Here is a 113,343-nt window from a genome sequence, read left to right on the forward strand (position 1 = left end):
CAGTTTGTTGCTGTCGGCAGTCTGGCCAATGATGGCAAGGTAATCGATGATGCCCGCAAGTACGAGTAGAGCAACTACACTCCTCTAACTTTGTAGCATTAAAAACCACGGAAAAGTCAGCTTTTCCGTGGTTTTTGTGCATCTTGCACCCAAACGCCAAAAATATTCTATAGTAGTTAAGTAAACCAAATATGGATGGGTCTGTTTGCCAGACTTGTCCACTCTGTTTTCCCCGTTTTTTCCTGTTCCGCCCCTGCAACCACCTCACCGGATGGAGAACTATTCCATGACTGCACTGAATATCAATAGCAAAGAACACCAGCTAGATGCCGATCCTTCCACGCCCGTGCTATGGGCGCTGCGTGATTCCCTGGGCCTGACCGGCACCAAGTTTGGCTGCGGTGCAGCATTGTGTGGTGCCTGCACCGTGCACCTGAATGGCCAGGCGATACGCTCCTGCATCACGCCCATCTCTTCGGTCGCTGGCCAAAAAATCACCACCATAGAAGCCATGAGCCAGGACAAGGTTGGCAAGGCTGTGCAAGCAGCCTGGATCAAACATGACGTGGCCCAATGTGGGTACTGTCAAAGCGGACAGATCATGAGTGCCACGGCCTTGTTGAAAACCAATAAGAAACCCAGCGATGCCGATATCGACGGTGCCATGGCAGGCAATATCTGCCGCTGTGGTACCTATGTGCGCATCCGTGCTGCCATCCATGATGCTGCATCCACTCTGGCCTGAGGAGAATAAACATGCATTTTGAAGCCCGCCTCGATGAGTTGCCACGCCATTTGCAAAACCTCTTGCAATCCACCACACCAGAAACACCATCTACCGGCCTGAGTCGCCGCAGCTTTTTGAAGATGGCCACCGCCAGCGGCTTTGCCCTGGGTTGCTACCCCATGCTGGCAACAGCCCAGGATGCTGCCGCTAAAGCGCCTGCAGGCCTGAAACCTACTGAACAACCAGGTGCATTCGTGCAAATTGCCAAGGATGGCACTGTCACCGTCACCTTCAACCGCCTGGAATTTGGCCAGGGTGTACAAACCAGCCTGCCCCTGATACTGGCCGAAGAACTCGATGCCGACTGGTCCAAGGTCCAAAGCGCAAATGGCAATAACCATCCTGCCTATGTAGACCCGGCATTTGGCATGCATTTGACGGGCGGTTCTAACTCCATCGCCCACTCGTATACCCAATACCGCGAACTGGGTGCCCGCACCCGTGCCATGCTGGTACAGGCTGCAGCAGAACAATGGAAAGTCGACCCTGCCAGCCTGCGCACCGAAAATGGCAATGTCATAGGCCCCGGTGGCAAGAAACTGGGCTATGGCGAACTGGCAGATGCTGCCATGAAATTGCCAGTGCCAGAAAAGGTCACGCTGAAAGACCCGAAAAACTTCCGCCTGATAGGCAAACCCACAGGCCGCCTGGATGCCAAGGCCAAATCCACAGGTACCCAGGATTTTGGTATTGATACCCATCTGCCCGGCATGCTGACTGCGGTAGTCGCACGACCACCGGTATTTGGTGCCAGGCTCAAGACTATTGATGACACTGCGGCCAAGGCCATCAAGGGTGTCAAGGCGGTACTGCGAGTGCCTACCGACCGCGGTGGCGAGGGCGTGGCGATTATCGCGACCGGTTATTGGCCAGCCAAACAGGGGCGCGATGCCCTGAAACTGGAATGGGATACCGATAGCGTTGAAAAAGTCGATTCCATCAAGATGCTGGCGACCTATAAAGAACTGGCCAAGAAAACAGGCGCGCTGAAGTTCAATGATGATATTTCCAAGATAGCAGCAGCACCGCATAAGCTGAATGCCGAATTTGTCTTCCCCTACCTTGCCCACACACCTATGGAACCGCTGAATTGCACGGTTGCCATCAAGGGTGACAAGGCAGAATTGTGGATGGGTACGCAAATGCCTGGACTGGATGGTTTTGCAGCTGCCACAACTCTGGGTTTGAAACCGGAAAATATTGCAGTGCATACCCAGTATGCGGGCGGTGGTTTTGGCCGCCGGGCAATTGCTACCAGTGATTATGTGGTGGAAGCCTGCCATGTCGCCAAGGCGGCGCAGACAGCAGGGCTGGATGCACCTGTACGCACATTGTGGAGCCGTGAGGATGATGTCAAGGGTGGTTATTATCGCCCCATGCATGTGCACAAGGCAGAGATAGGTTTTGATGCGCAGGGCAATATCCTGGGCTGGGATCACGTCATCGTCGGCCAGTCCATCGTTGGTGGTACGCCATTTGAATCCATGATGGTCAAGGATGGTGTCGATATCACAGCAGTCGAAGGCATGAAAGAACCTTATGAAATGCCTATGCGCCTGTCTGTCCATCATCCCAAGATCAATGTGCCGGTCTTGTGGTGGCGCAGCGTGGGTTCTACCCATACCGCCTTTGTCATGGAAACCCTGCTCGATGAAATTGCCCAGACCACCAAACAAGATCCGGTGGCTTACCGCCTGAAACTCATGGGTGACAAACATCCAAGACATACAGCGGCATTGCAACTGGCAGTGGAAAAATCTGGTTATGGCAAAAAGAAATTGCCAGCAGGACGTGCCTATGGGGTCGCTGTGCATGAGTCATTTTCTTCAGTCGTCGCTTACGTGGTGGAAGCCTCCATGAAAAATGGTCAGCCCAAGCTGCACAAGGTGACTGCTGGTGTGCATTGCAATCTGGCTGTCAACCCCAAGAGTGTAGAAGCGCAGGTGCAGGGTGCTGCGCTGATGGGCCTCTCCATGTGTCTGCCAGGTGCGGCTATCACGCTCAAGGATGGCGTCGTCGAGCAAAGCAACTTTGGCGACTTTGTCGTCCCACGCATTACCGATATGCCACAAGTCGCTGTGCATATCGTCCCCAGTGCCGACGCACCTACTGGCATGGGTGAACCTGGCTTGCCAGCACTGGCACCGGCTTTTGCCAATGCCATCGCCAGGGTCAGTGGCAAGCGCTGGCGCGAGCTGCCTTACAAGCAAGCTTAATTCTTATAACTTGTTGTGAGAATGATGGTAAGAGTGAGCAAAAACTAGTAATGAGACGCAGATAGCTGTATGTTGAAAGGTATCAATTTCCGTAACTTCTTTGATGAAATACCGGGAATTGATACCCACAATAAAGGAGACTTATCATGCGTAGCATCATTAAATTCCTGACACTGAGCTTATTCAGTATTTTTGTCAGCCAAAGCGTCATGGCAGCAGAGCATGGTACGGCGCAAGAGGCTGAAGCCATGGTGAAAAAAGCGATCAGTTATATCAAGACCAAAGGTAGTGAAGCGGCCTATACTGAATTCAATAGCGCTACTGGCAGCTTCATAGATCGTGATCTGTATATCTTTGTGCTGGATTTGAGCGGCAAGACCCTGGCACATGGCGCGAATGCCAAACTGATAGGAAAAAATATCAGCACTCTCAGGGACGTTGATAACAAAGCTTTTATTGAAGAACTGCTGGCAAATGCAAAGAGCAAGGGCAAAGGCTGGATAGACTACAAATGGCCCAATCCGACCACCAAGGCCATAGAATTAAAATCCACCTATTTTGAAAAATCAGGCGATGTCGTGATTGGTTGTGGAATTTATAAATAGGATTAGCCAGATTCACCCGATAGCTGTAAAAGCAGTTCCTCTGCAGGTGCTGCTTTTTAATTTTTGTTGACGATGAACTCCATTCCCACTGGCTATTCAGGCACACCACTGGCAAAAAAACTGGGGATACAGTCGGGCAGTCATGTTTTTACAAGACATGCACCGGATAATTATCCTGATCTGCTGGTTGGCCTGCCTGCTGGTGTGGTGTTTGACAAAAAGACTGCAACTACGACAGATATCGTTCATCTGTTCACAGACAAGAAAGCTGTCCTAGTTAAAGAACTACTGGCATACAAAACCAGTTTGAGAAGTGATGCCGCCATCTGGGTATCCTGGCCCAAGAAAGCCTCCAAAGTCCCTACCGATATCACTGAAGATACGATAAGAGAAGTTGCCCTGCCCATGGGTTATGTGGATATCAAGGTCTGCGCTGTCAGCGAGATATGGTCAGGTTTGAAACTGGTGGTACGCAAGGAGTTGAGGCCGGACTGGCCAGCCTCATAGCATGGCACTCAACACTGCTTAATTCGATTCCTTGATCAAACGCCCTGAATTTTTTTGTATAGGTCGCGCATTCATGGGATACAGGCGGCTAAATATGGTCAACTGGTCTGGCGAAATTTCCACTGGTTCTTTCATGACCAGCCACAACACGCCTTCGCTGCAAGGTGGGGTCGTCAGCGAGCCCATATAGGTATAGTAATCACGTTTGACAGGCAGGACGTCATTCATGTCCATGGTCGTCAAAGCCTGTACCGGTTCATTTTTTTCCAGCGGCAAATTATTCCAGACATGCTGCACCAGGCTATGTGATTTGCCACGTTCCAGCAACACGGCTACCACGGCCAGTTTGCCATCGGCATCCTTGTGCACCAGATGGGCGACCATTTCGAAGCTTTTGCCATTCACGCGCTCTTCTGACGGTTTATGGAAGTGGAATTGCACCAGTTCATAGTTATGACCCAGCACATTGATATAGTTACCCGCACCGATATTGACTTGTATGGTGTGACCATTGTCGACCACAGTGAAACGGCTGGGTTTGTAGTCAAAGGCAATCGGGTCCAGGTCTACCTTGATGCCATCGCGGATATCAATAGGGGATTGCCGGTCACCACTATCACATTTGGCATTGGCGGTATTGAGCTTGCCCCAGTTCAAAGGACCGCCCTCGCCCTGGTAACTCCAGTGTATATCGGCATGACTGGCCGCCAGCCCACCCGCTGCTGCTGCGCTATTCGTGCCATGCTCACTCTTCACTTTGGCTACCTCCGTCCTGCGTATTGGCGGTGCATAAGATGGCCGCATGACGGGCTTGGGTACACTGCGAGCTGTTGCTTCATCCTTGTCCTTGCGGATCACACTGAGGCGCTCGGCTATGCGCGCCGCCAGCTCATCGGCTGCCAGCGCTTCTTTGGCACGGACAGCCGCCTCTTTGGCGGATTCCTTGCTTTCCTTGCTTTCCTTGGCAGAGGGCTTGCGTTCTTCCTTGGCCGAGGCAGAAGCTGAAGCCGAACTGGAGGCTTCTTCTTTGGCTGATGCCGGTTTAATAGGTTTGGATGGCGGTGGATCGTTCGCCTGAGCGGACAGAGCCAACAACATAAGTAGCAGCAAGGCGAGAGAGCGGCGCATAGTGGAGTGAATTTAGGATACAGTTTGCAGAGAGATACCTTAGTTACGGCAAGTCTCTTTGCAAACTTGAATCCTGAAAGCAATTTGTGGTTTTTTCGCCCTCAGATCACGACTATCTGAGCTTACACGCCTTCAACAATGAACAAACGGCCTATGGAATTGGCATGACGAATTTCCATGGCCTTGGCATATTCGACCGAGTCATACCAGAGTTGTGCCTGCTGCAGGCTGGGAAACTCAACCAGCACCGAGCGCCAGCCTTCATTATGGGCATCGTCCCTACCCTCTTTTTGCACCCGTGTACCACCACGCACCAGGAATTGCCCGCCATACTGGGCTACGCTGGCAGTTGCCAAAGGCCGGTAATCGGCATATGCATCTGTATTGGTGACCTGGATTTCTGCAACGACATAAGCTTTACTCATGATGTTCCTTATTTATTTCTATTTATTACTATTGATTACTATTGATTTTTTGCCTACAAAGACAATACGCGCGCCTTGGCAGCCACATATTCCGATTTCAAACGTGCTACCACTTCCGCCACGGTCAAGACATCATTCATCAAACCCACGCCCTGACCAGCGCCCCAGATATCGCGCCAGGCCTTGGCCTTGCTGCCGCTACCGGAACCGAAATTCATCGCGCTCTTGTCAGCCACCGGTAAATTATCCGGGTCCAGGCCAGCAGCAATAATGGATTTTTTGAGGTAATTGCCATGCACACCCGTAAATAGATTGGTATAGACAATATCGGCCGCCGCAGAATCCAGGATGGCCTGGCGATAAGCTTCATCGACATTCGACTCAACTGTAGCCAGCCAGCGTGAGCCTATATAAGCAAAATCAGCCCCCATGGCTTGTGCCGCCAGCACGGCATCACCCGTTGCAATAGAACCAGACAAGGCAATCGGGCCATCAAAGAAACGCCTGACTTCACCGACCAGGGCAAATGGTGACAGGCCGCCCGCATGACCACCCGCCCCAGCTGCCACCAGGATCAGTCCATCAACCCCGGCTTCCAGTGCTTTTTGTGCATGGCGTATGGAAATCACATCATGCATGACAATGCCGCCGTAACTGTGTATCGCATCCAGCATTTCTGGTGGTGGTGCGCGCAGGGAAGAAATGATGATGGGTATCTGATGCTTGACGCAAACCTCAACATCATGCGCCAGCCTGTCATTCGATTGATGGACAATTTGATTGACGGCGATCGGGCCAATTATCGCGTCAGGATGCGCTTCCTGGTGCGCAGCCAGTTCAGCCTGCAATTCTGTCAGCCAGACATCCAGCAATTCGGCTGGCCTGGCGTTCAGCGCCGGAAATGAACCAACGATGCCTGCTTTGCATTGTGCTGCCACCAGTTTGGGGCCGCTGGCAATGAACAGGGGCGAACCTATGACGGGCAGGCTAAGGTGTTGCAAAGCGGATGGCAGACGTGATGCAGAATGCAGTACAGGTGAATCTTGAGTCATAGTTGATATCCTCTAAGCTGAAGCACAGACAACAGATTTCTTGCATATATCCAGTATGATTTTACCGTGCAAATAAAAATCCTGTGGAGACACCATGACTTATCAATGTTTTGACTTCAGCATCAACAATAAAATCGCCCACCTGCGCCTGAACCGCCCCGCCACGCTGAACACCATGCAACCGGTGTTTTTCCGTGAACTGACAGAGATTTTGCAAAACCTGCAAAACCAGGCAAATGCCCGCGTGCTCATCATCTCTTCCACCGGCAAACATTTCACCGCGGGCATGGCACTGGATGTCTTTGCCGGAGGCGGCATCACGCTGGACGATGCCAGCGCCGTTGGCCGCGCCAATATCGCCCTGGCACTGAAAGACATGCATCATGCCTTCAACCTTATCGAATCCCTGCGCATGCCAGTGATCACCGCCATCCACGGTGGCTGCATAGGTGGCGGTGTCGATATGATCTGCGCCAGCGACATACGCCTGGCCAGCAACGATGCTTTTTTCTGCATACAGGAAATCAATATAGGCATGACCGCCGACCTCGGCACCCTGCAACGCCTGCCCAAGCTCATCCCCGAAGGCATAGTCCACGAAATGGCCTACACCGGCCGCCGCCTGCCCGCCCAGCGTGCATTGGCAGTTGGTTTACTCAATGAGGTATTTGATACCCAGGAAAACATGCTGGCAGCCGCCCAGCAAATGGCCACAGAAATCGCCGAAAAACCCCCGGTCGCGATCTGGGGCAGCAAACAAGCCATCCACTACGCCCGCGACCACAGCACCCACGACGCCCTGCAACAAATGGGCTGGCTGCAATCAGGTATCTGGCAAAGCAGTAATTTGATGGAGGCTTTCATGGCGAAGCAGCAAGGCAGGACCACGGAGTATGCGGATCTGGCGCCGGTTAGTTCGTTTTCTGAGGCGGATTATCGTTTGAAGTAAGGGGGTAGTTTCATCAGAATTGACTCGCAATCACGAAGCAAAGATATCTCCAAATGATGGTATAAATTTTGCTCAATATTTACGTTATTTTTAGGCTCAGTGTTGGGCTGATGAAGCGTAGCCCAACCTACGATTAAATTCCGTGCAGGGTTGCTTTTGACGTTGGGGTTGCTTTTGACTTTTGCAGTTCCCATGTGTAGCCGCCATTTGTGCGGTACAGAAAATGGATTAAGAAGGACCGCTGTTTGAGCCGCAGGCGAGTTTCGGGCCTTCCCATTTTTTGTACTGCACAAATGGGAACCCCGCAGGGGATGTTGGCAGGGTTTCGCAAAACATGTTTTGCGCTGTCAACATCTAAGCCGCTTGCAAGCGGCGCAGTGGAGTGCTACGCCTGGGTCGCCTTTCTTTGAATACTTTCTTTGGCGACGCAAAGAAAGTATTTCGGCTGCCGGGCCGAGACCCGGCCTGTGTCCACGAAGGGCAATTTTTTGATCAAAGTACGGCATTCAACAAGCGATACGGCATGCTATGAACGCCGCTAGATTCCTGCCAAAAGCACGCAGGAATGACGTAACTAAGATTAGTCGTAAATCAGAGAGTCGTTAGCTCGTTTGCGTGTCTCTGATGCGAGTAAAAATTTCATCACCCTACCCTGATCTCCCGTATCCCCTTCCCCAACCTCCTCCTCAACAAAGTCCGCAAAGTCGCCCCATCCGCATACCCTAACAAGCCCGCAATCTGCTCCACACCATGATTGGAAGTCTTCAACAAATGCACTGCTTTTTCTATGCGCAAATCTTGCACATACGACACAGGTGTCTTGACTAGCGACTAAGTTGTTTACACAGCACACGATTTTCATGTGCCTCGCCATCCATAAAAAAATGGGTGCTGCCTATATCCGTATAAGCTTGTCTGGCATAAAACTGCAAAGCTCTGTTGTTATGCACCCAGGGTGTCAGCCACATGACATCTGCACCATGCCTGGCAGCACTGGTTTCCGCCGTATGTAAAAGTTGGCCCCCTAGCCCCATCCGAGTGAATGGCTCCTGCACATACAGTCTGTCGAGTTCGGCGGGATGTGTGTCAGTGACCAGCTCCTGCCTGGTTCCGAAGGTGATTTGAGAAAACCCCACTAAATGACCGTCACGCTCGGCAACATGAAAGAAAGTATTATGCTGTTCCAGCAAGCCAGCGATGGCAGAGATCGAAAAAGAATTCAACACTTCCTTCGCTATAGCTGGACGTATCCCGGCCGTGGCATAGGTATCAAGAAAAACCTGAGTTGCCAGTACACTCAGGCAAAGTACATCAGCTTGTGTGGCAAGTCGTATTTGTATAGCTATGCTCATATTTTATCCCACAGCCTTGCTCACCGCTTCTATGTGGTGACCATCAGGATCAATCAAAAATGCCGCATAATAATTAAGTCCATAGTCAGGACGCAAACCCGGCTTGCCATTGTCTTTTCCAGCTACTGCCAGTGCTGCCGCATGAAACTGTACTACTGCTGCGTGTGTCACCGCGGCAAAGGCCAGATGAAAACCCGGGCCGGGTGGCGTGGCATCCGGCCTTAATTTCAGGCATAGGATATCTTGATCCTCATGCAAGCCATAGCCTATGGCGGTGTCGTCTTCAAACACGCGACGAAAACCCAATGCACCGAGGGCAGCGTCATAAAAAGCGCCTGCCAATGCCAGATCACGCACGCCCAGGGAAATATGGTGCAGCATAAAATTTTATTCCTGTTTTAAATATAGTTACAAAAAAATGCATAGCCAAACTGCCGCCTTCAACCCAATTCGCCAAACATCCAGTACTGGCTGACATTAACAAGGTCATCTTCAGTATGGCAAAACTGCATGCCAATTTCTTTCATGTTTTCTGAAAGTGGCAATTGCCATGTCTGGCTGAGGTTAGTGTCGTGGATGCGCTTTGCACTGATATTTGCATCTGCTTCAGATACTGAAATTTTGCTCTGGAAGTAAGCTTCATCCAGGTAAATGCAAATCTCACTGGCAAACATTTGTGGCAGGCAGATCAGGCAAGTCACCCGGTAAGAGCTGGCCCAGGCGGGCTTGGCCTTAATCAAGTGTTCGCAGGCTTGCAATAACAGACAGGCGATCTCGCGCTTCATTGCCAGTGTGCTTTGCCTGCCTTCCAGCATGGCCCAGTCAGTAGGAATTTTCCAGTTCCAGTAGCGTGGATTTTCTGCCAGTTCTGCCGCTGCAGGAAAATTATTCTGGAAAGAGTCCGACCATTGATGCAGGGCGCGCAAGCGCCGGGATATGCCCCGGAGTTTTTTTTCTGCGGTGAGCTTAGGCATGGCTGCTCGCGCTTAACGAGTACTGGTCAGCACATCTGCATCCAGTGTCGCAGCACCGGCAGCCACCAGTTCTGCAGCGATTTGCGGTATCAGGATCTCGGCACTGAGTCCAAGCACAGTTGCCGAAGAAATAAAGCAGCGAGTCTGACCTAGCTGGCTCATGACCTGGGCCAGGCTGAGCTGGCGTACTTCCAGCAAGATGAAGGCCAGCAAGACTTTGACGGCATTGCGGGCATTGCGTCGCGGGTCTGCTTGCAGATAAGCCAGACGGGACTCGGCACGCGCGAGGGCTGCTTCTACATTGCTGAACGCTGCGCCATGGCCGGGGATGACGATGCGTGGCTGGAGTTCACGTATGACTTGCAAAATGGCCGCCTGTTCGGCAAAACCGGATTCACCTTCCAGCTCGGGGAAGATCACGCCAAAGCCGTTTTCCCACAAGGCGTCAGCAGAGATCAGTATGCCTTCCTGTGCGCAATGCAGGATCATGGAATGGGGATCATGGCCGGGCGCAGACAATACCTGCCAGTCCATGCCACCTAGTCGTAACTCATCGCCATGCTGTATCGCGCCATCAAAACTGAAACGCTCGCAACGCTGGCCGGTAGCGGCATAAGTCAGAGCTTCTTCATCCCAGGCTGCTACTGCAGGCGTGTCGGCAATGGGGATCAGGGTGCGGCAAGCATACAAGCGCTGCAAGCTGGCATTGCCACCGCAATGATCAGAATGCAGATGGGTATTCACCAGTAAATCCAGTGTGCGTCCACCCAGGGCTTGCTCAATCAAAGCCATGGTCTGCGGTGCATGACTCAGGTAACCGCTATCAACCAGCGCGGTTTGTTGTTCATCGATAAACAGGATGTTATTCGACGACAACCAGCCCCGTTCAAAGACTTGCATGCAGGCGGGCAGTTGCATCATGTCTTACCCACTACTTTACGCTGCTGGCCATAAGGCATGGTCTGTGCGGCTGTCAATTCTGCCGATGCGAAGAAGGCATCGCCATGCAAATAAGCTTGCAGCATGTCCGTGCCATCAAGGCCCCAGAAACAACGCTCATCAACGACCGCAGTCGGCACACCAAATACTTGGGCGGCGATGGCCAGCTCACCATTGCGTTTTAAGGCATCCTTGACGGCAGCATCATCGAGCATGGCGGGGGTCACTTGCAATTCATCCAGCAAGGCTTGCCAGTGTTCTGTCTGCGTGGGTATATGCCCATCACGCCAGACAAAGCGAAACAGCCTGTGCACCACGGCTTCTGTGCTGCCCAGTGCCAGACACAGACGTAACAAAGGCAGGGGATTGAAGGGATGCTCGGGCAGCATGCGTAAAGGAATACCATGCTTGTGCGCCAGCCAGGCACAGTGCTCGAAAGTCCACTGGCGTTTCGGTGCGATTTCTGCCGGGCCTTTATTGTCCCAGTGATTCAGCAAACCGGCGAATAACACGGGCCTGTAAGTAATCTGCTGCACACCTTGCAATTGATGCAGCATTTCACTCTGTAAATAAGCGAAAGGAGAAATAAAATCGAAATACCAGTCCAGTTGTTTCATCAAAGCCTTTCGTCTACATACGTTCAGGGCAGCATTCTTTGTTGTACCAGATCCCAGATTTCCAGCTTCTTGTGATTATCTGCCTTGCTCCAGCAAATGATTTCATCGATGTTGCGATAGCAACCTGTGCATAGCCCGGTCTTGTCATCCATACGACAAATATTGATGCAGGGCGAAGGCACGGTTGCCCCGGGTTTCATGACGAACTGGGCCGGGTCAAATTCATACAGGATATTCATGCGCGTAAAGCCACATCAGCGACAGGTGCGCCTGTCATGTTTTTCAATTGTTCAGGTGTCAGTTTGAAGACCGCATGAGGATGCCCTGCGGCAGCCCAGACATGCGGGTATTGCAGCAAATCTTCATCAATGAGCATGACAGTTTTTTGTACATGGCCTATAGGGCAGACACCGCCTATGGCATAACCGATTTTTTCTTTGACAAAGCGTGCATCTGCCTTGCCCAAAGGCCCGACAATAGCAGCTACCTTGCTTTCATCGACGCGGTTGATACCGCTGGCAACAACCATGACGGCTGCATCATCGGTCAGGCGACGGAAGACAATGGATTTGGCAATTTCTGCAACCAGGCATCCCAGGCCCGCTGCAGCCTCAGCCGAGGTCTTGCCGGTTTCTGGCAACATGACGACATGCTGATCATGACCCAGGCTTTGCAGTAATTGGGCAACGCGCTGGGCGGTTTCGGGTAATACAGAATCTGTAGACATGGGCGCTAAAAAATAAGGCAAAAGCTATTTATATCACAAGCAAAGTCTGCCTGCTCTATGCGCGGATACAACTTGGCGAATTATCCGTGCCATGATGTCAGCAAAGCCATATGCTGTTCCTGCACCTCAAAATATTTCATGCCAGTACGATACTCATTACCACTCAGTATGGAATATACACAAGTTGCCTTACAAACTACCTGGGTACGCTTGGAGGCATCGTGGGTACTGGGGACTTCCATCATGATCTGGTAAGTCTGTTTTTCTTTCAGCACGGCGCTGCACTGAATTTGTATGCCGCTGGAAGAAAAATTAATAATCTTCGCAGGGACAATTTTACCTGGAATCACCTGGATGGCACCGCGCCATGTAACATTGGTACGTGTAGCAACTCGTGACTCATTCATACAGATAAATACATGAAAAACATTTTTGGAAAGAAAAGATGCGATGCGGAAATTATTATTGTACCGACTTCCATGCTTTCCAGCAGAAACTATTTCCATCCACTTGAATTAGCAGTTTTTCACATTGTCAGCCTATGCAATAATGCCTGCCAGGCTGAGGTAAAACCATGGACGATGTGAGCATTTAATGCCAAACCAATTGCTGTCTGATGGGATGGCTGGCAATTTTTGCCATATTGTCAGTAAATGATTTCCAAATAATGTCCATCAGTCCAGGGCCCAAATAAAGCCTGCTGTTAATATCAACTCACTACACGCTCATGTCCCGCTTTAGTCACGGTAACAAACTCTGGCTGTTCGCCACGCTCATACTCTTGCCTGCAAGTGCTTTTGCTTTTCCAACACCGGACCTGGTGATAGGCTTGCTTGGCAGTAGTGCGCAACTCCTGGGTGTCCTGGGTGCCAGTCTGGGTTTGGGCTGGTTGGGTGTCAGGAGAAAATTGCAGTCTCCGCCAGTGAAAAATAATTCCATATTCAGCAGCATCCTGGCTGTCTTGCTATTGGTCTCACTGTGTCTGAATGCCTGGCAATATTTTACTGAGTCCAGTCAAAAAGCGCGTCGTCTGCAAACCAATATACTGCGCCCCTCACCACCTACCCATCCTATACAAAAACAACTGGAAATCAGTCGCCCTGAATTTCAGACATGGCTGGAACATGGAGAGAAATACCAGTTGATCGATGTCCGTGAACCTGAAGAATTTGCTTCTGGCCATTTGCCTGGAGCCTTGCACAGTCGTTATGCCGATCTCTTGAGCACCAATAAAAACTTGCTGCGCAGTGATGTGAGCAATGTACTGGTTTGTGATGCAGGTTTTCGTAGCGGTGAAATTTGCTCCAGCCTGGCAGCCGCAGGCCTGCCCTGTCGTTTTCTGGAAGGTGGATATAACAAATGGGTGGCAGAAAAACGTCCCATGGAAGGCATGCAAAGCAAATCTGAAGCGGGCTTGCAATTACTGCCGAGCTACAAGAATGATCAAGTGTTATTGGAAACTGAGGAGGTAGATAAACTTGTCAAAGAGCACGGAGCAAGATTTATCGATGTACGACCGGCAGAAGAATTTGCGCTTGAGCATTTGCCGGATGCCATTAATATTCCTGTACGTGAAGCACCAACGGCAGCACTGAATCTGGCTCTGGATGCGCTACCACATGTGCCGATTATTGCTGCCTGCTATGAGAACCGTAGCTGCTTCTACAGTAAAGTAATTGGCTTGCGCCTGATGAATCAAGGCGCAGATTTTCGTGGTCGCTATACTTTGCCACAAGAGTATCCCATCCCTAAACGTCTGCAGACTTCAGCATGGCAGCGCAACTGGCAAAAACTATGGCATTACCTGGGCGTTGCACCGCGCTGGACACTTTATGCGGGAATGGCGATGGGGATGGGTGGCCTGGCTTTCGCCATCATCCTGCTGGCGCTGGTAGCGCGTTTATTGGCCCTGCCATTTTCCATCGCGCAAAAAAAATCCCGGCTACGCATGCAACAATTGCAAAGCGAGCGTCTGCGCTTGCAAGCATGGTATGGCGCGGACACCACAGGCTTGCAGCAAGCCTGGCGCCGCGCACAGAAGCGTGCGGGTGTGCGGCCCTGGCTGGATTTTTTCATGAGCCTGGTCCCATTGATTATCACCGCTGGATGCATCCTCGCTGTTCACGATATGACGCAGCAATATGCAGGTACGAAACATCCTTATGCGGCCTGGGCGCAGGCTAGCCCTTATCATTTCCTGCCTGTGCTGTCGGGACTGGTCATGGCTTGTTATCTCGCCGGATTTTTGCGTAAAAAATCCTGGTGGCGCTGGCCTGTCATCATCGCCTCATGTGCCTTGCTGGTTTGGCAGTTGTGGATGCTGTCAGCCGCGGTTAACTTGTATCTCCTGGTGTCACTGCTGTTATTGGCAATACAGCAAAGCTGGCAAAACGGCTGGTTTTATTTGAAGAAGAAGCGTACAGCAGCGTTGCAGCAAAAATACGTCTTCTCATTACTCCACGATGATCAATCAGCTCAGCATGGTCAAAAAGCCTATGCGCTCAGCCGCATGCTACTGGCAGGCTTGCCAGTCCCGACGGGCTTGTTGATTGATGCCTCTGCCTGGCAATCAGACGATACCGACATCAAGACACAAGTACGGGAAGAATTGTGGACGGCATTAAGCCAGATGGGCATGGAAAAATTAGAGAAATTTGCTGTCCGCAGTAGCGCCGCCGGCGAGGATGGTGACAGGCAAAGTCAGGCCGGGCGCTATCTCACGCGCCTGGATGTCAGCAAAAGTGAATTGCCTGCCGCCATAGATGAAGTTTGCCGCTCGTATAGTGAGGCGGGTTCACCATCTCCGACCGCATCAATCGCCGGTGCGGTGATCGTGCAGGCGATGCTGGAGCCTGAGTACGCAGGGGTGCTATTTACTGAGCATCCCCAGCATAGTGCTTGCATGCTGATAGAAATGGCCAGGGGCAAGGCCGCCGTTGTTGCTGGCGAAGATAGACCCATCAGCTTGCGCCTGAGCCGCATTAGTGGCAACTTACTGGATGAGGCCACGACCATCCTGCCGCTGCACACGCTATGGCAGATGGCAAAAAAAATAGAACAATTGGCGGGTAAAGCACAAGATATAGAGTGGGCATATATGGACGGGCAATTCCATATCTTGCAGGCACGTACGATTACCCGCCGCATTATTGATGGCGACAGTCAGCGAGCCTTGCTGGAAATGGAAAGGGCAGGTTTGCTCAAGCAAATTCCAGCCACCGCCATGTTGGTGCAGGATGATGTGACAGCAGAATTACCCCAGGCCAGCGCCGCCAGCCTGAGTCTGCTGCAAGCCATACACCAGCCAGGTGGCTCGGTGGAGCTGGCCTGGCGCAGGCTGGGTTTGGCATATGATGAAACTGCCATGCCAACATGGCTGACTGCCTTTGGGCAGACATGCCGTCTGCGAACCAGCTCAGCGAATCAGTCTAGTCCTGGCCTGCTCAGCCAGTTAGGCCTGGCACGCAAAGCGGACTTGCTGGCCCAGGCTTTTACACAAGAATTCCTGCCTGCATTCCAGCAAAAAATGCGCTTGCGCGCAGCACTGGATTTTAGCCGTTTGCAAACCGTTGAACTGCAACAATTACTGGCCAACTGGCAGGAAGAATTCATCAAGGAAATTTATGTAGAAGCAGAAGTGATGACGACAGTCGCCAGCTTATACGATCAGTCTGCCAGAAAAACTTTGCAGAAACGAGGTCTGGCACCAGGCAGCTATCTACGTTCTGAGCAGGTATTGCCAGATATGCGGGCACTGCAAATGCGTGTCGCGATACGCAATGGTGTGAGCAGCCTGGCAGATTATTTGCAGGAGTTTGGACACCGCGCTGCTCATGATTTTGAATTATCAGAGCCCAGAGAATATGAACTGGCCGAGGGTCTGTTACAGCAATTTTCCCAATTACCAGCAACACTGCCAGCCATCACACCAGCGCCTGTACTTCCTGCTAGCATGCTCGCAACTACCGTGATGCGTGCACGCCATTATCTGAGCTTGAAAGAACAAGCCAAACACGAATGCATGCGTGCCCTGGCACAAATACGCCGCCTCATGCTGGAGCTGGATCAGCGCTGGCAATTGCAGGGGGCGATTTTTGATTTCAGCTTTGCTGACCTTGCCAAACTCACCCTGCCTTTGTCAGCAGAACAAGAAGAATATATACGCCGCCAAAGATTGAAGAAGCTAGCCTTCCAGGAAATCAAGCTGGAACCAGCTATCACCCTCCTTGCACTGGAGGAAATGGATTTTTCAAGTAATGCGAAACCACCCGCCAGGGGTGAACACAGCCATGCCGGGCAATTGTCCGGCATACGTGTCGCTGGTAACGGCCAACTCAGTGGCAAGGCTATCATCCTGCACGATCCTGCCGACGCCGCACAGCTTTTACCAGGACAAATCATGGTGATTGCCACCGCTAACCCAGCCTGGGTATCCTGGTTTTCCAGGGCGGCAGGTGTGGTCTGCGAAACTGGTGGCCGCTTATCTCACTCAGCCATCATGGCCAGGGAATTTGACTTGCCTGCGATCTTCTCTGTCAGCGGTGCCTTGTCCGTCATCAAGACGGGCGATGAGCTGGTCTTGCATGAAGATGGACGTGTCAGTGTCAATAGCAGTCTTACGGCTCCCTGATCATTTTGAGCAGATTGTCTACCCACATATCTGTGCCTCTCTGCATGGCTTCATTGGAATACCAGGCGCTGTGCCCGCTTTGCAGCACACGCCCGTGTTCCAGTTGCGCCAACTCCTGATCCGAAAAGACATAGTCATCGACGCCATAGCCATGCACTTGCTTGCTCAATAGGGCATGCAGCATGGCATGCTTGTCCACCATATCTGCCCTTGCTGTATTGATGACATAGACTCCGTTTTTCATCCTGGCAATGGCAGCGTTATCGAGGACGATGGGATTTTTTCTATCCATGCTGGCCGTCAGGACCAGGACATCTGACTGCGCCAGCAGATCGTCCCATGCCAGGGCCTGGAAGCCGGGTACAGCCGGGACTTGTGGATCAATATAGCTGACCGCCATACCAAATGCCGACGCCAGGCTGGCAACCCGCTGGCCTATGCGCCCCATGCCTATGATGCCCAGCTTTTTACCCGCCAATTCCCAGCCACGTATGGAGACTGTTTTAGGAAGCTCATCTCTGGCAATCCTGTCACTCAAGTGCAGCCTGCGCGAAAACGTCAGCAACATGGCGAGGGTATGCTCCGCCACTGCAGTAAGGCAGTAATCAGGAAGATAAGTGAAGCGGATAGCGCGTTCCTGCAAAGCCTCGACGTCTATCCATTCACTGCCCGTGGCATAAATGGACAAGCCGCGCAACTGTGGCAGTTGTTCGATCATACGACTGTCAAAGTTCTTTGTTACCCTGCGGGTCAGGGCAATATAGTGGGCTGAACTGCAATGCGCAATGAGTTCTGCTTCTGGCAAGGTATGCAGGACGGATTGATAATTGACTTGCGCTACAGCTTCCAGTGCTGCGCACTGAGCTGTGCTCAGACTATCCCTGCCCTTGGCGGCAAAGAGGGTGACATTTGGTTTATCCATACATGAAGGGGCGGGCTTATCTGAGCCTGGGCTAGGGTAGTAAAACGGGGGCTGAAAAAAATTCCGGCCTTTTTCCACTCACATGCAATCGCTTGCAACCACTGAGCGGTGCCGCATTCTATCAACTTAACTATGGCAAAAGAACAGCGCTTGCTTGCGTTTGCAGAAAAAATCTACCGCATCCAGCGCTCCAAAAACGGGAAATAAAATAGTGTTTTCCTGTCTGCGTGATCGTCAGGGAAAAACGATTTTTCGGCAGCTTAAGATGCCTCGCCGCGGTGAGCACTATCCTCCAGCCATTGCACGACACCACGCGCTGCCGTTCTGGCAGTGGCAAGACAGGCTGTCAGCAAGTAACCGCCGGTAGGTGCCTCCCAGTCCAGCATTTCTCCGGCAAAAAACAAACCAGGATGTTGCACCGCCATCAAATTGCCATCCAATGCCTCAAAACAGAGGCCACCGGCGCTGCTGATGGCTTCATCGATAGGACGGGTGGCTGTCAGCACGACGGGCAAGGCCTTGATGGCCGCTGCCAATATGCTGCTGTGTGCAAAATCGGTTTTGCTCAGGCATTCATGTAATAAGCTGGTTTTCAGCACATCCAGGCCAAGGCGGCTCTTTAAATGACTGGATAAAGAGCGCGAACCCCGTGGGTGTTCCAGCTCAGCCTGCACTTTTTCCCATGGCGTATCCGGCAACAAGTCCAGTTCCAGCACCGCCTTGCCCTGGCTCTGCAATTGCTTGCGCAAACTGGCGGATAACGCATAAATCAGGCTGCCTTCTACTCCACTATCAGTGATGACAAACTGGCCCTTGCGCATGGCCTGCCCGCTGCCGTGCACCCTGGCTGCGACTGTCAGCAAGGGTTGTCCAGCAAATTTGTCTTTGAAAAAATCGGTCCAGGCGATATCGAAACCACAGTTGGCTGGCTGCAAGTCAGCCACGTCCAGGCCGCGTTGTCGTAATAACTGTACCCAGGCGCCGTCCGACCCCAGCCTGGCCCAGCTGCCGCCACCCAGAGCAAATACCTGGGCCAGCGCGGGCTGGCTGATTTCACCCTCAGGGGTAGCGAAGCGCAATTGCCCTGCCTCATCCCAGCCCAACCAGCGATGCCGCATATGAAAGCGCACACCTTGCTGGCGCAGGCGATGCAACCAGGCACGTAGCAGGGGGGCAGCCTTCATGTCGACCGGAAAGACCCGGCCAGAACTGCCTACATAGGTGGCGATACCCAGACCGCTGGCCCAGTCGCGCAAGGCAGCGGCATCAAACTCTTCTATCATGGGTGCCAGTTGCGCTTCGCGTTCGGCATAACGTGTCATGAAAGAGACAGAATTTTCAGAATGTGTGAGATTCATGCCCCCCTTGCCAGCCATTAAAAACTTGCGCCCTACCGAGGGCATGGCATCGTATAAATCGACAGCTATCCCTCTCAGGGCCAGGGTCTCGGCCACCATCAGACCTGCCGGGCCACCACCGATGATGGCCACGCTGCCAGCCTGGGACTGATGAGAATTACTCGCTTTTTTTTGCATAAGTTTGCGTCATAATATGATTTTGCATATTGTGCCCGCATGTGACATGGGCACAAAGCTCCATTGTATCTGTCTGTATTCATCAGGAGTGATAAGCAGGTATCCCTATGGTCAATCTGGATCGTGCTACGCTGGATTTAGTCGTCGCTTGTATCAGCGTGATTTCCATGCTGGTCATGCTGGCGGTCTGGCATATCAACCGTGACATACCCGGCACAGGCGTGTGGGCGGCCGCCGCATCTTTGGTCGCCCCTGCATTTCTGCTGATACGCCTCATCCCTGTCATCGATATTCCCATGTCCCTGATAGTGGCCTTCAATAATTCGCTGACCCTGACCACGACCCTGTTGATGCTGGAAGGCACCTTGCGTTTTCGCGGTTACCCCTCACAAGTGCGGTGGCGCTGGGGCCTGCTACTGATCCCTGCATTTATTCTGCTGGCCTTCCTCAACCGGGACGACATGATACGCCGTTATCTGTTCCATGATGTCATTGCTGCCTCGCTGATGCTGGGTACCGCTATGGTGTTGATCTGGAAAACCCGCGATCTTGACTTGCTGGCCGCGGGCATAGGGGCGATATCGCTCATCCTCATGGCGCTAGGGTCTCTCATGCGCTGGCACCTGGCTTTCATTTCCAGCAACAATGCAGAGCTGGCAAAACACCCCATGCTCAATTTTATTTACCTGATCGTGGTGCTATGCCTGCTGGGCTGGACGTATGGCGTCAGTGTCTGCTGCAATCTGAGGGCACAAAAAAGCATACTGGAAATGGCCAGGGAAGATGTGCTCACCGGCTTGCCCAACCGCCGCCATGTCGATGAAATGCTGGACAAGGCCATCGCCCAGAGCGCCCGCAACCAGCAAGGCTTTGGTTTCATCCTGATAGACTTGAATCATTTTAAATCCGTCAACGACAGGTTTGGCCATCAGGCGGGCGACTTATTGCTTAAAGAAGTGGCCAGGCGTTTAAAAAGCTTTTGCCGCCATGCCGATTTTGTAGGCCGCATAGGTGGCGATGAATTTGTCGCGCTGACCTTTGGCGTCAACCAGGAAGCCCAGCTCGACAGCACCCTGCTACGTCTGAAAAAAATACTTGAAGGCCCCTGCACCATACAAGGCCATACCATCAACATCCAGGCCGCACTGGGCAGCGCCCTCTTCCCCACTGACGGCCGCAGCGCCGACAAACTCATGCAAGTCGCCGACCAGCGCATGTACATAGATAAATCCGTCCCGGAAAACATCCTGGCAGCAGTCACCCAAAGGGTATAAACAAAAAAACAAAAGCCGGAAATCCGGCTTTTCATAATTTGTAGGAATCAAATAGGTCTGAGTAAGCGTAGCGAGCGACGTGAGTTTGGGTTAAGAAGCGCAGTCGTACTTTAGTACGGCGAGCATCGCAGGCCCAAAATCACGCCGCGCAGTAGCTTAATCAGACTTATTTTGTCCAGAATTTTTGATAATGCGCCCGAAAGTCGTTGGTAGGCTCAAACATATTCTTTTGCCCGCCATCATAAGCAATATTCTGTGCCGTCACCAGATGTGGCGCACCGATAAAACCACTATGTTCTGCACCTGAAAATGCGCGATTCAGTTCATCGACGATTTGCCAGGCTTGCATGGACAAGGGTTCAGGCACGGACCCGGATTGCAGGCTATTGGCACGTATGCGCTTGTATGCAGTCGGGGAACCATCACCGGCAGACACACCGACCAGCTTGTTACCGGTGATCAGGGCAGCGGTGGCAGGCACTTCCAGCAAATCGAAATAAAAGTCATTGACACCGATCGCATGGGTCCACTTGTTGCCAAAGCGCTTGACCAGGTTTTCTACCACGCCCTTCATCTTGACATTGGCATCAGCCAGGGGCACGTCTTCCAGGCTCAGTAATTTGCAACCTTCGCACTGACGTATGGTTTCAACAATGGCACTGGATTTCGCCAGCAGATAAGGATTGGTGGAATCGGTGAACACCACGATACCAGCCTTGTTATTCGATTCAACTACGGTATATAGGGCCGCCACTTGCGCGACCTCTTTGGGATTGGTCGTGATATTGGTGAACAAACCATCGGTAGGACCATTTTTTACCGAGGCATGCCAGCCCACCACTGGGATCTTGGCCTTGGCAGCTGCTGCCATGCCCTTGCTTTGACTACCTACATCAACACCGGCGAGGACGATGCCATCAGCCTTCATATCCAGGGCCTGGCTGATAATGGATGCCCCCTGATTACAGCGGCCACGACAATTGATGGGTAAAACTTCCCAACCTGCGCCGGTACTCGCTTCACGCACACTATTAAATATGCTACTGACGCCCGCATCACCCAAATCGGCTGCAATAAAGATAATTTTCTTTTTCTTTTGCAGTTGCGGACCATCAGCCGGACCTTCCCAACGGTTCTTCAAAGACGCGGCCCTGGCCACTTTGGCGTTGGCGCGACTGAGAAACTGCATGGGGTTTTCTTGCGCGGCGGCAGCGCTGATGAAGCTGAACACAACAAACAATACGGTCAGGCACTTACTTTTAGTAGCAGTCATGATTCTTGGCTGGTCAGGTTGGTAAAAAATCTGTAGTGACAAAAACTTCAATTCATACAAACTTTAATTCATGGTTGAAACAAATACTTACAACTGCGCAATGATTATTGCAGAAAAAACTGTCAAATAAATAGAGTTTCAACACCAAGGAGCCTGCGCGGAATATTAAATTAAAAAAACAATAAAAAAAGGAATAAAATTTTCCATAGAAAAGATTTTCTTATGGAAAATTTCATTCCTTTGAGCAACACTTGCTATGACGAACCAATTAACAACAGTTTAATTTGCACCAAATTGCGCATGTTTAAGGGCAAATACGGTGAATATCGGCCTATTTCTCTATTCCCAGCGGATCTCACCGGAACCCATACGCTCTACATTGCGTTTTGCCGGATTGCCGCTGACATGGACATCACCGCTACCCATGAGTTTCAGCTTAATCTCCTGACTGGCAAAGATTCTGCTATTAGCAGACCCTGTGGAATTCAAATTGACTTGCACACTTTTCAATGAAGAGGCATTCAAATCCCCCGAGCCTGTCAATTTGGCATTGAAGGTTTTGGCCTGTCCTTTGATGATGCTGTCTCCAGAACCGTGGACATTGAGTTCAAGCACATCGCTATTGGCCAGGCCCAGAGCCAGATCGCCACTACCATGCACATTGGCAAATACTTGTTGATACTCGCCATCCAGGCTGACATTGCCCGAGCCTTGTACCAGCAATTCCAGCTTATTACCACGGAAACCCTTGACGCTGGCGTCGCCACTGCCTGAAGACTGCAGCTTTTCCAGATTCGGCAAACTCAGTTCTATCTTGCTTTGCTCGGTCTTTCCTACCGAAATATAGATGCCACGCGTGCTTATATACAGCGTATTGCCTTCCAGCCTGGTGATGATTTTGGAGACCAGTTTGGGATCGCCCTTGACCAGCAATTCTGGTGTCGTCGCCTGCTTCAGGGTCAGGTCTATCGGCCCGGTAAGAACGATATTGACGATGGATGCATTCACCGGGCGAACTTCACTGGCTGCTGAACCTGCGCTGACTACCGTGCTGGCATGGGCCCGGATAAAGACCACACTGGATGCGGTCAGCACGACCGCCAGACCCAGCATGCCTATGCCTGTGCGTATGATATTTTTCATTTTTTTCTCCTGGTACTAAACAAAAACTAAAGAGGTTTGCTGCTGCTTTCAGATAGTCAAACTGCATAACCCAGCTGCAATTGTGACAAGTTCCAGCGTAAATAATGTTTAAAGCCTATGAAGGTATATTTGGTCAGGAACATACTCAGCATCATCAAGGCTATCGACCCCAGCAGCAAACCCAGGCCTGACAGTAATTTGGTGCCGGAAAATTGATTACCAAGCTCTATATGCAAACTGTCTGAATGATGTTCAGCTTGCGTGCTTACTGGTGTCACTGGCTTTACCGGTGTTACTGGTGCAATAGGTGTAACAGGGGTTACTGCACTTACTATTGCTGATGCAGCTGGTGTAGCCGGTACACTCACGCTGGAAGCAGATTGTTCAGCATCCTTGAGTTTTTCACCATCTATCTGGATGCCGGTTTCTGAGACATCAACGCGTACATTATGATTTTTCATGAACTTGCCTTCACGGTGCCTATGCATATGATGTTGACCGACAGGCACATCGAAACTGAATTGATCGACACCAGACAAACTCGCGGCCGTGATACCTATGCCAGCGACATACATGCCCAGAGCGAATAAATAGCCAGTACACAAGAGACTGAAATAAACCACCGCGGGTATCAGCATGAACAAATTAAAAATCATCAAGCCTATCAGGGCGACCAGCAAGCCAGCGATATTGCCCAGGCTGAAATTGCTCTTTAATGCCTGATAACGCGTACTGGTTTTTTTCTGGGCGGCCACCAGTTCAGGTTTTGGCAAACCGGCAGCAATCTCTTCTTCAGATTTGCCTGCCACCATGGCATCGACAAATTTGGCTTCATAAGCCCACATGGTTTCTTCTATCACTGCAGCAGGCAAGCCCTCCAGTGCCAGGCGCAGCGCGTTCATATATGCAGTCTTGTTCATAGCCATCTCCCGTTTTTTGATTTGGTATGCTCAGAATAAGCAAAGGCCAGGAATGAGGCTACAGACTTGCGACAGTGCGCAAATTTCTGGGGATAAACTGCAAAAGCTGCGGACAGGCAGCACAGCTATATTGCTGCCAGCAACAAGCGTGGATATTAATTTAGCATCTAGACTGCTTAGAAAGACATGCTACTTCAGAGGCGATTGCCCCACTGGATATCCTCACCGCGAGGTGATGCTACCTGGCTGGAAAAAGCGGGTATCTCGCTGCGCCCTACGCCCAGATCACGCAACTCCAGATCACTCATTGCCGCCAATTGGCAGGCTGCATGATCTGATCTTGTCCGGCTGCCAGACAAACGCAGGCCCAATCTTAACTTATCCAATAATAGCTGCCACATTTACGCTACTCCCTGATGATGGAGCACCATGATGCTATTTGGCTTAAAATTAGTGAAGTTACATTTTATGATCCATATCATCAGAAAAACTGATAAGCCGCCATGAGAGAACTCAGCCTGGACCAACTCAAGACTTTGATTTCCATCATAGACCTGGGTACATTTTCTGCTGCTGCCCAGGCCCTGCATCTGGCCCAGCCTACTGTCAGCCTGCATATCAGCGAGCTGGAGACAAGAATCAATGCCGCCTTATTGATACGTGGTAGCAAGCGTGTGCTGCCCACTGCTGCCGGTGCCTTGCTGGCAGAACGCGGGCGGCGCTTGTTACGGGATGCCGATGAAGCACTGAAGCTGGTCAGGCAACAGGTGCAAGGTGGGATAGGCCGGGTGCGCCTGGGAACATCCACCGGCATCGTGGTGCACATTTTGCCGCAGGTGCTGGACAAACTGGGGCAGAATTATCCTGGTATCGATGTCGAAGTCAGCATACTGGGATCTGGCGAAACCATGATGCGCCTGGCACAGGGCAGCCTGGACATAGGCCTGGTAGCGACACCGCAAGTACCGGTACGCGACATCCTGATCAGCCACTGGCGTAGCGACCCCATGATGGCCTTCCTGCCGACGCGCTGGCAAGCACCAAAACGCATTACGCCAGAATGGCTGGCCCAACAAGCACTGATCTTCAATGAACCCAGCACCCATATGTATCACCTGACCATGGCCTGGTTTGCCGAAGCAGGTTATTCACCGCGGGCAAAAATAGAGCTCAATTACACAGAAGCGATGAAGAGCCTGGTCAGCGCGGGCTATGGTGCTGCCGTATTACCTATGGACCATGCAGAAACAGCTGGCATGCATCCCAACACCCAGATCTTGCCCTTGAAGCCGAGCCTGATGCGTCATATAGGAATTGCCCACCGGCCCCTGCCCGCTATCGATGGCGCAACGCGCAATTTATTACAGGTACTGGATTTATTCAGGCAGGTGGAATAAGGCAACGCAACACGCCAAGGCGAGAAACTAGCGTTTTTTTTCCAGCCAGGCTTGCAGCCTGCCAGTATTTTCACCCTGCAAATGCAAGCCCAGGCGGCTGCGACGCCAGAGTATGTCTTCAACGCTGCAGGCCCATTCCTGTTTGACCAGATAGGCCACTTCAGTTTCATATAAACCAGGCAACAGCATCTCACCCATGTCTGCCAGCGAATACCTGTCCTTCAGCAAGACATGGATACGGCTGCCATAGGCGTGGGCATAGCGCTCCACCAGATGCGGTGGCAGCCAGGCATATTGCAGCTGGCATTGCTGTATGAATAAGGGAAATTGCGTGACGGCGCGGTTTTCTGGTGACTCAGCATAAATATCACCACCGGGCAGGCATGCATGCTCAGTCCAGGCGGAATTGGCATTGTTGAGCAAAGGTGCCAGCATGGACAGGGCTTCTTCCGCCAGTTTGCGGTAAGTGGTGATCTTGCCACCAAAGACATGCAGCACTGGCGCACCGGCCGTATCGAGTTCCAGGCGGTAATCACGGGTCAGGGCGGCGGCCTTTTCCTTGCCCGCCTCCACTGTTTCTTCCACCAGCGGGCGCACGCCAGAGTAAGACCACAAGACATCAGCAGGGCTGATGGCCTGGGTAAAATAGTGGCTTGCCAATGCACACAGATAGGCCACTTCATCTTCGCTGATGGCAACCTCATCCAGCGAACCCTGGTAATCCAGGTCGGTCGTCCCTATCAGGGTAAAGTTTTGCTCATAGGGGATGGCAAAGACGATGCGGCCATCGGGATGCTGGAAAATATAGGCATAGGGATGATGGAATAAACGCTGCACGACGATATGGCTACCCTTGATCAGCCGCAAGTGCTGTGCTGCGCCCTGGTGCAAGACTTGTTGCAGGGTAGTGATAGCCCAGGGGCCACTGGCATTCACCAGGCTGCGGCTTTGTACCATCAGCATGCTGCCATCAGGCTTTTGCAATTGCACCAGCCAGTGCTCATCCTGCCGCCTGGCAGAAACACAACGGGTGCGCGTCATGATGGTGGCCCCTTTTTCTGCTGCCTGCATGGCATTCAGCACGACCAGCCGGGCATCATTGACCCAGCCATCGGAATAGGCAAAACCACGCTTGAAATCTGCCTGCAGGGGTTGGCCAGCAATATGCTTTTGCAAATTAAGGGATTCAGCACCGGGCAGCAATTCACGCCTGGCCAGATGATCGTACAGGAACAAGCCTGCCCTGATCATCCAGGCCGGGCGCTGGCCTTGATCATGCGGCATGACAAAGCGCAGGGGGCTGATGATATGCGGGGCAGAGCGCATGAGTACTTCGCGCTCCTGCAAGGCTTTGCGCACCAGGCCAAATTCATAATATTCAAGATAACGCAAACCACCATGGATGAGCTTGGTCGATGCCGATGAAGTATGTGAGGCCAGGTCATCTTTTTCACACAAGAGTACGCTCAGGCCACGCCCGGCCGCATCACGGGCTATGCCTGCACCGTTGATACCGCCGCCGATGACGAGTACATCGACTTCCTGCATGGCTGGCTTGCTCATCATTTTTTAACCAGATGATTCGGTAACCAGCCTATGCCATGCGCATGCAGGCTCTGTATATACAGGCGGTCTTCGGTCTCGGTGACGCCGGTGGTTTCTGGATACAGGCCGGTAGGGTCCTGCAAGTCCGCCAGGATTTTGCCAGCTTCATTAAAAGCCAGCACATGGCCGTAGGCGGGTGGCACTGGCCACAGGACACGCGGCAGGCGCAGGGTCAGACTGCGCAGCCAGGGTTTTTCTGCCATATTGTCGATGGCAGCGCCGCGCGGCTTGGCCAGGCCCAGCCAGATACGGCCATCACGGCCACGCATGAGATTGTCTGGGTAACCGGGCAAGTCACGCAACAGGATACTGGCCAGTTTTTTGTCTGGTTTGTTTTTGATATGCAAGGTCTCAGCAGTGACTGCTATTTTCCAGATACGGTATTCCCCAGTCTCAGCTACGATAAGGCTTTGCTCATCGGCACTGAGTGCCAGGCCATTGGCAAAGCACAGGCCGTCAGCGATCACACGCGTCTGTTTGCTGGCCGGGTCATATTCCAGCACTCGCCCGGTGGCCGAATGCTCCAGAATATCAAGCACGCTGGCATGGAAGGTGCCGCCAGATTCCCTGGCACCAAAACGTTGCGAGGCATCGGTGAAGTAGATCTTGCCAGATTTGGCAACCACGACGGCGTCAGCATATAAAATCGGACTATCGCCCATTTTGTCAGTGAGGACAGTGATTTGCTTGTCGGGGGAAATCGAGAGTATGCCGCGAAAAGCATCAGCCGCGATCATATTGCCCGCGGCATCAAACATGAAACCCAGTACCCGCCCACCGGTATTCACCCAGACTTCGCGCTGGCTGCCATCGGCCTGCATGCGCAGAATAGCACCGGAAGTTACGGCAGCATACAACTTGCCATCCGGGCCTATGGCGATATGCTCGGGGCCGGTTTCTTCGCCTATTTCTATGGTTTTCAGGGCCGCCAGTTTTTCATTGCGCGCATGCGGTGGCGAATAACCGGCAAAGGGTGTTGCCTGCCAGGCCACGGGATTGATGGGTACAGGTGCCAGCAAGAGATAGGCAGCCAGGATCGCCAGCAGGGCCAGTACCAGCAATAGCAGGCGTAAGATCCATTTCTTCAACACTCATCTCCTCGCATTTCAAGGCCGCAGGCGGATACACATAGTGCATCCCAGGCAATTCTGTATTTTGCACTGTCCGAATGATAATTTGATATTTATTTTACGAGATGTTGCAATGAAGCAGAAAAAACCTGACCTGGCATTCAGCCAGGGCAACGCACGGCATCATAGGTGCGCAACCAGGTCATTTGCAAAATCCGGGCATCATTGCTGGCGCGATGGCGGGAAATATTCAAGTCTTCCTGTACCTGGTGCTTGGTGGCATGCCATAAACCCTCTTGCTGTGGCGTGATGATTTCGCGCAAATCCGCCAGGCGGAAATTGGGCACCCTGTCAGCAGCATCATACAGACGCGCCATCCAGACATAATCCTGGGTCCAGCCATCGGTATACACCGTCAAGCCAGCCAGCAAGGTATTCAATTGTTCAGTCACCAGATTGGCAGACTTGCCTCTTTCCACCAGGATCTCACGGGGTATGCGGTGGATGCGTGCGGCATGGATGTCCCAGTGCTGCCAGTCGGCCTCGGGCCGTATCAGCGTGCACCAGCCTTCGCCATGGCGACGCGAAAAACCTACCTCGATAGGGTAGCTACCTTTGCCAAAGCCTGAGGCTTCGAAATCAATCACGATGGGCACGGTCATCATTGCATAGGCTCCAATGGCTGGGCTAGCTGAGGGTGATTGCTGCTGCGGAAACTGTCTTGATGACAGTGATTCCTGCTTCATTTTTCTACGAATATCGGGCGCTTGCAAGTTTTTGCGCAAAATTCTTGCTATTTGCATCTGCATTTAAAGATATTTCATGAATATGTGGCGATTTATAGTGCGAACCTATGAACAATCTGGCCTGCACTTGGTCTAAAGTCCATCTCGCCGATACCAGGCCTGCCAGATTGAGAAAATACTGGTAAGCTCGGCAACTTGTTTTGCTTCATGTTAAAGGAACCCATGCGCCTCTTACGCCTACTGCTAATCACCCTGAGCCTGATCTCTGCCACTGCTTTTGCCACTCCCGCTGCGCCAAAAGAAGGCACTGACTTCATCAGCCTGAAAACACCACAAGCCACACAGGCCACAGGGAAAAAGATAGAAATCATAGAATTTTTCATGTACCACTGCCCAGCCTGCTATGCACTGGAACCCACCGTCAATGACTGGGTAAAAAAACAGGGCGACAATATCGTCTTTCGTCGTATCCATCTGCCTTTGACAGGCGAAAAAGATCCTGAGGCACATTTGTTCCTGACTTTGGAAGCCATGAATCTGGAAACCAGTCTGCATGCCAAAGTACTGGCGACCTGGCATGTAGAAAGAGCCCGCCTGACCAGTGATGATGAAAATACTGCCTGGGCAGTCAAGAATGGCCTGGACAAAGCCAAGTTCCTGAGTTTCTATAATTCATTCACCGTCATCAGCAAACTGAAAAACCTGTCCAAGCTGGTATCCAGTTATCAGGTTGACAGTACACCGACCTTTGTCGTGGATGGCCGTTTCCTGACCAATCCCTCCATGATAGGCACAGCCTATCCAAACATTACACGCGATCAGTTATACCAGGCGACTATGCAAGTACTGGAAGGCTTGATGGCCAAGAGCAAGAAATAAATTTATTTCGCTCTCATACAAAAAAGCTCAGGTTTCCAAGACCTGAGCTTTTTTATTATTGCTTGCAACGCCCCCCGTCTTTATGTATCAATCACAGCCTTGCCTATGGGCGCCACGGCAATGGCTGCCAGTTTCAGATGCTGAATACCAAACGGTATGCCTATGATGGTGACAAAGCAAAACAGCGCTGACAGCAAATGGGCGATGGCCAGCCAGAGACCGGCAAAGATGAACCAGATGATATTGCCTATCATACCCAGTGCACCAGTGCCCAGGTCTTCCTGTCCACTGATATCCGCCCGATTGACGACCTCTTTGCCGAAAGGCATGAAACTCAGCTGCCCTATGACAAAGCAGGCACGCCCCCAGGGTATGCCTATGATGCTAAGAAAAGCGATCAGACCCGCCAGCCACCACCCCAGGCCAGTCAGGAAACCACCACAGATCAACCACAATATATTGCCTAATAAACTCATTTTTTACTTTCTCAATCAGACCGGCACCTTGAATTCATTGCCGCTTTACTCATAGCGCAGGCAATCCACAGGCAAGAGACGCGAGGCACGTCTAGCCGGATAAAAACCAAAGAAGATACCGACAAAGCTGGCAAAACCACAGGCTACCACCATGGCTTGCAGGCCGATAATCACTTCCAGCTTACCGGTGGAGGTAATCGCTGCGGCACCCGCCATGGCCAGCAAAATGCCCAGGATGCCGCCGACCAGGCAAATGACTACCGCCTCCGTCAGGAACTGCAACAGCACATCGCGTGGCTTGGCACCGATCGCCATGCGTATACCTATTTCGCGGGTACGTTCAGTGACGGATACCAGCATGATATTCATGATGCCTATGCCACCCACTATCAGTGAAATGGCACCAATCGCGCCCAGCATGGCGGCCAGACCGGCACTGATCTTGGCACCGGTTTCGGCGATGGAAGCCAGGTTATCGATACGGAAATCATCTTCCTGTCCGGACTTGATATGGTGGCGGTCGCGCAGCATGTCCTTGATATCTTCTTCTGCATCCTTCAACTGCTTGTCGCTCTTGCCCTGCACCACCACGTAGTGCACATTGCGCGGGAAAGGGCTGCGCATCAGGGTCGCGCGGGCAGCGGTAATCGGGATCAGCACCATTTCTCCAAGATCACCGCCATCAAACATGCGACCCTCACCCTGCAAGACGCCCACCACCTGGAAAGGCACATTGTCTATGCGCACGAACTGACCTATGGGGTTGTCTTTGTAGAAAAACTGGTCTGCCAGTTTCTTGCCTATGATGACCATGCGTGCCGCACCACGGATGTCGGAATCACTGAACTCATTGCCCTGATCGACTTTCCAGTTACGCACCTTGAACATTTCTGGCGTGACACCAAGCACGGCATTATTGGAATTATCATTGCCCACCGTCAGCTGGAAGAAGCCCTGCAAGGCAGGTGCAGCGCCATTCAGGCTGCTTAAGTCATTGAGTGCCATCGCATCTTCAACGGACAGTGATGGCGCAGTGCCAGTACGTGCGCGTACCCCCTGGGTACGGTTGGCACCGGGCGAGATGATCATCAGATTACTGCCCAATACTTCCAGCTCCTTGGCGATGAATTTCTTGGCGCTTTCACCGACAGCCAGCATCATGACGACTGAGGTAATGCCGATGATAATGCCCAGCATGGTCAAGGCCGTGCGCAAGCGGTTGGCATTCATGGAACGGAATGCCTCTATAAAAACCTGGAGGAAATTCATTTGCTACCTCCCTGTGCTTCTGAGTATTCAGCATGCGAGGCGGCCAGCTGGCGCAAGCCTTCTGCTGCCGGGCCATCGTATAAAACATGACCATCCTTGAGGCGCACCAGGCGTTTGCTGTAGGCTGCAATATCCGGCTCATGCGTGACCAGCAAAATGGTGATGCCGCGATCTGCATTCAATTGCTGCAAGGAGCGCATGATGTCTTCACTGGTCTGGGTATCGAGGTTACCGGTAGGTTCATCTGCCAAGATCAATGGAGGATCAGCCACCAGCGCACGAGCAATCGCCACACGCTGTTGCTGGCCGCCAGACAATTGATTGGGCAGGCGTTTGGCATAATCCTTGAGCCCTACTCTCTCCAGCTCCACCAGCGCCTTCTTGTGTGCCTTGTCTCGCCCTACACCGGCATAGATCAGGGGCAGGGCAACGTTTTCAGCCACGCTCATGCGCTTGATGAGGTTGAAACTCTGGAATACAAAACCGATAGTACGGTTGCGTATGGTTGCCAGCTCAGCACGCGACAGGCTCAGGGTATCGACACCATTGAGCAAATATGATCCGCTACTGGCCTGGTCCAGGCAACCGAGTATATTCATGAGCGTGGATTTGCCGGAACCGGACTGGCCCATGACGGCCAGGAAGTCACCACGCGGCACCTGCACATCGATGCCGTGCAAGACCTTGGTTTCTACGCCGCCAGAGAAATAACTCTTGCTGACCTGGCGTATAGCTATCAGGGTATCGCTCATCAGCGTACCCCGGCTTTATCCAGTGCGCGGGTGATGACTTTGTCACCAGGTTTCAAATCTCCGGAAATAACTTCGGTATATTTAAAATTCGACAAACCGATTTTGACATCCACCGTCCTGGCCTGGTTCTTGTCATCGAGTTTATAAAGTTTGAAAGTGCGGGTCAGGTCTTTTTTGGTGCGGAAGGCCACGTCATCATCGATGTCAGGTGCTGGCAGATTGGTACTGGCGGCAGTTGAGGCGGTGGCTGGCCCACTGGAATTTTTTTCCTTGTCCTTGAGCGCCTTGGCTTCCTTGGCCTGCTCTTCTTCGCTAGGTTTATAACGCAGCGCTGCAGTAGGGATGCGCACCACGTTTTCGCGGCTGCCAACCACCAGGCGTACTTGCGCCGTCATGCCAGGTTTCAGTAATTCATCCTTGTTATCGACATCCAGCACGACGTTATAGGTCACCACATTCTGTTGCACATTGGCTGCCAAACGGAACTGGCGCAACTTGGCTTCAAATTCACGGTCAGGGTAGGCATCGACGACGAAACGGGCAGGCAAGCCATCTTTGAGGGAACCAACATCGGCTTCCGAGACGCTGGTATCGATCTGCATCTTGGTCAGGTCACGGGCAATCTGGAACAGGTTAGGCGTCTGGAAAGAGGCTGCCACGGTCTGCCCCATGTCGATAGTGCGCTTGATGATGACGCCATCGATGGGCGAGCGTATGACACTGTTATTCAGGTCTGCCTTGACGCGGTCAAGTTGCGCACGCGCCAGTTTGATATTCGCATCCGCCACTTCGACTTCGCGTTTGGCCTGGTCCATAGCTGTGCCGGAAATATAGTTTTGCGAAACCAGTTTCTGGTTACGTTCCAGCGTGGCCTGGGCCAGTCGTTTTGATGCCTCAGCCGATGCCAGGCTGGCATCACTCTGCTTGATCTGGGCATTGAAAATGGTGGGGTCGAGCTTGAGCAAGACCTGCCCTTGCTTGACGCGGTCATTGAAGTCCGCCTTCAACTCCACCACGGTGCCGGATACTTGCGAGCCTACATTGATCAATGCCACCGGATTGAGCGTGCCACTGGCGGTGACAGTCTGGGTGATATTGCCCTTGTCTACTACCGCGGTTTTGTATTTGGGTTCTTCTTCCTTGGCCTTGCCGTTTTCTTTTTGATAGTACATGGCGGTAGCGCCGCCCACCAACAATACGGCAATGGCTACAAAAACGCGTTTCTTGGTGAATACAGGCATGGTAGAAGTATTCCAAATTGTGAGGTGAACAATAGACCAATAGACTGGATATTAAAGATTTCGTTCAATACGGGAAAACCAGGCTATCGCCAGGGCCAGTATGGCAACCAGGATGGATACCAGCACCCACCAGCCATATAATTTGCCTACATAGACACAGGAAGCCCAGGCAAAACTGCTTAAGGCCTCCAGCAAACCTGCCATCGTGTGTGTCTGTCCACGCTTCCTGAACTGATCCCGGCTGGTTGGCTTGGATTGCCACAGATGTATCAATGCTGAACTCAGCATGGCAGCCAGAACGCAAAGCACAACCACAAAACCCAGCACAAATTGCTGCACGAGCAACCATAGCATGACAGGTGCAATCAATATCAGTATGGGTAAAATCGCGGCCAGCAATTTGCTGGTCAGGATGATATGGCCTTTGACTGGCGCGGCCCGCAGCAGGTCCGGTGCATCTTCAGCAGCAACGATGATCCAGATCAGTGAACCAGCCAGGGAAGCTGCCAGAAAAACCAGGCCCGAGGCAACACCAGGCACCAGGGACCTGGACTTGAAAATCAAAAAGAAAAGGGGAGCGATATACAGTAACTGCAGCAGTACCTGCGATATCAGGTTAGGGTCACGGGAAATCAGACGCCATTCTTTGAAAATGATGGTGGCACGCAAGCTGCGGCCAAAACGGGCGGCATGCTGCGCGCTGCCCTGGCTTGCCGGTGTCGCCTTGCGTACCTGGCCAACTGCCTGCTGTACACCCGTAATAAAAAAGCGATGGGTGGATTGCGCCGTCAACCAGTAAATCAAGCCGCTGAAAATCAGGAAACCGCTGATAGCCAGCGGTGATCCAAACACAGCCCTGGCTGGTATCCACGCCAGGCTATCTGCATCCAGCACGCCACCAGGCTGGAACCAGGGCATGATATGCAGCAGTACACCCTCACGCATTTCCTTGCCGAGGTTGCCGAATAGCTGGGTAATGATAAACATGCTGGCACCGGTGAGTGCACCAAGGATTTGCGCCACGGTCTTGGTCTTGCGTACGCCCAGGCTTTTTACCAGGGTCAGCGTCAATAACATGGACAGGGCTGCGGCCAAAACAGTCATGGCAAGCAAGGCAGGATAGATACCCAGCCAGCGCCATTGCCCCAAGAGCAAACCTACATTTGCCACTGGCGTCAGCAAGGCAAAAAACCAAAAGCCGACCGAGAAAACAATGCCAGTCAGCCTGACCTGGAAAATGGTTTTTGATGACAGGGGGGAAGACAACAGCAAATCCAGATCACCCCGCTCAAACAAAGCCTGCACACTGCGCGTCAAGCCCAGCGATAGCATGAAGCTCAATAGCACCAGCATGACCATGCCAGCGCCCATCAGCAAGGGTGCAGGTAACGCCTCTTGCAGCGGCGGCATCTTGCGCATGAAAAACCAGATGCCAATATGCGCAAAAATATACATCAGGCTTATCAGCCACATGCCAAAAACCGACATGCCTCGTGCGGCCTTGTGACCAGGCTTGCTGTCGCCCATATCATAAAAAGCCAGACGGCATTCATGCATCAGCAACCAGGCCGCAGTCCCTGGTTTTAATTTTTGCCAGAGTGCCATTATGCAGGTTCCGTCAATTGCAGGAAAACTTCTTCCAGCGTGCCCGCAGCCTGGCTGGTCTGGCTGCGCAATTCTTCCAGTGTGCCTTCGGCGATGAGCTTGCCGTTTTGTATGATGCCTATGCGTTCGGCCAGGCGTTCTGCCACATCGAGTATATGGGTAGTCAGGATGACGGTACCGCCTTGTTTGACATGGTTCAGCAAGACATCCTTGACTTGCCGTGCTGCTGCGGCATCCAGGCCTGTCAGGGGTTCGTCGAGGATAATCAGTTCAGGCTGATGGATCAGGGCACCGGCCAGTGCCAGCTTTTGCTTCATGCCGCGCGAAAAACCTTCGGTTAGTTCATCTGCATGCTTGAGCAAATCCAGCCATTCCAGTAATTCACGGGCCTTGGGTTCGGCAACTTCGGCGGCCACGCCCCACAGACCGGCGACAAATTCCAGGTACTCAAAAGGCTTGAGCTTGTTATACAACATGGGGTCGTCAGGCAGGTAAGCCAGCTTGCTCTTGGCCAGCGCCGGGTCGGCAGCCAGTTCTTGCCCGAGTATGCGTATGCTGCCACTGTCTGGCGAAATCAGGCCTGCCACCATGCGCAAGGTGGTGGTCTTGCCTGCGCCATTAGGCCCCAGCAAGGCATATAACTCACCACGACGCACAGTGAGATTCAGGTTTTCAACAGCAGGACGACCAAAATTCTTGCAAAGCGCTTGCAACTCCAAAGCAGTAGCTATCATTTTCGGCAATGTTGTTTAAAAACCAGTCATTGTATGCCGAATTGGCGTGGATGCAAGCAGGCCGTTTTTCAGGAAAAATAAGGCAGCCTGGCCGAAAAGGCCAGGCTGCCGGCACAGAGAAAACCGGAATTAACTGAACACCGGCACATGTGGGTCAACACCACCAAAGCGAATTTCTGGATGGCGATTGCTGACCAGTTGCTGGATTTCTGCTATGCGTTTGAAGGGCACATCCACCATCAACAAGACTCTGCCGTTTTCTATGTCATCCATGAAAGGCTGAAGGCTGGAACTGGGTATGGCCTTGGCCGCCTTGGCCGAGGCCCAGGAGCCAAACAGGGAGCCGCCTATGGCAGATACCAGCACTGCCAGTATGCGCATTTCCATACCTTCAGGAGGGAAGATCAGCCACAAACCGCCCGCCAGCAAACCCGCTATGCCACCGATCAGCATACCCACTTCAGCGCCATGTATGAGATCGGTTTTCTGGAAAGAATTCGCTTCCGGCATATCCGGGGGCAGCATGCCTTCCCTCGCACAAAAATGCATATGTCGCTCATCAATACGTGCGAGTAAAAGTTCGTCCAGCATAGCCCTGGCACTACCCAGGTCTGGCAACATGAAATACAGTCTGCGTCTCATGACTATCTCCATTGAGGTAAGAAAGCACTGAGGCAGTTGCGAAGATATCGCGGTGACCACCATGGTCAGGGGACAAGACAGCAAGCATCAGCAACCCTAAGATCGTCAACAGGTTTTTAAGGTGACCGACAGGATGCGCAACTGCCTTACCTCTCTTTATAGACAATCCCGGACAAAATTCAAATGACAAATTACTCTCGGTTTTTATGTTCATTCATGCGCATAAACCACAAAAATCGATAAAAATTCACTTGACCTGTCCGGGCATAGCCTGAATACTAGAATTTCTCTGAGAGCATGATTCCAGCTCAAGCTTGCAGGCTTGGCAATACGACCAGGCAATACCTACTTTTGCAGTATGGGACTGAAATGAAAAAATTCATTTGCCTGCTCGCTCTCCTGTTCAGCCTGCCCAGTCAGGCCCAGCTCGCTACGGAAGGGCAAGTCAAATGGGTCACGGCAGAATTACCCCCTTTCATGTGGCTGCAGAATAATATTCCGCAGGGCTATGCCTATGAATTGATTACGGCAATGTCGGCACAGCTGGGACGCAAACCCGATCTGACTATTTATCCCTGGGCCAGGGCTGTCAAAATGACCAGGGATGGCCAGAATTATGGTGTCTTCCCTCTCGACAGAACCATGGATCGTGAAACCAGCTTTAAATGGCTGATCCATCTGGGCAGCGCTCCCAACCGTTTTTTTGGCAAGCGATCGAACATAACTGGCAGCGTCAATATAGAAACGGCAACACTGGAACATCTGCGCGGTTTGCGCGTGGGTATAGTGCGTGGCTCTTCGCTGGAAAAAGAATTACACGCGCAAAACTTTCGTAATATCCAGTATGAAAAAGATTACCAAAGCCTGCTCAAGCTGTTACAGCTGGGTGGCCTGGATGCGATTTATTCTGGCTACTCCATCATGACGTCGGCCATCGAAGAATACGGTTTTCGCCTGGAAGATTTCACGACCGGACTCAGCATGGGTAGTGCAGAACTTTATATGGCAACTTCCCTGGGCTTGAATGAAGATGAAGAACGAGCCTGGCGCAAGGCTTATGAAATAGTCCAAAAAGATGGCACGGTACAAAAGCTGCGCAAGAAATATTTTTCCCTGGAATAGACCCGCGCTTCATCTATATGACGCGCGGGTTTCCATATTCAATGAAAGAGAAATATCAGCTGCCCATAGGCGTACATAACTCTACCAGGCTGCCATCAGGGCAGCGCAGATACGAGACCACCTGGCCCCAGGGTTTTTCTGCGGGTGCTGCCAGTTCTTGCGCACCAGCGGCAATTGCCTGGGCGTGTGCGGCGGCCACATCTGCCGTGGTAAAGGCGACTTCCATACCCAGCGGTTTTTCTGAACTGTGCGCCGCCACATGACCGCAGGAATAATTCATATCACCCATGGCATGGGCAGCAAACGCCAGTGTCGTCGCACCAGTATCAAGTTCACCATACATGCCGGACTCATGCAGAAAACGCGTGGTGAAACCAAAAGCTTTTTCAAAGAAAGCCAGCGACGCGGCAACGTCGGGGACGTAGATAATGGTGTAGGAAAAATTCATATTGGTTTCCTTCATGATGTGGTAATTTGAACCTGCCCTCATCAAGAATCACGATGAAGGCAGGTCTCCTGGCAATTATTCCTTGATGCCCCATTGCGAGAACATCCAGGCCATATTGAATGCGCTTTCACGCAGGGCGTCATAGCGGCCAGAAGCACCACCATGTCCGGCTGCCATATTGATTTTCAACAGCAAGGTATTTTTATCGGTTTTGTAGTCGCGCAGTTTGGCTACATACTTGGCCGGCTCCCAATACATGACCTGGCTATCATTCAAACCCGTGGTCACCAGCATGGCAGGATAAGCCTTGCGGGCGATATTGTCATACGGCGAATAGCTGCGCATATAATCGTAGGCTGGCTTTTCATTAGGATTGCCCCACTCCAGATATTCACCTGTGGTCAAAGGCAGGCTGGCATCCATCATGGTATTCATGACATCAACAAAAGGCACTCCGGCATGTACTGCATGGAATAAATCCGGGCGCATATTAGCAACAGCGCCCATCAGCAAGCCACCCGCACTGGCCCCCTGGATAATCAGTCTGTCAGGGCTGGTCCATTTTTGTTTGATGAGGTAGTCGGCACTATCGATGAAATCATAAAAAGTATTTTTCTTTTTCATCAGCATGCCATCTTCATGCCAGTGTTCACCCATGTCGCGACCACCGCGTATATGCGCCTGCGCATAAATAACGCCACGGTCCAGCATGCTCAGGCGACTGGAAGTAAAGGTCGCTTCGGTTGAGTAACCATAGCTGCCATACGAGTACAACAGCAGAGGTGCGGAACCATCCAGTTTCACGCCTTTTTTATACACTACCCACAGCGGTACTTTGACACCATCCCTGGCAGTCATCCACAGACGGCGGCTCTCATATTTGCTGGCATCATAGCCGCCGACGACTTCCTGCTGCTTGAGTACGTAGCGCTGACCTGTCGCCATATCCACATCCAGCGTGGTCACTGGCGTCACCGGTGACTGATACGACATGCGGAAGCGGGTGGCAGAAAACTCAGGAGTACCTGCGCCGGTGGCCAGATAAACGGGATCATCAAACTTCACGGTCTGCCATTGCTTGCTGTTGAAGTCATAGATACGGACACGATTCAGGGCCTGGGTCTTTTCCGTGACAACCATGTAGTCCTTGAACAGGTCAGCACCAAAGACCAGTACCTCAGGATCATGCTTGACCACTTCCTGCCAGTGCTTGCTGTCCGGTGTTGCCAGCGGTGCACGCACAACGCGGAAGTTCTTGGCGTCTTTATTGGTGACGATATACAAATCGCCATTGCGGTGTTCCAGAAGATAGCGATGGCCTTTCTCACGACCGAGCACGCTGTGGAATTTTTCTTGCGGTTTATCTGCCGCCAGCAGCATGACCTCACTGGTATCGGTGGCGTGGATATTGACGACGATGAACTTCCTGTCGCGGGTGGTGCTGACCTGCAGGTCAAACTGCTCAACGGCTTCGTGCAGAACTTCTACTGGCGGCTTGCCTATCTCTATGCGGAACAGGCGGTCAGAGCGTTTAGTGGTGGCATCTTCCTGCACATAGAACAAGGTCTTGTTATCTGCGGCCCAGGCCATGGAAGTCACACGCGGCTGGCTGTCACTGAGCAATTCGTCGGTACGCAGATTCTTGATATGCAATTGATACTGGCGATATCCGACGGTGTCGGTGGTATACGCCAGGAATTGCTCATCGGGGCTGACTGAGCTGCCACCAACAGCAAAGAATTTTTGCCCCTTGGCCATCTCGTTCTGATCCAGCAGGATTTCTTCTGCTGCCTTGTCGTCATAGGCCATATCCGCTGCAGCGCGGCGGCGGCAATACAGTTGATATTGCTTGCCAGCCTCGGTGCGCGAATAATAATAGTAATTGCCGCGACGTACAGGCACGGACAAATCTACTTCTTTCATCCTGCCCTTGATTTCTGCATACAGCTTGTCCGCCAGGGGTTTGATGTCTGCGGTCAGGGCTTCGGTATAGGCATTCTCTGCATTCAGGTAAGCTATCACCTCAGGATTTTCTTTTTTCTGCAACCAGCGATAATCGTCAGTGACAACTTCGCCATGGCGGGTCTCTTGCCATTTAAGCTTGGCAGCCACTGGCGGAACCGGGTCAGCGGCCAGTACCAGGCCGGAAGTTGCCAGGCCAAGTACGCTGGCTGACATCAGTACAGATATTTTTTTTATGGACACTTCAATTCCTCTGGAAAGATAGATTAGTCATTCTAAAGCGATGCCAACAAAACAAGGAATCTTTTCTCGCATTGCTGCAATGCGGGATTGATTGGACGTCATGGACCTTGAAACCGGCTGGTCATGAGACTGTTATAAACTAAAAAAGTTTATATATATGAAATTTAAGCAAGCTCGTATGCCATTTTCATTTTTCGGCTATGCTTGCTCGATATTTTTTGCAAACCTGATTGCAAAGACAACTGAATTTGAAGGAAGACACCGTGAGCACTCTGCTAAACCGACGCCTGGCGCTATTCGATAGTGATGCAAATCGCCCTCTGCTGGGTCAGGGCTTGCGTGGCATAGAAAGAGAAACCCTGCGGGTATTGGCCGACGGTGAACTGGCTTTGACGCCGCACCCACCGGCCCTGGGTTCGGCACTGACCAATCCGCAGATCACGACTGATTATTCAGAATCCCTGCTGGAATTCATTACACCGGCAGAACCAGACATCGCCACCGCCCTGGAAGAGCTGGACAATATCCACAGATTTGCCTACACCGTCATGGGCAATGAAATGCTGTGGCATCAATCCATGCCCTGTCAGTTGCCGGAAGAAAAAGATATCCCTATCGCCTGGTATGGCAATTCGCATATAGGCATGATCAAGCATGTCTACCGTCGCGGCCTGGCCCTGCGCTATGGCAAAAGCATGCAATGCATCGCTGGCATCCATTACAATTATTCATTGTCCGAAGATGTCTGGAAGGTCTTGCAACAGGCAGAACATAGCCGTGGCAGTGCCATGCATGTACAGTCCGAGAGTTATATCGCGCTGATACGCAATTTCCATCGTTATAGCTGGTTGCTGATGTATCTGTTTGGTGCCTCGCCTGCCCTGTCCACGCCTTTCCTGCGTGGCCGCCCACATCAACTGGAAACCCTGTCTGAAGATACCCTGTATCTGCCTTATGCCACCAGCTTGCGCATGAGCGACCTGGGTTACCAGAACAATGCCCAGTCTGGCCTGGTACCACCGTATAACACCCTGCTGGAATACATGCGCAGCCTGTCACTGGCAGTGCGCCAGCCCTACCCTGCCTATGAAAAAATAGGTACGCAACAAAACGGGAAATGGGTACAGATCAATACCAATGTGCTGCAAATTGAAAACGAGTTTTATGCCACGATACGCCCCAAACGCGTCATCAAGACTGGCGAGCGGCCGGTAGAAGCCCTGTGTGCACGTGGTGTGCAATACATAGAAGTGCGCTGCATGGATGTAAACCCCTTCGACCCACTCGGTATCAGCCTGGAGACTTCACGTTTCCTTGATGCCTTCCTGCTGTTTTGCGCGCTGGAAGAAAGCGCACAAACCAACCAGGCCGAAGGTGATGAAAATGTAGAAAATTTTGCGCTCACCGTCAAGCAAGGCCGCCGCCCGGGCCTGATGTTATCGCGCCAGGGACAGGCGATTTCACTGCAGGACTGGGGCAAGGAATTATTGGAAAGAATTACTCCAGTGGCAGCCCTGCTGGATGCCCAGCGTGGCGACAGCAGCCATGCGCAAACCATGCAAGTGCAAACCGAAAAACTCTTGCATCCTGAGTTGACCCCATCCGCCAAAGTGCTGGATGCGATACGCGCAGCCAATAATTCTTTCCCTCAGTTTGCATTACAGCAAAGCCATTTGCTGGCCCAGGAATTCCGCTCCCGCCCCCCTGCGCCAGAACAATTAGCTTTGTATACCAGGATGGCAGAAAAATCACTGGCAGAACAGGCCGAGATGGAAAGTGCACAAAGCGGCAGCTTTGATGAATTCATCGCACATTACGGCTCACGCACATCCAGTGAAATTTGCTGCGATGTGTATGCCAGTAATGTACTGGGACAAGTGGCATCAGTGCCGGTATAAATCCTTAGTTTTGATCCAGGGTGGCCGTAACAACGCCACCCTATGCAAACCAGCGATACTTATTTCTTTTCCGTACCCCTGGTGCGCAAGTCTTCGCGTTGTTTTTCATACTCGTCATAACTCGTTTTGTTTTGTTGCAAACAAGTCTTGCGCTCTTGCCAATCCTGCAGTTTTTCACATTGGCGCTGGTTGGCATCTTGCCCCAGGTCATACATAACGGAGCAGCCTGTCAGTACAAAGGGGCTGGCAATGAGCAAACTGAAGAGAATTGTTTTTTTAAACATGCGTAACCCAAAAAAATAAAAATACAAGTAATAAGCGACTATAGTCCGCATAATAAAAGCATGTAAACCTTATTTAGATTCAAGTAACATCCAGTTTGCGGCACTAAAAAGTACAAGGGCCACTCATGTTTTAACATGAGTGGCCCTTGCCTTAAAAATTTCTTGCTTATTCATCTTCAAACAAATTACCCAACCCGCCAAGTACTGAGCCTTGCTCACCACCTTTACTGCCACCGACTTTTGATGCTCCAACAATACGGTTAGCCAGGCGCGCCAGAGGCAGAGATTGCAACCAGACCTTGCCGGGTCCGCGCAAGTGCGCAAAGAATATGCCTTCGCCGCCGAACAGGGCAGTTTTTACACCGCCGACGAACTTGATGTCAAAATCCACTTCCTGGGTGAAAGCCACGACGCAACCACTATCGACGCGCAGGGTCTGGCCAGGTTGCAAAGTTTTTTCTATGATGGCACCACCGGCATGCACAAAAGCCAGGCCGTCACCTTCGAGTTTTTGCAGAATAAAACCTTCGCCGCCAAAGAATCCTGCACCAAGACGTTTTTGAAAGGCGATACCCAGAGACACACCCTTGGCCGCGCACAGAAAGGCATCTTTCTGGCACAGCAAGGTGCCGCCCAACTGGTTCAAATGCATGGGAATGATTTTGCCTGGATAGGCAGCACCAAAAGCGACTTTCCTCTTGCCCACGCCGGCATTCATAAAGACCGTGGTGAACAAAGATTCACCAGTCACCAGGCGTTTGCCAGCACCCAGCAATTTGCCAAAGATGCCAGTCTGGGCAGCAGAACCATCACCAAAGATGGTTTCCATCTCTATATCATCTTCCATGTAAAACATGGCACCGGCCTCGCCTATGGCAGCCTCACCGGGGTCGAGTTCGACTTCGACGAATTGCATATCGTCGCCAAAAATTTCGTAATCTATGACATCCATCGCCATGTTGATTTTCCCAAACAGTAAGATTGATCCGCAGACCCATGCGGCAGTGCTGGGCATTCTAGGGAATTTTTGGGGTTTAGGGTAGATGGTGGCAGCGGTAATATTTAAGGCAAATTACCGCTGCAAATTGGCGGACTTGCTTAATCCAGCAGCTCAGCCATATTAGCAACCGCGGCATACTCACCCTGCAGATTGCTGAGTGCATTGATGTGCACTTCTTCTGCCGTCTGTGGCTTGCCATGCAAATCCAGCCGGTCAAAACTGAAGCAGGCATCGGCCACCACCGTGGTGGCAAAGCCAAGGTTACCGGCACTGCGGGCTGTCGCCTCGACGGAATTATTGGTGCTGACATCGACGATCACCAGGTCTCCGATGCCACGCATATGCAGCCAGCGCTCCAGGCCCGTATTGATGAAGGCATCGGGCACATTTTTTTCGACCACATGTTCGCTGGCCAATGGTGCCAGATTTTCCTGGAATTCATTGCCTGGCTGCCCCGGCCAGAATAATGAGCCAGGTGCGCGCGACATATGCCGTACAAAGACTATCGGCCTACCTTCGGCACGCCATGCCAGCAGCAACTGCCGTATATTATCTTCTGCCTGTGGGTTATTCCTGCGCCCTGCTCTGGGGTCTGCCATGCCGCGTTGCATGTCGATGATGATGAGTGCTGTCTCTGGTGTTTTCATATTGTCAGTTTGTATAACCGGTGCGCAAGGCATTTACCCAATCCTGCCGCCCGCGTGCGGCAGCAAGTTCAGCCATTTGTGCATATTCGTAAGGGACATTGATGAGGCTGGCTGTCCAGCCATGTTGAGCCTTTTCTATGATGGCATAGCGCGCATCGGGTGAACCAGATTCTATCTTGTGCGGATAGGGATAATCATATTCATAGGCCGGATGACCAACGCTACCGGGATTGATGATGAGCTGGCCCTTTGCATTACGCACGCTGCGGGAAACATGGCTATGGCCACAGGCAATGACGGCGGCCGTCTGTAGTCCCAGCCTGTCTTCAATTTCCTGTGCAGTGGCATTTCTGTCTGCCACTTGCAACAAAGTAGTTGTATCACTGGCTGGTGTGCCGTGACACAGCAAGACTTCTTCATTCAAACGCAGCACTGGTTTCAAACTCGCTATCCAGGCTTTTTGTTCTGCTGTGATTTGCTGATCTGCATAAATGTCGCCAGAGCCTGAGCGCTCATTGATTTCCAGAATCTGGCGTTCATGATTACCCGCCAGATGTATCCAGCCTGCTTGCGCCATCAAAAAATCTGCCGTCTCTTTGGGCAACAATGGGCCAGACAAACTGTCGCCCAGATTGACAACCTGATCAACTTTGCGCAAACGCAGATCAGCAGTGACCGCTTCCAGTGCGGCCAGATTACCGTGTATATCCGAGATCACTGCAATACGCATGGCTGCTTACTCCCCTATATCTGCTTGTGAAAAAAAGTCGTGCCACAGAATTCACCATCTGGCATAAGCGCATAATTGGGAACGACACCGACTTTGTGCCAGCCAGCACGTTCATACAGACGTTCGGCATCACCACCGGTGACGGTATCAAGCACCAGCACGGTCTTGCCTGCTGCTTTGGCGGCTTTTTCAACCGCGGCCATGAGGGCTTGTGCAATACCACGGCGACGCCCTTTCCTGTGCACCAGCATCTTGGCGACATCAGCGCGGTGTGGCTGGTTATCTGGCATAGCCGTGATCAATTGTACCGTGCCCAGGATTTCGCCGTTGTCATCCCTGGCGACCAGCAAGATGCGCTCCCTGCATGCCACACCGTCAGCCACACCCTGCCAGAATTGCAAGGCACGTGCACGTGGTAATGGCCACATAAAGCTGACCGATGCGCCACTGGCAACACAGTCGGCCAACACATCTGCCAAAGCTTCTACACTGGCCTGCGCTGCTGCTGCGTCAAGAATCTGAATGTGGACTTGTTCGGACATGATTGACTCCGTGAATGGAAAACTGAAAAAGGCCCTTACTTGCAAAGCGCTACCAGATAACGCGCCGCTACCTTTCCAGGATTATGGAAAGTAATCGGCTTATCCAGCGCCATGGAAAGACAGTCACCCATCTGCAAATCCCAAGTCTCGTCCCCCACAGAGAGACGCATCTGGCCCGCCAGTATCCAGACCTGCTGCTGTATATCGACATCTTGATGAAAACTGTCATAACGCACGGTCTGCCCCGCCGGGAATTCGACTTCCACCAACTGGATAGGAGAAGGCAGGCCGGGCGAGAGATTACGGCGTCTATAGCCAGAAGCAGGATCAGTCCAGCATATTTGTTCGGCCAAACGCGAGACTGGTGACACCGCAGCGGCAGGCGTGCTGTCTTCAAACAATGAGGCCAGCGTCACCCCCAGGCCCACGGCCAGTTTGTCGAGTGCCGCTGCAGTTGGGCTGCTTTCAGCCCGCTCTATGAGCGAGATATTCGAGCGGCTGACGCCACTGCGCTTGGCCAGCGCATCCAGCGACAGCTTTTGTTGATCGCGCAATGCGCGCACCCTGCGGGCAATAATCGTATTGATATTCATAATTTCCATTATAAAGGATATTTAAATCCTGTAAACTGGAAATTATTATTGCCCTCGCCGCTACATCACGCTGGGATCAAGCTTGCGTCAGTTGCTTGATCGCTGCCACCAGCTTGTCGAGATCCTCCAGGCTGCTGTACAGATGCGGTGTCACCCTGACGATGTCCTGGCCATCCAACTCGCGTGTCACGGTGAATATCTTGTGCTCACGCATGAGGTAATCAACGATAGCATGGCCAGAATTGCCAGCAATGCCAAAACCGGCGATCGCACATGAGCGCTGCGGGTCGGTCGGCGTCATGATGCGCACATCAGGCAAGCCACGCACCTGATTGAGCCAGTATTGCGTCAGGTAACGCAGGCGCGCTTCCTTGTTGGCAGAACCTATGGACTCGTGAAACCGCAGTGCATCCAGTACCGTCAGCACATTCGCGGGCGGCACCGTACCGACTTGCGTAAATTTGAAAATCTCATTGTCAGCGAACTTGGCATTGCCAAACAGCGGCGCAATCTCAGCCACCCGGTTCTTGCGTATATACAGCATGCCCACACCCAGCGGCACACCCAGCCATTTATGCAAATTCACTGCGACAAAATCTGCACCCAGCTCTGTCATACGATAGTTCAGGTGAGCAAAGGAATGCGCCGCATCGACCATGACATCCACACCGTGACGTTTGGCCATGGCAGTGATCTTGGCGACCGGCATGATCTGCCCTGTCCTGTGCACGATGTGGGTGAGCAGTATCAGTTTGGTCCTGGACGTAATCGCCTGCTCATACTGGGCCACGATGTCTTCATCACTGACAGGATCGAGATGCAATTGCAAATGCCGCAGCTGTATCTGCTTGCGCTGTTCCAGCATCAACAGGGTATCAATGACAAGATCATAATCATGGGTAGCGAGTATGACTTCATCACCCGCCTGCAAGGGATAACCCTGTAGCAAAATATTCATGCCCTCTATCAGATTGCGCGTCAGCACCAGCTCCCCCTCATCCACCCCGCAAAAATCCTTGAGCGCCTGCATGACTTGCACAAACAGAGGCGCATAACGCACGCGCAAAAAATACGAAGTCTCGGCATTCACCTGGGCTTGATAACGCTGGAAAGCCTCAAACACAGGCTGTGCCTGCACACCAAAGTAGCCATTTTCCAGGTTGATGAAATCGGGTGAGACGGTGTACTGTTCACGGATGCCTGACCAGTAGGCTTCATCATCGGCAGCGATATTTTTTAATTGACTCGACAAAAGCAACTCCTTAAATTTGTGTAAATCTTCTGCACTATTCTATATGCAGAGGCCCGTGCGCATGAAAAGTTCCCGATGCGGGTAAATACCGTCATCTGTTGGTCATAATTGATCAATTCGCGGCAAAAGCTGCGTGTTTCTTGCATTCTGCGTATAGCTCCTCTAGCATGGCGTGGTTAACTTTTACGCACGCGCCATGTCTGCCCTGCCTGAACTGAATGAACTGGAACGCATTATCGCCCTTGGCCGCGGACAGCTGGAGGTTGAGGTCTTGTGCGAGGTCGAAGTCAGGCACAGGCAATTTCCGGTCTACAAGCTAGCACTGGGCAACCCTGATACCAGCCTGCCTGCCATAGGTTTTTTTGGTGGCATCCATGGGCTGGAGCGCATAGGTACGCAAGTCTTGCTGACTTTCCTGCGTGGCTTGCTGACACGGCTGTCCTGGGACAAGAGCCTGCAGTATATGTTGCAGGATGTGCGCCTGGTGTTCATGCCCTTGATTAACCCCGGTGGCATGTGGCAGGCAACGCGCTGCAATCCGAATGGGGTTGACCTGATGCGCAATGCCCCAGTGGAAGCCAATGACAAAGTGCCTTTCCTGCTCGGTGGCCACCGTTATAGCCCGCGCCTGCCCTGGTATCGTGGCGCTGCCGGTGCCGAGATGGAAGCAGAAAATCTGGCCCTATGCCGCACCGTGCAGCAGGAGTTGCTGGCCCGCCCTTTTAGCATGGCGATAGATTGCCATTCCGGCTTTGGCTTGCGTGACCGTGTCTGGTTCCCGCATGCACACAGTGTGCATCCTATCGATCATCTGGCTGACATACTGGCGCTGGAAGAATTATTTCAGCAAACCCATCCCAATCATTCCTATCTGTTCGAGCCGCAAAGTCTGCAATACCGTACCCATGGTGATGTCTGGGATTATCTTTACCTGCAGGCTGAGCAAGATCGCAGCAAGACCTTTTTGCCACTGACGCTGGAAATGGGTTCATGGCTATGGGTCAAGAAAAACCCGCGCCAGTTGTTCTCACGGCATGGCATGTTCAACCCGGTGGCAGAACACCGTCTGCACCGCGTCTTGCGCAGGCATAATTCCTGGCTGGATTTCCTGATGCGGGCAACCTGTGGCCATGCGCAGTGGCTGGCCCAGGGCCCTACCCGCCTGCGCTTGCAAGAGCGCGCCGTAGCACGCTGGTATAGACCATGAGCACCTGGATCTTATTGCGTGGCCTCATGCGCGAGAGTCGGCACTGGGGAGATTTCCCTGAGCGCTTCCAGCAGGCGGTGGGGGCTGAACGCGTGCTGTGCCTGGACTTCCCCGGCAATGGGCAATTACATGCCGAGCATAGCCTGACTACGGTAGCCGCGATGGCAGAGCATTGCCACCGGCAATTGCAAGTGCGAGGCGTAACAGAGCCTGTACATGTCCTGGCAGTCTCACTCGGGGCGATGGTGGCACTGGCCTGGGCTGATCTCTACCCGAATGATATGCATCGCATGGTGCTCATCAATACCAGCGTGGCGCCACATAATCCCTTTTATCTGAGGCTGAGGCCAGCAAATTATCCTGCGCTGATAACGACCATGTTATTTGGCTCCAGCGAGCAACGCGAACGGCTGATACTGCGCATCACCAGCACTTTGCAAACTACACAACAAGCCAAAGAAATCGTTACGCGCTGGACTACCTATGCGCAAGAAAAGCCCATAGTCGTCGGCAATATCCTGCGCCAGTTGCTGGCCGCCATGCGCTTTCGTGCGCCACCGTATTCAGGCAAAGTCCCGCTGCTATTGCTGGCGGGTGAACATGACAGACTGGTTAATGCAGCTTGCTCACGCAAGCTGGCAGGGCTATGGGATAGCCCCCTGCACTCGCATCCCACGGCAGGCCATGATTTGCCGCTGGATGATGCGGACTGGGTGATAGAGCAAGTATTGAGCTGGCAGGTGAATGCTAATTTTGCGCCAGCTCTGCAATCAGAAAATCAATAAACACCCTGACGCGCAAAGGCAGGTGACGGTCACGCGAATACAATAATGAAAATGGCCGGGTGCGGCCCTTGAATTCCTGCAGCACCTCTACCATGCGGCCAGCGCGCAGATCCTCTTCCACCATGAAGCGCGAAGCCTGCAGCAAGCCTGCGCCATGTCTGGCCAGGGTGATAGTGCCCAGCAAATCTTCTGAACAAGTCAGACCGCCTCTGGTCGGCCAGTCTATCTCCTCACCATCACGCCTGAATATCCAGACGATATTTTGCCCTGCACTGGGCAAGACAAATTGCAGGCATTCATGTCTATCCAGGTCTTCGAGTCTGGTTGGCACGCCAAAACGTTGCAAGTATTCTGGTGCGGCGCAGACTACGATTTCGGTATCTTCGAGACGGCGTGCAATCATGCCTGAGTCTGGCGGGTTACGGCCACGTATGACCAGGTCAAAACCATCGGCCGTCAGATCGACATTGCGGTTACTGAGCTGTAAATCCAGCTTAACCAGTGGGTACATCTGGCGAAATTTTGCCAGCAAGGGCAGCACCCGGTAATGCCCGTAAGGCGTAGGCATGCTGATGCGCACCAGGCCTGCCGGTTGCATTTGCTGGCCAGATACTTCACGCTCCGCCTCCACCAGTTGATTCAGCGCCTGGCGGCATTGCACAAAATAGGCACGTCCAGCCTCTGTCAGTCGTAACTGCCGCGTGGTGCGCACGAACAGGCGCACGCCTATGCGCTCTTCCAGCCGGGCGATGGAGCGGCTGACAGCTGCTGGCGTCAGTCCTGCTGCATTGGCCGCATCCTTGAAACTTTCCAGCTCAGCTGCCATGCAAAACAATTCTATGCTGCCCAGTAATACATCTGCAAATTGTCGATTCACATTACACCATGTAATTTATAAAGTAACTTTCGCCTAGTTTATCAACTATTTCGTTTGGCATAGTATGCTGCCATGCACTGCCATCCCGACAGAGCAATTAGTCAAATTTACGGAAAAAACATGAAACTCTATTTCTCCCCAGGTGCCTGCTCCTTGTCCCCCCACATCATCCTGCGTGAAGCGGGTCTGGCTTTCACTCTGCAAAAAGTCGATACCTCCGCCCACAAAACCGCGGATGGCCTGGATTTTTTCAGTATCAATCCCAAGGGCCAGGTACCTACCATGGAAATGGATGATGGCGCGATACTGACCGAAGGTTCCATCATTGCGCAGTACATCGCCGAACGTGCAGAAAACCGTGACTTGCTGCCTGCATCAGGCATGGCACGCTATCGCGTACTCGAATGGCAAAACTACGTCAGTTCAGAATTGCACAAATCCTTCGCCCCGCTGTTTGACCCCGCCATGAATACCGAAGGCAAGACCCTGATCGCAGGCTTGCTGCGCAAGAAATTTGCCTGGGTCAACAGCCGCCTGGAAGGCAAAACCTATCTGACTGGCGATACTTTCACCGTCGCCGACGCCTATCTGTTCACCGTCAGCGGCTGGAGCAAATATGTGAACCTGGATATCAGCGACTTTGCCCACCTGCAAAAATTCCTCGCCAGCGTCAAAGCCAGGCCGCATGTACAAGCTGCGCTGAAAGCGGAAGGCTTGCCTGTCTGACCCTTCCCCGACAATAAATCGTAAAACAGCAGACAATACGGTAGCTCACGAGTAGCTATCGTATTCACGTTTAGAAAGGTAAAAATGGCCACCGCTTACCCCGACATCATCGCCATGCTGAACCAGTATTTCGATGGCATACACCACAGTGACACCAGCATACTGTCCAAGGTGTTCCACCCCGAAGCCCATTACTACTGCGCCACCGAAGGGCACCTGCTGCACCTGGACATGCAGCAATACTTCCCCGTCGTCGACAAACGCCCCTCCCCCGCCAGCAAAAACGAAAAACGCCGCGACCGCATCATCTCCCTGGAAATGGCCGGCCCAGTCACCGCCTTCGCCCGCGTCGAATGCGCGATTGCCAATAAATTTTTTACTGATTTTTTAACCCTGGTGAAACTGGATGGCAGGTGGCAGATTGTGAGTAAGGTGTTTCATTTTGAGTTGATGGATGCTTGAAAGAGAAAGTGAGCCGTTTTAGGGCAATATAAAACCAGGTCGCGTTGACGTTGCTTTTGATTTTGGTGTTGTTCTTGACGTTGTTTTTGATTTTTTGCAGTTCCCATGTGTAGACGCCGTTTGTGCTGTACGGAAAATGGATTAAGAAGGACCGCTGTCTGAGCCGCAGGCGAGTTTCGGGCCTTCCCATTTTTTGTACTGCACAAACGGGAACCCCGCAGGGGCGGCTACGCCTGGGTCGCCTTTTTGGCTTACCTTTTTGGCGAAGCAAAAAGGTAAGTAGCCGCCGGTCTACCACCGGTCTGCAATCGAAAATAACTTGCGAAGATATATCAAAACTTAGTTCGTAAAGTTATACAGTTCATAAACTAATAAACGTCCGATCATGCCACGAACGCCGCTGGATTCCAGCTAAAAGCACGCTGGAATGACGTTAATAAGGGTTTTGGTATTTGGAGATATACCGTTCTGTAAATGATTAGCGAAATCAAACAACAAGCTAAGCCCAATGATTGGTTGCCAAGTACGTTGAAAAATAAGGTTATTGAGATTACCCCAATTTGTAGGAAAACCACCCGAGAAAAGCCCACCCCAAGATTTTTCAAACAATAAGTTGTACACTATGCCACACCAGAGTCCACCACCAGACTCACAGGCAAGCTCCGCATGAAGGCGGGCTGAAAGCAAGGCCGTATTGAGTATCAAGCACAGACCAGATCACTGGCCTGCCGATTGAATTTCTTAGCCCCAAAACCATGCCCGAATCCAATAGCCTGGCTAACACGGCCAACAGCGTCGCCAATGCGCGCACCACCGCACCCCACATCATCCGCGAGCTGGAAAACGGCTTGCTCGCTGACGCCGCCCACACCTCACCCAAGTATTTTTATGATGCGGTAGGCTCGGTCCTGTTTGAAGCCATTTGCGTGCTGCCGGAATATTATCCCACCCGTACAGAAGCAGCAATTTTCACGCAACATATGGCTGACATGGCGCGTGTCATAGGCCTGGGTGGCAGCCTGATAGACCTGGGTGCGGGTAATTGTGCCAAGGCAGCGCGGCTGTTCCCGGTATTGCATCCAGACCAGTATGTGCCGATTGATATATCTGTCAGCCATTTGCAGGATGCAGTGCGTCGCTTGCAACAGCGCTTCCCGCACATAGAGATGACGGCGCTGGGGCTGGACTTGGCACAAGACTGGAAACTACCCGCAGAAGTCAGACGTGACAAGCGCCTGTTCTTTTTTCCCGGTTCATCCATAGGTAATTTCGAACCAGAAGAAGCACTGGCCTTTCTCAGTCATTTACGCGCTGCCTGCAACAGCAATGATGGTATCTTGATAGGTGTAGACCTGATTAAGGACAAGTCCTTGCTGGATGCTGCCTATGCCGATAGCCTGGGCGTTACTTCAGCCTTTAACCTGAACCTGTTACGCCATATCAATCATTTGCTGCATACTGATTTTGATGTCAGCCAATGGCAGCATGAAGCTTTTTTCAATACCGAAAAATCCCGTATAGAAATGCATTTGCGCGCCAGGGAAAATATCCAGGTCAACTGGCCGGGCGGGCAAAGAAATTTTATCAAGGGTGAACACATACACACGGAAAACAGCTATAAATACAGTATACAGGGCTTTAATGCCTTATTGGCCGATGCTGGTTTTTTCCATAGCTGTCACTGGACGGACAAAAATGAATGGTTCGCGGTTATCCATGCCAAAGCTGCTTGATCCCCTGACAGATGCTGGGCTAAGCTCGCAGGCAACAGGCATAGTTGAACACTGGCAAGCAATCCGGCTACGTTCCGTTGCGATTGCTGCGCCCCTGTCTGCTGAAGATTGCATGGCCCAGTCCATGCCAGATGCCAGCCCCATCAAATGGCATCTGGCGCATACCACCTGGTTTTTTGAAACCTTTATCCTTGAACAGTTTGAAGACGACTTCCAGGCTTTTCATACTGACTTCAGGGTACTCTTCAATTCCTATTACAACGGTGTCGGTGACAAGCACCCGCGTGCGCAACGTGGCTTGCTGACACGGCCATCGCTGGACACCGTGCTGGCCTACAGGCGTAATGTCGATGAACGCATGCTGCAATGTCAGGAAAAACTCAGTGATGCCCGCTTCGCCTCCCTGCTGGAACTGGGCATGCAACATGAACAGCAACATCAGGAATTGATGCTGACTGACATCAAGCATCTGCTGTCATGCAATCCTTTATTCCCGGCTTTGTATCCAGCAGCAGACATGCGCAAACCCATGCCCGCCTCCAACACCCTGAGCTGGCAAGACTATGATGCCTGCCTGTGTGAAATTGGCCATGAAGGCAAGGGCTTTTCCTTTGACAATGAAGGGCCGCGCCACCGCCAGTTTCTGGAGGCTTTCCAGCTCGCGACGCGTCTGATCAGCAATGCAGAATACCTGGAATTCATAGAAGATGGTGGTTACCAGAATTCCGCCCTGTGGCTGTCTGAAGGCTGGGACTGGATACAACAGCAAGACCTGCGTCACCCACTGTACTGGCGCTATGATTTCCAGCAGGGCTGGCAAGAATTTGGTCTCTATGGTTTGCAAGCTTTAAACCCACAGCAGTCGCTTGGCCACATCTCTTATTTCGAAGCAAGTGCCTTTGCGAGCTGGGCAGGTGCGCGCCTGCCTACTGAAGCCGAGTGGGAATATGCAGCGCAACAACATGAACAGGAAGGCCAGCTGAGCCAGTTGTTTGATCATGGCTGGCAATGGACCAGCAGCAGCTACAGCCCTTACCCCGGCTTTGTGCCAGCGGCCGGTGCAGTCGGCGAATACAATGGCAAATTCATGGTCAACCAGTATGTCTTGCGCGGCTCTTCAGCCTTCACCCCGACAGGCCATAGCCGCAACACTTACCGGAATTTTTTCCCGGCAACGGCGCGCTGGCAACTGACCGGCTTGCGCCTGGCACGTTCACTTATTGAGGAGTAGTTTTATGCCGACCGCAAAATGGAAAGATACTGTCATCGCCCAGGCCAGCGATGGCGAGATTGTGAAGCTTGAAGGCAATCTCTATTTCCCAAAAAATAGCGTCAATCCTGAACACTTGCGCGGCAGTGACAAGCACAGCATTTGCCCATGGAAGGGCACAGCCAGCTATTACGATGTCGTCGTCAATGGTGAAGTCAATGCAGATGCGGCCTGGTATTACCCTGAACCCAAGGATGCAGCCAAAGAAATCAACGGCTTCATTGCCTTTTGGCGCGGGGTAGAAGTCTTGCCGTGAATCTCAAGGCAAGACTCTGCAAAAGTCACATCAGGGAAAAGCCGGTATATGCGGTTCCACCCCGCCAAAGCGAAAACCGGGATGCCTGCTGGCCATCATTTCTTCAGTCTGTTTCACTTTGCTCAAAGGCACATCAACGATAAGCAAGACTTGCCCGGCTTCAATTTCTTTTTCAAAAGCTTTCAGACGGGAATTGGGGATGGCTGCAGCCGCCATGCCAGATACCCAGGAGCCAAATAGGGCCCCACCAAATGCAGCCACCAGCAAGGCGATGGTGCGCATCTCCAGACCTTCAGGCGGGAAAATCAGTAACAGGCTGCCTGCCAGTAAGCCGGTAGCCGCTCCGACCACCATACCCAATTCCATGCCATGGATGAGATCGGTTTTTTGAAAAAAATTGGCTTCCGGCATATCATTGGGCAAACTGTCTTTTGCCAGGAAGTGGATATATCGTTCTTCTATGCGTGCCAGCAATAACTCATCGAGCATGGCTCTGGCAGCAGGTACATCGGGTAACATGAAATAAAGACGACGGCGCATGATGGCCTCCTGTAAAAAATCTCAGGAGGCAGCAAAGGAAATTCAGGGTCAAAGCAAGAACAGGATGCTGGGCCTCCTGATTAGTTATAGCAAAGATGGGCGAAAGGTCAAAGTCTATCGCCCATTACCATCACCTCATTAACTCTTCACAGAACTTAGCCCAGACGTTTTGCCGCCAAGGCATTGCCCGCACGGCTGACTGCCTTGCGACCCAGATGGGCAGAAATGAATTGCCCTGCATCCACCACGGCATTCAAGTCTATGCCGGTTTGTATACCCAGACCCTGCATGAGGAAGAGCACATCTTCTGTCGATACATTGCCGGTTGCACCTTTGGCATACGGGCAGCCACCAAGGCCAGCAACGGATGAATGGAAGATGGAAATACCGACTTCCAGACTCGCATAGATATTCGCCAGCGCCTGACCATAGGTGTCATGGAAATGGCCGGACAAAGCCGCAACAGGAAAATCCTGCGATACCCGCTGCATGACGTTTTGCACCTGTCGCGCGGTGCCTACGCCTATGGTGTCAGCGATATCGATCTCGTCGCAACCCAGGTCACGCAAACGCTGCACCACATCAGAGACGCTATCGACAGCGACTTCACCCTGGTAAGGACAGCCGAAAGCGCAAGAGATACTGCCACGCAAGCGTATCTTGTTTGCTTTTGCTGCCTCTGCCACTTCGCGGAAACGTTCTATCGACTCTGCAATCGAGCAATTGATATTCTTTTGCGCAAAGGCTTCCGAGGCTGAGCTGAAAATCACCACTTCATCGGCACCTGCTGCCAGAGCGGCTTCAAAACCTTTCATATTCGGCGTCAATACAGAATAGATGACACCAGGCTTACGCGCGATGCCTGCCATGACTTCTGTCGAAGTTGCCATTTGCGGCACCCATTTGGGTGAGACAAAAGAGGCTGCTTCTATATTCACAAAACCAGCCGCAGTCAGGCGGTTCACCAGCTCTATCTTGACGTCGGCGGGTATGCTTTCTTTTTCATTTTGCAAGCCATCACGCGGGCCTACTTCGACAATTTTGACTTGCTTGGGTAATGATGCATTCATCTTGTTTTTCCTTGGGAGGCGATTGCATCATTTTACCCCCAAGCTGGCTAAAGCCTGAACCTCCCCCGTATTTCTACTTGTGCCAAAAGACCAACTCAAACCACATGGAATACCGCAACACCCAGTTTGGCAAAATAAGGATCCAGCCTGTCTGCCAGTTGCGGCAAGTTATAGCTGGGCACTTGCGGGTAAAGATGGTGTTCAAGATGATAAGAAAGATTGAACAGCAAGGCAGGGATGATCTTGCCACGCAAGCTCCTGGCTTGACCCAGTATGCTGCTGTCAGGCTTGAAATGGGGCAACCAGGCCGTGGTAATGGGATACAGGCAAGAGCCTATGTACATGAATACGCAGTAAGTCAGAGGCGCCGCAGTCCAGGGCAAGACAAGTATGGCCAGCACAATACCCAGGATAGCCGCATACAGTTCTGCCAGCATCCAGCGCTTTTGTGTCGGATTTTTGGACAGCCGGTAGGCATGCAGCCAGTGGCGTACTATGTAGCCAGGCCCGGCTTTAAGCGCCCCCAGCAAGCTCAGATGTGCAGGGCTGCCTTCAAAATCATCCTGTTCCAGGCAATGGCTATGGTGATGCAGATGCGCCTGGCGGAAGGCATGACCGCTTTCCAGCAGCAGGATACTCATGGCAAACAAGATCCATTCTGTGCTGCGGGGTTTGAAACCGGCAGCGCCATGCAATACATCATGGGTGAAAGTCACCGCGACCAAAAAATGCAAGACAAAAACCAGCGGCAGCAAGAGGTAATACTGCATGGAGAAAACTGTAGCATAGGCCGCCAGGCTCAGTAGTGGCAGCACTGGCCAGATCAAGCGCTGCAATTTGCTGGCCGCCAGCAAATCCAGACCCAGGCTACTTAAGTTGGGCAAACCGGCTTGGCGACGGTTCAGTTGCGGCAGGGTAGTTTTCACAGGTGATACAAGCCTGCGGTAGATGGCCGCAGGAAAAACATCGCCTGACATGCTTATGCTGCTGTTCATGATCATCTTCCTCAATGACGAGTACGCAGCAGGCTGCTGAAGAAAAAGAAATAATAGATGCCCACTATCAAACCAGCGTACAGGCTGTTAATGCCCCAGCGTTGCAATGCATAGCTGACTGCCTCTTTCAAATGCTGGGCGAAAGAAAACGGTAGCCTTAGCAATGGATAGAACAAGAGCAAAGCCAGCCACCTGACGTCAGGAATGAATAGGAGAAAAAGCGCCAATAAACCCAGTGCCAGGCGATAGCCCGTCATGAGAAAATTGTGACGCGGGCTGAGAGGATATTGGCGAAAACCCATGACATGCATGGAGAACGTGAACTTTTGCTTTTTGACTTTAGGCATGCCAAACAAAATCAAGGACAAAATTCCATGCGCCAGCAAAAGGCCAAAGTCCACCAGCAAGGCCAGGCCCAATTCTGCCCTTATAAAAAATTGCGCGACAGGCGTAACGAGCATGGCCCAGGCCAGGATGCGATTGAACCTGACCCAGTTAGCCCTGGTCAGCCAAGTGGAATGAGTGGAGCTGGATGTAGTTGAGTTCATGATTTTTCTGCTGCGCTTGATTGCTTATGGCTTTATAGGGTTGGCAGGTATGAAAACTGCCTATCCTCTCATTCGCAAGCCGCGTGCCAGCCAGCAGATTTCATAAGCCTTTGTTTTTTAAAGGAATTTACTTTACACCGCAGCAAAACTGTAAACTTGCTATATAGTTGACCGATATTTACTATCAAGATTATTGACAGCTCATTTACAGCTACCTGCCATGAACGCCTACGGACTGTATTTTTTCTCGCTCGCCTTGCAGGGCGCCATCAGCCCCTTGCTGGCTATCTGGCTGTGGGTAAAGGCAGGACAACAGCCGGGCATGAAGGCGCTGGCGCTGTTTTGCGTGAGCATAGGCCTGTGGGCAACAGGCCAACTGGCCATCAATCTCGGTGATGCCAGGATCAGTGAACTGGGCAAGATACTGGTTAATACCGGCCCTGTGAATGCCGTGTTTTTTCTGCACTTTGTATTGCGCTTTTTGGGTCGTTTGCGGCCTGCACATATCATTGCCTGGTATGCAGCAGCGTTCATACTGATGCTGGGCATTGCCATCTTTGATATGGGCAGCCTCTTGCCCTGGCTGGAGTTCCAGCGTTATTACGTGTTTCCAGCCTGGGGCTGGATACCAGGCATCTTTGTCAGTGGCTTGAGTACCTGGGCTTATTTACTCTTGTTGATGGCATGGCCCGCCGCCGCCCCCAAGAAGCGTGGGCAAATCCTGGCGGTTTGCCTGGCCGGGGTCTGGGGCTCAGCCTCTACCCTGATGTTCTTGAATGCCTCGTTTGGCATCGCCATCTTCCCGTATAGCGTTATTCTGTTGCCTTTTTACGCAGTCTTGCTGGTACTCGGCATTTTGCGCTATGACATGATGGCGGTGAACCTGTGGGCCAACCGTTTCCTGGCCTGGCTGGCACTGAGTGTGCTGACCGTCGCCATTGCCGGTCTGGTGCTGAGCCTGGTAGCGCAAACCGGCTTTAGCCCACTGGCAGCCTTGCCGCTGTGGCAGTTATGGCTACTGGGTACAGGCATGCTGCTCATCATGCTGATACTGGAAAGACCGATGCGCAGCTTTATGGAGAAACTGATCTTCCCCGGCGCGCATCTGGAGGCCGCAGTCCTGAGCAACTGGCGCTTGCAACTGGAAGCGGCAGCTAGCTGGCAAGAACTGGAGGCGGTCGCCTCTGCATTATTGGAAAACCATCTGCGCCAGCCCATGCCTGTCCTGCTAGTCCGTGATGGCGAACCCGGCAGCACTGCTGAGCAAAGCTGTGTCATCTGTTACCGGCAACAAGCACAGGTCAAGCATGCAGAATGGCATTACGAATTGCGTCACTGGGAAGGCGCGACCCCCAGTGTGCAAAGAGTAGGCGCAGTATTCGGTGCACTGCTGGCAGCAGCCGCCGGACGGCTGGATCAATTACTGCGTTATGCGGACCAGGAAAAGCAGCGTCTGCAACAGGCGCATCTGACGGAACTGGGTGGGCTGGCTGCCACCGTCGCCCATGAATTGCGCAACCCCCTGAACATTATCAGCATGGCTGCCATCTCTTGCCCGGCAGAAGTGCGCAACGACATACGCGAGCAGATAGAAAGAGCCGATCACCTGATACAGGATTTGCTCAGTTATTCCGGTGAGGTGCGCCTGAATTGTCAGCCTGTCGATATGGCAGAACTGATTGATAACATCATCGCGCAACTACGCCCTACTGCCATGGCGAATGGCGTACAAATCACCAGCGACATCGAAGAAAATTTACATGGATATATAGACCGTATGCGCACTGAGCAAATTCTGAACAACCTGCTCAATAATGCACTGGCGATGTTGCGCGGCAGGCCAGATGCGCGCATCCATATCGAAGCAACGACAGACAAGCAAATGCTGAGGCTGCGCATTTGCGACAACGGCCCCGGCATACCGACAGAACAAAAAACCGATTTGTTCCAGGCTTTCAAGAGCCGTCGCCCTGGTGGTACAGGTCTGGGTCTGGCGATAGTGCGCAGGCTGGTGGAGGCCCATGGCGGTCGCGTTGCCCTGGTCAGTCACCTGAACTGGAATTGCTGCTTCGAACTTTATCTCCCCACATCACCATGACACCATGAGCATGCAAACTATTTTACTGGTCGATGATGAACCAGCCTTTCAACGCCTGTGCGGCAACTGGCTGGCCAGCCTCGGTTATATCGTCAAGGTCGCGGCCACGGCAGAACAGGTACATGCCTTGCTGGCGGAGAACAGCTTTGATCTGGTCTTGCTGGACCTGGCCTTGCCACCTAGTTTCACACCCGATGAAGGCCTGGCGTTATTGCCAGCATTCTCACCTGTACCCGTGGTCGTCATGACTGGTCATGCAGACCGTGAACTGGCGCTGCGTGCCATCAGCCTGGGTGCCTGGGATTTTTTACCCAAGCCACTCGATCCAGACATCTTGCGCGTCGTGGTAGACCGCGCCCTCAACAAAAGCCGTCTGGAACGTGAGCTGGAAGTATGGCGCGCCCGTGCCCTGCCGGACGACAATAGCATGGGCCTGATAGGCAGCAGTGCCGAGCTGGCAGAACTGCGTTCCTTGATACGTCGTATTGCCCCTACTGATGTTCCAGTCATGATTACCGGCCCCAGCGGTACAGGCAAGGAGCTGGTGGCACGCGCCCTGCATGCCCAGGGCAAGCGCGCAGGCAAAGCATTTATTGCCGTGCATTGCGGTGCCATACCTGCAGAATTATTCGAGAGTGAATTATTTGGTCATTGCAAAGGCAGCTTTACAGGGGCAGACCGTGACCGCAAAGGGCTGATCGCTGCAGCTGATGGCGGCACGTTATTCCTTGATGAAGTAGGTGAAATGCCCTTACCCATGCAAGTCAAGCTGCTGCGCTTCTTGCAGTCTGGCAGTTTCTTTCCCATAGGAGCGCGCGCAGAGTTGCGTGTCGATGTGCGCATAGTCGCGGCGACGAACCGTGATCTGGCCGTCATGGTCGAAGAAAAAAGTTTCAGGGATGATTTGTATTACCGTCTCAAAGGCATACAGATGCGCACACTGGCACTGGCAGACAGGGCAGAGGATATTGCCCTGATAGCCCAGGCGATAGCAGCCAGATCAAGGCCGCCAAAACGCCTGACGGCTGCAGCGCAGGAGTGGCTGGTATCCCACGCCTGGCCCGGCAATGTCAGGGAATTGCAGCATTGCCTGCAAACTGCGATGGCACTGGCGGGGGAGATGAATGAGATCGTGGTGGATGACCTGGCACTGGCTTGTGGTGAAGTTGCGAACGAGACGCCTGTAGTAGATTATGGTTTGCTCGAAGAACAAGTGGCTGCACTGGAAAAACGTCTCATCGTCGGTGCATTGAATGACAACCAGCATAACCATACGCATGCAGCAAAACAACTGGGTATTTCACGGGTAGGTTTGCTCAATAAGATGCGCAGATATGGTTTGCGTGAGTAAGCAACCCACATCCATCCTGTAGGAGCGGCTTCAGCCGCGAATCTCTGATCCAGAAAAAATGGCAATCACGGCACATCCTTCGCGGCTGAAGCCGCTCCTACGAAATTCACATACCTGGCTTCCCCGGTACTAATGTGCAGCGGCAAACAAGCGACTTAAATCCAGCACGGGTATGTTTTGCCCCTGTTGTTCAAAACAGGAAATCGCCATATCTTCCCAGCCTGTTTCATCAAGGCTACTGGCCTGACTATCATCGACCAGCACACGCACAGGTGGTGCTGCCAGGTGGATAGCCCCCAGGCCTGCGCTATTACTGACCACATCATGAAACGCTACCAGCGCCAGGATATTGCCAGTGCAAGCCTGGCCACCCAGACGCACAGGCAATTGCATGACCGGCACGGCACGTTTTTGCCAGAAAATCACTTCGCGCATATGGGCAGGTGCCAGTGGCACTTCAAAGCTGTCCTGGGCATCCATGATTTGTATCAGTTCACGCTGGCCTATGGCGACTTGCCTGCCATCACCTACATCGAGCAACCACGCATTTGCACTGGTCATGTCAGGCTCTCCTAATGAGCAGTATGAGTGGAAGTAACTTGTGCAAAGGCACCGTACTGCAATAAATGCCGTGCATCGCTAAGACAGGCCAGGCCATCTTCAAATGGCATGATGGCTTGTACTGGCGTATGGCCAGCGCGCATGGCAACAGGTAAGGCATAGTCAGTACCTGCTTGTTGGTTCAGTACCCGCACATCATCACAGAGCAAACCCAAAAAGCCCTTGCCGGTAGCCAGCATGACGCAGGCACGGCGGCTTGCAGGCATGGCAGCCAGCGCCTGTAGCTCACCATCCAGACTCAACACTGGCCAGCTTTGCCCAAGATAGGTAATGCGCCCTATGGCGGGTGCGATATCGTCCTGACTCTGCAAATCCACCACCGATTCCACTGCGCAGACATCGCCCTGTGGCAGCATGAGCTGCAAGGCATCGATGCACAGCAACAGGCGGTTGCGTATTTCTGTCCTCATCCCCGGCATCATCGCGCCCATGATCACACTCCTGTCAAACGGTTGATATGCTGCAGCAAGGCATCTTCGCTGAAAGGTTTGACGAGGTAGGCATCCACCCCGGCGGCATCACCCTGCTGCCTGTGTTTTTGCGTAGAACGTGAAGTGATCATGATGATGGGAATGCGTTTGTCCAGCTTGCGGGCGCGTACATGGCTGGTTAGTTCCAGACCATTCATGCGTGGCATTTCCATGTCCACCAAAATCACATCGGGTGTCACATCGTCGAGGATGGCAACGGCATCCAGGCCATCAATCGCAGTGCGCACTTCATAACCAGCATCGCGCATGATTTGTGCCGTAGCGCGACGGGCCGACAAAGAATCATCGACCACCAGAGCGGTGCGCACCTGCGCAGCCTGGTGATCTGCCTGTGCAGGCAAGCCAGTATAGGCTTCGCCCACATTGATATACTGCGGTGTCGATGCGCGCAATAATTCCGGCAAATCGATGACAGGTGCGACGCTACCATCACCCAGGATGACCGCACCTATGGTGCCCTGGATTCTTGGTACATAGCGACCAAATTTCTTGACCACGACTTCACGGCCATCAACCAGTTCCTGCACTTGTATTGCACAGGTGGCCCCGGTATCGGTACTGACCAGCAAGACCGGATAACCATAGCTACGGGTTTCCTTACGCTGGTCCGGCATACCCAGCAAGCTATCGAGCTTCAGCAATTTATGGACTGCATCACCAAAACGATAAACCGGCTGGTCTGCCAGCATATCGATTTGTGCATCAGTGATGTAATGGATATCGATGATGCGGCGGCTGGAGATGGCCATCATATGACCACTGACACGCGCCATCAGGGTATGTTCGGACAAGAGACTGGCAGGCAGGCGCAGTTCCACCACCAGGCCCTGGCCTGCGACTGAGCGCAGGTTCAGCGAACCTTTCATTTCCAGTATGCGTGCATGTACCATATCCATGCCTATGCCACGACCAGAAGTCTGGGTACTGCTTTCGCGGGTGGAAAAACCTGGCACCAGGATGAGCCTGGCCAGTTCTTCTTCTGACAAAATGCGCTCAGCGCTGATCATCTTGCGTTTCAAGGCGGTGCGACGGATGGCGGCATAATCAAGACCTGCGCCATCGTCCTTGCAACGCACGACGATGGAATTGCCTTCGCGGGCGAAACTCAATTCTATCAGCCCATCTGCAGATTTTTGCAAGCCCAGTCTATGTGCTGCGCTTTCTATGCCATGATCAATCGCATTCCGTAAAATATGCATGAGAGGATCGGTCAAATCATTAAGCATATTGCTATCGATATTGGTATTGGCACCGAGTATGTTCAGATTGACCTGTTTGTCGAGTAGACGGCAAGTCTGGCGTACACTGCGCTGCAGGCGCGAGACTATGGTCGTTACCGGCACCAGCCGCGTCCGTATCACGGCATGCTGGTTTTCCATTTGCAGACGGCGCTGGACTTCCAGCAATTCTGCCAGACCATGCAATTGCTCATCGATGTGGTTGGACATCTCGAAAGCATCGGTGCGTGCTTCCACCAATTGCGCGGTGATGGTGTGCAACTCGCTGTAACGTTCAAATTCAAGTGGATCGAAGTCACCATCGGTAGTGCTGATGCTGGCTTTTTTCTGTGGGCTGCTCATGCCACGTACATCGACCAGGGTTTCCAGGTCGGCGATGAGTTTCTGGAACAGGATGTCTTGCTTTTGTATGGCCTTGGATTGTTTTTGTGTCTGCTTTAATTGTTCCTGGATTTGTGCATTTGAAATGACATTTTCACCTGCCAGGCGCAGCAATTCGTCAACCACTTTTGCTGGTACACGCAGCATGGGTTCAGCCGCATGTGAGCCTGGCTCTACCAGATCAAGTACTGCGCCAGTAGCCAATGTTGCTGACGCAGTTGCAATTGCCTGACTGGCAGAGGCAATCTCAGGGCGTGCAACAAACTCACCACTATGCATGTACCTGACATAGTCACAGACTTGCTGCAAGACTTGTTGTGATTGCGCTGGTGCCACACCGCCGTCGACCACCGCCTCGCTCATGGCTTCCAGGCAATCACCTGCTTCGGTCAATAATTCTGCCAGGGTCTGGTCTGGCAGGCTTGCTTTATCACTGAGGGCAATCAGCAAATCTTCCAGATGATGGGTCAGATTGGCGATGCCCGCGATACCCACGGTATTGGCGGCACCTTTAAGGGTATGCGCTGCCCGTTTGGCTTGTTCCACATCTTGCATACTGCCAGTGCCGCTGGAAAATTTTTCTATGGCGCTGGTAAAATTACCTACCTGTATAGGCAGTTCCTGCAAGAGGCCATCGAATAATTCGGTGTTCAAATCATCCGGCAATTGTATGGAAACATCATCTTCTGTAATTGCCACTTCTGCGTCTTCCTCACCATGATTGTCATTGATGAGCTCGATATTGATCAGTTCAGAAAACAGGGATGCATGCTCTTCCGCCAGCGCAGTGGCCGCCCATGCCCCATCCATCAGCAAGGCCAGCAATTCCAGCGCTGGCACTTCTTCTGTTGGTGTATGCAGATAGGCTATCAGCCTGGCTGGCAATTCGCCCAGCAGATTGGCTTGCTGACTACTCAGAGCGACTGTCTGTGCGCTTACCAGATCAGCCAAGACCGATAAGAACTTATGCAGGGCCGTCAGCCCTATGGATTCAGAAGTCGTCGCTATACGCAACAAGGCTTCAACATAATTTTGCAGGGCCAGGCTGCGCTGCCCCTGGTCCTCACCTGCGGCAATGACAGCCGCCAGGTCTTCTGCCAGCATTTCCGCCATTAGGCTGAATTCCCGGGCGAACAAATCCAGCATATCGCTGCTGATTTCTTGCGCGGATGGGCTGTGTTCAGTTTCGTCGATGTGTTGAAGTTCAGTATAAGTTGCTTCGGCTACAGTATCGCTGACGTTGTCAATTTCCTTGTCAGTTTCGTTGTCAGCCTCCGTGACAAGCTCTGTTGCAGTTTCTGTCTCTGCACTATTCCATGCAGGATCATAGATAACATCCAGCAAGCTCGCCACCAGCTCAGGATTATCGGCATCAGCAATACTATCCATCAGCATCAGGGGAAAGCGCTGCAAGATGCCCAGCTCTGTCTCGCTCAATGCCTGAGTAGCTTCAGACCTGAGTGTGACGACATCGGCAAAAGCATGGCAGGCATCTGCTACTGCATGCATGGACAATTGCTCGGCACAGGTAGAAAAGGCCTGTAATTGCGCAGCATAGCATTGCAGGGTAGCAGCATCAGTTTCACCACCTTGTCCAAAATGCTCATCTGCGGCCAGGGTCATGACCAGAGCATCCAGAGCATCATGCAGGTCAGCAGACAAATTCTGTTCTGCTGCCTGTGGCTGCTCAGCAGGCTGGGCAGCTTCGACAAAGGCCGGGGCGGCTGCGGGCACCAGAAATAATGGGGGAGCGTCTTCGACTTCTTCTACCGGTGTCAGTGGATCGCTGTTCAGCAATTGCCGTAATTCACCGGAGTCAACATGGCTCAGGGGCAAGGGCCAGCTGGCAGTCGATAAATGATCTATCAGGGTTTCTATATTTTTATTGCCATGATTCAGGGCATGGCTGGCCAGCAGGTCTGGCCATTCGCTGAGCAGATAATATTCTGCTTCACTGAGACGGCGGTTCTGGTTATGCAGGCTGATGAGGTTGCGTTCTATCAGTGCACATACCCAGTGCAGGCCAGGCATGTCGGCAGCGCTGGCTGCTGCGCGTATGCGACGCAATTGCTCTATATAGCCGGCCAGGGCACGGGTAACTACCGCAACATCCGTTGAATGTGTGGCATCGGTTTCCAGGGCATTGAATACCTCATCCAGGGCACCGAGGACGACATGGCTGAAATCTGTAGCATGGTTTTCTAGCTGTTCCATACTGCCTCAGATGGGTAAGTTGTGAGGTGAAAAGCCTGCGCATTTTTGCGCAGGCTTGAGCCGGTTGGCGATCAAGCAGCCAGTTTGAACACGCGCACAGTGGACAAGAGCATCCTGGCGTACTCCACCAGGTTGGTGGTTTGCGCTGATTGTTCATCGAGTTGCAAACTGGTTTCCTGATTGGTTTTCTTGATCTGTATCGCTCTGTCCAGTAACTCCTGGCTGGCCTTGGCCTGACCATGGGATTTGATGGCAATTTGCTGTACAGACTCAACCAGCTCAGACGTGGCATTCTGCGTTGCCTGCATTTGCAGACCGGCCTGCTCTGCCAGACGGCTACCTTCTACCACCTGGGCGATTGCCGAGTTCATGGTGTTGACCGTATCTGAGGTTTCCAGCTGGATGTTATTGACCAGGCCAGAAATTTGCAGCGTCGCCTGGCGCGCATTTTCTGCCAGCCTTTGCACCTCATCAGCAACCACCGCAAAACCACGGCCGGCTTCACCGGCTGAGGCTGCATGCATACTCGCATTCAGCGCCAGGATGTGGGTACGTTCAGCAATCGCATTAATCAGACCGACCACGCCGGAAATTTCTTGTGAACGTTCACCCAGGCGTTTAATCCGTTTTTCTGTTTCACGTATGATGTCGCGGGTACTATTAATACCACCCACGGTGCTGTTAACCGTATCCATCGCCAGTTGGGTTGAGCGTATCGCATTGTCAGCAGCGCGGTTGCAGGTTTGTGCCAGGTCAGCAATATTGCGCATTTCTTCAGATGCCGTGGACAGTGACAAAGTCGTATGTTCCACTTCCAGCCTTTCTTCTGCTGCCGCTGCCATCACATTATCAGACTGGGCTTTTACCTTCAGCGTAGCCTCGGTCACGTCGGCAGAAATATTACTTACATCCCGCAGCACTTTGGCAGTTTCGCTGGTCAGCATGTTCAAGGCATCGGATACCGCACCTGTCACATCGGCAGATACCGGCACTTTCACAGTCAGATCTCTGCTCGCCAGTTGCGCCACCGCCTGCAACAGGACCAAGACAGATTCATTGAGTTTTTCATTTTCATCTTCGATGGATTTACGGCTGGCTTCACGTTCATCCACCATCTTGTCGAACTGGCGTGAGAGTTTGCCGATTTCATCCGGTTGATTACTGCGCGCCCTGACTGTGGCATCGCCCTGTGTCAATTTCTGCATAACACCGATCAGATGCGATACTGGTTTGGTGATACTGCGCGTCATCCAGTAAGCAACACCGGCTGCCAGCAAGATGGACAAAGCTGCCACCAGCGCCAAAATGTTTTTGGCATTGAGGTAAGTGCTATCGGCGGCGGCACCATCCTTGTTCACCAGCTTGGTTTGATAGTCAATCAGACTGTCCATGGAGGTGAACCATTTTTCCTGGTCGGCTTGCAGATTACCCAAGAGCCAGTTGGTAGCTTCGGTTTTTTTACCTTCCGTCGCCAGGCGCAGGAATTCCCTTTGTGAAGCACCGTATTTATTACGTGCCTCGGTAGCTATCTGGAAGATGCCTTTTTCTTCGTCACTGACGATCAGTTTTTCAAAACCGGCGATGTTTTCATCCTGGTTCTGTCTGCGTGACAAAATCAATTGCTGTTCTTTTTCAATTGCTGACTGTTCGTTCAGGAGCAGCATATTACGCATGGAACGCGCATTGGCATTGACATTACCCAGCATCTTGTAAGCCAGCACCACCTTAGGATAGCTACCATCCACAATACGATGGGTACCATCATTGATGCTCTTCAGGTTGGACATCGCCAGCCAGGCCGTTACCGCCAACAGCAGCAACACCGCTGTAAATCCCAGACTGAGCCGGATACCAATATTCGGAGTACGTAATTTCATTTTGCTCTCCACAAGAAAAACATCAACAATGACTGCCTGGTCAAATCAACAGTAGGGGATCAACCGATTCCAGCTTTATGCTTTACGTGCTGCGGCTGAGTTTTTCAAAAAAACTTTCATGATTGAAGTCCAGCCAGACCTTGTCATCCTTGACAAAGGCACCTGGTACATGAGCTTCCAGTGTTGCCGGCAGTTGCGGCATTTGAGTGATGTTGCGCAATTCCGTCAGCGGTTGCGGATAACTGTCTATCAGCATGCCGACGGCATTTTCTGCCTTGTCCAAAATCAGAAATAATTTGGAGGAGGTGACTTCTGACCTGCGACCGCTGAGTACCAGGCCCAGATCAAAAATGGGCACCAGATTGCCACGTAAATTAATCAGGCCCAGTAAGTAGGCTGCAGCACCAGGCAGTGGTGCAACGGCTTGTGGCCGTATCACTTCACTGCCAACCTCAGCCTTGATCAGCAAGTTCATTGATCCCACACGATAGCCATAACGCTTTCTTTCGACTAGCGGTGCCACATCGCTCCACAGCAAGTCAGCGGGTGGGTTGAAGCGCTCCAAAGCAGCACTGGGAGGCAGCCATTCCCTGGTCTCCCCGGCATTGCTGGACGTGGACTGATGCATGACAGCTCCCTGGCTTGGGGTGGATGAATGGAAGATCAGACTGACATTTTGAGTTGGTCAATAATCTGGTCAGCGGTATAAGGTTTGGCGACATAACCTTTGGCACCTTGCAGCTGGCCCCAGATCTTGTCGGCTTTTTGCGATTTGCTGCTGACAAAGACGATAGGGATACCCTTGGTGGCAGGATCCTGACTCAGGTTGCGACAAGCTTCATAGCCATCCATCTCAGGCATGACGATGTCGAGAAAAATGATGGAGGGTTTTTCTGCCTTGGCTTTTTCCAGTGAATCCTTGCCGCTCGACGCTGTCACCACCATATAACCGGCATCGCTCAATATGGCTTTGATATTGGCCAGTTCAGTAGTGGAATCGTCAACGACAAGTGCTTTTTTCATGCTCATGATGTGCTCCCGGATGTGTAGGCTAGGCACCCTGATCCCCAGGGCAAAGGTAAGTATGCATGCTCCCGATAAATCAACTACCCATGACCAGGTCGTGACTCTTATCCATGGTGAAAATAGCCTCACCTGCAGTCAGGGTCTTTTCCACCACGGCGCGAAATTTCAGATGTTCTACGGGTTTGGTCAGATAACTGCTGCAACCGGATAAAGAACCACGTATGCGATCGAAGGGTGAAGACTTGCTGGTCAACATGACGACAGGTGTACGCTTGGTTTGCGGTTGGCGACGGATGATCTTGCAGATTTCATAGCCATCAGCACCAGGCATGACGATGTCGAGAAAGATGATGTCGTAGTTTTTCTTCTCCAGCATCTGCAAAGCCTGCTCACCGGTTTCAGCACAATCCGAAGCAATTTTCATGGAACGTAATTCCAGGTCTATCTTGATTCTGGCGGTAGGGCTGTCATCGACAATCAGCGCGCGATATCCAGTCTGTAATACTGAGGCAGGTGGCGCTTTTTGCAGCAAAGGCTGTACGACTGCAGTTTTGTCTGTCACAACCCTGCCAGCGGCAGATGTAAGCTGAGCAGCAGAAGATGTCGCAGGCAAGAGCTTGGCCAGTTCATCCGCAACCTGATCAAGCAAAGCCAGCATCTTGGTAGGAACCAGAGGGTGCAGCAAATGGTATTTACCTGGCTTGGCCTGCACTGCATTGGAGATGAATACCGTCGCTGGTTCAGGAATATTCCGCGCCTCTATCAATTCCTGCAAAGCGGCCCTGGCCTGGGCATTGTCCGGGTCAAGTATGACGATATCAGGATCAACGGCCTGGCTGGCATCGAACAAGGCATAAGAATGCTTGCGTCCACTCACCATGGTCAGACTGAGTACGCTGCGCACCAGACGCAATTCATAATCAGATAAACCAAAAACGCCAATCAGGATTTTTTTTGCAGCGCCGGGAAGCGCGGTGGAATTGCTGTTCATGAGCGACCTACCTCTTGACGAAAAACCGCTTATGCGGATTACGGTACCTGGCTGCCCTGCTTAATGTCTCCTACAAAATCCAGCTAGCCCTTTACGTCACATTTCCAGCGACACATGGTCATCTTGGGTCATCTTGATTTTTGTATCAACCTTTGAGCGAGGGCCCTATAGTTTTGCGTCCCATACTTTCATATGGTTTGCCTTTAAACACTACCGACACTTCCCCTGTAATGCTGACAGCATGTCAGGGAGAGAACATCAGCAACAGCGCCTCATGCGAAGCACCGTTACCCCAATGTAGTTCAAGAAATTGCAGGCTACAAGGAAAAAGTTAACATTTTTTTGCGTTTGATTTTTCTTTATCAAAGACACAAAATTAACGCGGCTGACAGATTTTTGCGTATTTGCCTAGCACTTCAGACATGCCCGACTCTATGCATTCCACCACCACGGCATGGCCTATGGAAACTTCCAGGATGCCAGGGATACTCAGGAATTTTTGCAGATTATCCAGGTTCAGATCATGCCCGGCATTAACACCCAGGCCAGCATCCTGGGCGCGCTTGGCAGCCGCCACAAAGCCCTGGAAAATGTCTTCCCCATGCGCCGTACCAAAGTGCTCGGCATAGGGTTCGGTATATAGCTCAACCCGGTCAGCACCCAGCTCTTTGGCAAGATGCATGTCCATATTGTCATAGTCGATAAACAAGCTGCTGCGTATGCCCAGGGCTTTGAGTTCGGCCAGTACCGGGCGCAAGAAATCAGCATCCTTGCGCAAGTCCCAGCCATGATCCGAGGTCAGCTGGTCAGGTGCATCCGGCACCAGGGTACATTGCGCTGGACGATTGCGTTTAACCACTTCCATGAAATCTGGTGCAGGGTAACCCTCCACATTCAATTCCACACTGCGTGACTGGCAAAGCGCACCTAGTGTTTCCACGTCGCTATAACGCGCATGCCTTTGGTCTTGTCTTGGATGCAAGGTAATACCACGCGCCCCCAGGTCCAGGCAGCGGGCGGCAAAGGCTTGCACATCAGGGTAATTGCGGCCACGTGAGTTGCGCAGCAGGGCGATTTTGTTGATATTGATGGAGAGTACGCTCATGTTCTTCAATGTGTCCTGTCAAAATAATATCAAGCTCTTAGAAGCTGATTAGCTTACAAGGCCAGTTTTATCCATGGATAGATAGGGTCCATCATGAGCGTCATGCTGCATACGCGCAAGTAACACAGCCCCTGTATTTCTTGCTTTATCTGTTATTACTTTGCGGTTTTCAGTGACTTTGCCAGAAAAGCTTCCAATTCCTTGAAGAACAACATCCTGTGTTCATACATGCTTAAATAATGATCGCCATTTTCCAGGCGAATAAAACGGTGCGGTGTTCCAGCCTCGGTCAGTGCAGCGTCCATCATGACACTTTGTTCTACACTGACACTACGGTCTTGCATGCCGTGAACAAGGAGGACTGGTGCCTTGATCGTTTTCGCCAGAAAGCGTGGCGACGTGGACTTTAACCTGGCCTTCTCTTCGTCAAGCGAGCCTACCTGCTTCTCAAACAAGGCTTTTCCGTTTTGATATTGTGACTTGTCCAGGCCCATCTCGAATAAATCGGAAACCCCGGCAAAACTGACGGCGCATTGATATAGCTCCGGTGTTTTCGCCACGCCCATCAAGGCAGCGTAGCCGCCATAACTGGCGCCGACGATGCAGATACGTGCAGGGTCTGCCGTGCCCTGCGCTATCATCCAGCGTGTTGCATCGCTAAGGTCATCCTGCATCTCTTGCCCCCAGCGTTTCAAGCCAGAAGCCATGAGCTTGCTGCCATAGCCGGTGGAGCCACGGAAATTGACCTGTAACACCGCATAGCCACGGTTGGCCAGGAATTGCGTCCAGATATCAAAGCTTGCATCATCATGACCTTGAGGTCCACCATGCACCAGCAATACCGTAGGTAAATTCCTGGCCACGGCAACTTGTGGCAAACTCAGGTAGGCAGGTAATTTCAAACCATCATGTGATTTGATCGTCACCATTTTTTTACTGACCATGGATGCAGCTGGCAGAGCAGGATAATTTTGCGCAAATAATTCCAGCGTGTTAGCAGCATCATCGCCCAGATAAAACTGTCCCGGTGTCTGATGATTGCTGGAATGGACAACATAGCGGTTTTCATCGGCACTCATGCTGACGAGTTGATTAATACGATTGGGTATCGCATCGTCTATGAATTTCGCCAGTTCGCGACGGTTTTGTTCCCAATAATTGATTTCTGCCTTGCCTTCGAAACTTGTGCCAAGCAAGCCAATTGCCTCGCCCGTCTTGTTTGAATAGACCAATTGGCCATTCATGTCGAGTTGCGCATTGGCCAGCACCAATTCCGGCTTTGCTTCAGCTAATCCCAGGTCTACAGTAAACAATGCCTGACGACCCTGATGATTACTCAATATATACAATTGATTAGGGTTCTTGCCAAAACCCAGGGGTGTCACAGCCTCGGCACTCAGGGCTTGATAAGACCAGCGCTTGCGCCAGTTACGGCCATCTGGATCACATACATGGATTTCTATATCTGTCTTGTCCTGATAAATACCCAGCCTGACCCTGTGCTGGCGATCTGTCATCCAGCTATGAAAATGCTGACGTGCAGATTGCACCAGGCTGCGCGATGCAGTCTCCAGATCGAGGGAATAAACGCCAGGATCTATACTTCTTTCCTGATCAGCCAGCATGATCAGTACATGCTTGCCATCATCAGGCGAAAAATCGATCACCCTGTCCTGGAACTGCGGCAAATAAGGCCCACGCACACTATTTGGCTTGACCAGGTTAACCACACTCTTGCCATCAATACTGACAGCCAGCAAGCGCGTCTCCAGTACATCGACACCGCCGGTATAGCCATTCACTATGCGTCGTTCCGGGAACAATGTGCTCACCAGTAATTTGTCATTGCTGACCCAATGAACCCACTTGAAATTGAATTTTTTATTATCTGTGGACAGCAAGGGTTTGGACTGATCCCATGCCTGGCCCAGGGTATTGACAACGATACTGCTAGTACCTTGCTGATTGACCAGCATGGCGACTTTTTTACCATCTGGTGACAGGCTCAGGTTTTGTACTGCAGGCAAGGCAGCAAATGCTTCTACAGGTAATTCTGTAGCAGCCTGGCTGATGGCAGAATTTGTCAGGAAAAGAACCGTCAGTAATGCGCAATAAAAACGTGACTTCATGTGCTACACCTTTGTAGTTAGTTGCTTGCCCTGCTGTGCCCTGGCCTATATTTCTATCGCGACCATATTCTCTGCACAACAAAATTCCGCTATTCTATTATGAAAAAAATACGGAATTAATTTAAGTGCAAATAAAAAAAGCGTTCCCTTCAAGGAAACGCTTTTTGAACATCAGGCACTTACAGCTTGCCAGCCACCATGCTTACTGCTGGAAAGCCAATAACTGCGCCCCTTCAGTCACCTGATCACCAATCGCATACAAAACTTCATCAATGACACCGTCATGCGGTGCAGAAATCGTATGCTCCATCTTCATGGCTTCCATGATCAGCAGGGCATCGCCCTTCTTCACTTCCTGCGCCTTGTTGACGAGCACGGCAACGATCTTGCCGGGCATAGGTGCTGTCAGGCGACCAGTTTCAGCCTCGGCTTCACCGGCATGTGCCAGTGCATCTATGTAATGCAGGGCTGTATGTTTGCCTTGGCTGAAGACATGGAAATGTTCACCATCGCGCACTACCGTGGCAGCCACGGTCTGGTCTGCGATCTTGATGACGATATCATTTTCATGCGCCAGTGCCAGTTTGACTTGCGCTGTCGCTGTACCGGCCTGTACTTGCCAGCCATCTGCCAGGTAAGTCACTTGCACTTCATGCGTCTGTTCTTCTTCTGTGAATTGCAGGCTGCGTTGCATCAGGCTGTTCATACGCCAGCCGTGGCTGGATTGCCATGGGTCGCTGTTACTACCCTTTATGGATTTTTCTGAATTCAACAATGCGACGACGGCCAGTGCCAGCGTATTCAGGGTGGCGGCTACCGGTGTCGGGAACAGTTCTGCCTGATTGCGTTCTATCAGGCCAGTATCCAGATCAGCGCCTGAAAAAGCTGTGCTCGTGACCAGGCGTGACAGAAAGGCGATATTGCTGTTCAAACCGACGATCTGGTATTGTGCCAGTGCTTGCGCCATACGGGCCAGTGCTTCTTTCCTGTCCTTGCCCCAGACTATCATCTTGGCGATCATAGGGTCATAGAAAGGCGAAATCGTATCGCCTTCACGCACGCCGCTGTCGATACGGAAAGCCGCCGGATCAGTCGCGCCACCGAGTTCAAAATTCACCGCAACAGGGGTGCGTGCATGACGCAGAGTACCTATCGATGGCAGGAAACCTTTTTCCGGATTTTCTGCATACACGCGTGCTTCAATCGCGTGACCATGGATCTGTAATTCATTTTGTTGCAGTGGCAGTTTTTCACCGGCAGCAACACGCAATTGCCATTCCACCAGATCAGTACCGGTGATCATTTCTGTCACCGGATGTTCAACCTGCAGACGGGTATTCATTTCCATGAAATAGAAAGAACCATCCTGGTTGGCGATGAATTCCACCGTACCGGCGCCAACATAGCCAACTGCTTTTGCAGCGGCCACGGCAGCATCACCCATGGCCGCACGGCGTTCTGCCGTCATGCCTGGTGCTGGTGCTTCTTCCAGTACTTTTTGATGGCGGCGCTGTACCGAGCAATCGCGCTCAAACAGGTAAACGCAATTACCGTGGGTATCAGCAAACACCTGGATTTCTATATGACGTGGTCTTTGCAGATATTTTTCTGCCAGCACTTTGTCGTCGCCAAAAGAATTGATAGCTTCGCGCTTACAGGATGCCAGTGCATCTTTGAAGTCAGCCGATTTTTCGATAACGCGCATACCCTTGCCACCACCACCGGCACTGGCTTTCAGCAAGACCGGGTAACCGATACGGTCAGCCTCGGCATGCAAAAAATCAGCATCCTGGTTATCGCCATGGTAGCCCGGCACCAGCGGCACATTGGCTTTTTCCATCAAGGATTTCGCGGCGGATTTGCTGCCCATGGCTTCAATTGCCGAGGCTGGCGGGCCTATGAAGGCAATACCATTCTTGGCACAAGCTTCGGCAAATTCACTGTTTTCTGACAGGAAACCATAGCCAGGATGTATCGCCTGCGCGCCAGTCGCCAATGCGACTTGTATGATCTTGTCGGCACGCAGATAACTCTCTTTGGCGGCAGCAGGGCCTATCAATACTGCCTCATCACAAACCGCGACATGCTTGGCATTGGCATCGGCTTCGGAATACACAGCGACAGTCTTGATGCCCATGCGGCGTGCGGTAGCAGCAACACGGCAAGCAATTTCGCCACGGTTGGCGATAAGGATTTTGGTAAACATGTCTCTAACCTTTTGGGTGGATGTATCTACGATAATTAATTGCGATTATTAGTCATCAGAAAAAGGCTCTTCCTTCGCTTTGCCTTCCTCTGTGTCTCCATTTTCTCTGTGTGCTCTGTGCTGAAGATTTATGGTTTTAATCAACCACAACTACCAGCTTTCGCTTCGACCTTGCCACGCGTCTTCAAGCCCAGTTTGTCGAGCAGTACACGGTCATCCTGCGCTTCAGGATTAGCCGTAGTCAGCAATTTATCACCGTAAAAAATCGAATTCGCGCCAGCCAGGAAACACATGGCCTGGACAGCCTCACCCATCTGGCGGCGACCAGCAGAAAGGCGCACACGCGCCTTGGGCATGGTGATGCGGGCAACAGCTATCGTGCGCACAAATTCCAGCGGATCAAGCGGGTCCAGGCCATGCAAAGGCGTGCCTTCTACCTGCACCAGGTGATTGACAGGTACGGATTCTGGATAGGGATTCAAGTTCGCCAATTGTGCGATCAGACCAGCGCGCTGGCGGCGTGATTCACCCATGCCGACGATACCACCGCAACAGACTTTGAGGCCAGCGCTGCGTACATGACCCAGCGTATCGAGCCTGTCCTGGTAATCGCGAGTGGAAATCACATTGCTGTAAAACTCAGGTGCAGTATCGAGATTATGGTTATAGTAATCCAGGCCCGCATCTTTCAAACGCTGTGCCTGTTCTTCCTTGAGCATGCCCAGAGTCGCGCAAGTTTCCAGACCCATGGCCTTGACTTCGCGCACCATGGTTTCTACTTTTTCCATGTCACGGTCTTTAGGTGAGCGCCATGCTGCTCCCATGCAAAAACGGGTTGCACCGTTTTCGCGGGCAGCTTTGGCAGCGTCCAATACTTCGCGTACATCCAGTAATTTTTTGGCTTCTACACCAGTGTCGTAACGTGCCGCCTGCGGGCAATAGCCGCAGTCTTCTTCGCAGCCACCAGTCTTGATGGACAAGAGTGTCGCCAGCTCTACATCACCATCAGGGAAGTTGGCGCGGTGTGCAGTTTGCGCCCTGAACATCAAGTCATTAAAGGGCAAATCAAACAGGGCCAGTACTTCATCCACGGGCCAGGTTTCGGCTTCTATCTTCTTGACCGGTGGCTGGAATTGCATGGCTTGCAAAGTCGTATCAGTAGCTTGCATCTTTGTTTCCTTTTACTTCAATTGACTCAAATCCAGATACGAGGCAGCAGCTTTTGCCTTCTCGTGATCAGGAACATTCAAACGGGGAATATGCCCCAGCATGGGTGCTGCTATGCGCTCACGCAGGGCGGCAATATTTTCTTGTGGGTATAGCATGCTGGCATCAACGGTATTGGCAACCCAGCCTGCCAGCCTCAAACCGCGGGCGGCGATGGCGTCAACAGTCAGCAATGCATGATTGATGCAACCCAGACGCATGCCGACCACCAGTATCACAGGCAAATCCAGGGCTTGCGCCATGTCTGCCGTCGTCACTTGCTCATTCAGGGGCACGCAAAAACCGCCTACACCTTCCACCACCACGGCATCTGCCTGTTCACACAATTGTTGATAGCTGTTGACGATGTGCGACAGCTCTATCTTCACCTGTTCCAGCTCAGCCACGATATGCGGTGCTGCCGGTGTCTGCATCAGGTAAGGACATACCAGGGCCAGCTCTGCCTTGACGCTGGCAGCGGCGACCAGCATGTCCACATCTTCATTATGCAAGACGCCATCACGCATTTCTGCACCAGCGGCGATCGGCTTCATGCCTACAGCCTGCAAACCTTGTGCCTGCAATGCATGCAGCGTCGCAGCGCTGACCAGAGTCTTGCCTATCTCGGTATCAGTGCCGGTTACGAAAAAGTCATGCTGCCGTTTTTGCATCAGGCCACCTCGGCAAAACACTGGGCCACATAACTCATCTGATCCAGACGGTTGATGGCCTGCACCAGTTGCAGTACCTGGATTTCTGTATGTGCAGCGGACAGGGTTACGCGCAAACGTGCCGTACCGACAGGCACGGTAGGTGGGCGTATCGCGCCTACCCACAAACCCTGGTCCATGAGATTGCCAGCCACTCTTAGCATGGCGGCATTGTCACCGATGAGTACGGGTTGTATGGCTGTATCCGATGGCATGCCCTGCCAGACCTGCAGGTGCAGGCCATCGCTGAACAGGCCTATCAATTTTTGCAGATGCGCACGTCTTTGCTGGCCTTCTTCACCAGCAATGATATCGATACTAGTCAGCAGTGCATGCGCCAGTGCCGGTGCGGCAGCAGTCGTATAGATATACGCGCGGGCACGTTGCACCAGCCACTCAATCACAGTTGCATCTGCCGCGACAAAAGCACCACCTACACCGGCAGCCTTGCCCAGCGTACCCATATAGACCAGATTCGGTGACTTGATATTCAGGTGCTCCAGCACGCCACGTCCATGCTGGCCCAGCACACCAAAGCCATGCGCATCATCGACGATGAGCCAGGCATCATAACGCTCGCAAATTGCCAGCAGAGCGCCCAGCTCTGCGATATTGCCATCCATGCTGAAGACGCTATCAGTAACGACTACCCTGTGCTTGGTCTTGCATTGTTGCAGCATGCGTTCCAGCGCCGTGTAATCGCGGTGCGGGAATACCTGCACGGTGGCACGCGAGAGGCGCGCGCCATCAATCAGGGATGCATGGTTCAGTGCTTCAGAAAATACGGTCGTGTCTTTATTGATGGCCAGTGCAGTGATAACCGCGAGGTTGGCCATATAGCCTGTGCAAAAATACAGGGCGCGGGCATTGTCGATATGCGGAGAGACAAACTCGGCCAGGCGTTCTTCCAGCACGGCATGGGCACGGCTATGACCACTAATGAGGTGTGATGCACCACTGCCTACGCCGTACAACGCTGCACCTTCCTGCATGGCCTCTGCCAGTTTTGGATGTGCTGCCAGACCGAGATAATCATTGCTGCAAAATGCCAGCAAGTCACGGCCATCGACTTTCATGTTTGGTGCCGAGGGCGTTTCTACCGTGCGTCTTTGACGCAATAAATGTTTTTGATCCAGCACAGCCAGCTCTTGCTGCAAACCCTGTATCAGGGATTTGCGCTGGGTCGCTATGCGTATGCCAGGATTATTTATTCCGGGATTGTTTTTACCAGCATCGTTCATGCCATTACCTCTTCAAATACCAGTCTGGTTTTATGCGCCAGCAAGCTCATTTCATCCTGCTCAAGGATGTAGGGCGGCATCATATAGACTGTGCGGCCTATGGGCCGCATTAATAATTCCTGCTTCAGGGCCGCAGCAAAAAAGCGGCGTGAAAATGTCGCTGCGCGTTCTGCATCATCGACCACAGCATCAAAGGCGAGGATCATGCCTTGCTGGCGGAAGTGACGCACGCGCGCATCATTTTTCAGATCTGCAAAAGCAGTGTTCAAGAATTCTGCCTTGACACGGTTATTTTGCAAGACCTTGTCATCTTCAAATATCGCCAGTGTCGCCAGGGCTGCACGGCATGCCAGCGGATTGCCAGTGTAGGAATGCGAATGCAAAAAGCCGCGTCTTACATCGGCATCATAAAATGCCTGGTAGACAGCATCGGTGGTCATCACCAGTGACAGCGGCAAATAACCACCACTGATACCTTTCGACAGACATAAAAAGTCTGGCCAGATATGCGCTGACTCACAGGCAAAGAAAGTACCGGTGCGGCCACAGCCCACGGCGATTTCATCAGCAATCAGATGCACCTGATACTGGTCACACAATTCGCGCAAACGCTTCAGATACACAGGGTCATGCATGGCCATGCCAGTCGCGCATTGCACCAGTGGCTCTATGATGACGGCAGCAATCTTGCCTGCGCGTTCCTGCAATTTTGCTTCCAGTCCAGCAGCTGCACGCAAGGCCACATCAGCCGCCGTTTCACCAGCCTCTGCCAGACGTGCGTCCGGTGAAGCAACGACGTGGGCACGCTGCAACATGGGGCCATAGGCTTCGCGGAACAGGCTGACATCGGTTACCGCCAGTGCCCCCACGGTTTCACCATGGTAGCTGCCCTGTATGCAAATAAACTCTTGCTTTTCAGTCTGGCCACCATTGCGCCAGGCATGAAAACTCATCTTCAGGGCAATCTCGACTGCCGACGCACCATCCGAAGCATAAAAGCAATGGCCGAGAGCATGATTAGTCAGGGCCGCCAGTTTTTCTGATAATTCGACCACAGGCGCATGAGTAAAACCGGCCAGCATTGCATGCTCAAGCTTGTCGAGCTGGTCTTTCAATTCTGCATTGATGCGTGGATTGGCATGGCCAAACAGATTGACCCACCAGGAGCTGATGGCATCAAGATAACGCTTGCCTTCCATATCAAATAGCCATGCACCGCGGCCATGGCTGACGGGGATCAGCGGCACGGTTTCATGATGCTGCATCTGGGTACACGGATGCCATACATGTTGCAGGCTGCGTGCTACCCAGTCATTTTCTTGATTCAAATTCATTCCAGACAAATTAGCGGTCAAAGTTCATTCCGGTTCCAGATTCAAGCCACGGACTGTGTAGTTTGAATGAGCTTCAAATGATTCTGTATATGCATGACATGAGCCTGGGCAAATTCTGCCTTGCTCAAATTGCCATAAGCAAAATGCGGCTTGATCTCACCCGCATGGTTTTCAAATTTCTGTAATGCGGCGATCAGCATATCGATGCCAGCACTAACATCACCACTCTCAGCAATGGCCGGTGCGCCTGGTATGGGCTCAGTCAGATTATGCGTCATCGCACCGGCGACTGAAAAAGCATAAAAGGCTGCGCTGCCTGCCGTGTGCTGGAAGGCTGCCGGTTTCAATTCGGGATAACCCGTCATCGAATACTCTATGCTCTGTGCCAGATGCACAAAAACTTTATAGGGCTGCCAGCCGGATAGGCTGTCCAGCTTATTCAATTTCAGACTGGCAAGTTTTGCCTGCATGTCTGCGATTGTAGTAATGACTACTGTGGACTTGCGATAAGTCACAGCACCCGCTGCGGCCAGCAAAGAGACGCCCAGTCCAGTCAATACCAGTCTACGCTTTGTCATCTTTGCCAACCCCTTCTCATTCTGCTTGCTATCCGCTTAATATCTAAGCTGGATTCAACTTAACCAGTTTGGCTTACGTTTTTCCAGGAAAGAACGTACGCCTTCACGGCCTTCATCCGATGCCCGTATCTGCGCTATGCCTTCTACTGTCGCTGCTATCAATGCTGGCGTCAATTCACGACTAGCCACATCCTGTACCAGTCGCTTGGCCTGCTCTACTGCATTCGGGCTATTACTGACCAGCGCCTTGATGATCTCGGCCACTTTGGCATCCAGTGCCTCTGCCGTCACCACTTCATGGACAAAGCCCGTGCGCTGTGCTTCTGTCGCAGTAAAACGCTCGGCAGTAATGAAATAGCGGCGCGCCGCGCTTTCACCCATGGCCTTGATGACATAGGGCGAAATCGTCGCCGGTATCAGGCCTAGCTTGACTTCGCTGAGGCAGAAATTGGCGGTATCCACACTGACCGCAATATCGCAGGCTGCTACCAGGCCCATGCCACCGGCATAACAATCACCTTGCACCTTGGCAACTACCGGCTTGCTGCAGCTATAGATGGCATGCAGCATTTCTGCCAGTTGACCGGCATCCGCGAGGTTTTCCTCATGGGTGTAGTCAGCCATCTTTTTCATCCAGTTCAGGTCTGCACCAGCACAAAAAGCAGGACCATGCGCGGCCAGCACAATAGCACGAATGCTGTCATTCGTATCCAAATCGCGAAAAGCACGGGTGATTTCAGCTATGGTGGTTTCATTAAATGCATTTCGTACATTGGGGCGATTCAGCGTGACCGTGGCCAGATGATTTGCAATTTCTATATTTAAAGTTTCCATTTTCATATGGTATTTTCCATCTCTGTTCATCACGGACTGAGGTCAGTCTGATACTGATGTCAGCATTAGCGTTTAAAGTTTGGGCAGGCATTTTCTCCCAGCTTACGGTCAATAATGGAAACAGGTTCCAGTGTTTTCATATTGCTTGCATCCCATAATCTGACACTGCATAGGCCAGTCGTCGTTACCGTATCAAGGGCATACACATGCTCACTTTTTCCATAAAAACTGAAACTCAAAAAGCAAGAAACGCTTCCCCTCATTTCCATGTAGCGCAAAGTCGTCAACTTATCAGTTGCAAACTGAAACTTGGAAACACTTATCCTGTTCGCGTCGCTGATGATAGTTTGTTCGCCCGAACATGATTCAGCATTCTCATAGGTGTTCAAATAATACAGAGTCCCACGCGCAGGCCGGATTCTGACCACCATTTCTGCAGTTTTTCCACCCTTTGGTTCAACATAAGGCGGGGTTGTGCAAGCTGTCAGAATGAGCGCTGTAGCAAAAACAAAAAGAGTAGGTAGATATGTTTTATTCATCAACTGCATTATTCATCCAGATAAAATACGACAGGCTATATATTCATGGCATTTAGTTGCTACCTAGTCAGCTATCATTTGGTAATGAATACTTGACCTCACCCAACTACACTTGCTCACTTCGACTTATCAAGAGGCAGGCAGATTAAAGTTTTCTCGGTTCGTCGGATCACAGGTACTCGCGTCGGATTTTTCTTGTCAGTGTAGTCTAACATCGCGATCCGGCATCCATTTCCCAGACTCATACTATCAATCAAGTAAACATGGTCAGTTTTAGGATAGAAACTGAAATTGTACTGACATGAGACATTCCCTTGCACTTCAAAATAACCCATAGTCACCAATTTTTCAGCATGCAATTTGGTAGCTAAAACACTTCCTTTTCCCGAATCCTCTACCACAGTTTTTGCGCCAGAGCAGGATTCGTCATTGTCATAAACATCCAAGGTATACTTTCTTCCCATTATTGGCTGAACCCTGATAACCAAGTCGGCCAGAGGACCATTTTGGGGTGCCACATAAGGAGTAGTCACGCAAGCGGTGCTAGTTAGCACGGCGGCAAATACGACTAATAAGCTTTTCAAAGTCGTTTTTCTCATCTTCAGTTTTCTGTTTGAGATCATATTGATTAACTCTTACGCTGCTTGCGCAAGCTATCCATTAAAAGTAGCAGCAACAAAACCTTGTCCCTGCTCACTCGGGTTGGCATTACATCCTGAACACACCAAACTTCACATCCGGTATGGGCGCATTCAAAGCCGCCGACAAACCCAGGCCCAGCACCATGCGAGTATCTGCCGGGTCGATGACACCGTCATCCCACAGACGTGCTGAAGCATAGTATGGATGACCCTGGTGTTCGTACTGGTCCTTGATCGGTTGTTTGAAAGCCGCTTCTTCTTCAGCTGACCAGCTACCGCCCTTGCCTTCTATGCCATCACGTTTCACTGTCGCCAACACGCTGGCGGCTTGTTCGCCACCCATGACGCTGATGCGGGCATTTGGCCACATCCACATGAAGCGTGGTGAATAAGCGCGGCCGCACATACCATAGTTACCAGCACCAAAACTGCCACCGATGATGACTGTGAATTTGGGCACATTTGCCGTTGCCACTGCGGTCACCATCTTGGCGCCATTACGGGCTATGCCTTCGTTTTCATATTTGCGGCCTACCATGAAGCCGGTGATGTTTTGCAGGAATACCAGAGGTATCTTGCGCTGGCAGCACAGTTCTATGAAGTGCGCGCCCTTCAAGGCAGATTCAGAAAACAGGATACCGTTGTTGGCGATGATGCCGACTGGCATGCCGTGGATATGGGCAAAGCCGCAAACCAGGGTAGTACCATAGCGTGCCTTGAATTCATCGAAATGGCTGCCATCGACGATGCGGGCGATAACCTCACGCACATCAAAAGGCTTGCGCGTATCAACCGGTATCACGCCATACAATTCAGATGCCGGGAACTTGGGTTCTTCAACTTCTTTCATGACCACGGTTTGTGGTTTTTGGCGATTCAGATGCGAAACAATGGTGCGCGCCAGTGACAGTGCATGCGTATCATTTTGCGCCAGGTGATCAACCACGCCAGACAAACGTGTGTGTACATCACCACCACCGAGGTCTTCGGCACTGACGACTTCACCGGTAGCGGCTTTCACCAGTGGTGGGCCACCGAGAAAAATCGTACCCTGGTTCTTGACGATGATGGACTCATCACTCATCGCTGGCACATAGGCACCACCAGCTGTACAGGAACCCATGACCACCGCAATTTGCGGTATACCCTTGGCCGACATATTGGCCTGGTTGTAGAAGATGCGGCCAAAGTGATCACGGTCAGGAAAGACATCATCCTGGTTAGGCAAGTTCGCGCCACCACTATCGACGAGGTAGATACAAGGCAAATTGTTTTGCTCGGCAATCTCTTGCGCACGCAAATGCTTCTTGACTGTCAGGGGATAATAAGTGCCACCTTTGACTGTCGCATCATTACAGACAATGATGCATTCCTGCCCGGCCACGCGGCCTATGCCAGTGATGACACCGGCAGACGGGGCGGCATCGGTCCCGCTCTTTTCTTTATACATGTCGAAAGCAGCGAGTTGCGAAAACTCCAGGAAAGGCGTACCTGCATCGAGCAGCATTTGCACGCGGTCACGCGGCAAGAGTTTGCCACGGGCCAGATGTTTCTTGCGCGCTTCATCGCCACCACCAAGTGCAATCCTGGCGATCTTTTCTTTAAGGTCATCCACCACGGCTTGCATGGCCGCTGCATTGGCTTTGAATTCTTCAGAGCGGGGATTGAGTTTGGAATCTAAAGTTGTCATTATCTTTTTCACTTTTCTGGAAAACTGCCATCCACGTAAAACCACTTGCCTTCATAACGCACAAAACGGCTGAGTTCATGCAGCCTGTGCGCCTTGCCACCTATCTTGTAACGGGCGACAAATTCCACCGTCGCCGCATCACCGTCCGCTGTAAATTTCTTGACTTCCAGCCCCAGCCATCTGGTTGGGTCATCATGCGTGATACGTTCTTTGGGACAAGTACGCTCATCCCAGGTCGCGCGCAGATAGGCCTCATCATTCAGGGTATAGGCGGTGTAACGCGAACGCATCAAGGCTTCTGCCGTAGGTGCGACCGCTGTGCCACTGATGTAAGGACCGCAGCACTGCTCAACATTTTTATTCAAGCCACAGGGGCATGCTTTGCTACTCATTATTACTTCTTGCTTTCCTTGATGGCGACTGGTGCTCCGGCGGCTTTCCAGGCAGTAAAACCACCATCAATATGCGCGACATTTTCCAGGCCCATGTCTTGCACGGTCTTGGTCGTCAATGCACTGCGCCAGCCAGCGGCACAAAACAAAATGAATTCTTTTTTCTCGCCGAAGACAGGTTTGAAATAAGGTGAATCTGGATCAACCCAAAACTCTATCATGCCGCGTGGAGCATGATAGGCACCAGGGACGATACCTTCGCGTTCCAGCTCGCGGATATCGCGGACATCAATGAACTGCACATTGCTATCTGCAAGTTTGGCCTGAGCCTCTGCCACGCTATAGGTTTTGATTTCGGCATTGGCTTCATCGACCAGTTGCTTGTAACCTTTTTTCATGCTGTCTCCGTTTTTCTAAAACCTCTCACCACAGAGGCACAGAGACACAGAGAAAAACTCAAGAGAAAATCTCTGTGTCTTTTAATTTTTAACCTGCTAACGCACGCCCGATTAAAATCTTTTGTATATCGGAAGTGCCTTCATAAATCTGGCAAACCCGCACATCACGATAGATACGCTCAACCGGGAAGTCGCTGACGTAGCCGTAGCCGCCGTGGATTTGTATTGCATCCGAGCAGACTTTTTCTGCCATCTCTGAAGCAAACAGTTTTGCCATTGCTGCTTCTTTGAGACAGGGCCTGCCTGCGTCCTTCATGCTGGCGGCGTGCCAGATCAGTTGGCGAGCAGCTTCTATCTGCGTCGCCATATCTGCCAGTTTGAATTGTACAGACTGGTGCTCGAAGATAGCTTTGCCAAAACTGGTCCTGTCTTTGGCATAAGCCAGTGCTGCTTCAAAGGCCGCTCTTGCCATACCGACTGATTGTGAGGCTATGCCTATGCGACCGCCTTCCAGACCAGACAGGGCGATCTTGTAGCCCATGCCTTCTTCGCCTATCAGGTTCTCTGCCGGGATGCGGCAATTCTCGAACAGGATTTGTGCAGTGTCGGACGAATGCTGCCCCATCTTTTGTTCCAGGCTGGCGACGATATAGCCAGGTGTACTGGTGGGCACCCAGAAGGCGCTAATGCCCTTCTTACCTGCCTCTTTATCGGTAACTGCCATGACGATGGCCACATCGGCGTATTTGCCGCTGGTGATGAATTGCTTGACGCCATTGATGACGTAATGATCGCCATCACGTTTTGCCGTAGTGCGCAGTTCAGACGCATCACTACCTGCATGCGGTTCTGTCAGACAAAATGCACCTAGCATTTCGCCTTGTGCCAGCGGTGTCAGCCATTGTTTTTTTTGTGCGTCGTTGGCGTACATCATGGCGATGCTGCAGACCGGACAATTGTTGACGGATACCACCGTGGAAGTACCGCCATCACCTGCAGCGATTTCTTCCAGCACCAGGGCCAGCGACAGATAATCCATGCCGGCGCCGCCAAATTCTTCAGGCACGGCGACTCCATAGGCACCCATTTGCGCCAGTTCTTTCAATTCTTCTGCCGGAAAGTGATGTTCCTTGTCCCAGCGTGCAGCATTGGGCACCAGACGGTCCTGGGCAAAGGCGCGTACGGCGTCGCGTATCATTTCGTGTTCTGGTGTGAGTAACATGCTAAGTCTCTGTTTGCTTTGAACGATTTACCAGCTCAGGCTGGTGCCATCGTAATTAAAAAATTGGCCGTTGTCTCTGGCACTTAAATCTGCCAGGGTCTGGCGCATGCCGCGCACGCTTTCAGTCACAGTCAAAGGTGCTTCACTGCCACCCATTTCAGTCTGCACCCAGCCTGGGTGAAAGGCGATACAAATACTGTCGGATGCCTGCAAGGAAATGTCTTTGAGGACAGAGTTCAAGGCAGCTTTACTGGCGCGATATAACCATCCATGTGAGCTGTTGCGCAAGCTCATCGAGCCCAGCAATGAAGAAATTACCGCCAGCCTGCCGTTTGCTGCATCGACCAGCGGCAAGACCAGAGGCAGGATGCGCATGGCAGCCAATACATTGGTATGCATGACTGCATCAAACTCGGCTTCCTGAGGTGCTATCAATTGCTCGACACGTGGGCCATATACACCAGCGTTGAGAATTGCCACATCAATTTTTTCATCAGCCAGCCGCGCACCCAGACCGACACAATCATTGAAATTGGTAACATCCAGCTGCAGCGCTTCACAGCCTGCTGATTGCAGAGCTGTCAAATCTTCTTCCTTGCGCGCAGTGGCAATAACACGCCAGCCTGCAGCCTTGTATTGCGTGGCCAGCTCGTGACCTATACCGCGTGATGCACCAATGATTAAAGCGACTGGCATGGTTTTCCTGTTACAAATATTTGCTGATGCAGAAGGGGAAAATTACCGTCATCCCTGCGCAGGCAGGGATCCAGCGGCTCTGAACGCCACTGGATTCCCGCCTGCGCGGGAATGACGTATTTAAAAATTACAGTAATTCAATAGCCAAGGCTGTTCCCTCACCACCACCAATACACAAGGCAGCCACACCACGTTTTTTACCCTGCTTCTTCAAGGCCCCCATCAGCGTGATGATGATACGCGCACCGGATGCGCCGATAGGATGACCCAAAGCACAAGCACCGCCATGCACATTGACCTTGTCATGCGGGATGCCCAGTTCTTTCATGGCTGCCATAGGCACGGTAGCGAAAGCTTCATTGATTTCAAACAGATCAACATCATCCGTCGTCCAGCCCAGTTTTTTGTACAGCTTCTGGATGGCACCCACCGGTGCTGTCGTAAACCAGCCTGGTTCTTGTGCATTGCTGGCGTGACCAAGGATTTTGGCGATTGGTGTCAGGCCCAGTTCTTTGGCTTTGGATTCACGCATCAAGACCAGTGCCGCAGCGCCGTCATTGATGGAAGAAGAAGAGGCAGCGGTAATCGTGCCGTCTTTTTTGAAGGCTGGCTTCAAGGCAGGGATTTTATCGAGCTTGGCTTTCAGCGGGCCTTCATCCTTGTCGATGATGACATCACCACTGCGGCCAGATACGGTCACTGGTGCGATTTCCCATGCGAAAGAACCATCGGCAGTTGCGGCTTGCGCACGCTTGACGGAGGCAATCGCGAATGCATCCTGTTCTTCGCGGCTGAAATTGTATTTGGCTGAACAGTCTTCAGCAAAGGTGCCCATGGAGCGGCCTTTGTCATAGGCATCTTCGAGACCATCAAGCATCATGTGGTCATACATCATGCCGTGGCCGATGCGGTAGCCGCCACGTGCCTTGGGGATCAGGTAAGGAGCATTGGTCATGGATTCCATGCCGCCAGAAACGATGACTTCATTGCTGCCTGCATTGATGGAATCAAAAGCCATCATGGTGGCCTTCATGGCCGAGCCACACATTTTGGACAGGGTCACGGCACCAGTGGACACTGGCAAACCCGCAGCCAGCAAAGCCTGGCGTGCAGGAGCCTGGCCCTGGCCTGCCATCAGGCAGTTGCCGAACAAAACTTCTTCTACCAGCTCTGGCTTGACACCGGCGCGTTCAACGGCGGCCTTGATGGCAACTGCACCGAGCTGACTGGCTGTCAGGGAAGAAAAATCGCCCTGAAAAGCACCCATGGGGGTACGGGCTGCACCAACGATTACGATAGGATCACTCATCTTACTCTCCAATTAATATAGGCAACCTGGCTGCCTGGCTAATGACGGGAGGCATGTCCTGAGACATGCACAGCCTTAACTTGTTGTACTGATCTGATTGCAAAAGCGGATTTCCTGCGGATACGGAAACACATCATCCACCTTGCCATCGACTATGCGCTTCTTGCGGGCCTGCCAGTATTCGGCGGTCAGCAAGTCAGCGTGGTGCTTCATAAAATATTCTTTGACGTTCTTGTTCCCCAGCAGGAAAGTACCAAACTGCTCGGGAAAGACATCATTCCTGGCGATCGGATACCAGGGCTCGGCAGACATCTCGTCTTCTTCATTGCGCGGCAAAGGTATCTTGCGGAAATTGCAGTCGGTAATGTATTCGATTTCATCATAGTCATAAAAAACGACACGGCCATGACGGGTGACACCGAAGTTTTTATACAACATGTCACCAGGGAAGATATTCGCTGCCACCAGGTCTTTGATGGCACTGCCATATTCTTTCAGGCCATGTTCCATCGCAGCCATATCACCACCGCGCTCGGCTTCGGTCAGCCAGATATTCAGCGGTGTCATGCGGCGTTCTATGTACAGGTGTTTGATGACGACTTCATCCTCATTCACTTCCAGCAGAGACGGTGCATATTGTTTGATCTCGGCCAGCAATTCTTCAGAAAAACGCGAACGTGGAAATGCCACATCCGAGTATTCCAGCGTATCTGCCATGCGGCCTACACGATCATGGTTTTTCACCAGCAGGTATTTTTCCTTGATCAGGGCCTTGGTGGTTTCCTTGGGTGGCGGGAAGCTGTCCTTGATGAGTTTGAATACATACGGAAAAGACGGCAGCGCAAACACCAGCATCACCAGGCCGCGTATGCCGGGTGCGGCTTCTATGCGGTCAGATGAATATTTGAGGTGATGCAAAAAATCGCGGTAAAACAGATTCTTGCCATGTTTTTGCAGGCCTATCATGGTGTAGATTTCACTGCGCGGCTTCTTGGGCAAGATGCTGCGTATGAATTGCACATAGGCTGATGGCACTTCCATATCGACCATGAAATAGGCGCGCGTAAAAGAGAACAGCACCGTGATGAGCATGGTGTCAAAAATCACCGTGTCGAGTACCAGTTCCCCCTTGCGCTTATGCATGACGGGAATGACAAAGGGATATTCCTTATTGCCATTGATGCCTTTGCCGATGATATAGGCTGATTTATTGCGATAGAACAGACTGGCCAATACCTGTATCTGGTGATTTGGTTCGAGCTTGGCGGGACCAAAATTTTCACGCAGGCGTGCTTCCACCAGGGCCACATCACGGTCCAGGTCTTCAAATTTTGCATTCAGCTGGAAATTCGTGACGATGCGCTTGATAGTGAAATTCAAGCCATCTGTTGCCGGGTAATACACGCGGTAACTCGGCGGCGTGTCTTCACTTTCCAGATATTCAGTCGAGGTTGCCGGGCGCACGAAGATGAAATCATTGTGATAATAATTCCTGTGCAAGAGCTTGGTGCAGACGGTATTGAAAAAAGTTTCGGCCAGCTCGGGGCGCAGATGATCGATCAGCATGCCCATGTAATGCAGTTTGACTTCGCGCCAGACTTCGTCGCTGAGGTCTTCTTCTGCGTATTCATCTTCCAGTGCCTGCACACATTCGCGCACGCGGGTATCGTAATACCCTATGCGTTCGCGTGCGGCGATTTGTGCGGCCTTCCAGTCACCAGTTTCAAACTGCTGCTTTGCCCTTTGGCTGCTGGCCCTGAACAAGTGATAATGCTTGTCAAAGCCATCAAGTATCGTCCTGGCTATATCAAAGGCGATTTGCGAAGACAATAATTTGGGGAAATGGGTGTGGGGCATGGTTGGCGCTCACTCAGTCAGTGTTAACTGCGGGCTGGAACTGGTTTTTCCAAGCCTGTAGTTTAGCCAAATCCACAGCGATGCCGCCACAAACTATGATCAGTGGTTTTTTATACTCAGCCAGCACTGGCAAGTTCTGGTAAGCAACTGCCAGAGCTGCACCGCAAGCCGGTTCCACCAGGGCCAGCATGTCGTCAGCAAAAGCCAGGCAAGCCTGCACAGCCTGGGCATCGCTGACTGTCACAGTGTGGACGGTACGCTTGCATGTCCAGTCCAAGGCCTGTTGCGCTACCTTGCGCGCACCCAGGGTGCTGGCAATCGAGGTGATCGCTGGCAGGGTCACCAGTTCACCCGCCTGCACGGCTGCATGCAGGGAAGCTGCACCTTCAGTCTCTGAGGCGATGATAGGGATATGGCTCAGGCCATTGCGTTCCAGCCCAAGGGCTATGCCGCTCAGCAAGCCACCACCACCGACTGAGCAAATGACGACATCAAAATCGAGCTTGCCCGCCACTTCATCAATCATCGTCGCATTACCATCCCAGATATCGGCATGGTCAAACGGTGGAATATATACAGCACCCGGCTGCTCGCACAAACGCAAGGCGGCCTGATTGCTTTCGTCCCAGACACTACCTTCAACGATGACAGTAGCACCAATAGCACGTATGGCTGCCCGCACGCTTTCATGCGTGGTTTGCGGCACCAGGATGGTGGTTTGCACATCCAGCGCCACACCTGCCACTGCTGCTGCAAACCCGGCATTGCCACCAGAGGGGCAGACAAAGTGCCTGGCCCCATTGGCAGCAGCGCGCTGGCACATCAGACCTATGCCGCGCAGCTTGAACGAGCCTGAAGGCTGGGTGTTTTCCATCTTCAGCCAGACTGATTTGGACAGGCTGGCCGATAGACGCCTGTGTTCAAGCAGGGGCGTAGAAGTATGCAGTTGAGTCATAAGTCGACCAGTGTAGCGCAAATGGCTTATTTGGTTTCTGCAAACAATTCACGGCCTATCAGCATGCGGCGTATCTCGCTGGTGCCGGCGCCGATTTCATACAGCTTGGCATCACGCCACAGACGGCCAACCGGGTATTCATTGATATAGCCGTTGCCACCCAGGGTCTGGATGGCTTCGCCTGCCATCCATGTGGCTTTTTCTGCCGAATACAAAATCGCACCGGCAGCATCCTTGCGCAGGGCGCGCACTGCCTCTGGTGTCTTGGCGCGGTCACAAGCCTGACCAACTGCATAGACATAGGCCTTGCAAGCCATCATGGTGGAATACATATCTGCCAGCTTGCCCTGCATCAATTGGAATTCACCAATAGGCTGGCCGAATTGCTTGCGGTCATGCACATAAGGAACCACGGCATCCATACAGGCCTGCATGATGCCCAGAGGGCCGCCAGACAAGACGGTACGTTCAAAGTCCAGGCCGGACATCAGGACATTAACGCCCTTGCCCAGGCCACCGAGCACGTTTTCTGCCGGAACTTCGCAGTCCTGGAATACCAATTCGCCAGTGTGCGAGCCGCGCATGCCCAGTTTGTCGAGCTTTTGCGCAATGCTGAAGCCTTTAAAGCCTTTTTCTATGAGGAAAGCTGTCATGCCACGTGGGCCAGCTTCCAGGTCGTTCTTGGCATACACCACCAAAGTGTCAGCGTCAGGGCCATTGGTGATCCACATCTTGGTGCCGTTCAAGACCCAGCGGTCACCCTTCCAGTCGGCGCGCAGCTTCATGCTGACAACGTCGGAACCGGCATTTGGCTCGGACATGGCGAGTGCGCCTATATGTTCACCGCTAATCAGTTTTGGCAGGTATTTGGCTTTTTGTTCTTCCGTACCATTGCGCTTGATCTGGTTCACGCACAGGTTGGAGTGAGCACCATAGGACAGGCCGACAGAAGCAGAAGCACGGGAAATTTCTTCCATAGCAATGATATGCGCCAGATAGCCCATGTTTGCGCCACCGTATTCTTCACTAACGGTCACACCCAGGATGCCGAGATCACCCATCTTGCGCCACAAGTCCATGGGGAACTGGTCGCTGCGGTCTATCTCAGCGGCGCGCGGGGCGATTTCTGCCTGGGCAAATTGCTGCACGGCTTCGCGCAAAGCGGCGATGTCTTCGCCGTGATCAAAAGTCAAACCTGGTAAATGGAGCATGTCGTCCTCACACTTTTATAAAATTAAAATTCGCTGGCTTATGTTGACTTATGATCACGCTTGCCAGCCATAGTACTACCTACATCTTGGATTCTGCCTTGGGTATCACAAACAAAGTCTGTTGCATGATGGCGCAAAGTTTTTCCTCGCCTTCATGTACTACAAACACTTCTGCACTGGATACCACCAGGGTTTTACCTGCCTTCAAGACCTTGCCACGGGCGATCAGGGTATCGCCCTTGCCTGGTGCGACGATATTGATCTTGTATTCCACAGTTAAGCACTCACTCACCGGCATCAGTTGTGTATTCGCGGCATAACCACCTGCTGCATCAGCTATCGTACCTATCACGCCGCCATGGAAATAGCCATGCTGCTGGCTGACTACCTCACTGAAAGGCAGACTGATTTCACATGCGCCAGGGGTGATGCTGGTCAAACGGGCATTCCAGGCCATCAAGGCACCCTGAGCATTAAAGCTTTCCAGCAAGCTCAGGGCCAGTTTGTGATCCAGTGTCGCCGTACTTTGCAGCCTTGCCTGATTGCTCATAAAACTCCCCATTGCCAAGGAAAAACCATCTCAGGCAAAAATAATACGTCGAATTGACGTTTACGTAAACGTCAATTCTATCATTTGATGTTTTTCAGCTTGCTAATTAAATAATGGACATCATTTACTCTTGACTGGCAGCTTGAAAAACTGACGTGACAGATTCCATACTCCACATAAAAATGCCAGGTAAAGCGCACTGACTCCATAAATGACACCCATCTGGTGATCATTGGCGCTATTGATCTCAAAAAAAGTCTGGGCCAGTGTCTTGTTCGAAATAACCGTGCCGAGAAACAAGGTGAGCAACAGCAAACACGCCCCCGTCAATACCAGACGCAGGGCGTTTTTTATTGTGATTTTTTCTGGATAACGGGCAGCATAAAACACAAAGCCCACGGAAAAAAATTGTAAATTAAGCAGTAACTTAAGCATTTTTACCTGTCCTTTCAAGTGATCCACAAACCCGCGCTACTGGAATATTACTCCGACTTGCTACTGGCCTGCCCTAGCAAGCTCAGGCTCTTTTCTTCATGCGCGCTGATTTCTGCCAGCATGATTTCTATATCTTCACGCTGTTGCTCCAGCGCCGCCCTGTGCCTGGCCAACACCACCAGGAAACTCTGCAATTGCACTTCGGTATCCTTGGGGGAACGGTACATATCGACCAGGCTTTTGATATCTGACAGGCTCAGACCCAGGCGTTTACCGCGCAAGGTCAGCTTCAGATGGGTGCGCTCCCGCGTCGTGTAGACACGGTTACGGCCGCCCGGCCCTTCACGCGTGGGGCTCAGCAAACCCTGGTCTTCATAGAATCGTATCGCCCTCGGGGTAATATCAAATTCGCGGGCAAGTTCAGTAATGGTATAGGTGGCCATGGTCAATCTGGTGAAAAAACACAGAAAAGATTTTCTGATTACAATCTACAGTTAACGTTAACGTCAAATAGTTTTAAATCGCATTGTAGGCTATTCCAGTCCTTCTGGAGTCATCCATAATGAGAAAACAGGCAGCAGAATAGCCACCACAATAACCAGAGACAGCCATGAATTTGCTAGAACAACAACTCCACTATCCTTTTGGCGAGACCTTGCCCGACACAGCCAAGACCATGGAGATCGTCCCTGGCGTGCTGTGGATACGCATGGGCCTGCCGTTTGCGCTGAACCATATCAATCTGTGGCTGCTGGAAGATGAGCTGGAAACCAGCCAGGGCAAGGTGCGTGGCTGGACGGTAGTCGATTGTGGCATTGCCAGCGACGCCACCCGCGATGCCTGGGAGATTCTGTTCGGCGACCTGAACAACCATTTGCGCGGCCTGCCCATCATCCGTGTCCTCGCCACCCATTGCCACCCCGACCATATAGGCCTGGCTGACTGGCTGTGCAGCCGCTGGAATGTGCAACTGTGGATGACGGCAGGCGAATATGCCTTTGCCCGCATGATGTCGGCCAGCCTGCCGGGTGCGGATGGCACGGCCATGTTCCCGCACTTTCGCAAGCATGGCCTGGTCGATAGCGGCATGCAGGAACAGATACAGGAGAGAAAGGCCCATTACACCCGATTGGTGCCTACTGTACCAACTGCCTACCACCGCATGCAAGAGGGCCTGGATGTCGTTATCAATCAACGCTACTGGCAAGTCATCACCGGATTTGGTCATTCGCCCGAGCACGCGTCCCTGTATTGCGCCGAGCTGAATATCCTGATCTCTGGCGATATGCTGTTACCGCGTATCTCTACCAATGTCTCGGTGTTTGCGATAGAGCCGGAAGCCAATCCTGTGCAACAGTATATGGATTCACTGCAAAAATACCTGCCCTTACCAGAAGATGTGCTGATCCTGCCTTCACATGGCAAACCCTTCAAGGGCTTGCATACCCGCGTACAGCAATTGCAAGACCATCATGCCGAGCGACTGGAAGAAGTGAAGACAGCCTGCGCCATTCCACAATCAGCGATGGACATCGTCCCCATCATGTTCCGCCGCCCGCTGGATTCTCATCAGCTAACTTTCGCCATAGGCGAAGCGCTGGCTCACTTGCACAAGCTCTGGTATGACGGTGTCTTGCGCAGGGAAACGGGTGAGGATGGGATAATCAGGTTCACGACAAACTGAGCAAACTGAGCATTTTTTTGTATTACGCCAGATAGCTCGCCTGCCAGAAAACTCTGGCAGGCTGCGACCACATCATGTTGTATATCTGGCTCTATTTTGGTGGGTGATACTCATACCCTTCAAATTTATACTTCTGGACTAATCCTATGTCATAACCGTAAACAAGATTGATCTGGATGAGGTCTTTTTCTGCAAATTGCGGGAATGTCATCAGTAATGACTCCTGCAAATGCCTGGCCAGTTCCTTGTCATGGATATTGTTTTTTACCAAAAAGATGTCTGCATTGATATATGTGAAGTTTTTCTCTGGCTGCCCTGCAGAAAAATTAAAATTCTGCCCGACAGACACAGCCACATAATTTACGCCAGGCTGTTTCAATAAAACTTGCTGAACTTCTATCAAGCCAGCAAAAAAATTATTTTTGAGGAGCTCCTTGCCAAGTAGCGGGGCCAGCGCCGCCAGCACCAATATCAGGCCAACAATGATCTTATGGATTGTCCAGACCAGAGGTACATTATCAGGAGTAGCCTGCAGGTTGACGACGTAAGTATGCGACACAAGATCATGCAGACCCTGACGCGTGCCACGATTGAATATCAGCAGATAAGCGGTGGAGAGTAGCCCACCGAAGACGACCAGCGATACAGGATATGCCCAGAAAGACATCAAGAACTCTGTCGGGAATTGTGCACCATTCAAAGAGCCGGGCAAGCCCAGAAAAGAATAGCGTAGTGCTGATAAGGGCAAACTGATATTGGCATTGCTGGCAGTGACCACCTTGATTTTGCAGAGCCTTTTACCCAAGGTTTGTCCACCGCACAGGCGACTGTCCATGACAGAAAAATAAATGAGGCCAATAACAAAACCAACGGCACGCCCCCAGCCGCCGAGACTGGCAAAAAATTCACTTAAAAACAGTGAGAGTACATACCCCACCGCAACAAGTACCAGGAAATCAATCAAAAAAGCCAGGCAACGCCGCCAAAAGCCTGCGATCCATGCTTGCGGTTTTTCTACTGTCATTTGTATCCCTTGCGTTTTCAGTACAAAATAATTTGCCCGCAACGCTAAAGAATAAGTAGATATTTTGCAAGCAAAATATCTACTTCTGAATCAGGGCCTTATTCACGCAACCTGGTAATTTGAACACTGGCTATCTGCCATTTGCCATCACGTTGCACATACATATCAATATAGCGGTAATGAGATGTAAAGGGCTTGCCCTCATAACGCCCGGTCATCCTGGTGCGGCCACTGAGCAAGGCGACATTGCCGTACAGACGCACTTCAAAATCCTCGACCTTGTAGGGATCAATTTCCAGTTTGTCCGACATCAGTCCATTGACGAAACTGGTCTTGGTTTCAAGATCACCATCGCCATCTATCTGGCGAAAATCTTCCGCCATATTGGCTTCTATGGCAGCCTTGTCCTTGCGGACGATGGCGATGTCCCAATCGTCAGACAGTTTCGTCAGTTGACTGACCAGCGCTGCACTTTTTGCGTCCCTGGTATCTGCCGCCTGAGCAGACAACAAGCCCAGGCTGAAGATAACCAATAATAAAGCCTTGCCCAGGTGTTTTTTCAACATCCCCATCCTTCTATCAACTTTTATAAAGCGCGGCCATCATAGTGATGAACGGGTATGCTTTCGAGATCTATATCTTCCAGGCAGCGCAGATTGATGGCAGCCACCTTGTTGCCTTTGGGGTCTACACCTTCAGCATAAGGATGCATGCCGCAAGCCGGGCAAAATTTATGCTGTATCACATGCTTATTGAAGAGGTAGGTACTGGCTGCGTCTTCCGGCGTCAGCAAACGCAAATTTGCGAATGGCACAAACCAGAGCAGCGAACCCTTGCGCTGGCAGATGGAACAATTACAGGCGAGGCCGCTATCTATCTCGCCCTCTACTTCAAATGCGATTTTGCCGCAATGGCAGCTGCCTTTATGCATGAATAAACTCCCTCAGTGTTCAGTGAATGGTGATGTTCAGTTCAGTCTTTCGCGTCCTGCCAGTATTCACCTGGCCGGTAGTTACCGAAATACCAGAGATGACCTTCGGGATCGAGCACCATATAACCTCTGGCACCATAATCCTCGGTTTTCAACGGCCGTACCAGCCTGGCACCAGCGGCAATGGCGCGTTCATGATGTGCATCCGGGTCAGCCACATAGACGCTGAGCGCCTGCGAAATACCGGTTAAAGATTTGGGACTGACATGATGCGTCTCAGCCTTGGGTGAGGCGACCATGATGACGCCTGTGCCCAGGCTCAGCTCTGAATGTTCTACGCGATTGCCTTCACCAGGCACCACGAAGCGAGAGGTAAAACCAAACGCCCTGACCAGCCAGTCTATGGCGGCAGGGGCATCATCATAAATCAGGCTGGGATGGATATCGGACGGGGTGCGGTAAGGCTCAGACATGACGCTTTCCTTTCAAGAGGGGAAGACAGTGCAGGCAAGACCTACTTTATATACAAAAAGGCAAGCAACTACAAGCCCGCATCAGGCATCAGACTGGTTATTTCTGCGCGTCTCTCTCACGGCAACTAAGGATGGCGTAATCGCCCCTGGCTAATTTGTGATCAATGCCAAACATCCTGAGCCTGTCAAACACATCCGCATGCGGGGTGAAAGTACAGGCGTTTTTTTTGGCAAAATCTTGCACGGACCGGGTATCAGCATTGGTCTTTAACATCAGGCCGATGCCAGGACTGGCGCAACAGCCTACATACACATCCATGTATTCTTCTTCCAGCAAAATCAATTGATGCCCCATGAAACTGGCTGGTTTTTGCAAGAGATAAAAATCGATGTAGTCGGCACGCCGCTGCGGCTTTTTACTGATGATCGCTGCTTGCTGGTAAGCCCGTATCACAGGTCTGGATTCGGCCTGTCTGTCTTGTCCATCAGCTTTGATTTTAAGAGCCAGTATGAGCTGGTTTTCCAGCCTGGCATCAGACGCCAGACTATGCGGTGAGAGCGTGCTCAGCAACAAGCCCGACAGCAGGCAATACAGAATTTTATTCAGCATGATGCCTAGCGCTTGATCAAACGAATTTCAAACAGCTTGGGCCATAACTTGCCGGTCACAAACAACCTGTCTTTGGCAGCATCATAGGCAATGCCATTGAGGACATCAGGGTGAGCCAGGATACGGTCGCCCATGGGCAAGAGACCATTCAAATTGATCCAGCCTGTGACCTTGCCTGTCTTGGGGTCGATGCGGGCTATGGTGTCGGTTTGCCAGATATTCGATAATATCTCGCCTTTGACCCATTCGAGTTCATTTAACTGATCGACAGGCTTGCCATCTGCCGTAACCTTGATGCGACGGGTTTCACGCAGGGTTTCAGGGTCGAGAAAACGCAACTCGGCGGTGCCCTCGCTCATGATGATTTCTTTATCATTGCGCGTCAGGCCCCAGCCCTCGCCTTTGTAGGGAAATTCTTTTTGAAAGGCAAAACTGTCGAGGTCCAGCACATAACCCGCTTGCGAGGTCCAGGTAATGCCTATCAGGCGCTTGCCCCACCAGGTGATGCCTTCACCAAAAATTTGCCCGGGCAAATCAATTTTTTGCAATACTTCGCCAGTTTCCAGCCTGACTTTGCGTACCGATGAGCGGCCCTGCAAACCCGTGCTCTCATACAAGATGCCATCCTTGAAAAACAGCCCCTGGGTAAAGGCATTCGGATCATGCGGATAGCTGTGCACCACTTCATAGCCATAAGTGGGGATCGCCGCCGTAGCGGCCACCGAGTTGCTGACAGGAACAAATGCCAGACAACTGCAGACAAAAGCCGTGAAGAAACTAGCCTGGCAGACTGTGGACTTCCAATTACGCATGCATATATCCCATCCTGAGCAGGCAACCAACCCGGTTGCCTTTCGATTTTGCCGCATGCTGTCGACAAAGACAGCGGCAGCCTCAAAGGAGCAAAGAATAGATGTTTTCTGACTAACTGTCACCTGAATTTACTTAGCGTGACAAATCTCTTTTACCGAAGTAAAAACCATTCAGGATGCTTGTATCAGCCTGGTGCCTTGCTTGGGTCAGCCTTATAAGCCAGATAATAAGGGTCGCTGAGCGCAGCCTGATTAACCCCTTGGGTACCGGCAAATGCCGCATACGGTGAAGCCAGCAGGGTCTGGTTACGGATTGTTATGTTTTTCTGGTTCCAGTCGTTATTGTCTTTGCTGAGTTTTTCATAGGCGACTTCATAGTTTTTCAATTGCGTGCCCCACTCAGCTGAGCCGATTTCTGCAGTTGGCCGCTTTAAAGAGTGGACAGAATCTGGCCGTGGGTCAGGATTGAATACCAGGTTTGCTGCCAATAAATTCGGGCCGCCACCTGGATTATTTGGTTCGGCAAATGCAGCTGGATTGCTTGGGTCATACACTCTGTAAGCTGGATGAGTGGTATTGACTGCCGCTATCGTGCTGGTGGGTACCGCCGCAGGTTGACTGGCCACAGCTGGAGCCGCCGCCGGTACGCTCGCCACTGGAGCAACAGCCGCCTTGCTGCTGGCCGTGTCAGTGACACTGGCAGCTGTAGTGGCGACGCTACCCGCAGCCGCTACTGCCGCACTATCCACAGATGCTACCGTTGCTACCGTTGCTACCGTTGCTACAAGAGCGGTTGCGGTTGCAGGCACTGGCGCAGGTGCTAGCTGTGGCGCTTGTAACTGCTGGCCAAGTGCCGCCAGACTGGCTTGAATTTGCGATACCAGGTCGGCGGCAAAGCCATTGTCATGCAGGGCAGTCGTGGCTTTCTCTTTGATGGCGCTGACCAACTCAGCCTTGGTCTCTGGCTGTACCGCATTTTGCAGGGCCAGTTTGAATTTGGCTGCATTCTCTTCCACCTCAGCCAGACTGGACTTGAGCTTGCCTTGAAGAGCCTGGACGTCGCCGCTAAATACGGATTTTAAATTTGAAATATCTTGCATATATCCTCCCGGGGGTGCGAGCCACTCCTTCAGTGCGGCTTCCAAAATATAGGCTGTGCTCAGACAGCCTGAATTACCAGACTACAAAATATCAAATTACCTGCATTATTGAAGCTTAAAAAAGAGGCAAAATCCTGCCCCAGTTCCTGCTTTGAATACCTTCTTCAACTTCACACTCCCGCATTTTACGTAATAAAAATACATAAATATTTTTTAAAAACCATAGAAATTGCCCTAATAATTTTAAATTACTGGTTTAATGTAGTTTAAGTACAAAATAAACAGATCAGGAGACACAATGAAAATCACGAGCTTCTTAGGTCTGTCCATCAGTTTGGTGGCCTTGCTTCCAGTACTGGTCCAGGCGCAGCCTGCCATGGAACATGTGGAACCTGGATTTTGGTGGGTGGGAATGAAAAGTGACAAGCTGCAGATCATGTTGCATGGGAAGCAAATTGCCGACTTTACCCCACGCATCAATTACCCTGGCGTACTCATCAAAGGCATACACAAGCTCAGCAATCCCAATTATCTGTTTCTGGACCTGCAAATTTCGACAGCTACGCGCCCGGGCAAATTCAATATCAACATGCAACAGGGGATGCAGCAATTTGCCATCCCCTATGAATTCAAGACACGTGAAAAAGCTGCTGCCCAGCGACGTGGTTTTGGCCCGGCAGACGTCATCCTCAACCTCATGCCTGACCGTTTTGCCAATGGCGATACCAGCAATGACAGTTTGTCCGGCTTTGTCGACAAGCTGGACCGGGCCGATGCCAGCGCTGGCCGCCATGGTGGCGACCTGAAAGGCATACGCGATCATCTGGACTACATCGCCGGCATGGGTTACACCATGCTGTGGCCGACACCGGTAGTAGAAAATAATCAGCAAAGCTACTCCTACCATGGCTATGCAGCAACCGACTATTACAAGGTCGATGCCCGCCTGGGCAGCAATGAAGAATATCTTCAAATGATAGCCGAAGCCAAAAAGAAGGGCATAGGCGTGATTCAGGATATCGTGCTGAATCATATCGGTGATGGCCATTGGTGGATGAAAGACTTGCCCGACAAAGACTGGCTCAGCTATCACAGTGAATTTGTACCGACCTATCATGCGCGTACCACGGTCATTGACCCTTACGCATCTGCCATCGATAAAAAGAATTACACCCAGGGTTGGTTTGAAGTGCATATGCCAGACATGAACCAGCACAACCCGTTGGTGGCGAATTACCAGATACAAAATACCATCTGGTGGATAGAGTATGCCGGGCTGGCAGGAATACGGGCAGATACCTATGGCTATTCCGACCCGGCCTTTCTCACCGAATGGTCGCGCCGCATCATGCACGAATACCCACACCTGACACTGGTGGGGGAAGAGTGGTCGGATAAGCCCAATCTGGTGGCACACTGGCTGCGCGGTCACAAGAATGCCAATGGCTATGTCTCGCACATGCCCAGCATGATGGATTATCCCTTGCACGATACCCTGCGCACAGCGCTGGTGGCACCAGAGAATTTGCATTCCGGTTTTGCCACCTTGTATGAAGCCCTCGTCAATGACCAGCTCTACCCACAACCATCGTCCATGGTGCTGTTTGAGGGCAATCATGATGTCAGCCGTCTTTACAGTGCCTTTGATGAAGACCTGGACTTGTTCAAGATGGCGATCACCTATGTCGCCACTATGCCACGTACACCACAGTTTTATTATGGCACGGAGATTTTAATGACCAGCACCAAGCACAGGGATGATGGTGCTTTCAGACAAGACTTCCCGGGTGGCTGGGCGGGTGATGCGGTGAATGCCTTCACTGGCGCTGGTCTCAATGCGAAACAACTGGAAGCACAGACCTTTATCAAAAAACTGCTGAACTGGCGCAAGACGCAGAGCGCCATACATGGCGGCAAACTGATGCACTTTGCGCCGCAGGATGGTATCTATGTGTATTTCCGCTATAACCAAAAACACAAGCTCATGGTGGTGATGAATAAAAATACTGCTGCCACGGAGTTGGCAATGGCACACTTTGCCGAAATACTCCCAACCAGGGCCAAGGGCATGGACGTGCTTAGCGGCCAGGAATTTGAACTGGCGCAAAAAATAAGTGTACCTGCACGCAGTGTCTTGCTATTGGAAGTGCATTAATTTAGCAAAAAACAGGTGCATGATTTTGGTGTAGGCTAACAAGCTTTTGCATAGCCTGGATCATCGTGAATAAAGTGCCTGTCTCCACTTATCTGAAACTCGTCTGTGTCGCCCTGTTCTGGGGTGGCACTTTCATTGCCGGTCGTTTGGTTGCCAAGGAAATACCGCATATGATTGCGGCCTTTATCCGCTTTGCAGTCGCCAGCATTTTATTGTTCTTAATGGCATGGCGGCTGGAAGGTGGCTTGCCCAAACTCAGCAAGCAGCAAATGCATGCGACCTTTGCATTGGGTGCGACTGGTATCTTTTTGTATAACCTGTGTTTCTTTGCCGCCCTGGAAAATATGCCCGCCGGGCGCACTGCCTTGTTCGTGGCCCTGAACCCTATCGTGACTGCGCTGGCTCTGGCGCTGCTGTTTGGAGAGAGACTCAGCAAGTTACGCTGGCTGGGTATCATGGTGGCTTTTGCTGGTGCGGCAGTGGTGATTACCCGTGGCGATCTCATGAGTGCTGTGCATGACATCTCACAATCGCTGGGCAAAGGTGAGCTGTTCATGCTGACCGCCATTTGCGGCTGGGCTGCTTATACCATCATAGGCAGGCACGCCCTGAAAGGCTTGTCACCTATCGCTGCCACCACTTATGCCTCCTTATGGGGCTTGCTCTTGCTGGGTCTGGGCGCAGTGCTGGAATTGCCACGCTTTGAACCTGCCCGCATGAGCTGGCAAGTACTGGCTTCGCTGGTGTACCTGGGTGCTTTTGGCACAGTGATAGGCTTTGTCTGGTATTACGAGGGGGTGAAAAGCATAGGCCCGGCACGCACTGCGGTGTTCAATAACCTGGTGCCGGTCTTTGGCATCAGCCTGGGAGCACTGATCCTCGGTGAGCCTATTTTGCCATCGATGATAGTTGGCGGCTTGCTGGTCATTGCCGGAGTGACATTGACCAACAAGACCTGATCATGCAATTGCGACAGATTTTTTCAATTTCATGATGTCAGTGGCAATTTGCCTTGATACGCCTGTATAGACAGGCCCATTCAACATACTTTCTGCAGCAACATATTGACCAATATTGATCAGGCTGGCTACTTTGGCGGCAGCAACATGAAATTGCTTGTGTGCATCAATCAGATGAGCAAATTCTGGCAAATGGCCATTTTGCTGTTTGCCTTCATGGTCCAGCCAGCAACCGATTTCACATTGGTGGATATCGGATATGAGGCCAATATCCATTTGTGATTTCTTGCCTATGGCGGCGCGAAATTTAACTTTCCACTCGGCATGCTTGCTGATTGCTGATTCCAGATCCATGACTTACTCCATTTGATTGAATGCTGCATGACTAACGAGGAGCTTGCTCCCCGTCAGGACTGACTTGGCGTGCGTCGAATTAACGTGGATTTACTTTAGGAAAATCCACATCTGTGTGAGCGACGTTATTGACATAGTTGGTCAATACATTCAGCGCCACGTTCAAGACGATTTCTATGACGGCAGCATCATCAAAGCCTGCCGCACGCAAATTGGCCAGTTCGGTATCGCTGACACGACCGCGCTGTTCGGCAACCTGGCGGGCAAATTGCAGGGCTGCATGGGTTTTGGTATCAGCAGCCTGCGCACCACGCGCCGCATCGATATCGCCGTCGCTGAGTTTTGCCAGGTTTTTACCCAAGTAGGCATGGGCAGCCAGGCAATAATCGCAGCCATTGTATTCAGCAACAGTCAGGGCAATGCGTTCACGCAGCTGTGCACTCAAGCTACCTTTGGCGAGTGCACCACTGAGCGAGAGATAGCCTTCCAGGGCAGCTGGACTATTGCCGACCAGTTTCATCAGATTAGGCACCATACCCAATTGTTGATTCACGGCAGCCAGCAAAGGCTGGGAAGCAACTGGGGATGTTTCTACGCTAGGGATAGATATACGGGACATGTGAGACTCCATTCAAATCGGTTTAAGGGATTCGCGTTTTGTATCTGCACCGCGAATGGTGTAACTTTGCCTTATTCCGTAAAATAAAAGAATACTCGCCATTTGAAATTCATTGTTCCATAATTTGGAATTATCAAACATTGACACTACCAAAAGAAAACGGCCTGGCATTTGCATGCAGGCCGTTTTTTCCTAGTCAGGGTTTATGCCCCTGCGGAAGACAAATTAAAACTTTTTCCAGAGTTTGACGAAGTAAGATGCACCGCCCAGGCCAAATTGCACGCTGTCATAGTAAAAACCATTATCGGTTTCATTGGGGTCCTGGCGGGTAGGCTTGACGTTGAAAATATTATTGCCGCCTACAGTCAGCTTGGTGGTGTCATTGAAGGCATAAGTCAAAGACAGGTCAGCCGAGGTTTTAGGCTCGTAATAGGCATTCGGTACACCCGCTGCCGTGCCTGAGAAAGTGCCCAGGGTTTGTGAGCCATAATGTATCACCTTGAATTCACTGGACCATGGGCCCTGGTCATAGTTGAAGGCCAGGGTAGCTTTCATTCTTGGGCCACCTTGTTCTATGAACAGGCGCTCACGCTCGGACAGCAAGACATCTTCATAGCCTTTCAGGGATGCAGGGGCCTGTACCTTGGTGACTTCTGTTTTGCTGTAGTTCAAACCCAGGTAAGTAGACAATTTGCCCGCGCCCAGATTGGTTTTATGAGATGCCGTCAAATCCAGACCCTGGGTCTTGGTATTGATGGAATTTACGAAAAACTGTGCCTGGCCTACGCCCAGTGATTGTAAAGTCGCACCTAGTGCAGGGTAGTTGTCAGCGTCAAAACGGCCTGACAAAACGATGCGGTCAGCGATATCGATACGGTACAGATCGGCCGTCATGGCGAAGGCATTATTCGGTTTGTACGTCAGACCCAGGGTGTAGTTCTTGGACGTTTCATCCTTGAGCTTGGGTATGCCTGCGGCGTTCGCCACAGCGCCACCGTTTGGAGCCAGCACCACGTCCATGGGCTTGCCGCTGATGAAGTCAGTAAAGGTGGATGAGAAATACACTTGCTGCAGCGATGGCGCACGGAAGCCTGTGCTAAGCGAGCCGCGCACCAGGACATCATCAGACACTTTGTAACTGCCCGCCAGCTTGCCCGTCAGGGTAGAGCCAAAGTCACTATAGCGCTCACCACGGACTGCGGTTTGTACCTTGAAGCGATTGCTCACATCTGTTTCTATATCGACATACGCAGCGACGCTATTCCTGTTTTTATCAGTGCGGTCACCAGGCTGGAAGCCGGGGAAGCCCTGGCTACCGGCATTGCCGCCAAAACCCAGGCCATCGACGTCATTGTAAGAACCAGGCTCGCCGGGAGTAATCTTGTAGTTTTCACGGCGATATTCAGCACCGAAAGCAACGTTGACGCCATTCATGAAGCCATCAAAGAAGCGGCTGAAATCCAGATTGGTAGTCGCTTGCGAGAAGGAGAAACCACCGGCATCAAAGCGGTTGGGACTGATACCCTTGCCACCGGCCAGCAAGTCCTTGTTGGCGATCGAGGCATTGATGGTATTGCTGACGTTGTACTTGAGTTCGTTGTAGCCATAAGTCTGCGACAGGTCGGCACGCCATTCGCCGATATCCCATTTATAACCTACCGTGCCGTAGATATCATTGATGTCGCCATTGATATAAGGAACGAAACCATTTGGATACATGGCCGCAGAATTGCGAGAAGGAATGTCATCAGAACCTATGCCGCCACGGGCAAACGCGGCAGAAGATGCCTTGCGCTGTTGTGTGCCCAGGGTGAAATACACTTTGTCGTTGCCGCCGTTGGGTACTTCACCATTCAGGTAGACCGTAGGCCCAGTCATCTTGGTGTCACCGATGGTACGTGGATTGCCAGGGTCGGCACGATTCGAGCGGCCACGGTCGGTATATTCTACGGTGATGCCCAGCACGCCTTTTTCACCCAGGGCGATACCGCAATAGGCGGAAGGCAGGTAATTTTTACCATCGCCCACAGAATACTGGCTATAGCCAAAGCTGGCTTCGCAACCCAGGCTCTTTTTGAGGGTGATGTCCATGACACCGGCAATCGCATCTGAACCATATTGCGCAGCAGCACCGTCGCGCAAGACTTGCACATTGCTGATGGCCATGACAGGGATGGCATTCAAATCCGTACCGGTATTACCGCGGTTGCGGGCACCGAACAAATTCACCAGCGCTACCGTATGACGGCGCTTGCCATTCACCAGTACCAGGGTCTGGTCTGAGCCCAGGCCACGCAGGGCAGCAGAATCAATCAGATCGGCACCATCGGCACCGGTCTGGCGCGTGGAGTTGAAAGAGGGCGAAATATTCGCCAGGGTCTGGGCCAGGTCAAACTGTCCACCCTGCTCTGCCTGTTTTGCAACCGAAATAAAATCGACTGGCAAAGGAGTATTGGTGGCGCTGGTATTGACACGGCGTGAACCAACGATAGTCATGGTTTGTATACCGGCTTCGGGGGCTTTTTCTGCTGCCGGAGCAGTTTGCGCATAGCCTGTGACGGGACTGAAAACAGTTGCTGCACTTGCACCATACAGGGCAAGTAAAATCGCTTTGCGCATCTTACTCATAACAAACTTCTCCAAGAATATATAGAAAACCTTAACTGGTATGCCCAGAAGTATGGTTGTCGGCATATTAGAGTGTCAATTATTGTGCTCTGCAGTGTGGCATTTTTGTGTAAATTGTATAGACGTATTTCGAATTTGGGTTTGATACCGGGAATTGCATAACCTTATTACTTGCCCAGTTGTTGTAAATATTGCAGACCAGCAATCGCCCTGCTGCCATACCAGGACAACATTTCACCATCGACCAGTTGCACAGGCAGGCCTAATTGCTTTTCCAGCGCATCAACATGGGCCTCAGTAAAACGGTAGGGTTCAGTTGATAATAGGACCCTGTCGATGGGATGCTGCATGGCACTACTCCACTGAAAACCCGGGTAGCGCAAGATACTATTGGTGGGCGACCAGGTTTGCCAGCCTATCAGCGCCAGCATGGCAGCGATATAGGTGTCACGGCTGACGGTCATCCAGGGATCTTGCCAGATGCAGTAAACGACTTGTTGCTGGCTGGCAGGTGCAGGATCCAGCGCTGCATAGGCAGTTTCAAATTGGGTACACAATTCCCGGGCTTTTTCTTGCCCCGCAAAAATCCCGCCCAACAATTGATACAGGGCCAGATTATCGCGCGGCACCAGGGGATGGGTAACGATCACATGGGGGATAAATTGTGCCAAAGCCTCTACTGTAGGCTTTTCATTTTCATCGATATTGACGATCAGGTGAGTGGGGGCCAGCTTGCGGATTTTTTCTATATTCACATCCTTGGTGCCACCTATCTTGGGGATAGCCTGCACCACTTGCCTGGGATGTATGCAAAAACCAGTACGCCCCACCAGGCTGTGTGCCAGCCCCAGCTCACAAATCAATTCTGTGATGGAGGGTACCAGGCTGACAATGCGCGCTGGCGTAGTACATGGCGTGTGGACAGTGCCTATGGCATCGGTCAGTAAGGCTGATGCTGAAGTTACTATTGCAGCGGGTTCTTGCATGATGCGATCTCGGTTCAATCTGCCGATGCCCTTGGTTTGCGGCGTACTCGGGCAAACACTGTGTCATATAGCCAGTTAGGCAAGCTACGCAATAATTTGGCGACTACCCCCATTTGCCAGGGAATGACGCGGTAGCTGTCAGCCCTGTCTATGGATTTCAGGGCAGCCCGGCAAAATGCCTGCACCGGCATTAAAAATGGCATAGGATAGGGATTGTCCCTGGTCATGGGGGTATCGATATAACCAGGAGCAATGGTCACCACCCGTATGCCACTGTCACGCAATTCCACCCGTAGGGATTCGCAATAATTGATGACGGCAGCCTTGGATGCGCAATAGGCTCCGGCACCCGGCAAGCCACGTATCCCCGCCACACTGCCTATGCCAACCAGGCGGCAGTCACTGTTTTTTGCATAGGCTTTCATGCCATTGATGAAAGGCGAAAATGTCGCGACGGTAGCCAACAGATTGGTTTGCAATATGCTGTCGAACACCTTGATGTCTTCCCCAAATTCACTGAGTGTGCCGACTGAGATACCCGCATTGGCAATCACGATATTCACCTGACCTACCGCCTGCATAAAATCATGGGCAGCCCTGGCCAGGGCTGCATGGTCAGTCACATCCACCGCATAGATACGATGTTGCGCGGCATTCGGCAAACTCAGTCGCAATTCTTCCAGCACTTCCTGGCGACGGGCTAGCAAGCCCAGAGTAGCCCCCTGCTCAGCATATGCTCGCGCCAGTGCCGCGCCTATGCCTGAAGATGCACCAGTGATAAAGACAGTTTTCATGATTTCCAATGAAAAAATCCGCCGGGATGGCGGACTTATAATACATGCTACGCTTATTTCTTTTTGGCTGGTGCTTTTGCCGATGTTGCGCTGGCTGCAGCTGCTGGCGCTGGTGTTGGCGCTAGCGCAACTGGAGCGTTTCTTTCCTTTTGTATCTTGGCGATCATGAAGTCCAGAACTTGTATCGCTGCACGATTTTGCATATCTTCCGTGACGCGCGACATGCTTGCAACTGCCATGACTGGTGAAGTCACATAACGGCCATCGATGGCAATTGAGGGAACGCCGTCTATCTGATAGGCATTCGACAATTGTGCAGCGCGGCTAAGCTTGCTGGTAGTGATAGTAAAGGAATTATAGACTTCACTAAATTTATGTTTATCCAGCCCAGACTTGCCGACAAACTCCATGACCTCGGCATCGGTCTGCAAGCGATTATGGTCGACGTGAAAGGCTTGAAATGCCTTCATATGGTATTCATCGGCCTTGCCCATGGCTTCCAAAGTAAAGTAGAGTTTTTGCTGTGGCACCAGGTCATGGAAATTGACGTGGATGCGTTTGAAGGAAATATTATCCCCTTGCTTTTTCACCCACTCAGCCAGCAAAGGCTCCAGTGCATAGCAGTGCGGGCAGAAATAGCCAAAGAATTCTATGACTTCGATTTTCTTGCCTGCCTCTACTGGTTGCGGGCGCTTCAAGACCTGGTATTCAACACTGGCCTGAGGAGTGGCTGGTGTAGCGCCTACCGCTGCAGCCACCAGTGACAAGCCCGCCAGCATGAACATACGACGTTTGATGTGACTAAAGAATTGCATCACGATTCCTCTATTTCCTGATTACTTAAGCATAACTAAAAATGACTCAAGACTTATTTGACGGTACGGACAACCGCAACATCCACGCTATTTTCTGACAACCTGGAACGAGTACGGTTCATGGTTTCCAATTGTGAATAAGGCCCCAGACGCACATGGTACATCGTGCCTGCATCGGAGGTTTTTTCCACGATACGTGCTTCAAAACCGATCAATGCCAGTTTGGCGCGGCTGTTTTCTGCTGCTGCCTGTTCCTTAAACGCACCAACCTGCAAAAAGTAAATATATTTTTCGTCGGTATTGTCATTCTTGGCAGCTTCTGCAGCGCGCTCGGCTTTTTCAGCTGCTTTTTCTGCAGCTGTTTTTTCTGGCGGCTTTTCTGGCTTGACTTCAGGTTTAGGTGGGACAGCTGTTTCCGCAGGCTTGCTGGCCGTCAACTCCTTATTGGCTTCCTTGACGGCATCTTTGTTGCCGTACAAAGGCTTGTTCGGATCCTGTAACTGCGTCAAGGGGATATCAGCTTTATCCGACTTGCCATTTTTATTGGTGAAGGGTGTCGATGATTTGGTAATCACCATCGCCACACCTACCGCAATAGCCAGCCCAACTACCAGGCCAATAATGATGCCAGTCAAGGTACTGCCGCGCTGGCTATGCTTTTGTTTTGGGGCGTTCTGTTGAGCTTTCATGCGTCTCCGACGTGTTTCGTTAGCTTAAATTCTTAGCTTGTTTTTTGCTAAAGTCTGCTGGATTACATCTTATTAGGCGCAGAAACGCCTATCAGGGCCAGACCATTACGCAAGACCTGGCGGGTTGCCAGCATCAGGGCCAATCTTGCCAGCTTGGTTGCTTCATCATCCACCAGGACCCGTTCGGCATTGTAATAGCTATGCAATTCACCTGCCAGATCGCGCAGATAGAAGGCAATCTGATGCGGGCCCAGTTCATCCAGGGCTTTTTCCAAGGCTTCTGGATATTCTGCCAGCTTGGCCAGCAAACTGGCTTCACGGGGTGCAGTCAATGGGGACAGATCGACATTGGCCAGCGGTGCAAAAGCGGCTTCGTCGGTCGCATATTGCGCCAGTACCGAACAGATACGGGCATGCGCGTACTGTACGTAATACACCGGATTTTCATCCGAACGCGCCAGGGCAACGTCAACGTCAAACACGAATTCAGTATCCGCCTTGCGGGAAATCAGGAAGAAACGCACAGCATCGCGGCCACGCAACTCATCACCACCCGCCGACCATTCGATAAGGTCGCGCACGGTGACATAAGAGCCAGCACGTTTGGAAATCTTGACCTCGGCACCGTCTTTCATGACGGTGACCATTTTGTGCAGGATATAGTCTGGATAACCTTGCGGTATGCCTACATTCAAAGCCTGCAAGCCGCCACGTACCCGGGCGGTGGTGCCATGATGGTCACTCCCCATGATATTGATGGCCTTGCGGAAACCACGCTCCCATTTGGTGACATGGTAAGCCACGTCGGGGACGAAGTAAGTGTAAGTGCCATCTGACTTTTTCATGACGCGGTCTTTGTCGTCACCATACTCGGTGCTACGCAGCCACAATGCACCATCTTGCTCATAGGTCTTGCCAGCCGCCTTCAGGGCAGCCACGGTCGTCTCTACCTTGTTTTCTTTGTAGAGCGAAGTTTCAAGATAGTAATTATCGAATTTGACGCCAAAAGCCAGTAAATCAGCATCTTGCTCACGACGCAGGTAAGTCACGCTGAAATGGCGTATCGAATCAATATCATCGGCATCGCCACTGGCTGTGACAGGTGCACAATCACCAGCAGAGACAGTTTGTTTCGCAAGGAAATCCTTGGCGATATCGGCGATATAGTCGCCGTTATAAGCAGATTCTGGCCAGCCAGCATCGCCAGGTGCAAAACCCTTGGCCCGCGCCTGTACTGACAAAGCCAGGTTATTGATCTGTACGCCAGCGTCGTTATAGTAAAACTCGCGACTGACATCGTAACCCTGCGCATCCAGCAAGGCAGACAAGGCGTCACCCAATGCACCCTGGCGACCATGACCTACATGCAAGGGACCAGTAGGGTTGGCAGAGACAAATTCCACGATGACTTTTTCACCGGCACCGCGCTGGCTTTTACCGAACTCCGCACCCATTTGCAACACTGTCGCGACGACAGCCTGCTTGGCAGCAGCGGCAAGACGGATATTGATAAAACCAGGACCGGCGATTTCCACGCTGGCAACCAGCGGACTATTTTGTGCTTCCACTGCGGCAACGATCGCCTGTGCCAGCTCACGCGGATTCTTGCGCAGCGGCTTGGCAATCTGCATGGCGATATTACAGGCTGCATCACCATGGGATGGATCACGCGGACGCTCCAGCGCGATCACAGGCTTAAGCTCGGAACCGACCAACAGGGGTTCTACCGCATTCTGGAATAATTTCAGTAATTCTTGTTTTTGTTCAGCTAGCATGGCACACAATTTTTATTGTATTTTGACAATAAATAAAATAAGGACAGGGGACATTATACTGTCTACCCTGTCCCCTGTCTGAGATGCTGCAAGCTAATCTTGCATCTTCTTGTTACCAATTACTACCTCGCTACCACTCTGGCATCTGCTCCATCGTGGATTAAACAGCTGCAGAATTGCTAAACCCGATACTGGAAGACATTGCTTGTTTGTACATCAGCAAGACATGCAACATTTTGCCCAGGAACAAACCGTTGAACAAACCGAACAAGGCAGTGCTGATGACAGCGAACAGCATATTGCTGTGCAAAGCCGGGCTCACATGCAAAGCGACATTCACAACATACTTCATGACAAAGATGGACATCATCATGATCAGCGGACCCCAGCTGCCACGATAGAACACTGTGCCCTTATCTGCCAGGATACGTACATTCTTGTCACTGACCATATTCCATGAAACCGTAGCACCTGCAGCTATCGCTGCAATCCAGGTAGCGATCACCAGAGGTTCAGCACCGAAACCTGACAAGATACCGTGTGCCGACAAGCCCAGCATGACCAGAGGAATAATGACTACAGCCCTGACTGTCAATTCGCGGTCTACGCTGGCTTTGATGCCGCGAAATGCCAGAAAGCCCAGAATTGCCCATACATACATTGGTGTGCCGCTGATGATTTGGTTCAACATGATGATCTCCTTGAGTGCTGTTGGTGTAGTTTCGGTTTGTTTGTTTTGCTGCGATGGAAGAAGTATTACAAAGTCCATCCAGCCTGTATGCCGGAAAGCGACGAAGCGTTAGTTCTTGCCGCGAAAGAGGTATTTTTGGTCGTGAGTGGCCCAGCGCAGACGTGTAGAATGCTAGGTTTTCTTCGTCTGGATACGCTATGTGGTTCAAGAATCTACAAGTTTTTCGTCTGACAACTCCCTGGAAGATTACTGCCGAGGAGTTACATACCCAATTGTCACGTATTGCATTTTCACAATGCGCCTCGAATGAGATGCAAAGCCAGGGCTGGGCATCACCACGCAATAATGACCAACTGGTACATAGCGTCAATCAGCAATTCCTGATTTCTCTGGCAACAGAAAAGAAATTGCTGCCTTCCAGTGTCATCAACCAGGTGACCAAGGCGCGCGCGCTGGAAATAGAAGAAGAGCAAGGCTTCGCACCTGGCCGCAAGGCCATGAAAGACTTGAAAGAGCGCATCACGGAAGAATTATTGCCACGCGCCTTTGCCGTCAAGCGTAATACCAATGTCTGGATAGATCCGGTGAACCGCTGGCTGGTCATCGATGCTTCCAGCCCATCGAAGGCTGACGAAGTCATCAAACTCTTGCTGAAGTGCTGCGACAAGCTGCCACTGGAAGGATTGCGTACCAAGACTTCTCCACAAGCGGCCATGACAGGCTGGCTGGCCGGTAATGAAGCGCCCAAGGGCTTCACCATAGACCAGGATACCGAGCTCAAGTCTTCAACGGAAGACAAGGCGACCGTACGCTATGTGCGCTACACCCTGGAACCGGACGATATCCAGAAACATATCACTGCTGGCAAACAATGTACCAAGCTGGCCCTGACCTGGGATGACAAGGTCAGCTTTGTCCTGACCGATACCTTGACGATCAAGCGCATCAAGCCGCTGGATGTACTCGATGAAAGCAAGGACAAGGGGAGCAATGAAGAAGAACGCTTTGATGCTGACTTCGTACTCATGACTGCAGAGCTGGCCAGCTTGCTCAGCGATGTGGTGTTTGCACTGGATGGTGAGATGGACAGCGCACAGGCTGCGTGATGAACTGATACGGTAACGGCTATGTATTTGC

At 51.8% G+C, this 113,343-nt stretch carries 112 protein-coding genes, 1 pseudogene and 1 riboswitch (1 of these 114 cut by a window edge); of the genes and pseudogenes, 25 read left to right on the top strand and 88 right to left on the bottom strand.

Annotated elements, in window-relative coordinates:
• From ACO0LF_RS24400 to ACO0LF_RS24420, 5 genes are all read left to right on the top strand, one after another.
• Positions 1–69: the 3' portion of a phenylacetate--CoA ligase family protein gene (locus tag ACO0LF_RS24400; protein WP_423018764.1), read on the top strand. It extends 1,179 nt beyond the left edge of the window; the window shows 69 of its 1,248 coding nt (coding positions 1,180–1,248); its start codon lies beyond the left edge, outside the window; the stop codon is at positions 67–69.
• Positions 70–286: 217 nt separating this feature from the next.
• Positions 287–745: a (2Fe-2S)-binding protein gene (locus tag ACO0LF_RS24405; protein WP_423006785.1), complete on the top strand. Its 459-nt coding sequence runs from the start codon at positions 287–289 to the stop codon at positions 743–745.
• An 11-nt stretch (positions 746–756) separates the two neighbouring features.
• Positions 757–3,003: a molybdopterin cofactor-binding domain-containing protein gene (locus ACO0LF_RS24410; protein ID WP_423018766.1), complete on the top strand. Its 2,247-nt coding sequence runs from the start codon at positions 757–759 to the stop codon at positions 3,001–3,003.
• Positions 3,004–3,149: 146 nt separating this feature from the next.
• A complete protein-coding gene (locus ACO0LF_RS24415; protein ID WP_423018768.1) occupies positions 3,150–3,608 on the top strand; it encodes a cache domain-containing protein in 459 nt (152 codons plus the stop codon).
• A 72-nt stretch (positions 3,609–3,680) separates the two neighbouring features.
• On the top strand, positions 3,681–4,115 hold the full coding sequence (locus ACO0LF_RS24420) for a DUF3052 family protein (protein WP_423018770.1): 435 nt from the start codon (positions 3,681–3,683) through the stop codon (positions 4,113–4,115).
• A gap of 18 nt (positions 4,116–4,133) precedes the next feature.
• On the opposite strand, the gene ACO0LF_RS24425 is transcribed toward ACO0LF_RS24420, so the two are convergent.
• The 3 genes from ACO0LF_RS24425 to ACO0LF_RS24435 form a co-directional block, all read right to left on the bottom strand.
• The gene (locus ACO0LF_RS24425) at positions 4,134–5,213 is read right to left on the bottom strand and encodes a carbonic anhydrase (RefSeq protein ID WP_423018772.1); all 1,080 of its coding nucleotides are present in this window, start codon (positions 5,211–5,213) and stop codon (positions 4,134–4,136) included.
• A 152-nt stretch (positions 5,214–5,365) separates the two neighbouring features.
• A complete protein-coding gene (locus ACO0LF_RS24430; protein WP_423018774.1) occupies positions 5,366–5,668 on the bottom strand; it encodes a DUF1330 domain-containing protein in 303 nt (100 codons plus the stop codon).
• 53 nt (positions 5,669–5,721) lie between these two features.
• On the bottom strand, positions 5,722–6,720 hold the full coding sequence (locus ACO0LF_RS24435; RefSeq protein WP_423018776.1) for an NAD(P)H-dependent flavin oxidoreductase: 999 nt from the start codon (positions 6,718–6,720) through the stop codon (positions 5,722–5,724).
• Between the two features lie 94 nt (positions 6,721–6,814).
• On the opposite strand from ACO0LF_RS24435, the gene ACO0LF_RS24440 reads away from it, so the two are divergent.
• Positions 6,815–7,669 (top strand): enoyl-CoA hydratase-related protein, encoded by an 855-nt coding sequence (locus ACO0LF_RS24440; protein WP_423018778.1) that lies wholly within the window; start codon positions 6,815–6,817, stop codon positions 7,667–7,669.
• Between the two features lie 642 nt (positions 7,670–8,311).
• Here ACO0LF_RS24440 and ACO0LF_RS24445 read toward each other — a convergent pair.
• The 9 genes and pseudogenes from ACO0LF_RS24445 to ACO0LF_RS24485 form a co-directional block, all read right to left on the bottom strand.
• A pseudogene (locus ACO0LF_RS24445) lies at positions 8,312–8,497 on the bottom strand (helix-turn-helix domain-containing protein); the annotation flags it as partial.
• On the bottom strand, positions 8,494–9,021 hold the full coding sequence (locus ACO0LF_RS24450; protein ID WP_423018780.1) for a GNAT family N-acetyltransferase: 528 nt from the start codon (positions 9,019–9,021) through the stop codon (positions 8,494–8,496). The gene ACO0LF_RS24450 and the pseudogene ACO0LF_RS24445, both read right to left, overlap by 4 nt.
• A 3-nt stretch (positions 9,022–9,024) precedes the next feature.
• Positions 9,025–9,402, bottom strand: a complete 378-nt coding sequence (locus ACO0LF_RS24455) for a VOC family protein (RefSeq protein ID WP_423018782.1) — start codon at positions 9,400–9,402, stop codon at positions 9,025–9,027.
• A gap of 59 nt (positions 9,403–9,461) precedes the next feature.
• Positions 9,462–9,995, bottom strand: coding sequence for a DUF3916 domain-containing protein (locus ACO0LF_RS24460; protein ID WP_423018784.1), 534 nt, complete (start codon positions 9,993–9,995; stop codon positions 9,462–9,464).
• Positions 9,996–10,007: 12 nt separating this feature from the next.
• Positions 10,008–10,916, bottom strand: coding sequence for an MBL fold metallo-hydrolase (locus tag ACO0LF_RS24465; protein WP_423018786.1), 909 nt, complete (start codon positions 10,914–10,916; stop codon positions 10,008–10,010).
• Entirely contained in the window at positions 10,913–11,551 is a 639-nt protein-coding gene (locus ACO0LF_RS24470; RefSeq protein WP_423018788.1) for a 2-hydroxychromene-2-carboxylate isomerase, read from the bottom strand. The genes ACO0LF_RS24465 and ACO0LF_RS24470 overlap by 4 nt, the downstream gene beginning before the upstream one ends.
• Before the next feature lie 23 nt (positions 11,552–11,574).
• Positions 11,575–11,790: a DUF1289 domain-containing protein gene (locus ACO0LF_RS24475; protein WP_230413875.1), complete on the bottom strand. Its 216-nt coding sequence runs from the start codon at positions 11,788–11,790 to the stop codon at positions 11,575–11,577.
• Entirely contained in the window at positions 11,787–12,278 is a 492-nt protein-coding gene (locus tag ACO0LF_RS24480; RefSeq protein ID WP_423018790.1) for a YbaK/EbsC family protein, read from the bottom strand. Before ACO0LF_RS24480 ends, ACO0LF_RS24475 begins: the two co-directional genes overlap by 4 nt.
• 80 nt (positions 12,279–12,358) lie before the next feature.
• The gene (locus tag ACO0LF_RS24485; RefSeq protein ID WP_423018792.1) at positions 12,359–12,685 is read right to left on the bottom strand and encodes a PilZ domain-containing protein; all 327 of its coding nucleotides are present in this window, start codon (positions 12,683–12,685) and stop codon (positions 12,359–12,361) included.
• 320 nt (positions 12,686–13,005) lie between these two features.
• On the opposite strand from ACO0LF_RS24485, the gene ACO0LF_RS24490 reads away from it, so the two are divergent.
• A complete protein-coding gene (locus ACO0LF_RS24490) occupies positions 13,006–16,908 on the top strand; it encodes a rhodanese-like domain-containing protein (protein ID WP_423018794.1) in 3,903 nt (1,300 codons plus the stop codon).
• Here the strand turns inward: ACO0LF_RS24490 and ACO0LF_RS24495 are convergent.
• Entirely contained in the window at positions 16,895–17,830 is a 936-nt protein-coding gene (locus ACO0LF_RS24495; protein WP_423018796.1) for a 2-hydroxyacid dehydrogenase, read from the bottom strand. The genes ACO0LF_RS24490 and ACO0LF_RS24495 overlap by 14 nt on opposite strands.
• Before the next feature lie 260 nt (positions 17,831–18,090).
• A complete protein-coding gene (locus ACO0LF_RS24500) occupies positions 18,091–19,365 on the bottom strand; it encodes a TIGR03862 family flavoprotein (RefSeq protein WP_423018798.1) in 1,275 nt (424 codons plus the stop codon).
• Between the two features lie 107 nt (positions 19,366–19,472).
• Between ACO0LF_RS24500 and ACO0LF_RS24505 the strand changes: the two genes are divergently transcribed.
• Positions 19,473–20,639, top strand: coding sequence for a diguanylate cyclase domain-containing protein (locus tag ACO0LF_RS24505; protein ID WP_423018800.1), 1,167 nt, complete (start codon positions 19,473–19,475; stop codon positions 20,637–20,639).
• A gap of 166 nt (positions 20,640–20,805) precedes the next feature.
• Here ACO0LF_RS24505 and ACO0LF_RS24510 read toward each other — a convergent pair whose 3' ends face one another.
• From ACO0LF_RS24510 to ACO0LF_RS24525, 4 genes are all read right to left on the bottom strand, one after another.
• Positions 20,806–21,912, bottom strand: a complete 1,107-nt coding sequence (locus ACO0LF_RS24510; protein ID WP_423018802.1) for a substrate-binding domain-containing protein — start codon at positions 21,910–21,912, stop codon at positions 20,806–20,808.
• Positions 21,913–22,251: 339 nt separating this feature from the next.
• Entirely contained in the window at positions 22,252–23,055 is an 804-nt protein-coding gene (locus ACO0LF_RS24515; protein ID WP_423018804.1) for a head GIN domain-containing protein, read from the bottom strand.
• Positions 23,056–23,111: 56 nt separating this feature from the next.
• Positions 23,112–23,975 (bottom strand): DUF1700 domain-containing protein, encoded by an 864-nt coding sequence (locus ACO0LF_RS24520; protein ID WP_423018806.1) that lies wholly within the window; start codon positions 23,973–23,975, stop codon positions 23,112–23,114.
• A 194-nt stretch (positions 23,976–24,169) separates the two neighbouring features.
• Positions 24,170–24,376 carry a DUF1127 domain-containing protein gene (locus ACO0LF_RS24525; protein WP_423018808.1) on the bottom strand — a complete coding sequence of 69 codons (207 nt, stop codon included), beginning with the start codon at positions 24,374–24,376 and terminating at the stop codon, positions 24,170–24,172.
• 102 nt (positions 24,377–24,478) lie between these two features.
• Between ACO0LF_RS24525 and ACO0LF_RS24530 the strand changes: the two genes are divergently transcribed.
• The gene (locus ACO0LF_RS24530) at positions 24,479–25,372 is read left to right on the top strand and encodes a LysR family transcriptional regulator (RefSeq protein ID WP_423018810.1); all 894 of its coding nucleotides are present in this window, start codon (positions 24,479–24,481) and stop codon (positions 25,370–25,372) included.
• Between the two features lie 27 nt (positions 25,373–25,399).
• On the opposite strand, the gene glpD is transcribed toward ACO0LF_RS24530, so the two are convergent.
• From glpD to ACO0LF_RS24545, 3 genes are all read right to left on the bottom strand, one after another.
• Positions 25,400–26,938 (bottom strand): glycerol-3-phosphate dehydrogenase, encoded by a 1,539-nt coding sequence (gene glpD / locus ACO0LF_RS24535; RefSeq protein ID WP_423018812.1) that lies wholly within the window; start codon positions 26,936–26,938, stop codon positions 25,400–25,402.
• A complete protein-coding gene (locus ACO0LF_RS24540) occupies positions 26,935–28,068 on the bottom strand; it encodes an SMP-30/gluconolactonase/LRE family protein (RefSeq protein ID WP_423018814.1) in 1,134 nt (377 codons plus the stop codon). Before ACO0LF_RS24540 ends, glpD begins: the two co-directional genes overlap by 4 nt.
• A gap of 140 nt (positions 28,069–28,208) precedes the next feature.
• Positions 28,209–28,712, bottom strand: a complete 504-nt coding sequence (locus tag ACO0LF_RS24545) for a hypothetical protein (RefSeq protein ID WP_423018816.1) — start codon at positions 28,710–28,712, stop codon at positions 28,209–28,211.
• 303 nt (positions 28,713–29,015) lie between these two features.
• On the opposite strand from ACO0LF_RS24545, the gene ACO0LF_RS24550 reads away from it, so the two are divergent.
• Complete coding sequence (locus tag ACO0LF_RS24550) at positions 29,016–29,672, top strand: thiol:disulfide interchange protein DsbA/DsbL (RefSeq protein WP_423018818.1); 657 nt, start codon at positions 29,016–29,018, stop codon at positions 29,670–29,672.
• 80 nt (positions 29,673–29,752) lie between these two features.
• On the opposite strand, the gene ACO0LF_RS24555 is transcribed toward ACO0LF_RS24550, so the two are convergent.
• The 7 genes from ACO0LF_RS24555 to ACO0LF_RS24585 all read right to left on the bottom strand — a co-directional run bounded on the left by ACO0LF_RS24555 (position 29,753) and on the right by ACO0LF_RS24585 (position 36,391).
• A complete protein-coding gene (locus ACO0LF_RS24555) occupies positions 29,753–30,148 on the bottom strand; it encodes a YccF domain-containing protein (protein WP_423018820.1) in 396 nt (131 codons plus the stop codon).
• 45 nt (positions 30,149–30,193) lie between these two features.
• On the bottom strand, positions 30,194–31,417 hold the full coding sequence (locus ACO0LF_RS24560) for an ABC transporter permease (protein WP_423018822.1): 1,224 nt from the start codon (positions 31,415–31,417) through the stop codon (positions 30,194–30,196).
• Positions 31,414–32,169 carry an ABC transporter ATP-binding protein gene (locus ACO0LF_RS24565; protein ID WP_423018824.1) on the bottom strand — a complete coding sequence of 252 codons (756 nt, stop codon included), beginning with the start codon at positions 32,167–32,169 and terminating at the stop codon, positions 31,414–31,416. Before ACO0LF_RS24565 ends, ACO0LF_RS24560 begins: the two co-directional genes overlap by 4 nt.
• Positions 32,169–33,410: an efflux RND transporter periplasmic adaptor subunit gene (locus ACO0LF_RS24570; RefSeq protein WP_423018826.1), complete on the bottom strand. Its 1,242-nt coding sequence runs from the start codon at positions 33,408–33,410 to the stop codon at positions 32,169–32,171. The genes ACO0LF_RS24565 and ACO0LF_RS24570 overlap by 1 nt, the downstream gene beginning before the upstream one ends.
• A gap of 51 nt (positions 33,411–33,461) precedes the next feature.
• Complete coding sequence (locus tag ACO0LF_RS24575; RefSeq protein WP_423018828.1) at positions 33,462–35,015, bottom strand: putative ABC transporter permease subunit; 1,554 nt, start codon at positions 35,013–35,015, stop codon at positions 33,462–33,464.
• Positions 35,015–35,749, bottom strand: a complete 735-nt coding sequence (locus ACO0LF_RS24580; RefSeq protein WP_423018830.1) for an ABC transporter ATP-binding protein — start codon at positions 35,747–35,749, stop codon at positions 35,015–35,017. The genes ACO0LF_RS24575 and ACO0LF_RS24580 overlap by 1 nt, the downstream gene beginning before the upstream one ends.
• Before the next feature lie 129 nt (positions 35,750–35,878).
• Positions 35,879–36,391 (bottom strand): DUF1269 domain-containing protein, encoded by a 513-nt coding sequence (locus tag ACO0LF_RS24585; RefSeq protein ID WP_423018832.1) that lies wholly within the window; start codon positions 36,389–36,391, stop codon positions 35,879–35,881.
• A gap of 369 nt (positions 36,392–36,760) precedes the next feature.
• Here ACO0LF_RS24585 and ACO0LF_RS24590 point away from each other — a divergent pair, with 369 nt between their 5' ends.
• Positions 36,761–37,513, top strand: a complete 753-nt coding sequence (locus ACO0LF_RS24590; RefSeq protein WP_423018834.1) for a substrate-binding periplasmic protein — start codon at positions 36,761–36,763, stop codon at positions 37,511–37,513.
• Positions 37,514–37,568: 55 nt separating this feature from the next.
• Here ACO0LF_RS24590 and ACO0LF_RS24595 read toward each other — a convergent pair whose 3' ends face one another.
• Together ACO0LF_RS24595 and ACO0LF_RS24600 are read right to left on the bottom strand one after the other, a co-directional pair.
• Positions 37,569–37,961 (bottom strand): VOC family protein, encoded by a 393-nt coding sequence (locus ACO0LF_RS24595; protein ID WP_423018836.1) that lies wholly within the window; start codon positions 37,959–37,961, stop codon positions 37,569–37,571.
• A gap of 75 nt (positions 37,962–38,036) precedes the next feature.
• Positions 38,037–40,166 carry a S9 family peptidase gene (locus ACO0LF_RS24600; protein ID WP_423018838.1) on the bottom strand — a complete coding sequence of 710 codons (2,130 nt, stop codon included), beginning with the start codon at positions 40,164–40,166 and terminating at the stop codon, positions 38,037–38,039.
• A gap of 263 nt (positions 40,167–40,429) precedes the next feature.
• On the opposite strand from ACO0LF_RS24600, the gene gshA reads away from it, so the two are divergent.
• On the top strand, positions 40,430–42,064 hold the full coding sequence (gene gshA / locus ACO0LF_RS24605; RefSeq protein WP_423018840.1) for a glutamate--cysteine ligase: 1,635 nt from the start codon (positions 40,430–40,432) through the stop codon (positions 42,062–42,064).
• Positions 42,065–42,123: 59 nt separating this feature from the next.
• Here gshA and ACO0LF_RS24610 read toward each other — a convergent pair whose 3' ends face one another.
• From ACO0LF_RS24610 to ACO0LF_RS24640, 7 genes are all read right to left on the bottom strand, one after another.
• Positions 42,124–42,348, bottom strand: a complete 225-nt coding sequence (locus tag ACO0LF_RS24610; RefSeq protein WP_423018842.1) for a hypothetical protein — start codon at positions 42,346–42,348, stop codon at positions 42,124–42,126.
• Positions 42,349–42,514: 166 nt separating this feature from the next.
• Complete coding sequence (locus ACO0LF_RS24615) at positions 42,515–43,306, bottom strand: TIGR00266 family protein (RefSeq protein WP_423018844.1); 792 nt, start codon at positions 43,304–43,306, stop codon at positions 42,515–42,517.
• 140 nt (positions 43,307–43,446) lie between these two features.
• On the bottom strand, positions 43,447–43,995 hold the full coding sequence (locus ACO0LF_RS24620) for a cysteine hydrolase family protein (RefSeq protein ID WP_423018846.1): 549 nt from the start codon (positions 43,993–43,995) through the stop codon (positions 43,447–43,449).
• A 4-nt stretch (positions 43,996–43,999) separates the two neighbouring features.
• The gene (locus ACO0LF_RS24625; protein WP_423018848.1) at positions 44,000–44,725 is read right to left on the bottom strand and encodes a metallophosphoesterase family protein; all 726 of its coding nucleotides are present in this window, start codon (positions 44,723–44,725) and stop codon (positions 44,000–44,002) included.
• A 14-nt stretch (positions 44,726–44,739) separates the two neighbouring features.
• Positions 44,740–45,267, bottom strand: a complete 528-nt coding sequence (locus ACO0LF_RS24630; protein WP_423018850.1) for a GNAT family N-acetyltransferase — start codon at positions 45,265–45,267, stop codon at positions 44,740–44,742.
• A gap of 35 nt (positions 45,268–45,302) precedes the next feature.
• Complete coding sequence (locus ACO0LF_RS24635) at positions 45,303–45,860, bottom strand: helix-turn-helix domain-containing protein (protein WP_423018852.1); 558 nt, start codon at positions 45,858–45,860, stop codon at positions 45,303–45,305.
• A gap of 76 nt (positions 45,861–45,936) precedes the next feature.
• Entirely contained in the window at positions 45,937–47,112 is a 1,176-nt protein-coding gene (locus ACO0LF_RS24640) for an aminotransferase class V-fold PLP-dependent enzyme (RefSeq protein ID WP_423018854.1), read from the bottom strand.
• Between the two features lie 196 nt (positions 47,113–47,308).
• Between ACO0LF_RS24640 and ACO0LF_RS24645 the strand changes: the two genes are divergently transcribed.
• Together ACO0LF_RS24645 and ACO0LF_RS24650 are read left to right on the top strand one after the other, a co-directional pair.
• Positions 47,309–48,319, top strand: a complete 1,011-nt coding sequence (locus tag ACO0LF_RS24645) for a M14 family zinc carboxypeptidase (RefSeq protein ID WP_423018981.1) — start codon at positions 47,309–47,311, stop codon at positions 48,317–48,319.
• Positions 48,316–49,104 carry an alpha/beta fold hydrolase gene (locus tag ACO0LF_RS24650; protein WP_423018856.1) on the top strand — a complete coding sequence of 263 codons (789 nt, stop codon included), beginning with the start codon at positions 48,316–48,318 and terminating at the stop codon, positions 49,102–49,104. Before ACO0LF_RS24645 ends, ACO0LF_RS24650 begins: the two co-directional genes overlap by 4 nt.
• Here ACO0LF_RS24650 and ACO0LF_RS24655 read toward each other — a convergent pair.
• On the bottom strand, positions 49,067–49,981 hold the full coding sequence (locus ACO0LF_RS24655; protein WP_423018859.1) for a LysR family transcriptional regulator: 915 nt from the start codon (positions 49,979–49,981) through the stop codon (positions 49,067–49,069). The two genes, ACO0LF_RS24650 and ACO0LF_RS24655, sit on opposite strands and share 38 nt — an antisense overlap.
• 120 nt (positions 49,982–50,101) lie before the next feature.
• On the opposite strand from ACO0LF_RS24655, the gene gstA reads away from it, so the two are divergent.
• From gstA to ACO0LF_RS24680, 5 genes are all read left to right on the top strand, one after another.
• Positions 50,102–50,707: a glutathione transferase GstA gene (gene gstA / locus ACO0LF_RS24660; protein WP_423018861.1), complete on the top strand. Its 606-nt coding sequence runs from the start codon at positions 50,102–50,104 to the stop codon at positions 50,705–50,707.
• An 84-nt stretch (positions 50,708–50,791) separates the two neighbouring features.
• On the top strand, positions 50,792–51,169 hold the full coding sequence (locus ACO0LF_RS24665; protein WP_423018863.1) for a nuclear transport factor 2 family protein: 378 nt from the start codon (positions 50,792–50,794) through the stop codon (positions 51,167–51,169).
• A 755-nt stretch (positions 51,170–51,924) separates the two neighbouring features.
• Positions 51,925–52,902 carry an L-histidine N(alpha)-methyltransferase gene (gene egtD / locus ACO0LF_RS24670; RefSeq protein ID WP_423018865.1) on the top strand — a complete coding sequence of 326 codons (978 nt, stop codon included), beginning with the start codon at positions 51,925–51,927 and terminating at the stop codon, positions 52,900–52,902.
• Entirely contained in the window at positions 52,886–54,133 is a 1,248-nt protein-coding gene (gene egtB / locus ACO0LF_RS24675; RefSeq protein ID WP_423018867.1) for an ergothioneine biosynthesis protein EgtB, read from the top strand. Before egtD ends, egtB begins: the two co-directional genes overlap by 17 nt.
• A 4-nt stretch (positions 54,134–54,137) precedes the next feature.
• Complete coding sequence (locus ACO0LF_RS24680) at positions 54,138–54,428, top strand: DUF427 domain-containing protein (RefSeq protein ID WP_423018869.1); 291 nt, start codon at positions 54,138–54,140, stop codon at positions 54,426–54,428.
• A 30-nt stretch (positions 54,429–54,458) separates the two neighbouring features.
• Here ACO0LF_RS24680 and ACO0LF_RS24685 read toward each other — a convergent pair whose 3' ends face one another.
• The 4 genes from ACO0LF_RS24685 to ACO0LF_RS24700 form a co-directional block, all read right to left on the bottom strand.
• Positions 54,459–54,968, bottom strand: a complete 510-nt coding sequence (locus tag ACO0LF_RS24685) for a DUF1269 domain-containing protein (RefSeq protein ID WP_423018871.1) — start codon at positions 54,966–54,968, stop codon at positions 54,459–54,461.
• A gap of 155 nt (positions 54,969–55,123) precedes the next feature.
• A complete protein-coding gene (locus ACO0LF_RS24690) occupies positions 55,124–56,038 on the bottom strand; it encodes a hydroxymethylglutaryl-CoA lyase (RefSeq protein ID WP_423018873.1) in 915 nt (304 codons plus the stop codon).
• A gap of 95 nt (positions 56,039–56,133) precedes the next feature.
• Positions 56,134–57,033, bottom strand: a complete 900-nt coding sequence (locus tag ACO0LF_RS24695) for a fatty acid desaturase family protein (RefSeq protein ID WP_423018875.1) — start codon at positions 57,031–57,033, stop codon at positions 56,134–56,136.
• 11 nt (positions 57,034–57,044) lie between these two features.
• Positions 57,045–57,581, bottom strand: coding sequence for a hypothetical protein (locus ACO0LF_RS24700; RefSeq protein WP_423018877.1), 537 nt, complete (start codon positions 57,579–57,581; stop codon positions 57,045–57,047).
• Between the two features lie 220 nt (positions 57,582–57,801).
• On the opposite strand from ACO0LF_RS24700, the gene ACO0LF_RS24705 reads away from it, so the two are divergent.
• Both ACO0LF_RS24705 and ACO0LF_RS24710 read left to right on the top strand, forming a co-directional pair.
• Positions 57,802–59,679, top strand: coding sequence for an ATP-binding protein (locus ACO0LF_RS24705; RefSeq protein WP_423018879.1), 1,878 nt, complete (start codon positions 57,802–57,804; stop codon positions 59,677–59,679).
• Positions 59,680–59,689: 10 nt separating this feature from the next.
• Positions 59,690–61,030 carry a sigma-54-dependent transcriptional regulator gene (locus ACO0LF_RS24710; RefSeq protein WP_423018881.1) on the top strand — a complete coding sequence of 447 codons (1,341 nt, stop codon included), beginning with the start codon at positions 59,690–59,692 and terminating at the stop codon, positions 61,028–61,030.
• Between the two features lie 129 nt (positions 61,031–61,159).
• Here the strand turns inward: ACO0LF_RS24710 and ACO0LF_RS24715 are convergent, their stop codons facing one another.
• The 30 genes from ACO0LF_RS24715 to ACO0LF_RS24860 all read right to left on the bottom strand — a co-directional run bounded on the left by ACO0LF_RS24715 (position 61,160) and on the right by ACO0LF_RS24860 (position 93,550).
• Positions 61,160–61,591, bottom strand: coding sequence for a chemotaxis protein CheW (locus ACO0LF_RS24715; protein ID WP_423018883.1), 432 nt, complete (start codon positions 61,589–61,591; stop codon positions 61,160–61,162).
• A gap of 11 nt (positions 61,592–61,602) precedes the next feature.
• Entirely contained in the window at positions 61,603–62,082 is a 480-nt protein-coding gene (locus ACO0LF_RS24720) for a hypothetical protein (protein ID WP_423018885.1), read from the bottom strand.
• A 2-nt stretch (positions 62,083–62,084) separates the two neighbouring features.
• Positions 62,085–65,975 carry a hybrid sensor histidine kinase/response regulator gene (locus tag ACO0LF_RS24725; RefSeq protein WP_423018887.1) on the bottom strand — a complete coding sequence of 1,297 codons (3,891 nt, stop codon included), beginning with the start codon at positions 65,973–65,975 and terminating at the stop codon, positions 62,085–62,087.
• A gap of 71 nt (positions 65,976–66,046) precedes the next feature.
• The gene (locus ACO0LF_RS24730; protein WP_423018889.1) at positions 66,047–67,852 is read right to left on the bottom strand and encodes a methyl-accepting chemotaxis protein; all 1,806 of its coding nucleotides are present in this window, start codon (positions 67,850–67,852) and stop codon (positions 66,047–66,049) included.
• A gap of 82 nt (positions 67,853–67,934) precedes the next feature.
• On the bottom strand, positions 67,935–68,480 hold the full coding sequence (locus tag ACO0LF_RS24735; RefSeq protein WP_423018891.1) for a chemotaxis protein CheW: 546 nt from the start codon (positions 68,478–68,480) through the stop codon (positions 67,935–67,937).
• Between the two features lie 35 nt (positions 68,481–68,515).
• Positions 68,516–68,881 (bottom strand): response regulator, encoded by a 366-nt coding sequence (locus ACO0LF_RS24740; protein ID WP_423006651.1) that lies wholly within the window; start codon positions 68,879–68,881, stop codon positions 68,516–68,518.
• Between the two features lie 73 nt (positions 68,882–68,954).
• On the bottom strand, positions 68,955–69,869 hold the full coding sequence (locus ACO0LF_RS24745; RefSeq protein ID WP_423018893.1) for a response regulator: 915 nt from the start codon (positions 69,867–69,869) through the stop codon (positions 68,955–68,957).
• Between the two features lie 141 nt (positions 69,870–70,010).
• A riboswitch (cyclic di-GMP riboswitch) is annotated at positions 70,011–70,081 on the bottom strand.
• Between the two features lie 164 nt (positions 70,082–70,245).
• Positions 70,246–70,974 carry a pyridoxine 5'-phosphate synthase gene (locus ACO0LF_RS24750; RefSeq protein ID WP_423018895.1) on the bottom strand — a complete coding sequence of 243 codons (729 nt, stop codon included), beginning with the start codon at positions 70,972–70,974 and terminating at the stop codon, positions 70,246–70,248.
• Between the two features lie 155 nt (positions 70,975–71,129).
• On the bottom strand, positions 71,130–73,103 hold the full coding sequence (locus ACO0LF_RS24755; protein WP_423018897.1) for an alpha/beta hydrolase family protein: 1,974 nt from the start codon (positions 73,101–73,103) through the stop codon (positions 71,130–71,132).
• Positions 73,104–73,305: 202 nt separating this feature from the next.
• Positions 73,306–75,309 (bottom strand): acetyl/propionyl/methylcrotonyl-CoA carboxylase subunit alpha, encoded by a 2,004-nt coding sequence (locus ACO0LF_RS24760; RefSeq protein WP_423018899.1) that lies wholly within the window; start codon positions 75,307–75,309, stop codon positions 73,306–73,308.
• 140 nt (positions 75,310–75,449) lie between these two features.
• Positions 75,450–76,478, bottom strand: coding sequence for a biotin synthase BioB (gene bioB, locus ACO0LF_RS24765; protein WP_370868662.1), 1,029 nt, complete (start codon positions 76,476–76,478; stop codon positions 75,450–75,452).
• A 12-nt stretch (positions 76,479–76,490) separates the two neighbouring features.
• On the bottom strand, positions 76,491–77,186 hold the full coding sequence (gene bioD, locus ACO0LF_RS24770) for a dethiobiotin synthase (protein ID WP_423018901.1): 696 nt from the start codon (positions 77,184–77,186) through the stop codon (positions 76,491–76,493).
• Entirely contained in the window at positions 77,186–78,466 is a 1,281-nt protein-coding gene (gene bioF, locus ACO0LF_RS24775; protein ID WP_423018903.1) for an 8-amino-7-oxononanoate synthase, read from the bottom strand. Before bioF ends, bioD begins: the two co-directional genes overlap by 1 nt.
• Positions 78,463–79,800 carry an adenosylmethionine--8-amino-7-oxononanoate transaminase gene (gene bioA, locus ACO0LF_RS24780; protein WP_423018905.1) on the bottom strand — a complete coding sequence of 446 codons (1,338 nt, stop codon included), beginning with the start codon at positions 79,798–79,800 and terminating at the stop codon, positions 78,463–78,465. The genes bioF and bioA overlap by 4 nt, the downstream gene beginning before the upstream one ends.
• 41 nt (positions 79,801–79,841) lie before the next feature.
• The gene (locus ACO0LF_RS24785; protein WP_423018907.1) at positions 79,842–80,378 is read right to left on the bottom strand and encodes a DUF1569 domain-containing protein; all 537 of its coding nucleotides are present in this window, start codon (positions 80,376–80,378) and stop codon (positions 79,842–79,844) included.
• A 54-nt stretch (positions 80,379–80,432) separates the two neighbouring features.
• Positions 80,433–81,218, bottom strand: a complete 786-nt coding sequence (locus tag ACO0LF_RS24790; RefSeq protein WP_423018909.1) for an enoyl-CoA hydratase/isomerase family protein — start codon at positions 81,216–81,218, stop codon at positions 80,433–80,435.
• Positions 81,219–81,277: 59 nt separating this feature from the next.
• On the bottom strand, positions 81,278–81,760 hold the full coding sequence (locus tag ACO0LF_RS24795) for a hypothetical protein (RefSeq protein WP_423018911.1): 483 nt from the start codon (positions 81,758–81,760) through the stop codon (positions 81,278–81,280).
• A 107-nt stretch (positions 81,761–81,867) separates the two neighbouring features.
• The gene (locus tag ACO0LF_RS24800) at positions 81,868–82,350 is read right to left on the bottom strand and encodes a hypothetical protein (RefSeq protein ID WP_423018913.1); all 483 of its coding nucleotides are present in this window, start codon (positions 82,348–82,350) and stop codon (positions 81,868–81,870) included.
• A 109-nt stretch (positions 82,351–82,459) separates the two neighbouring features.
• Positions 82,460–84,082 (bottom strand): carboxyl transferase domain-containing protein, encoded by a 1,623-nt coding sequence (locus ACO0LF_RS24805; RefSeq protein ID WP_423018915.1) that lies wholly within the window; start codon positions 84,080–84,082, stop codon positions 82,460–82,462.
• 8 nt (positions 84,083–84,090) lie between these two features.
• Positions 84,091–84,474 carry a YchJ family protein gene (locus tag ACO0LF_RS24810; RefSeq protein WP_423018917.1) on the bottom strand — a complete coding sequence of 128 codons (384 nt, stop codon included), beginning with the start codon at positions 84,472–84,474 and terminating at the stop codon, positions 84,091–84,093.
• A 2-nt stretch (positions 84,475–84,476) separates the two neighbouring features.
• Positions 84,477–84,872 (bottom strand): rhodanese-like domain-containing protein, encoded by a 396-nt coding sequence (locus ACO0LF_RS24815; RefSeq protein WP_423018919.1) that lies wholly within the window; start codon positions 84,870–84,872, stop codon positions 84,477–84,479.
• Between the two features lie 88 nt (positions 84,873–84,960).
• Positions 84,961–86,094, bottom strand: a complete 1,134-nt coding sequence (locus ACO0LF_RS24820) for an acyl-CoA dehydrogenase family protein (RefSeq protein ID WP_423018921.1) — start codon at positions 86,092–86,094, stop codon at positions 84,961–84,963.
• A 27-nt stretch (positions 86,095–86,121) separates the two neighbouring features.
• Positions 86,122–86,790: an SDR family oxidoreductase gene (locus tag ACO0LF_RS24825; protein ID WP_423018923.1), complete on the bottom strand. Its 669-nt coding sequence runs from the start codon at positions 86,788–86,790 to the stop codon at positions 86,122–86,124.
• 127 nt (positions 86,791–86,917) lie between these two features.
• Entirely contained in the window at positions 86,918–88,099 is a 1,182-nt protein-coding gene (locus ACO0LF_RS24830) for an acetyl-CoA C-acetyltransferase (RefSeq protein WP_423018925.1), read from the bottom strand.
• 75 nt (positions 88,100–88,174) lie between these two features.
• Positions 88,175–89,956 (bottom strand): bifunctional isocitrate dehydrogenase kinase/phosphatase, encoded by a 1,782-nt coding sequence (gene aceK / locus ACO0LF_RS24835; RefSeq protein ID WP_423018927.1) that lies wholly within the window; start codon positions 89,954–89,956, stop codon positions 88,175–88,177.
• Between the two features lie 13 nt (positions 89,957–89,969).
• On the bottom strand, positions 89,970–90,911 hold the full coding sequence (locus tag ACO0LF_RS24840; RefSeq protein ID WP_423018929.1) for a pyridoxal-phosphate dependent enzyme: 942 nt from the start codon (positions 90,909–90,911) through the stop codon (positions 89,970–89,972).
• Positions 90,912–90,937: 26 nt separating this feature from the next.
• Positions 90,938–92,122, bottom strand: a complete 1,185-nt coding sequence (locus ACO0LF_RS24845) for an isovaleryl-CoA dehydrogenase (RefSeq protein WP_423006613.1) — start codon at positions 92,120–92,122, stop codon at positions 90,938–90,940.
• A gap of 79 nt (positions 92,123–92,201) precedes the next feature.
• Entirely contained in the window at positions 92,202–92,672 is a 471-nt protein-coding gene (locus tag ACO0LF_RS24850) for a PaaI family thioesterase (RefSeq protein ID WP_423018931.1), read from the bottom strand.
• A gap of 120 nt (positions 92,673–92,792) precedes the next feature.
• Positions 92,793–93,107 carry a hypothetical protein gene (locus tag ACO0LF_RS24855; RefSeq protein ID WP_423018933.1) on the bottom strand — a complete coding sequence of 105 codons (315 nt, stop codon included), beginning with the start codon at positions 93,105–93,107 and terminating at the stop codon, positions 92,793–92,795.
• A 47-nt stretch (positions 93,108–93,154) separates the two neighbouring features.
• Positions 93,155–93,550: a MerR family transcriptional regulator gene (locus tag ACO0LF_RS24860; RefSeq protein ID WP_423018935.1), complete on the bottom strand. Its 396-nt coding sequence runs from the start codon at positions 93,548–93,550 to the stop codon at positions 93,155–93,157.
• A 167-nt stretch (positions 93,551–93,717) separates the two neighbouring features.
• On the opposite strand from ACO0LF_RS24860, the gene ACO0LF_RS24865 reads away from it, so the two are divergent.
• Positions 93,718–94,791, top strand: a complete 1,074-nt coding sequence (locus ACO0LF_RS24865; RefSeq protein ID WP_423018937.1) for an MBL fold metallo-hydrolase — start codon at positions 93,718–93,720, stop codon at positions 94,789–94,791.
• A gap of 91 nt (positions 94,792–94,882) precedes the next feature.
• Here ACO0LF_RS24865 and ACO0LF_RS24870 read toward each other — a convergent pair whose 3' ends face one another.
• From ACO0LF_RS24870 to ACO0LF_RS24900, 7 genes are all read right to left on the bottom strand, one after another.
• Positions 94,883–95,815, bottom strand: coding sequence for an RDD family protein (locus tag ACO0LF_RS24870; protein ID WP_423018939.1), 933 nt, complete (start codon positions 95,813–95,815; stop codon positions 94,883–94,885).
• 98 nt (positions 95,816–95,913) lie between these two features.
• Positions 95,914–96,381 (bottom strand): nuclear transport factor 2 family protein, encoded by a 468-nt coding sequence (locus ACO0LF_RS24875; RefSeq protein WP_423018941.1) that lies wholly within the window; start codon positions 96,379–96,381, stop codon positions 95,914–95,916.
• A gap of 20 nt (positions 96,382–96,401) precedes the next feature.
• Entirely contained in the window at positions 96,402–96,746 is a 345-nt protein-coding gene (locus ACO0LF_RS24880) for a GFA family protein (protein ID WP_423018943.1), read from the bottom strand.
• 41 nt (positions 96,747–96,787) lie between these two features.
• Positions 96,788–97,219, bottom strand: coding sequence for a VOC family protein (locus ACO0LF_RS24885; protein ID WP_423018945.1), 432 nt, complete (start codon positions 97,217–97,219; stop codon positions 96,788–96,790).
• Positions 97,220–97,316: 97 nt separating this feature from the next.
• Positions 97,317–97,829 (bottom strand): hypothetical protein, encoded by a 513-nt coding sequence (locus ACO0LF_RS24890; RefSeq protein WP_423018947.1) that lies wholly within the window; start codon positions 97,827–97,829, stop codon positions 97,317–97,319.
• Positions 97,830–97,834: 5 nt separating this feature from the next.
• Positions 97,835–98,641 carry a glutaminyl-peptide cyclotransferase gene (locus tag ACO0LF_RS24895; protein ID WP_423018949.1) on the bottom strand — a complete coding sequence of 269 codons (807 nt, stop codon included), beginning with the start codon at positions 98,639–98,641 and terminating at the stop codon, positions 97,835–97,837.
• Positions 98,642–98,826: 185 nt separating this feature from the next.
• Positions 98,827–99,741 (bottom strand): hypothetical protein, encoded by a 915-nt coding sequence (locus ACO0LF_RS24900; RefSeq protein WP_423018951.1) that lies wholly within the window; start codon positions 99,739–99,741, stop codon positions 98,827–98,829.
• A 298-nt stretch (positions 99,742–100,039) separates the two neighbouring features.
• Here ACO0LF_RS24900 and ACO0LF_RS24905 point away from each other — a divergent pair, with 298 nt between their 5' ends.
• Positions 100,040–101,896 (top strand): glycoside hydrolase family 13 protein, encoded by a 1,857-nt coding sequence (locus ACO0LF_RS24905; RefSeq protein WP_423018953.1) that lies wholly within the window; start codon positions 100,040–100,042, stop codon positions 101,894–101,896.
• A 65-nt stretch (positions 101,897–101,961) separates the two neighbouring features.
• Positions 101,962–102,855, top strand: coding sequence for a DMT family transporter (locus tag ACO0LF_RS24910; protein ID WP_423018955.1), 894 nt, complete (start codon positions 101,962–101,964; stop codon positions 102,853–102,855).
• Here ACO0LF_RS24910 and ACO0LF_RS24915 read toward each other — a convergent pair whose 3' ends face one another.
• From ACO0LF_RS24915 to ACO0LF_RS24955, 9 genes are all read right to left on the bottom strand, one after another.
• Positions 102,856–103,209 carry a CZB domain-containing protein gene (locus tag ACO0LF_RS24915; RefSeq protein WP_423018957.1) on the bottom strand — a complete coding sequence of 118 codons (354 nt, stop codon included), beginning with the start codon at positions 103,207–103,209 and terminating at the stop codon, positions 102,856–102,858.
• 79 nt (positions 103,210–103,288) lie between these two features.
• Positions 103,289–103,828, bottom strand: coding sequence for a carboxymuconolactone decarboxylase family protein (locus tag ACO0LF_RS24920; protein WP_423018959.1), 540 nt, complete (start codon positions 103,826–103,828; stop codon positions 103,289–103,291).
• A gap of 225 nt (positions 103,829–104,053) precedes the next feature.
• Positions 104,054–106,456: a TonB-dependent receptor plug domain-containing protein gene (locus ACO0LF_RS24925; RefSeq protein WP_423018961.1), complete on the bottom strand. Its 2,403-nt coding sequence runs from the start codon at positions 106,454–106,456 to the stop codon at positions 104,054–104,056.
• Positions 106,457–106,623: 167 nt separating this feature from the next.
• Positions 106,624–107,442 (bottom strand): helical backbone metal receptor, encoded by an 819-nt coding sequence (locus tag ACO0LF_RS24930; protein ID WP_423018963.1) that lies wholly within the window; start codon positions 107,440–107,442, stop codon positions 106,624–106,626.
• Between the two features lie 14 nt (positions 107,443–107,456).
• The gene (locus ACO0LF_RS24935; protein ID WP_423018965.1) at positions 107,457–108,236 is read right to left on the bottom strand and encodes an SDR family oxidoreductase; all 780 of its coding nucleotides are present in this window, start codon (positions 108,234–108,236) and stop codon (positions 107,457–107,459) included.
• A gap of 53 nt (positions 108,237–108,289) precedes the next feature.
• Positions 108,290–109,051, bottom strand: coding sequence for a thiol:disulfide interchange protein DsbA/DsbL (locus tag ACO0LF_RS24940; RefSeq protein WP_423018967.1), 762 nt, complete (start codon positions 109,049–109,051; stop codon positions 108,290–108,292).
• Between the two features lie 53 nt (positions 109,052–109,104).
• The gene (locus ACO0LF_RS24945; RefSeq protein ID WP_423018969.1) at positions 109,105–109,740 is read right to left on the bottom strand and encodes an SPOR domain-containing protein; all 636 of its coding nucleotides are present in this window, start codon (positions 109,738–109,740) and stop codon (positions 109,105–109,107) included.
• 62 nt (positions 109,741–109,802) lie between these two features.
• Positions 109,803–111,515: an arginine--tRNA ligase gene (gene argS / locus ACO0LF_RS24950; RefSeq protein ID WP_423018971.1), complete on the bottom strand. Its 1,713-nt coding sequence runs from the start codon at positions 111,513–111,515 to the stop codon at positions 109,803–109,805.
• 160 nt (positions 111,516–111,675) lie between these two features.
• Positions 111,676–112,206: a DUF6622 family protein gene (locus ACO0LF_RS24955; protein ID WP_423018973.1), complete on the bottom strand. Its 531-nt coding sequence runs from the start codon at positions 112,204–112,206 to the stop codon at positions 111,676–111,678.
• Positions 112,207–112,403: 197 nt separating this feature from the next.
• Between ACO0LF_RS24955 and ACO0LF_RS24960 the strand changes: the two genes are divergently transcribed.
• Positions 112,404–113,312 carry a recombination-associated protein RdgC gene (locus ACO0LF_RS24960; RefSeq protein WP_423018975.1) on the top strand — a complete coding sequence of 303 codons (909 nt, stop codon included), beginning with the start codon at positions 112,404–112,406 and terminating at the stop codon, positions 113,310–113,312.
• Positions 113,313–113,343: the final 31 nt, after the last annotated feature.

It is taken from the genome of Undibacterium sp. Di27W (genome assembly GCF_049340345.1).
In the GTDB taxonomy this organism is placed as follows: domain Bacteria; phylum Pseudomonadota; class Gammaproteobacteria; order Burkholderiales; family Burkholderiaceae_D; genus Undibacterium.

What these genes read in the sequence shown, in the direction of transcription:
- ACO0LF_RS24440 (WP_423018778.1), top strand. Translation starts at nt 6,815, where the DNA reads ATGACTTATCAATGTTTTGACTTCAGCATCAACAATAAAATCGCCCAC.
- ACO0LF_RS24795 (WP_423018911.1), bottom strand. Translation starts at nt 81,760, where the DNA reads ATGCAGTTGATGAATAAAACATATCTACCTACTCTTTTTGTTTTTGCT.
- ACO0LF_RS24850 (WP_423018931.1), bottom strand. Translation starts at nt 92,672, where the DNA reads ATGAGCAATCAGGCAAGGCTGCAAAGTACGGCGACACTGGATCACAAA.
- ACO0LF_RS24870 (WP_423018939.1), bottom strand. Translation starts at nt 95,815, where the DNA reads ATGACAGTAGAAAAACCGCAAGCATGGATCGCAGGCTTTTGGCGGCGT.
- ACO0LF_RS24595 (WP_423018836.1), bottom strand. Translation starts at nt 37,961, where the DNA reads ATGAATTTTTCCTACACCATTATCTACGTCCCCGACGTTGCCGCGTCG.
- ACO0LF_RS24680 (WP_423018869.1), top strand. Translation starts at nt 54,138, where the DNA reads ATGCCGACCGCAAAATGGAAAGATACTGTCATCGCCCAGGCCAGCGAT.
- ACO0LF_RS24575 (WP_423018828.1), bottom strand. Translation starts at nt 35,015, where the DNA reads ATGGCACTCTGGCAAAAATTAAAACCAGGGACTGCGGCCTGGTTGCTG.
- ACO0LF_RS24880 (WP_423018943.1), bottom strand. Translation starts at nt 96,746, where the DNA reads ATGCATAAAGGCAGCTGCCATTGCGGCAAAATCGCATTTGAAGTAGAG.
- ACO0LF_RS24825 (WP_423018923.1), bottom strand. Translation starts at nt 86,790, where the DNA reads ATGCCAGTCGCTTTAATCATTGGTGCATCACGCGGTATAGGTCACGAG.
- ACO0LF_RS24805 (WP_423018915.1), bottom strand. Translation starts at nt 84,082, where the DNA reads ATGACAACTTTAGATTCCAAACTCAATCCCCGCTCTGAAGAATTCAAA.
- ACO0LF_RS24500 (WP_423018798.1), bottom strand. Translation starts at nt 19,365, where the DNA reads ATGCAAAAAAAAGCGAGTAATTCTCATCAGTCCCAGGCTGGCAGCGTG.
- ACO0LF_RS24555 (WP_423018820.1), bottom strand. Translation starts at nt 30,148, where the DNA reads ATGAGTTTATTAGGCAATATATTGTGGTTGATCTGTGGTGGTTTCCTG.
- ACO0LF_RS24495 (WP_423018796.1), bottom strand. Translation starts at nt 17,830, where the DNA reads ATGGATAAACCAAATGTCACCCTCTTTGCCGCCAAGGGCAGGGATAGT.
- ACO0LF_RS24925 (WP_423018961.1), bottom strand. Translation starts at nt 106,456, where the DNA reads ATGAGTAAGATGCGCAAAGCGATTTTACTTGCCCTGTATGGTGCAAGT.
- ACO0LF_RS24510 (WP_423018802.1), bottom strand. Translation starts at nt 21,912, where the DNA reads ATGACTGCTACTAAAAGTAAGTGCCTGACCGTATTGTTTGTTGTGTTC.
- ACO0LF_RS24705 (WP_423018879.1), top strand. Translation starts at nt 57,802, where the DNA reads ATGAACGCCTACGGACTGTATTTTTTCTCGCTCGCCTTGCAGGGCGCC.
- ACO0LF_RS24810 (WP_423018917.1), bottom strand. Translation starts at nt 84,474, where the DNA reads ATGAGTAGCAAAGCATGCCCCTGTGGCTTGAATAAAAATGTTGAGCAG.
- ACO0LF_RS24915 (WP_423018957.1), bottom strand. Translation starts at nt 103,209, where the DNA reads ATGGATCTGGAATCAGCAATCAGCAAGCATGCCGAGTGGAAAGTTAAA.
- ACO0LF_RS24620 (WP_423018846.1), bottom strand. Translation starts at nt 43,995, where the DNA reads ATGAAAACACCAGAGACAGCACTCATCATCATCGACATGCAACGCGGC.
- ACO0LF_RS24830 (WP_423018925.1), bottom strand. Translation starts at nt 88,099, where the DNA reads ATGAGTGATCCTATCGTAATCGTTGGTGCAGCCCGTACCCCCATGGGT.
- bioD (WP_423018901.1), bottom strand. Translation starts at nt 77,186, where the DNA reads ATGCAAAAACGGCAGCATGACTTTTTCGTAACCGGCACTGATACCGAG.
- ACO0LF_RS24410 (WP_423018766.1), top strand. Translation starts at nt 757, where the DNA reads ATGCATTTTGAAGCCCGCCTCGATGAGTTGCCACGCCATTTGCAAAAC.
- argS (WP_423018971.1), bottom strand. Translation starts at nt 111,515, where the DNA reads ATGCTAGCTGAACAAAAACAAGAATTACTGAAATTATTCCAGAATGCG.
- ACO0LF_RS24485 (WP_423018792.1), bottom strand. Translation starts at nt 12,685, where the DNA reads ATGAATGAGTCACGAGTTGCTACACGTACCAATGTTACATGGCGCGGT.
- ACO0LF_RS24785 (WP_423018907.1), bottom strand. Translation starts at nt 80,378, where the DNA reads ATGACAAAGCGTAGACTGGTATTGACTGGACTGGGCGTCTCTTTGCTG.
- ACO0LF_RS24505 (WP_423018800.1), top strand. Translation starts at nt 19,473, where the DNA reads ATGGTCAATCTGGATCGTGCTACGCTGGATTTAGTCGTCGCTTGTATC.
- ACO0LF_RS24530 (WP_423018810.1), top strand. Translation starts at nt 24,479, where the DNA reads ATGAGAGAACTCAGCCTGGACCAACTCAAGACTTTGATTTCCATCATA.
- ACO0LF_RS24715 (WP_423018883.1), bottom strand. Translation starts at nt 61,591, where the DNA reads ATGACCAGTGCAAATGCGTGGTTGCTCGATGTAGGTGATGGCAGGCAA.
- ACO0LF_RS24585 (WP_423018832.1), bottom strand. Translation starts at nt 36,391, where the DNA reads ATGAGACGCAGACTGTATTTCATGTTGCCAGACCTGGGTAGTGCCAGG.
- ACO0LF_RS24895 (WP_423018949.1), bottom strand. Translation starts at nt 98,641, where the DNA reads ATGCGTAATTGGAAGTCCACAGTCTGCCAGGCTAGTTTCTTCACGGCT.
- ACO0LF_RS24725 (WP_423018887.1), bottom strand. Translation starts at nt 65,975, where the DNA reads ATGGAACAGCTAGAAAACCATGCTACAGATTTCAGCCATGTCGTCCTC.
- ACO0LF_RS24820 (WP_423018921.1), bottom strand. Translation starts at nt 86,094, where the DNA reads ATGTTACTCACACCAGAACACGAAATGATACGCGACGCCGTACGCGCC.
- ACO0LF_RS24455 (WP_423018782.1), bottom strand. Translation starts at nt 9,402, where the DNA reads ATGCTGCACCATATTTCCCTGGGCGTGCGTGATCTGGCATTGGCAGGC.
- ACO0LF_RS24875 (WP_423018941.1), bottom strand. Translation starts at nt 96,381, where the DNA reads ATGTTGAAAAAACACCTGGGCAAGGCTTTATTATTGGTTATCTTCAGC.
- gstA (WP_423018861.1), top strand. Translation starts at nt 50,102, where the DNA reads ATGAAACTCTATTTCTCCCCAGGTGCCTGCTCCTTGTCCCCCCACATC.
- ACO0LF_RS24665 (WP_423018863.1), top strand. Translation starts at nt 50,792, where the DNA reads ATGGCCACCGCTTACCCCGACATCATCGCCATGCTGAACCAGTATTTC.
- aceK (WP_423018927.1), bottom strand. Translation starts at nt 89,956, where the DNA reads ATGCCCCACACCCATTTCCCCAAATTATTGTCTTCGCAAATCGCCTTT.
- ACO0LF_RS24650 (WP_423018856.1), top strand. Translation starts at nt 48,316, where the DNA reads ATGAGCACCTGGATCTTATTGCGTGGCCTCATGCGCGAGAGTCGGCAC.
- ACO0LF_RS24905 (WP_423018953.1), top strand. Translation starts at nt 100,040, where the DNA reads ATGAAAATCACGAGCTTCTTAGGTCTGTCCATCAGTTTGGTGGCCTTG.
- ACO0LF_RS24720 (WP_423018885.1), bottom strand. Translation starts at nt 62,082, where the DNA reads ATGGGCGCGATGATGCCGGGGATGAGGACAGAAATACGCAACCGCCTG.
- ACO0LF_RS24460 (WP_423018784.1), bottom strand. Translation starts at nt 9,995, where the DNA reads ATGCCTAAGCTCACCGCAGAAAAAAAACTCCGGGGCATATCCCGGCGC.
- ACO0LF_RS24865 (WP_423018937.1), top strand. Translation starts at nt 93,718, where the DNA reads ATGAATTTGCTAGAACAACAACTCCACTATCCTTTTGGCGAGACCTTG.
- ACO0LF_RS24525 (WP_423018808.1), bottom strand. Translation starts at nt 24,376, where the DNA reads ATGTGGCAGCTATTATTGGATAAGTTAAGATTGGGCCTGCGTTTGTCT.
- ACO0LF_RS24565 (WP_423018824.1), bottom strand. Translation starts at nt 32,169, where the DNA reads ATGAGCGATACCCTGATAGCTATACGCCAGGTCAGCAAGAGTTATTTC.
- ACO0LF_RS24760 (WP_423018899.1), bottom strand. Translation starts at nt 75,309, where the DNA reads ATGTTTACCAAAATCCTTATCGCCAACCGTGGCGAAATTGCTTGCCGT.
- ACO0LF_RS24855 (WP_423018933.1), bottom strand. Translation starts at nt 93,107, where the DNA reads ATGCTTAAGTTACTGCTTAATTTACAATTTTTTTCCGTGGGCTTTGTG.
- ACO0LF_RS24550 (WP_423018818.1), top strand. Translation starts at nt 29,016, where the DNA reads ATGCGCCTCTTACGCCTACTGCTAATCACCCTGAGCCTGATCTCTGCC.
- bioF (WP_423018903.1), bottom strand. Translation starts at nt 78,466, where the DNA reads ATGAACGATGCTGGTAAAAACAATCCCGGAATAAATAATCCTGGCATA.
- ACO0LF_RS24425 (WP_423018772.1), bottom strand. Translation starts at nt 5,213, where the DNA reads ATGTTGTTGGCTCTGTCCGCTCAGGCGAACGATCCACCGCCATCCAAA.
- ACO0LF_RS24700 (WP_423018877.1), bottom strand. Translation starts at nt 57,581, where the DNA reads ATGAACTCAACTACATCCAGCTCCACTCATTCCACTTGGCTGACCAGG.
- ACO0LF_RS24750 (WP_423018895.1), bottom strand. Translation starts at nt 70,974, where the DNA reads ATGAGCGTACTCTCCATCAATATCAACAAAATCGCCCTGCTGCGCAAC.
- ACO0LF_RS24695 (WP_423018875.1), bottom strand. Translation starts at nt 57,033, where the DNA reads ATGAACAGCAGCATAAGCATGTCAGGCGATGTTTTTCCTGCGGCCATC.
- ACO0LF_RS24945 (WP_423018969.1), bottom strand. Translation starts at nt 109,740, where the DNA reads ATGAAAGCTCAACAGAACGCCCCAAAACAAAAGCATAGCCAGCGCGGC.
- ACO0LF_RS24900 (WP_423018951.1), bottom strand. Translation starts at nt 99,741, where the DNA reads ATGCAAGATATTTCAAATTTAAAATCCGTATTTAGCGGCGACGTCCAG.
- ACO0LF_RS24450 (WP_423018780.1), bottom strand. Translation starts at nt 9,021, where the DNA reads ATGAGCATAGCTATACAAATACGACTTGCCACACAAGCTGATGTACTT.
- ACO0LF_RS24710 (WP_423018881.1), top strand. Translation starts at nt 59,690, where the DNA reads ATGCAAACTATTTTACTGGTCGATGATGAACCAGCCTTTCAACGCCTG.
- ACO0LF_RS24465 (WP_423018786.1), bottom strand. Translation starts at nt 10,916, where the DNA reads ATGATGCAACTGCCCGCCTGCATGCAAGTCTTTGAACGGGGCTGGTTG.
- ACO0LF_RS24790 (WP_423018909.1), bottom strand. Translation starts at nt 81,218, where the DNA reads ATGAAAATGGAAACTTTAAATATAGAAATTGCAAATCATCTGGCCACG.
- ACO0LF_RS24430 (WP_423018774.1), bottom strand. Translation starts at nt 5,668, where the DNA reads ATGAGTAAAGCTTATGTCGTTGCAGAAATCCAGGTCACCAATACAGAT.
- ACO0LF_RS24730 (WP_423018889.1), bottom strand. Translation starts at nt 67,852, where the DNA reads ATGAAATTACGTACTCCGAATATTGGTATCCGGCTCAGTCTGGGATTT.
- ACO0LF_RS24885 (WP_423018945.1), bottom strand. Translation starts at nt 97,219, where the DNA reads ATGTCTGAGCCTTACCGCACCCCGTCCGATATCCATCCCAGCCTGATT.
- bioA (WP_423018905.1), bottom strand. Translation starts at nt 79,800, where the DNA reads ATGAATTTGAATCAAGAAAATGACTGGGTAGCACGCAGCCTGCAACAT.
- ACO0LF_RS24645 (WP_423018981.1), top strand. Translation starts at nt 47,309, where the DNA reads ATGTCTGCCCTGCCTGAACTGAATGAACTGGAACGCATTATCGCCCTT.
- ACO0LF_RS24405 (WP_423006785.1), top strand. Translation starts at nt 287, where the DNA reads ATGACTGCACTGAATATCAATAGCAAAGAACACCAGCTAGATGCCGAT.
- ACO0LF_RS24615 (WP_423018844.1), bottom strand. Translation starts at nt 43,306, where the DNA reads ATGGCGATGGATGTCATAGATTACGAAATTTTTGGCGACGATATGCAA.
- ACO0LF_RS24520 (WP_423018806.1), bottom strand. Translation starts at nt 23,975, where the DNA reads ATGAACAAGACTGCATATATGAACGCGCTGCGCCTGGCACTGGAGGGC.
- ACO0LF_RS24475 (WP_230413875.1), bottom strand. Translation starts at nt 11,790, where the DNA reads ATGAATATCCTGTATGAATTTGACCCGGCCCAGTTCGTCATGAAACCC.
- egtD (WP_423018865.1), top strand. Translation starts at nt 51,925, where the DNA reads ATGCCCGAATCCAATAGCCTGGCTAACACGGCCAACAGCGTCGCCAAT.
- ACO0LF_RS24800 (WP_423018913.1), bottom strand. Translation starts at nt 82,350, where the DNA reads ATGAGAAAAACGACTTTGAAAAGCTTATTAGTCGTATTTGCCGCCGTG.
- bioB (WP_370868662.1), bottom strand. Translation starts at nt 76,478, where the DNA reads ATGCAAGCTACTGATACGACTTTGCAAGCCATGCAATTCCAGCCACCG.
- ACO0LF_RS24560 (WP_423018822.1), bottom strand. Translation starts at nt 31,417, where the DNA reads ATGAATTTCCTCCAGGTTTTTATAGAGGCATTCCGTTCCATGAATGCC.
- ACO0LF_RS24845 (WP_423006613.1), bottom strand. Translation starts at nt 92,122, where the DNA reads ATGCTCCATTTACCAGGTTTGACTTTTGATCACGGCGAAGACATCGCC.
- ACO0LF_RS24415 (WP_423018768.1), top strand. Translation starts at nt 3,150, where the DNA reads ATGCGTAGCATCATTAAATTCCTGACACTGAGCTTATTCAGTATTTTT.
- ACO0LF_RS24745 (WP_423018893.1), bottom strand. Translation starts at nt 69,869, where the DNA reads ATGAACAGCAATTCCACCGCGCTTCCCGGCGCTGCAAAAAAAATCCTG.
- ACO0LF_RS24685 (WP_423018871.1), bottom strand. Translation starts at nt 54,968, where the DNA reads ATGCGCCGTCGTCTTTATTTCATGTTACCCGATGTACCTGCTGCCAGA.
- ACO0LF_RS24635 (WP_423018852.1), bottom strand. Translation starts at nt 45,860, where the DNA reads ATGAATATCAATACGATTATTGCCCGCAGGGTGCGCGCATTGCGCGAT.
- ACO0LF_RS24860 (WP_423018935.1), bottom strand. Translation starts at nt 93,550, where the DNA reads ATGGCCACCTATACCATTACTGAACTTGCCCGCGAATTTGATATTACC.
- ACO0LF_RS24940 (WP_423018967.1), bottom strand. Translation starts at nt 109,051, where the DNA reads ATGCAATTCTTTAGTCACATCAAACGTCGTATGTTCATGCTGGCGGGC.
- ACO0LF_RS24935 (WP_423018965.1), bottom strand. Translation starts at nt 108,236, where the DNA reads ATGAAAACTGTCTTTATCACTGGTGCATCTTCAGGCATAGGCGCGGCA.
- ACO0LF_RS24815 (WP_423018919.1), bottom strand. Translation starts at nt 84,872, where the DNA reads ATGAAAAAAGGTTACAAGCAACTGGTCGATGAAGCCAATGCCGAAATC.
- ACO0LF_RS24590 (WP_423018834.1), top strand. Translation starts at nt 36,761, where the DNA reads ATGAAAAAATTCATTTGCCTGCTCGCTCTCCTGTTCAGCCTGCCCAGT.
- ACO0LF_RS24920 (WP_423018959.1), bottom strand. Translation starts at nt 103,828, where the DNA reads ATGTCCCGTATATCTATCCCTAGCGTAGAAACATCCCCAGTTGCTTCC.
- ACO0LF_RS24630 (WP_423018850.1), bottom strand. Translation starts at nt 45,267, where the DNA reads ATGTCCGAACAAGTCCACATTCAGATTCTTGACGCAGCAGCAGCGCAG.
- ACO0LF_RS24930 (WP_423018963.1), bottom strand. Translation starts at nt 107,442, where the DNA reads ATGCAAGAACCCGCTGCAATAGTAACTTCAGCATCAGCCTTACTGACC.
- ACO0LF_RS24960 (WP_423018975.1), top strand. Translation starts at nt 112,404, where the DNA reads ATGTGGTTCAAGAATCTACAAGTTTTTCGTCTGACAACTCCCTGGAAG.
- ACO0LF_RS24840 (WP_423018929.1), bottom strand. Translation starts at nt 90,911, where the DNA reads ATGACTCAACTGCATACTTCTACGCCCCTGCTTGAACACAGGCGTCTA.
- ACO0LF_RS24470 (WP_423018788.1), bottom strand. Translation starts at nt 11,551, where the DNA reads ATGAAACAACTGGACTGGTATTTCGATTTTATTTCTCCTTTCGCTTAT.
- ACO0LF_RS24690 (WP_423018873.1), bottom strand. Translation starts at nt 56,038, where the DNA reads ATGAATGCATCATTACCCAAGCAAGTCAAAATTGTCGAAGTAGGCCCG.
- ACO0LF_RS24610 (WP_423018842.1), bottom strand. Translation starts at nt 42,348, where the DNA reads ATGTTTAAAAAAACAATTCTCTTCAGTTTGCTCATTGCCAGCCCCTTT.
- ACO0LF_RS24890 (WP_423018947.1), bottom strand. Translation starts at nt 97,829, where the DNA reads ATGCTGAATAAAATTCTGTATTGCCTGCTGTCGGGCTTGTTGCTGAGC.
- ACO0LF_RS24480 (WP_423018790.1), bottom strand. Translation starts at nt 12,278, where the DNA reads ATGTCTACAGATTCTGTATTACCCGAAACCGCCCAGCGCGTTGCCCAA.
- ACO0LF_RS24570 (WP_423018826.1), bottom strand. Translation starts at nt 33,410, where the DNA reads ATGCCTGTATTCACCAAGAAACGCGTTTTTGTAGCCATTGCCGTATTG.
- ACO0LF_RS24625 (WP_423018848.1), bottom strand. Translation starts at nt 44,725, where the DNA reads ATGCGTATTGCAGTGATCTCGGATATACACGGTAATCTGGCCGCACTG.
- ACO0LF_RS24515 (WP_423018804.1), bottom strand. Translation starts at nt 23,055, where the DNA reads ATGAAAAATATCATACGCACAGGCATAGGCATGCTGGGTCTGGCGGTC.
- ACO0LF_RS24435 (WP_423018776.1), bottom strand. Translation starts at nt 6,720, where the DNA reads ATGACTCAAGATTCACCTGTACTGCATTCTGCATCACGTCTGCCATCC.
- egtB (WP_423018867.1), top strand. Translation starts at nt 52,886, where the DNA reads ATGCCAAAGCTGCTTGATCCCCTGACAGATGCTGGGCTAAGCTCGCAG.
- glpD (WP_423018812.1), bottom strand. Translation starts at nt 26,938, where the DNA reads ATGATGAGCAAGCCAGCCATGCAGGAAGTCGATGTACTCGTCATCGGC.
- ACO0LF_RS24545 (WP_423018816.1), bottom strand. Translation starts at nt 28,712, where the DNA reads ATGATGACCGTGCCCATCGTGATTGATTTCGAAGCCTCAGGCTTTGGC.
- ACO0LF_RS24955 (WP_423018973.1), bottom strand. Translation starts at nt 112,206, where the DNA reads ATGTTGAACCAAATCATCAGCGGCACACCAATGTATGTATGGGCAATT.
- ACO0LF_RS24755 (WP_423018897.1), bottom strand. Translation starts at nt 73,103, where the DNA reads ATGAAGTCACGTTTTTATTGCGCATTACTGACGGTTCTTTTCCTGACA.
- ACO0LF_RS24490 (WP_423018794.1), top strand. Translation starts at nt 13,006, where the DNA reads ATGTCCCGCTTTAGTCACGGTAACAAACTCTGGCTGTTCGCCACGCTC.
- ACO0LF_RS24420 (WP_423018770.1), top strand. Translation starts at nt 3,681, where the DNA reads ATGAACTCCATTCCCACTGGCTATTCAGGCACACCACTGGCAAAAAAA.
- ACO0LF_RS24735 (WP_423018891.1), bottom strand. Translation starts at nt 68,480, where the DNA reads ATGCATCAGTCCACGTCCAGCAATGCCGGGGAGACCAGGGAATGGCTG.
- ACO0LF_RS24740 (WP_423006651.1), bottom strand. Translation starts at nt 68,881, where the DNA reads ATGAGCATGAAAAAAGCACTTGTCGTTGACGATTCCACTACTGAACTG.
- ACO0LF_RS24580 (WP_423018830.1), bottom strand. Translation starts at nt 35,749, where the DNA reads ATGATAGCTACTGCTTTGGAGTTGCAAGCGCTTTGCAAGAATTTTGGT.